94 protein-coding genes, 1 tRNA gene and 3 rRNA genes (2 of these 98 cut by a window edge) are annotated in these 115,343 nt (G+C 60.6%); 64 read left to right on the top strand and 34 right to left on the bottom strand.

Annotated elements, in window-relative coordinates; translation table 11 throughout:
* The 4 genes from sake_RS09010 to sake_RS08995 form a co-directional block, all read left to right on the top strand.
* A protein-coding gene (locus sake_RS09010) for a (deoxy)nucleoside triphosphate pyrophosphohydrolase (protein WP_178945855.1) crosses the window boundary here: on the top strand, positions 1 to 146 show its 3' portion. Its footprint begins 295 nt before the window's first position; the window shows 146 of its 441 coding nt (coding positions 296-441); its start codon lies beyond the left edge, outside the window; its stop codon occupies positions 144 to 146.
* Positions 147 to 264: 118 nt separating this feature from the next.
* Positions 265 to 1,395: a phenylalanine--tRNA ligase subunit alpha gene (gene pheS, locus sake_RS09005; RefSeq protein ID WP_129360566.1), complete on the top strand. Its 1,131-nt coding sequence runs from the start codon at positions 265 to 267 to the stop codon at positions 1,393 to 1,395.
* A gap of 4 nt (positions 1,396 to 1,399) precedes the next feature.
* Positions 1,400 to 3,952 carry a phenylalanine--tRNA ligase subunit beta gene (pheT, locus tag sake_RS09000; RefSeq protein WP_178945854.1) on the top strand — a complete coding sequence of 851 codons (2,553 nt, stop codon included), beginning with the start codon at positions 1,400 to 1,402 and terminating at the stop codon, positions 3,950 to 3,952.
* Positions 3,953 to 4,017: 65 nt separating this feature from the next.
* Positions 4,018 to 4,647, top strand: a complete 630-nt coding sequence (locus tag sake_RS08995; RefSeq protein WP_129360564.1) for a hypothetical protein — start codon at positions 4,018 to 4,020, stop codon at positions 4,645 to 4,647.
* Positions 4,648 to 4,769: 122 nt separating this feature from the next.
* Here the strand turns inward: sake_RS08995 and sake_RS08990 are convergent, their stop codons facing one another.
* Complete coding sequence (locus sake_RS08990; RefSeq protein ID WP_129360824.1) at positions 4,770 to 5,732, bottom strand: quinone oxidoreductase; 963 nt, start codon at positions 5,730 to 5,732, stop codon at positions 4,770 to 4,772.
* 122 nt (positions 5,733 to 5,854) lie between these two features.
* On the opposite strand from sake_RS08990, the gene argC reads away from it, so the two are divergent.
* From argC to sake_RS08960, 6 genes are all read left to right on the top strand, one after another.
* Positions 5,855 to 6,916 carry an N-acetyl-gamma-glutamyl-phosphate reductase gene (gene argC, locus sake_RS08985; RefSeq protein ID WP_178945853.1) on the top strand — a complete coding sequence of 354 codons (1,062 nt, stop codon included), beginning with the start codon at positions 5,855 to 5,857 and terminating at the stop codon, positions 6,914 to 6,916.
* Between the two features lie 44 nt (positions 6,917 to 6,960).
* The gene (argJ, locus tag sake_RS08980; RefSeq protein WP_129360823.1) at positions 6,961 to 8,127 is read left to right on the top strand and encodes a bifunctional glutamate N-acetyltransferase/amino-acid acetyltransferase ArgJ; all 1,167 of its coding nucleotides are present in this window, start codon (positions 6,961 to 6,963) and stop codon (positions 8,125 to 8,127) included.
* 75 nt (positions 8,128 to 8,202) lie between these two features.
* Positions 8,203 to 9,156 (top strand): acetylglutamate kinase, encoded by a 954-nt coding sequence (gene argB / locus sake_RS08975; RefSeq protein WP_129360822.1) that lies wholly within the window; start codon positions 8,203 to 8,205, stop codon positions 9,154 to 9,156.
* The gene (locus tag sake_RS08970) at positions 9,153 to 10,376 is read left to right on the top strand and encodes an acetylornithine transaminase (protein WP_178945852.1); all 1,224 of its coding nucleotides are present in this window, start codon (positions 9,153 to 9,155) and stop codon (positions 10,374 to 10,376) included. The genes argB and sake_RS08970 overlap by 4 nt, the downstream gene beginning before the upstream one ends.
* 49 nt (positions 10,377 to 10,425) lie before the next feature.
* Complete coding sequence (argF, locus tag sake_RS08965) at positions 10,426 to 11,370, top strand: ornithine carbamoyltransferase (RefSeq protein WP_129360561.1); 945 nt, start codon at positions 10,426 to 10,428, stop codon at positions 11,368 to 11,370.
* 2 nt (positions 11,371 to 11,372) lie between these two features.
* Positions 11,373 to 11,846, top strand: coding sequence for an arginine repressor (locus sake_RS08960; protein ID WP_129360560.1), 474 nt, complete (start codon positions 11,373 to 11,375; stop codon positions 11,844 to 11,846).
* A gap of 22 nt (positions 11,847 to 11,868) precedes the next feature.
* On the opposite strand, the gene sake_RS08955 is transcribed toward sake_RS08960, so the two are convergent.
* Positions 11,869 to 12,288: an ankyrin repeat domain-containing protein gene (locus sake_RS08955; RefSeq protein WP_129360559.1), complete on the bottom strand. Its 420-nt coding sequence runs from the start codon at positions 12,286 to 12,288 to the stop codon at positions 11,869 to 11,871.
* Between the two features lie 224 nt (positions 12,289 to 12,512).
* Between sake_RS08955 and sake_RS08950 the strand changes: the two genes are divergently transcribed.
* From sake_RS08950 to sake_RS08870, 17 genes are all read left to right on the top strand, one after another.
* The gene (locus sake_RS08950) at positions 12,513 to 13,715 is read left to right on the top strand and encodes an argininosuccinate synthase (RefSeq protein ID WP_129360558.1); all 1,203 of its coding nucleotides are present in this window, start codon (positions 12,513 to 12,515) and stop codon (positions 13,713 to 13,715) included.
* 54 nt (positions 13,716 to 13,769) lie between these two features.
* Positions 13,770 to 15,263 carry an argininosuccinate lyase gene (gene argH / locus sake_RS08945; RefSeq protein ID WP_178945851.1) on the top strand — a complete coding sequence of 498 codons (1,494 nt, stop codon included), beginning with the start codon at positions 13,770 to 13,772 and terminating at the stop codon, positions 15,261 to 15,263.
* 167 nt (positions 15,264 to 15,430) lie between these two features.
* The gene (locus tag sake_RS08940; protein WP_129360556.1) at positions 15,431 to 15,982 is read left to right on the top strand and encodes an adenine phosphoribosyltransferase; all 552 of its coding nucleotides are present in this window, start codon (positions 15,431 to 15,433) and stop codon (positions 15,980 to 15,982) included.
* Positions 15,983 to 16,038: 56 nt separating this feature from the next.
* On the top strand, positions 16,039 to 18,366 hold the full coding sequence (locus tag sake_RS08935) for an AAA family ATPase (RefSeq protein ID WP_129360555.1): 2,328 nt from the start codon (positions 16,039 to 16,041) through the stop codon (positions 18,364 to 18,366).
* Between the two features lie 58 nt (positions 18,367 to 18,424).
* Positions 18,425 to 19,756 carry a tyrosine--tRNA ligase gene (gene tyrS, locus sake_RS08930; RefSeq protein ID WP_371811894.1) on the top strand — a complete coding sequence of 444 codons (1,332 nt, stop codon included), beginning with the start codon at positions 18,425 to 18,427 and terminating at the stop codon, positions 19,754 to 19,756.
* 593 nt (positions 19,757 to 20,349) lie between these two features.
* Positions 20,350 to 21,880: ribosomal RNA gene (locus sake_RS08925) — 16S ribosomal RNA — on the top strand.
* A 377-nt stretch (positions 21,881 to 22,257) separates the two neighbouring features.
* Positions 22,258 to 25,362, top strand: a 23S ribosomal RNA gene (locus tag sake_RS08920).
* A gap of 171 nt (positions 25,363 to 25,533) precedes the next feature.
* Positions 25,534 to 25,651 (top strand): 5S ribosomal RNA (rrf, locus tag sake_RS08915).
* Together the 16S, 23S and 5S rRNA genes form the textbook arrangement of a ribosomal RNA operon.
* A gap of 284 nt (positions 25,652 to 25,935) precedes the next feature.
* Positions 25,936 to 27,153 (top strand): CaiB/BaiF CoA-transferase family protein, encoded by a 1,218-nt coding sequence (locus tag sake_RS08910; RefSeq protein ID WP_178945850.1) that lies wholly within the window; start codon positions 25,936 to 25,938, stop codon positions 27,151 to 27,153.
* Between the two features lie 12 nt (positions 27,154 to 27,165).
* The gene (locus sake_RS08905) at positions 27,166 to 28,368 is read left to right on the top strand and encodes an acyl-CoA dehydrogenase family protein (protein WP_129361027.1); all 1,203 of its coding nucleotides are present in this window, start codon (positions 27,166 to 27,168) and stop codon (positions 28,366 to 28,368) included.
* A gap of 142 nt (positions 28,369 to 28,510) precedes the next feature.
* Positions 28,511 to 29,743: a hypothetical protein gene (locus sake_RS08900; RefSeq protein WP_129361026.1), complete on the top strand. Its 1,233-nt coding sequence runs from the start codon at positions 28,511 to 28,513 to the stop codon at positions 29,741 to 29,743.
* Complete coding sequence (locus sake_RS08895; RefSeq protein ID WP_371811893.1) at positions 29,736 to 30,749, top strand: HAD-IIA family hydrolase; 1,014 nt, start codon at positions 29,736 to 29,738, stop codon at positions 30,747 to 30,749. Before sake_RS08900 ends, sake_RS08895 begins: the two co-directional genes overlap by 8 nt.
* A complete protein-coding gene (locus sake_RS08890; RefSeq protein WP_129361025.1) occupies positions 30,746 to 31,114 on the top strand; it encodes a hypothetical protein in 369 nt (122 codons plus the stop codon). Before sake_RS08895 ends, sake_RS08890 begins: the two co-directional genes overlap by 4 nt.
* On the top strand, positions 31,111 to 31,932 hold the full coding sequence (locus tag sake_RS08885; protein ID WP_178945849.1) for a TlyA family RNA methyltransferase: 822 nt from the start codon (positions 31,111 to 31,113) through the stop codon (positions 31,930 to 31,932). The genes sake_RS08890 and sake_RS08885 overlap by 4 nt, the downstream gene beginning before the upstream one ends.
* Before the next feature lie 56 nt (positions 31,933 to 31,988).
* Positions 31,989 to 32,933, top strand: a complete 945-nt coding sequence (locus sake_RS08880) for an NAD kinase (RefSeq protein WP_129361023.1) — start codon at positions 31,989 to 31,991, stop codon at positions 32,931 to 32,933.
* On the top strand, positions 32,930 to 34,657 hold the full coding sequence (recN, locus tag sake_RS08875; protein WP_129361022.1) for a DNA repair protein RecN: 1,728 nt from the start codon (positions 32,930 to 32,932) through the stop codon (positions 34,655 to 34,657). The genes sake_RS08880 and recN overlap by 4 nt, the downstream gene beginning before the upstream one ends.
* Before the next feature lie 63 nt (positions 34,658 to 34,720).
* The gene (locus tag sake_RS08870) at positions 34,721 to 36,418 is read left to right on the top strand and encodes a CTP synthase (RefSeq protein WP_305798349.1); all 1,698 of its coding nucleotides are present in this window, start codon (positions 34,721 to 34,723) and stop codon (positions 36,416 to 36,418) included.
* 70 nt (positions 36,419 to 36,488) lie between these two features.
* On the opposite strand, the gene sake_RS08865 is transcribed toward sake_RS08870, so the two are convergent.
* From sake_RS08865 to sake_RS08840, 6 genes are all read right to left on the bottom strand, one after another.
* Positions 36,489 to 37,109, bottom strand: a complete 621-nt coding sequence (locus tag sake_RS08865; RefSeq protein ID WP_178945848.1) for an ATP-binding cassette domain-containing protein — start codon at positions 37,107 to 37,109, stop codon at positions 36,489 to 36,491.
* Between the two features lie 29 nt (positions 37,110 to 37,138).
* The gene (locus tag sake_RS08860) at positions 37,139 to 39,007 is read right to left on the bottom strand and encodes a hypothetical protein (RefSeq protein WP_178945847.1); all 1,869 of its coding nucleotides are present in this window, start codon (positions 39,005 to 39,007) and stop codon (positions 37,139 to 37,141) included.
* 213 nt (positions 39,008 to 39,220) lie between these two features.
* Complete coding sequence (locus sake_RS08855; protein WP_197964422.1) at positions 39,221 to 39,496, bottom strand: lactococcin 972 family bacteriocin; 276 nt, start codon at positions 39,494 to 39,496, stop codon at positions 39,221 to 39,223.
* Between the two features lie 147 nt (positions 39,497 to 39,643).
* Positions 39,644 to 40,435: an ABC transporter ATP-binding protein gene (locus sake_RS08850; protein ID WP_197964421.1), complete on the bottom strand. Its 792-nt coding sequence runs from the start codon at positions 40,433 to 40,435 to the stop codon at positions 39,644 to 39,646.
* Positions 40,432 to 42,465 (bottom strand): hypothetical protein, encoded by a 2,034-nt coding sequence (locus sake_RS08845; protein WP_178945845.1) that lies wholly within the window; start codon positions 42,463 to 42,465, stop codon positions 40,432 to 40,434. The genes sake_RS08850 and sake_RS08845 overlap by 4 nt, the downstream gene beginning before the upstream one ends.
* Positions 42,466 to 42,524: 59 nt before the next feature.
* Positions 42,525 to 42,803, bottom strand: coding sequence for a lactococcin 972 family bacteriocin (locus tag sake_RS08840; RefSeq protein ID WP_178945844.1), 279 nt, complete (start codon positions 42,801 to 42,803; stop codon positions 42,525 to 42,527).
* A gap of 233 nt (positions 42,804 to 43,036) precedes the next feature.
* Between sake_RS08840 and sake_RS08835 the strand changes: the two genes are divergently transcribed.
* Both sake_RS08835 and sake_RS08830 read left to right on the top strand, forming a co-directional pair.
* The gene (locus sake_RS08835) at positions 43,037 to 43,732 is read left to right on the top strand and encodes an NUDIX hydrolase (RefSeq protein ID WP_178945843.1); all 696 of its coding nucleotides are present in this window, start codon (positions 43,037 to 43,039) and stop codon (positions 43,730 to 43,732) included.
* On the top strand, positions 43,725 to 44,723 hold the full coding sequence (locus tag sake_RS08830) for a site-specific tyrosine recombinase XerD (RefSeq protein ID WP_178946312.1): 999 nt from the start codon (positions 43,725 to 43,727) through the stop codon (positions 44,721 to 44,723). The genes sake_RS08835 and sake_RS08830 overlap by 8 nt, the downstream gene beginning before the upstream one ends.
* A 64-nt stretch (positions 44,724 to 44,787) precedes the next feature.
* Here the strand turns inward: sake_RS08830 and sake_RS08825 are convergent, their stop codons facing one another.
* The 6 genes from sake_RS08825 to sake_RS08800 form a co-directional block, all read right to left on the bottom strand.
* Entirely contained in the window at positions 44,788 to 45,597 is an 810-nt protein-coding gene (locus sake_RS08825) for a family 1 encapsulin nanocompartment shell protein (protein WP_129361015.1), read from the bottom strand.
* Positions 45,598 to 45,674: 77 nt separating this feature from the next.
* A complete protein-coding gene (locus sake_RS08820; RefSeq protein ID WP_178945842.1) occupies positions 45,675 to 46,715 on the bottom strand; it encodes a Dyp-type peroxidase in 1,041 nt (346 codons plus the stop codon).
* Between the two features lie 202 nt (positions 46,716 to 46,917).
* Positions 46,918 to 48,063, bottom strand: a complete 1,146-nt coding sequence (locus sake_RS08815; protein WP_178945841.1) for a bifunctional 2-methylcitrate synthase/citrate synthase — start codon at positions 48,061 to 48,063, stop codon at positions 46,918 to 46,920.
* Positions 48,064 to 48,112: 49 nt separating this feature from the next.
* A complete protein-coding gene (prpB, locus tag sake_RS08810; RefSeq protein ID WP_129361012.1) occupies positions 48,113 to 49,036 on the bottom strand; it encodes a methylisocitrate lyase in 924 nt (307 codons plus the stop codon).
* Positions 49,037 to 50,557, bottom strand: coding sequence for an MmgE/PrpD family protein (locus sake_RS08805; RefSeq protein WP_178945840.1), 1,521 nt, complete (start codon positions 50,555 to 50,557; stop codon positions 49,037 to 49,039). It lies immediately after the preceding gene.
* A 47-nt stretch (positions 50,558 to 50,604) separates the two neighbouring features.
* Positions 50,605 to 51,270, bottom strand: a complete 666-nt coding sequence (locus sake_RS08800; protein WP_129361010.1) for a GntR family transcriptional regulator — start codon at positions 51,268 to 51,270, stop codon at positions 50,605 to 50,607.
* A gap of 245 nt (positions 51,271 to 51,515) precedes the next feature.
* On the opposite strand from sake_RS08800, the gene sake_RS08795 reads away from it, so the two are divergent.
* A complete protein-coding gene (locus tag sake_RS08795) occupies positions 51,516 to 53,447 on the top strand; it encodes a propionyl-CoA synthetase (RefSeq protein ID WP_129361044.1) in 1,932 nt (643 codons plus the stop codon).
* Between the two features lie 13 nt (positions 53,448 to 53,460).
* Here sake_RS08795 and sake_RS08790 read toward each other — a convergent pair whose 3' ends face one another.
* Entirely contained in the window at positions 53,461 to 54,147 is a 687-nt protein-coding gene (locus sake_RS08790) for a response regulator (RefSeq protein WP_129361009.1), read from the bottom strand.
* Positions 54,144 to 55,466 carry an ATP-binding protein gene (locus sake_RS08785; protein WP_129361008.1) on the bottom strand — a complete coding sequence of 441 codons (1,323 nt, stop codon included), beginning with the start codon at positions 55,464 to 55,466 and terminating at the stop codon, positions 54,144 to 54,146. Before sake_RS08785 ends, sake_RS08790 begins: the two co-directional genes overlap by 4 nt.
* A gap of 218 nt (positions 55,467 to 55,684) precedes the next feature.
* Here sake_RS08785 and sake_RS08780 point away from each other — a divergent pair, with 218 nt between their 5' ends.
* The 16 genes from sake_RS08780 (at position 55,685) to sake_RS08705 (ending at position 72,903) form a co-directional block, all read left to right on the top strand.
* On the top strand, positions 55,685 to 57,106 hold the full coding sequence (locus sake_RS08780) for a cation:dicarboxylate symporter family transporter (RefSeq protein WP_178945839.1): 1,422 nt from the start codon (positions 55,685 to 55,687) through the stop codon (positions 57,104 to 57,106).
* A gap of 181 nt (positions 57,107 to 57,287) precedes the next feature.
* Positions 57,288 to 58,151, top strand: coding sequence for an AAA family ATPase (locus tag sake_RS08775; protein WP_366150746.1), 864 nt, complete (start codon positions 57,288 to 57,290; stop codon positions 58,149 to 58,151).
* Positions 58,152 to 58,243: 92 nt separating this feature from the next.
* A complete protein-coding gene (locus sake_RS08770; RefSeq protein ID WP_238147750.1) occupies positions 58,244 to 59,071 on the top strand; it encodes a ScpA family protein in 828 nt (275 codons plus the stop codon).
* On the top strand, positions 59,068 to 59,787 hold the full coding sequence (gene scpB, locus sake_RS08765; RefSeq protein ID WP_178945838.1) for an SMC-Scp complex subunit ScpB: 720 nt from the start codon (positions 59,068 to 59,070) through the stop codon (positions 59,785 to 59,787). The genes sake_RS08770 and scpB overlap by 4 nt, the downstream gene beginning before the upstream one ends.
* 75 nt (positions 59,788 to 59,862) lie before the next feature.
* Positions 59,863 to 60,942 (top strand): pseudouridine synthase, encoded by a 1,080-nt coding sequence (locus tag sake_RS08760; RefSeq protein ID WP_129361004.1) that lies wholly within the window; start codon positions 59,863 to 59,865, stop codon positions 60,940 to 60,942.
* Positions 60,943 to 60,944: 2 nt separating this feature from the next.
* Positions 60,945 to 62,075, top strand: a complete 1,131-nt coding sequence (locus sake_RS08755) for a prephenate dehydrogenase (protein ID WP_178945837.1) — start codon at positions 60,945 to 60,947, stop codon at positions 62,073 to 62,075.
* Between the two features lie 48 nt (positions 62,076 to 62,123).
* Complete coding sequence (gene cmk, locus sake_RS08750) at positions 62,124 to 62,924, top strand: (d)CMP kinase (RefSeq protein WP_371811892.1); 801 nt, start codon at positions 62,124 to 62,126, stop codon at positions 62,922 to 62,924.
* Positions 62,917 to 64,479, top strand: a complete 1,563-nt coding sequence (gene der / locus sake_RS08745) for a ribosome biogenesis GTPase Der (protein ID WP_129361001.1) — start codon at positions 62,917 to 62,919, stop codon at positions 64,477 to 64,479. Before cmk ends, der begins: the two co-directional genes overlap by 8 nt.
* Before the next feature lie 133 nt (positions 64,480 to 64,612).
* A tRNA-Pro gene (locus sake_RS08740) sits at positions 64,613 to 64,686 on the top strand.
* A 282-nt stretch (positions 64,687 to 64,968) separates the two neighbouring features.
* Complete coding sequence (locus sake_RS08735; RefSeq protein WP_178945835.1) at positions 64,969 to 65,949, top strand: hypothetical protein; 981 nt, start codon at positions 64,969 to 64,971, stop codon at positions 65,947 to 65,949.
* Between the two features lie 166 nt (positions 65,950 to 66,115).
* The gene (locus tag sake_RS08730; protein WP_129360999.1) at positions 66,116 to 67,012 is read left to right on the top strand and encodes an amidohydrolase family protein; all 897 of its coding nucleotides are present in this window, start codon (positions 66,116 to 66,118) and stop codon (positions 67,010 to 67,012) included.
* Between the two features lie 106 nt (positions 67,013 to 67,118).
* Entirely contained in the window at positions 67,119 to 67,874 is a 756-nt protein-coding gene (locus sake_RS08725; protein ID WP_129361042.1) for an SGNH/GDSL hydrolase family protein, read from the top strand.
* A gap of 37 nt (positions 67,875 to 67,911) precedes the next feature.
* Positions 67,912 to 69,246, top strand: a complete 1,335-nt coding sequence (locus tag sake_RS08720) for an NtaA/DmoA family FMN-dependent monooxygenase (RefSeq protein ID WP_178945834.1) — start codon at positions 67,912 to 67,914, stop codon at positions 69,244 to 69,246.
* A 105-nt stretch (positions 69,247 to 69,351) separates the two neighbouring features.
* Positions 69,352 to 70,227 (top strand): SDR family oxidoreductase, encoded by an 876-nt coding sequence (locus sake_RS08715; protein ID WP_129360997.1) that lies wholly within the window; start codon positions 69,352 to 69,354, stop codon positions 70,225 to 70,227.
* A gap of 238 nt (positions 70,228 to 70,465) precedes the next feature.
* Positions 70,466 to 72,334, top strand: coding sequence for a DNA helicase RecQ (gene recQ / locus sake_RS08710; protein WP_129360996.1), 1,869 nt, complete (start codon positions 70,466 to 70,468; stop codon positions 72,332 to 72,334).
* Between the two features lie 62 nt (positions 72,335 to 72,396).
* Positions 72,397 to 72,903, top strand: coding sequence for a hypothetical protein (locus sake_RS08705; RefSeq protein WP_178945833.1), 507 nt, complete (start codon positions 72,397 to 72,399; stop codon positions 72,901 to 72,903).
* 101 nt (positions 72,904 to 73,004) lie between these two features.
* Here sake_RS08705 and sake_RS08700 read toward each other — a convergent pair whose 3' ends face one another.
* Positions 73,005 to 73,610, bottom strand: a complete 606-nt coding sequence (locus tag sake_RS08700; protein ID WP_129360994.1) for a methylated-DNA--[protein]-cysteine S-methyltransferase — start codon at positions 73,608 to 73,610, stop codon at positions 73,005 to 73,007.
* A gap of 17 nt (positions 73,611 to 73,627) precedes the next feature.
* Complete coding sequence (locus sake_RS08695) at positions 73,628 to 74,179, bottom strand: RNA polymerase sigma factor (RefSeq protein ID WP_178945832.1); 552 nt, start codon at positions 74,177 to 74,179, stop codon at positions 73,628 to 73,630.
* 280 nt (positions 74,180 to 74,459) lie between these two features.
* Here sake_RS08695 and sake_RS08690 point away from each other — a divergent pair, with 280 nt between their 5' ends.
* Positions 74,460 to 75,791, top strand: coding sequence for an MFS transporter (locus tag sake_RS08690; RefSeq protein ID WP_371811891.1), 1,332 nt, complete (start codon positions 74,460 to 74,462; stop codon positions 75,789 to 75,791).
* On the opposite strand, the gene sake_RS08685 is transcribed toward sake_RS08690, so the two are convergent.
* Positions 75,788 to 76,792 (bottom strand): arsenic resistance protein, encoded by a 1,005-nt coding sequence (locus sake_RS08685; RefSeq protein WP_129360991.1) that lies wholly within the window; start codon positions 76,790 to 76,792, stop codon positions 75,788 to 75,790. The two genes, sake_RS08690 and sake_RS08685, sit on opposite strands and share 4 nt — an antisense overlap.
* Positions 76,785 to 77,366, bottom strand: a complete 582-nt coding sequence (locus sake_RS08680; RefSeq protein ID WP_371811890.1) for a helix-turn-helix domain-containing protein — start codon at positions 77,364 to 77,366, stop codon at positions 76,785 to 76,787. Before sake_RS08680 ends, sake_RS08685 begins: the two co-directional genes overlap by 8 nt.
* A 66-nt stretch (positions 77,367 to 77,432) precedes the next feature.
* On the opposite strand from sake_RS08680, the gene sake_RS08675 reads away from it, so the two are divergent.
* Complete coding sequence (locus tag sake_RS08675) at positions 77,433 to 78,962, top strand: bifunctional NAD(P)/FAD-dependent oxidoreductase/class I SAM-dependent methyltransferase (protein WP_178945831.1); 1,530 nt, start codon at positions 77,433 to 77,435, stop codon at positions 78,960 to 78,962.
* On the opposite strand, the gene sake_RS08670 is transcribed toward sake_RS08675, so the two are convergent.
* The gene (locus sake_RS08670; protein ID WP_129360989.1) at positions 78,959 to 79,144 is read right to left on the bottom strand and encodes a PspC domain-containing protein; all 186 of its coding nucleotides are present in this window, start codon (positions 79,142 to 79,144) and stop codon (positions 78,959 to 78,961) included. The two genes, sake_RS08675 and sake_RS08670, sit on opposite strands and share 4 nt — an antisense overlap.
* 84 nt (positions 79,145 to 79,228) lie before the next feature.
* Positions 79,229 to 80,917, bottom strand: coding sequence for an ABC-ATPase domain-containing protein (locus tag sake_RS08665; protein WP_178945830.1), 1,689 nt, complete (start codon positions 80,915 to 80,917; stop codon positions 79,229 to 79,231).
* Between the two features lie 79 nt (positions 80,918 to 80,996).
* On the opposite strand from sake_RS08665, the gene sake_RS08660 reads away from it, so the two are divergent.
* Positions 80,997 to 82,013 carry an NADP-dependent oxidoreductase gene (locus sake_RS08660; RefSeq protein ID WP_129360987.1) on the top strand — a complete coding sequence of 339 codons (1,017 nt, stop codon included), beginning with the start codon at positions 80,997 to 80,999 and terminating at the stop codon, positions 82,011 to 82,013.
* A 91-nt stretch (positions 82,014 to 82,104) separates the two neighbouring features.
* Here sake_RS08660 and sake_RS08655 read toward each other — a convergent pair whose 3' ends face one another.
* Positions 82,105 to 82,959, bottom strand: a complete 855-nt coding sequence (locus sake_RS08655; RefSeq protein ID WP_197964420.1) for a PhzF family phenazine biosynthesis protein — start codon at positions 82,957 to 82,959, stop codon at positions 82,105 to 82,107.
* Between the two features lie 144 nt (positions 82,960 to 83,103).
* Between sake_RS08655 and sake_RS08650 the strand changes: the two genes are divergently transcribed.
* The 3 genes from sake_RS08650 (at position 83,104) to sake_RS08640 (ending at position 86,022) form a co-directional block, all read left to right on the top strand.
* Entirely contained in the window at positions 83,104 to 84,003 is a 900-nt protein-coding gene (locus tag sake_RS08650; RefSeq protein WP_129360986.1) for an alpha/beta fold hydrolase, read from the top strand.
* 36 nt (positions 84,004 to 84,039) lie between these two features.
* Positions 84,040 to 84,519: a MarR family winged helix-turn-helix transcriptional regulator gene (locus tag sake_RS08645; RefSeq protein ID WP_129360985.1), complete on the top strand. Its 480-nt coding sequence runs from the start codon at positions 84,040 to 84,042 to the stop codon at positions 84,517 to 84,519.
* Between the two features lie 177 nt (positions 84,520 to 84,696).
* The gene (locus sake_RS08640; protein ID WP_129360984.1) at positions 84,697 to 86,022 is read left to right on the top strand and encodes an MFS transporter; all 1,326 of its coding nucleotides are present in this window, start codon (positions 84,697 to 84,699) and stop codon (positions 86,020 to 86,022) included.
* 105 nt (positions 86,023 to 86,127) lie between these two features.
* Here sake_RS08640 and sake_RS08635 read toward each other — a convergent pair whose 3' ends face one another.
* Positions 86,128 to 86,613, bottom strand: coding sequence for an HAD family phosphatase (locus tag sake_RS08635; RefSeq protein WP_256394834.1), 486 nt, complete (start codon positions 86,611 to 86,613; stop codon positions 86,128 to 86,130).
* A 388-nt stretch (positions 86,614 to 87,001) separates the two neighbouring features.
* Between sake_RS08635 and sake_RS08630 the strand changes: the two genes are divergently transcribed.
* Positions 87,002 to 87,169: a hypothetical protein gene (locus sake_RS08630; RefSeq protein ID WP_178945828.1), complete on the top strand. Its 168-nt coding sequence runs from the start codon at positions 87,002 to 87,004 to the stop codon at positions 87,167 to 87,169.
* Between the two features lie 92 nt (positions 87,170 to 87,261).
* Here the strand turns inward: sake_RS08630 and sake_RS08625 are convergent, their stop codons facing one another.
* From sake_RS08625 to sake_RS08605, 5 genes are all read right to left on the bottom strand, one after another.
* Positions 87,262 to 87,987, bottom strand: coding sequence for a DNA-3-methyladenine glycosylase I (locus sake_RS08625; RefSeq protein WP_129360982.1), 726 nt, complete (start codon positions 87,985 to 87,987; stop codon positions 87,262 to 87,264).
* Positions 87,984 to 88,712, bottom strand: a complete 729-nt coding sequence (locus sake_RS08620; protein WP_129360981.1) for an alpha-ketoglutarate-dependent dioxygenase AlkB — start codon at positions 88,710 to 88,712, stop codon at positions 87,984 to 87,986. Before sake_RS08620 ends, sake_RS08625 begins: the two co-directional genes overlap by 4 nt.
* 301 nt (positions 88,713 to 89,013) lie before the next feature.
* Complete coding sequence (gene glpK / locus sake_RS08615) at positions 89,014 to 90,543, bottom strand: glycerol kinase GlpK (RefSeq protein WP_129361039.1); 1,530 nt, start codon at positions 90,541 to 90,543, stop codon at positions 89,014 to 89,016.
* A gap of 96 nt (positions 90,544 to 90,639) precedes the next feature.
* On the bottom strand, positions 90,640 to 91,386 hold the full coding sequence (locus tag sake_RS08610) for an MIP/aquaporin family protein (protein WP_129361038.1): 747 nt from the start codon (positions 91,384 to 91,386) through the stop codon (positions 90,640 to 90,642).
* Positions 91,387 to 91,588: 202 nt separating this feature from the next.
* The gene (locus sake_RS08605) at positions 91,589 to 93,340 is read right to left on the bottom strand and encodes a glycerol-3-phosphate dehydrogenase/oxidase (RefSeq protein WP_129360980.1); all 1,752 of its coding nucleotides are present in this window, start codon (positions 93,338 to 93,340) and stop codon (positions 91,589 to 91,591) included.
* Positions 93,341 to 93,479: 139 nt separating this feature from the next.
* Between sake_RS08605 and sake_RS08600 the strand changes: the two genes are divergently transcribed.
* A complete protein-coding gene (locus tag sake_RS08600; RefSeq protein WP_129360979.1) occupies positions 93,480 to 94,460 on the top strand; it encodes a sugar-binding transcriptional regulator in 981 nt (326 codons plus the stop codon).
* Between the two features lie 4 nt (positions 94,461 to 94,464).
* Here sake_RS08600 and sake_RS08595 read toward each other — a convergent pair whose 3' ends face one another.
* The gene (locus sake_RS08595; RefSeq protein ID WP_129360978.1) at positions 94,465 to 95,358 is read right to left on the bottom strand and encodes a LysR substrate-binding domain-containing protein; all 894 of its coding nucleotides are present in this window, start codon (positions 95,356 to 95,358) and stop codon (positions 94,465 to 94,467) included.
* Between the two features lie 207 nt (positions 95,359 to 95,565).
* On the opposite strand from sake_RS08595, the gene sake_RS08590 reads away from it, so the two are divergent.
* The 5 genes from sake_RS08590 (at position 95,566) to sake_RS08570 (ending at position 101,801) form a co-directional block, all read left to right on the top strand.
* The gene (locus tag sake_RS08590) at positions 95,566 to 99,012 is read left to right on the top strand and encodes a bifunctional proline dehydrogenase/L-glutamate gamma-semialdehyde dehydrogenase (protein WP_243155768.1); all 3,447 of its coding nucleotides are present in this window, start codon (positions 95,566 to 95,568) and stop codon (positions 99,010 to 99,012) included.
* Between the two features lie 99 nt (positions 99,013 to 99,111).
* Positions 99,112 to 99,498, top strand: a complete 387-nt coding sequence (gene gcvH / locus sake_RS08585) for a glycine cleavage system protein GcvH (RefSeq protein WP_129360976.1) — start codon at positions 99,112 to 99,114, stop codon at positions 99,496 to 99,498.
* A gap of 248 nt (positions 99,499 to 99,746) precedes the next feature.
* Complete coding sequence (locus sake_RS08580; protein WP_129360975.1) at positions 99,747 to 100,199, top strand: FHA domain-containing protein; 453 nt, start codon at positions 99,747 to 99,749, stop codon at positions 100,197 to 100,199.
* 12 nt (positions 100,200 to 100,211) lie between these two features.
* A complete protein-coding gene (locus sake_RS08575; RefSeq protein WP_178945826.1) occupies positions 100,212 to 100,958 on the top strand; it encodes a MerR family transcriptional regulator in 747 nt (248 codons plus the stop codon).
* A gap of 261 nt (positions 100,959 to 101,219) precedes the next feature.
* Positions 101,220 to 101,801 (top strand): MerR family transcriptional regulator, encoded by a 582-nt coding sequence (locus sake_RS08570; protein WP_129361037.1) that lies wholly within the window; start codon positions 101,220 to 101,222, stop codon positions 101,799 to 101,801.
* A gap of 211 nt (positions 101,802 to 102,012) precedes the next feature.
* Here the strand turns inward: sake_RS08570 and sake_RS08565 are convergent, their stop codons facing one another.
* Positions 102,013 to 102,810, bottom strand: a complete 798-nt coding sequence (locus sake_RS08565; protein ID WP_178945825.1) for a ParA family protein — start codon at positions 102,808 to 102,810, stop codon at positions 102,013 to 102,015.
* A gap of 276 nt (positions 102,811 to 103,086) precedes the next feature.
* Between sake_RS08565 and sake_RS08560 the strand changes: the two genes are divergently transcribed.
* Positions 103,087 to 106,536 (top strand): pyruvate carboxylase, encoded by a 3,450-nt coding sequence (locus sake_RS08560; protein ID WP_129360972.1) that lies wholly within the window; start codon positions 103,087 to 103,089, stop codon positions 106,534 to 106,536.
* A gap of 161 nt (positions 106,537 to 106,697) precedes the next feature.
* Positions 106,698 to 108,119 carry a mycothione reductase gene (locus sake_RS08555; protein ID WP_243155671.1) on the top strand — a complete coding sequence of 474 codons (1,422 nt, stop codon included), beginning with the start codon at positions 106,698 to 106,700 and terminating at the stop codon, positions 108,117 to 108,119.
* A gap of 120 nt (positions 108,120 to 108,239) precedes the next feature.
* Here the strand turns inward: sake_RS08555 and sake_RS08550 are convergent, their stop codons facing one another.
* Together sake_RS08550 and sake_RS08545 are read right to left on the bottom strand one after the other, a co-directional pair.
* Positions 108,240 to 110,075, bottom strand: a complete 1,836-nt coding sequence (locus tag sake_RS08550; protein WP_129360971.1) for a long-chain fatty acid--CoA ligase — start codon at positions 110,073 to 110,075, stop codon at positions 108,240 to 108,242.
* On the bottom strand, positions 110,072 to 110,935 hold the full coding sequence (locus tag sake_RS08545; protein WP_129360970.1) for a carboxylesterase: 864 nt from the start codon (positions 110,933 to 110,935) through the stop codon (positions 110,072 to 110,074). The genes sake_RS08550 and sake_RS08545 overlap by 4 nt, the downstream gene beginning before the upstream one ends.
* Before the next feature lie 146 nt (positions 110,936 to 111,081).
* On the opposite strand from sake_RS08545, the gene sake_RS08540 reads away from it, so the two are divergent.
* Both sake_RS08540 and sake_RS08535 read left to right on the top strand, forming a co-directional pair.
* A complete protein-coding gene (locus sake_RS08540) occupies positions 111,082 to 112,062 on the top strand; it encodes a 1-acyl-sn-glycerol-3-phosphate acyltransferase (RefSeq protein WP_243155767.1) in 981 nt (326 codons plus the stop codon).
* 134 nt (positions 112,063 to 112,196) lie between these two features.
* Positions 112,197 to 113,588: a class II 3-deoxy-7-phosphoheptulonate synthase gene (locus tag sake_RS08535; RefSeq protein WP_129360968.1), complete on the top strand. Its 1,392-nt coding sequence runs from the start codon at positions 112,197 to 112,199 to the stop codon at positions 113,586 to 113,588.
* Between the two features lie 46 nt (positions 113,589 to 113,634).
* Here the strand turns inward: sake_RS08535 and sake_RS08530 are convergent, their stop codons facing one another.
* Positions 113,635 to 115,062, bottom strand: coding sequence for a protein kinase (locus sake_RS08530; protein WP_178945823.1), 1,428 nt, complete (start codon positions 115,060 to 115,062; stop codon positions 113,635 to 113,637).
* Positions 115,063 to 115,128: 66 nt separating this feature from the next.
* Between sake_RS08530 and sake_RS08525 the strand changes: the two genes are divergently transcribed.
* A protein-coding gene (locus tag sake_RS08525; protein ID WP_129360966.1) for an Rv2175c family DNA-binding protein crosses the window boundary here: on the top strand, positions 115,129 to 115,343 show its 5' portion. The gene runs 154 nt beyond the window's last position; 215 of the gene's 369 nt are visible here — the first part of the coding sequence; it begins with the start codon at positions 115,129 to 115,131; its stop codon lies beyond the right edge, outside the window.

The raw sequence follows: 115,343 nt of genomic DNA, 5'->3' as shown, positions 1-115,343 counted from the left end.
CCATTACGACCGGCGACCCTCGGCCGCTTCAAGATCACCGCCAATTGCAGTGGGTTCCCCTGGACGACAGGCAGAGACTTCGGGCCCTTCCCTGGATCCCAGCCGACCTGCCGATCGTCGACGCCCTTATCCACAAGGTGAGCTGAGAGACCTCCATATCCTCTAGACTGGGGGTGCTCGAAGACCTCTGGGCCGGATTCCATGCGTCCCGTCGAGGCAATGAGTTCAACGCACAAGCCAGCAATTTCAAGAGATGAGTTGTTCATGACTGAAACGTCGCCGGACAGCGCCGCATCGTCGTCGGGACCTGATCCGGTCCTTGAAGACATGGTGGGCGTCCTGGAAAACGATCCTGAACAGGGTTTGGAGCGCGTCCGCGAGGCATTCGCTGCGGAGGTATCCCAAGCCCTCGAGAGCATCGAGAGCCGAACCCCGGATTTCGAAGCACTCAAGCACGTTCGGCTTCGATTTACCGGCGAAAAGTCGGGCGTGAGCGCTGCGAACCGCCAAATGCGTTCGTTGTCGAATCAGCATAAGAAGGAAATCGGCAAATTGCTGGGCCAGGCGCGCGGCAGGATCACCCAAGCGCTCGAGGCTCGGAATGAGGTGCTGGAAAACGAACATGCGGAACGGATCCTTGTCGAGGAATCTGTTGACGTCACGGCCGGTTCCGGGCACCGGTGCATCGGCGGACGCCACCCGGTGACGCTGCTTCAAGAACAGGCGACTGACATCTTCGTGTCGATGGGCTGGGAAGTCGAGGACGGACCCGAGGTCGAATCCGAGTGGTTCAACTTCGATTCCTTGAACTTCAAGCCGGACCACCCTGCCCGCGAATTGCAGGACACCTTCTTCGTTGATCCCGCGAAGGCCCACTTGGTGCTTCGCACCCACACATCGCCGGTCCAGATGAGGGCTCTGCACAAACGCGAATTGCCGCTTTACATTGTCTGCCCAGGCCGGGTTTACCGGACGGATGAACTGGACTCAACGCATACGCCGGTGTTCCACCAGATTGAAGGACTCGCGGTGGATCGTGGGCTGACGATGGCTGATCTCAAAGGTACGCTCGAGCACTTCGCCCGTCAGATGTTCGGGCCCGAAGCGAAGATCAGGCTTCGCCCCAATTATTTCCCTTTCACGGAGCCTTCGGCCGAAATGGATGTTTGGCATCCGGACGCCAAAGGCGGGCCGCAGTGGATCGAGTGGGGTGGTTGCGGAATGGTTCACCCGAACGTCTTGCGCGCTGGGGGAGTCGACCCGGACCAATACTCCGGATTCGCATTCGGTATGGGCATCGAGCGGACCCTGATGTTCCGCAATGGCGTACCGGACATGCGGGACATGATCGAAGGCGATATCCGCTTCAGCGAGCATTTTGGGATGGAGATTTAATTCAATGCGTATTCCTCTTTCGTGGCTGCGCGAGTATGCGCCCCTCCCTGCGGGTGCCTCAGCGGAGTACCTCATGGAGACCCTCGTTAAGGTTGGGCTTGAAGAAGAAGACGTCCACCGTCCGTCGGACGAGATTTCGGGACCAATTGTGGTCGGTCAGGTGCTGACCATGGAACCGGAGGAACACTCGAACGGCAAGACCGTGAACTGGTGTTCCGTTCGCGTTGTGCCTGAGGGCCAGTCGCAGGAGCTCACCGGCGAAGGCATTGACCCTTCGGGTGTTCAGGGCATAGTCTGCGGAGCCCACAACTTCAAACCGGGGGACAAGGTCGTCGTGACCCTGCCGGGCGCCGTGTTACCGGGAGATTTCCGGATTACGCCTCGTCAGACGTACGGACATGTTTCTGCGGGCATGATCGCTTCTGTGCGTGAGCTCGGAATCGGCGACGACCACGACGGTATCCTGGTTCTCTCGACGTTGGGACTCGACCCGGAACCGGGAACCGACGCTCTCTCACTGCTCGGTCTCGACGACGAAGCCGCGGAGATCAACGTGACTCCAGATCGCGGATATGCCTTTTCGATCCGTGGTGTTGCCCGCGAGTACTGCCACGCCGTCAACGAAAAATTCACGGATCCTGCGGAAGCTTTGGACCAGCGGGCGCCCCACGGAAACGACGCGGGTTACCCGGTTCGGATCAGCGACGAGTCGCCGATCCACGATCGGCAAGGAGCGACCCGATTCGTTGCCCGAACCGTGGCCGACGTTGACCCTGAAGCTCCGACGCCGACGTGGATGTCCTCACGTCTTCGACTTGCCGGAATCCGGTCGATCTCCTTGCCGGTGGATATTTCAAATTACGTCATGTTGGAATATGGACAGCCGCTGCACTTCTACGATGCCGATCGATTGACCGGTGAGATCCAAGTCCGCCGTGCACAGTCCGGGGAATCCCTCACGACCCTCGACGGCAAAGAGCGAAAACTCGATCCGGAAGATCTGTTGATCACCGACGAGTCAGGTCCTATCGGCCTGGCCGGGGTCATGGGTGGTGCCACAACTGAGGTGACCGGCTCAACCAGCCGCATCCTCATCGAGGCCGCGCGTTTCGAGGAGGTATCGATCGCCAGGACCCGGCGCCGTCACAAGCTTCCGTCCGAAGCATCGAAACGGTTTGAACGCGGAGTCGATCCTCTCGTCTGTGCTGCGGCCGCCCAACGGGCAGTCGAGCTCTTGGAGGAGCTGGCTGGTGGACGATCGGAACAGGGCGTGACGGACGTCTTCGAGCACTATTACCCGCATGAAATTCACATGGGAGTCGATTACCCGGGCAAAAGGGTCGGCATGGACTTCCCTCAGGAGGACGTCGTCCGAATCCTCGAAGACATCGGGGCGGAGGTCACCCAGACCGGGGGCGTCCTGCAGGTCACGGCACCTTCGTGGCGCCCCGATCTCAGCGAGGCGGAAGACCTCGCCGAGGAAATCGCTCGGTTGTCGGGTTACGAGAAGATCCCCTCGACTCTGCCGGTCCCTCCGAGCGGCAAAGGACTCACCGTCGAACAATCCGTGCGCCGTCGCTGCCTCAACGCGCTCGCGGCGGCCGGGCTGACCGAGGTCGCCTCGTACCCGTTCGTGAGCGAGGCCGACAACGCGCTTTTCGGGACCCCGGAGACAGATCAACGTGTGGCCGCGATCAAACTGGAGAATCCGATCAGTGAGGCCCTGGGCTACCTTCAAACCTCGCTTTTGCCGGGTTTGGTTCAGGTCCTCAAACGTAATCATTCTCGTGGATTCCGCGACTTGGCACTTTACGAGACGGCCCTTGTCTTCCACCCCAAGGAGCACCTGGGCACTCAACGCATCCCGGCAGTGGGTATCAAGCCGGGCGCAGGAGTCCTTGCCGACCTCAATGCGGGACTGCCTCAGCAGCCGCGTCATATCGCCGCGATTCTGACCGGGAACGATGCTCAGCCTTCCCCGGGTATCACCCCTCGTCCCTACGACTGGCAGGACGCGCTCGATGTGGCCCGCATGATCGCGGATTCGGCCGGAGTAAAGATCGAAATACGCCAGGGACGGCACCAGGCGTTTCATCCCGGCAGGACCGCGGAACTCATGGATTCGGAAGGCCATCATCTGGGGTTCGCCGGAGAGCTGCACCCGCAAGTGCTCAAGAACTTGGATCTGCCCGAGCGGACCGTGGCCATGGAGATGGACTTCACTCAATTGGTCAGTCACGCAGGCAAACCGGTAACGGCCGAGCCGATCTCCGGGTACCCCGCTGTTTCCCAGGACGTCGCGCTCGTCGTGGACTCAGATCTGCCGGCGTCGGAAATCCTGACCACTTTGCGGGAGGGATCCGGAGAGTTGTTGGAGGATGTTCGAGTCTTCGACGACTACCGTGGTCAAGGTATCCAGGAACATAAGAAATCTCTGGCGTGCGCGATGCGCTTCCGAGCGCAGGACCGTACGCTGACCAACGACGAAGCCAGCGAGGCACGAGAGGCCGCGATCGAGCTAGCGTCACAACGCCACGGGGCCGTTCTGCGCGGGTAAACTACCACCAGTCCGCCCCATCGACACCGGGCTTCCCCAGCAACATCCGGTAGACGAGGAGAATCGTGTCACAAGACTTCTTTGGCTTTGACGAAGACGACGAACAAACGGGGCACTACCTTCGCCGCCGCTCCAAATGGCGTTGGCTCGGTGTCTTGATCATTCTGGTCGCCCTGATTCTCGCTGGCCTGCTGATATACGGTGGTGTCCGGTCGTTGCACTCCGCCAAGGAAGATGCTCCCTACGCGGGGCACTCCTGGGTGGTTTCAGGGCAGTTCCTGACATCGACGAACGACCTTCAGACGAAAACGTTCAATGGTGTGTACCAAGGCAAGCTCCCCTCGGACTCGAACGTGTCCTACCAACGGTTCGACGGTGGCGTGAACGACCCTACCGAGGTCAAACCCGGTCAACAGGTTCAGTTCCGAGGGACCCAAACCGGCGCTCAGGACGAAGACTTCCCGCAGAATGTCGATGCTCTGATGGCTGTGGACAAGGGAGTGCTGAAGGTCGTCAAGACCGACGATGCAGGTACTCTCAAACCCGTCACCGATGACAGCGTCTCTGCGGAGAAGCGGAACGGCTGGCTCATGGTGGCAGGTGCGGTCGTGGTGTTCCTGGCCGGAATCGCCGGGGCAATCTTCGCCAGACATAAGACTCGCGAAGAAGAACTCCACGAACAGATCAGTGCATAAACGCTCTCGGTCCGAGGCATAGCCCGCCATTGACCGTAAGAAGGCCCGCCGAGGAATTCCTCGACGGGCCTTCTTGCATGCGGGGGGGGGGGGGGGCGAAACCGCCGCGTTGGTGTCACCTATTAAGGCTGCAACAATACCTTGCCTCGAGTCTTTCGATCTTCCAGATACTGGTGGGCCCGGGCGGCTTCGGCCAAGGCAAAGGTTGCGTCCAGGCTGACCTTCAATCGTCCAGCCAGAACATCGTCGAATAGCTCGCTCATGCGCCATTCGAGTTCTCTCCGATCCCTCAAATACGCTCCTATCGACGGACGCGTCACATACAACGAGCCCATCGCATTGAGTCGCTGGAGATCGAAAGGCGGTACCTGTCCGCTTGCACCTCCGAAGAGAACCGCGACCCCTCGAGGTCGGAGCGTCGTCAAGGAATCCTCGAACGTTGCCTTGCCGACAGAGTCGTACACGACGTCCACTCCGCGGCCGTCGGTCAGCTCACGAACCTCATCCGCGAAATGCTCGTACCGGACCACGTGGTCTGCTCCGTGACGACGAGCGATCTCTTCCTTCTCATCCGTAGAGACTGTCGCGATGACCTTGGCCCCCAGATTCTTGATGAGCTGTATCGCCAAACCACCTACTCCGCCCGCGCCTGCGTGAAATAACACCGTGTCCGACGCACTCACAGGGTAGGTCGAACGCACCAGGTAATGCGCGGTCACACCCTGAAGCGGGAGACACGCGGCGTCCTTCGGATCTATTCCTTCAGGAAGCTTGACTGCCTTGTCGTCTTCGACCAGGAAGTATTCAGAGTAGGTGGCCAAGGCCTGGCTGGTGGCGATCCGATCGCCGACTCGAGCGTGGGTCACACTGGATCCGGCGGCCACAACCACGCCAACTGCTTCGCTTCCGGGCGTGAATGGGTACTTCACGTCGTAGACACCGGAGCGCTGGTAAGTCTCGATGAAGTTGACTCCCGTAGCGACGTTCCTCACCAACAATTGGGTTGCCGATGGGTCCGGGACGGGAGCCTGCTGATCCACCAAGACCTGTGGACCACCGCTCACCGGCGCAACAACGGTTGTCATGGTTTCGGGTATCTGCTCTGACAAGGCCATCTCCTTCGGTTGGACTGTGGTCTCGCGGCCATCCTAGTAGTTGTATGTATAAAGATTTAGTTCATTGTATAAATCTGCGGTACGGTGGGTTCATGACATTTTCGGTAGCAGTATCGGGCGCGACGGGTTATGCCGGTGGAGAGGTCTTACGACTCCTGTCGCAACACCCGGAAGCAGAAGTGACCACGGTGACGGCGAATTCAACGGCCGGTGGTCGCCTTGGCGAACTCGTCCCGAATCTGCGTTCGCTGGCCCATCTGACTGTTCAGGAGACCTCTGCAGATACGTTGGCCGGACACGACGTCGTTTTCCTGGCTCTGCCTCACGGGGCGAGCGGTCCGGTTGCGGCCCAATTGCCCGAAGGCACGCTGGTGATTGACGCCGGTGCCGACCATCGCCTTCGTGACCCAGATGCCTGGTCTCGGTTCTATGGAACCGACCATGCAGGTCATTGGCCTTATGGGCTTCCCGAGCTCATTACTTCGCCCACCCGCGGAGGAGAGATGGCTAAGCAGCGCGAGAACCTGGTGGGCGCCAAGAGGATCGCCGTGCCGGGGTGTTATCCCACGAGCGCCCAGCTGGCCCTGGCCCCGGGATTCGCGGCCAACGTACTAGAACCTCAGGATGTGGTCATCGTTGCTGCTTCGGGCACATCCGGGGCGGGCAAAGCTCTTAAGCCACATCTGATGGCCAGCGAAGCAATGTCTTCGATGTCCCCTTACGGAGTTGGCGGAATTCACCGGCACACACCGGAAATGGAGCAGGGATTTGCTGACGCATCGGGGCGGCAGGTCAGCGTGAGCTTCACGCCTACTCTGGCCCCGATGCCGCGGGGAATCCTGACCACAGCCACGGCCCGGGTCAAAGCAGGAGTCACGTCGAATGATCTCCGGACGATGTGGGATACCGCATACGACCCTGAACCTTTCGTCCACGTGTTGCCGGAAGGCCAATGGCCGACGACGAAGTCGGTGCAAGGGAGCAATCACGCAGTGATGCAACTGGCTTTCGACGAGCACGTGGGGCGTGTGATCGTGACCTGCGCGATCGACAATCTTGCGAAAGGCACCGCCGGCGGCGCCATTCAGTCGATGAACATCGCCCTCGGGCTCGCCGAGACCACGGGCTTGGAACAGGAAGGACTCGTTCCGTGAGCCATGAACCAGCCGAACTTTCCGATGTCGACGTGGAACACGGTCTGTCCGTGGTCCATGGCTTCGAATACTCCGGCGTCGCCGCGGGTCTGAAGGCCAGCGGTGGCAACGACGTCGCCGTCTTGCGCAATCTGGGGCCAGAGTTCTCGGCAGCTGCCGTCTTCACGAGTAACCGCTTCGCTGCGGCTCCGGTCGATTGGTCCCGCCAGGTGGTTGCGGATGGGAGGGCCGACGTCATTCTGCTCAATTCGGGCGGCGCAAACGCCTGCACCGGGCCCGAAGGTTTTCGCAACGCACACCGCAGCGCAGAAGAGGTTGCAGAGTTGACCGGATCGGCTGCGGGTGACGTGCTGATCTGCTCAACCGGATTGATAGGCGAGCAACTGCCGATGGACCGACTGCTGCCCGGCATCAAGAACGCCGTCCGGTCCCTGGGCAGCGGGCCTGAGAATGACGACGCGGCCGCGACCGCGATTATGACCACGGATACGGTTCCGAAGAAGGCGTCCATGACGTTGCAGACTTCCAACGGCCAGGTTCGGATCGGAGGCATTGCCAAAGGTGCCGGAATGCTCGCCCCCGGTTTGGCCACCATGCTCGTCGTGCTCGCAACGGACGCATCATTGGGCGCGGAGGACCTCGACTCCGCGTTGAAGGCTGCGGTGGAGCACAGCTTCAACCGCGCGGATTCGGACGGGTGCATGTCGACGAACGATACGGTCGCCCTCCTGGCCTCCGGTGCAAGCGGCACCAGCCCCGATGTCGAAGAATTCGCCGAAGCCCTCACGAAAGTCTGCGTGAGCTTGGCCCTTCAGCTCATTTCGGACGCCGAAGGGGCCAGTCACGACATCCACGTCACGACCCGGGGAGCTGTGTCGGAGCCCCAGGCACTCGAAGTCTCCCGAGCGGTCTCCCGATCCAACCTCTTCAAATGCGCGATCTTCGGAAATGACCCGAACTGGGGTCGTATCCTCTCCGAGGTAGGCACAACGTCGGCGGACTTCGAGCCCGACGAGGTAGATGTCGCGATCAATGGAGTCAAGATTTGTGCCGGTGGGGCGATCGGGGAAGACCGATCGCTGGTGGACCTCGAGAGCAGCCGGAAAGTCGAGGTCGTCATAGACCTCGGCGCCGGAACTGAATCCGCGACTATTTGGACCAACGACTTGACCCACGACTACGTCGAAGAAAACTCGGCGTACTCGAGCTAGGAGAATCGATCTACCGTGCCACAGCAGAGTGACCAATTGCGGTACGCCTCGGCGCAGAGCAAAGCGGAGACGCTCATGGAAGCGCTCCCGTGGATTCAGCGGTTCGCCGGGAAAATCATGGTCTTCAAATACGGCGGTAACGCCATGATCAGCGAAGAGCTTCGCTCAGCATTTGCGGAGGACATGGTGTTCCTGCGTTCCGTGGGAATCAAACCTGTGGTGGTCCACGGCGGTGGGCCGCAGATATCCACGATGCTCGCTCGACTAGGTATCCCTAGCGAATTCCGCGGTGGATTGCGGTACACCACACCGGAAGCGATGGACGTGGTTCGGATGGTGCTCACTGGGCAGGTTGCTCGTCAGCTGGTGGGTCTCATCAATCAGCACGGTCCCCACGCGGTCGGCATGTCGGGGGAAGACGGAGGCCTATTGCGTGCGCGTCGGATCAAGACCGTCGTCGACGGCGAGGAAGTGGATCTCGGTCTCGTGGGCGAAGTCGTCGGGGTCAACACCACCGCCATCACGTCCATGATCGACGCCGGGAAAATACCGGTCATCTCTTCGATCGCGCCGGAAATACTGGCCGATGGACGAGCCGTCGAAGAAGGCATGCCGCTCGATACGCCGACCGGTGAAGTTTTGAACGTCAACGCGGACACCGCAGCGGCGGCCGTGGCCGCTGCCATTGGAGCGGAAAAGCTCGTGATGCTGACCGACGTCGAGGGTCTGTACGCCGACTGGCCCGACACCGACTCCCTCATCAGCTCCCTGACCACCAAAGAACTGCGGGACTTGGTTCCGCAGCTGGCGGAAGGCATGATCCCAAAGATGAGTGCGTGCCTGGCAGCGGTCGAAAACGGTGTTCCCACGGCTTCGATCGTCGACGGGCGACGAGCCCATTCGCCGCTCTTGGAAATCTTTACAGACTCCGGAATCGGGACCCAGGTGACCGGCACAGCATCGGCTCCCAAGCCGCTCGCCGACTTCGTTCTGGTCAACCCATTCCACACAGCAGAGGAGACCCCATGACGCAGCAAGACCTTCTGGACGATTATCGCAACGACCTACTGGGCGTATTCGGAGATCCGGCTCTCGTTCTCACGGAAGGCAAAGGGTGCCTCGTGACGGATGCGGACGGCCGGACTTACCTTGACCTTCTGGGCGGGATCGCGGTCAACGCTCTGGGACACGGCCACCCGGCATGGACCGAGGCGATATCGCGTCAGGCGGGCCGGCTCGGCCACGTCTCGAACTTCTTTACGACTCCTGAGCAATTGCGGCTCGCCCGAAAGCTCCTCGATATCGCAGGTGCCCCGGACGGAGGGAAAGTCTTCTTCACGAATTCGGGAACCGAAGCCAACGAGGCCGCATTGAAGCTCGTCAGATCTCACGGAAACTCGACCGATCCGCGCAAGAGCAGGCTCTTGGCCCTGAAACACGGCTTTCACGGTCGGTCCACCGGAGCCCTGGCGGTGACCTCCAAGGAGGACTACCGAGCGCCTTTCGAACCGTTGCCGGGCGGCGTCGAATTCATTGATCCTACGGTTGACGCGTTGGAGCATGCCATGGGCGAGGACGTCGCCGGGCTCATTCTCGAGCCCATCCAAGGCGAAGCCGGTGTTCACCCTCTGCCGGAGGGATTTCTCGAAGCTGCCCGCCGTCTGACGAAGGACAACGGTGCATTGCTCGTGGTGGATGAGGTTCAGACCGGGATGGGCCGTACGGGCCAGTGGCTCGCGAGCCAGGGCACGCTCTCGGGGGGTCTGGAGCCTGACGTCGTCACCCTTGCCAAGTCCTTGGGCGGGGGGTTCCCCATCGGGGCGATGCTCGCGATGACCCCGGACGCCGTGGACGTCCTGGGGCCCGGAAAACATGGCACGACCTTCGGTGGAAACCCGTTGGCTATGGCGGCGGGGTTGGCGACCATTCAAGCCATTGAAGACGAAGACCTGCTCGAGAATGCGCGGACCATGGGCCGACGCCTCCGGGATGGACTGGGTGCCATCAACGGTGTCGTCGATGTCCGGGGGAGCGGACTTCTCATCGGCTTCGACCTGGAGAAGCCGAATTCAGCGGAAGGGGCTCTCGGCCCAAAAGCCGTCTCGGCCGCCCGAGAACGAGGCTTCATCATCAACGCCACCGGGCCATCGACCCTGCGCCTCGCCCCGCCGCTGATTATCGAAGGCACGCATGTCGATGCCTTCTTGGAGGCCCTCCCGACCATTTTGGAAGCGGCACACGGCGCCTGAAAACGGCCATCGGCCCTTCCACCCTTTCGAGCTACGAAGAATTGAGACCATGACACGCCATTTCCTGGTGGACACCGACCTTTCCCCCGAAGAGCAGAAAGCCGTTCTCGAGCTGGCCGAGGCGATGAAGAAGGACCGCTGGGCGGCCAAACCGTTCGCCGGCCCTCAATCGGTCGCGATCATCTTCGACAAAACATCCACCCGTACCCGATTTTCGTTCGGTGCAGGAGTCAGCGACCTCGGTGGCAATCCATTGATCGTCAATCCTGGGGAGTCCCAGCTCGGTCATAAGGAATCGATTGCGGACACGGCCCGAGTTCTCACCCGTATGGTGTCGACCATCGTGTGGCGCACATTCGAGCAGTCGGGCCTCGAGGAGATGGCGGAGTATTCGACGGTGCCGGTCATCAATGCCCTTTCCGACGACTATCACCCGTGCCAGATCCTGGCCGACCTTCTCACGATCAAGGAGCGGTTCGGTAGGACCGAGGGTCTGACCTTGGCTTATCTCGGCGACGCCGCCAACAACATGTCCCATTCGTATCTGCTGGGTGGGGCGACGGCCGGCATGAATGTGCGGGTCGCCGGCCCGGAGGGGTATCTTCCTCGCTCAGAGGTGCTCGACGCCGCGCGGCAGCGTGCGGCCGAGACCGGCGGATCCGTGGTGGCTACGACCGATACGGCAGTGGCCCTCGAAGGCGCGGACGTCGTCGTAACGGATACGTGGGTCTCGATGGGCCAGGAGGACGAGACTGAGGAACGCAAGAGCATTTTCGCCCCGTACCAGGTCAGCGCCGAGGCGATGGACAAGGCCGGCGAATCGGCTATATTCATGCATTGTTTGCCAGCATTCCGTGGATTGGAGGTCGCTTCCGAAGTGATCGATGGTTCGGCCTCGGTTGTATGGGATGAAGCGGAGAATCGGTTGCATGCACAGAAGGCGCTCATGGCTTGGCTGATGAGCGCCTCGGGTCTGGGAAAGGAACGACGATAACGATGGGGATTCCTTCGACCAAGGCCGCGCGTCAGGCTCGCATCATTTCATTGCTCGAGTCGGCGAAGATTCGGTCGCAGTCTGCGCTCGCAGAGTACTTGGAACAGGACGGGGTCCAGGTGACCCAGGCGACACTTTCTCGAGACCTCGTGGAAATCGGCGCCGAGAGGATCCGGGGCTCGGACGGCGTCCTCATCTATTCGGTCTCGGGGTCGGACTCGGTCAAGGAAAGGGATGCGCCAGATCGGTTGAAGGGTCTTTTCCGTGATCTGCTCATTATGGCCGAATCGAGCGGGAACATTGTGATGCTCCGGACCCCCGCGGGTGCCGCCCAATTCCTGGCCTCGGCTCTAGACCACACGGATATTCCGGAAGCTATCGGAACGATCGCCGGCGACGACACCGTGATGGTGGTTTCCCGAGACCCCAACGGGGGGAACGCTCTGGCGCAGCGCTTCCTGGAATGGTCGGAGTAGGGCCAAGATTGGAGGTCCTGGATTAGTCGATGCCCCGCTCGCGGAGCAGCTCCTTCATATCGGCGATGTCGAAGAAGTCCGCGATCGCAGTGGCCGTCTGAGACCCGAGTGAAGGATCCGCGCCTGCGTCGAGGAGTGCGGTCGCGATTTCCCGGTTATTTCGGAAGATCGCGCTCGCGAGTGCAGTCTGACCGCGGTCGTTGAGCCGGTTCAGGTCCGCCCCGCGGTCGATCAGCAGTGAGACGACCTCGGGCTGTTCCCGGTACGCCCCCAGGATGAGCAGGGTGTCGCCTTTGGAATTGGTCAGGTTGACCGGGACGCCTTGGTCGAGGGCCGCACCGAGTTGTTCTGCCTGACCCTCGCGGGCCAGGTCGAAGATTTGATGCAGGACGTCGAGTTCTTGATCGGTCAGCTCCGGGGGGTTCTGTTCCTGGTCCGTCATTGTTTCTCCATCCTCTTATTGTGAACTACTCAAAATAATCGTACAGGACGACTGGCCGACGCACACGGAAGACGTTTCGCCGGCACATAACGCCGTGCCTGCGGTGGGGAAAGTGGGCATGACGCCAATGTGTATAAATACAATAATTTATGTATAGTCATACAAGAACGAGATATGAAGGGCTGGCCGAACGGCCGGTCGCGAACTAGCAGAAAGGTTCACCCATGACGGATCGGGTTGTACTCGCGTATTCGGGAGGATTGGACACCTCCGTGGCCATCGGCTGGATCGGAGAAGCCACCGGGGCCGAAGTGATCGCCGTGGCGGTCGACGTCGGGCAGGGCGGCGAGGACCTGGAGACTGTTCGGCAGCGAGCCCTCGATTGCGGCGCCGTCGAGGCGTACGTCGCAGATGCTCGCGAAGAATTCGCGACCGAATATTGCATGCCCGCGCTCAAGTCCAACTCCCTCTACATGGATGCCTATCCTCTGGTTTCCGCGGTGTCCCGTCCGGTGATCGTCAAGCATCTGGTGAAAGCCGCGAAGCAGTTCAATGCGACGACCGTAGCCCACGGGTGCACGGGCAAAGGCAACGACCAGGTGCGTTTCGAGGTCGGCATCCAGACCCTCGGACCGGATCTCCAGTGCATTGCACCGGTACGTGATCTTGCCCTGACCCGTGAAAAAGCGATCACGTACGCCGAAAATAATGACCTGCCGATCGTGACGACCAAGTCCAATCCGTTCTCGATCGACCAGAATGTGTGGGGAAGGGCCGTGGAAACCGGGTTCCTCGAGGACATCTGGAACAAGCCGACCAAGGACGTCTACGACTACACGGACGATCCGACCTTCCCGCCGGCCGTTGACGAAGTCACCATTACTTTCGAACAGGGAATTCCGGTTGCCATTGACGGTCAGTCGGTGACTCCTCTCGAGGCCATCGAGATCATGAATCGTCGAGCTGGTGCTCAGGGGATCGGTCGGATCGACGTCGTCGAGGATCGCCTTGTTGGAATCAAGTCCCGCGAGATCTACGAGGCTCCCGGTGCGATGGCTCTCATCGCCGCCCACAAGGAGCTCGAAAACGTCACCATCGAGCGTGAACAGGCTCGTTTCAAGAAGACGGTCGACCAGCGGTGGACGGAGCTCGTCTACGACGGTCAGTGGTTCTCCCCGCTCAAGAAGTCCCTCGACGTCTTCGTGGACGACACGCAGAAAATGGTCAACGGTGAGATCCGCATGGACCTGCACGGTGGACGGGCCACCGTTACGGGGCGGCGGTCCAATACTTCTCTGTATGACTTCAACCTGGCGACCTATGATGAGGGCGACAGCTTCGATCAGTCCCAGGCACGAGGATTCATCGAACTCTTCGGTATGTCCTCCAAGGTCGCGTCCGCTCGTGACCAGCGGTTGGGACTGTAGTCAGCAGTACCTCTTGGCTCTGCCCGCCGGTCCGCGACCGGCGGGCAGAGGTCGATGTCGAGGACCGAGCCCACGGTGGGCGGTAATGAAAGGCGAACGGTGACTTCAACCCACGATAAGCACGGAACCAACGACGGCGCCCTCTGGGGCGGACGCTTTGCAGGCGGACCGTCGGAAGCGCTCGCGGCCCTGAGCAAGTCGACCCAGTTCGACTGGCGGCTGGCTCCGTACGACATCGCTGGATCGCGCGCTCACGCCCGCGTTCTGCACGCAAAGGAGCTGCTCAGCGACGATGAGCTGACGGGCATGCTCGCGGCCTTGGACGAGTTGGAAGAGGACGTCCGCACGGGAGCGTATGTTCCTGCGGACTCCGACGAGGACGTCCATGGTGCGTTGGAGAAAGGGCTCATCGAACGGGCAGGCGTGGATCTGGGCGGCAAACTCAGAGCTGGCCGCTCGCGCAATGATCAGATCGCGACTCTTGGTCGCATGTACCTCCGGGATCACGCATCACTCTTGGCCCGGGGGGTTCTGGATGTGATCGATGCACTCATCTCGCAGTCGGAAAAGCATCCTTACGCCCCGATGCCGGGCAGGACGCACTTGCAGCACGCCCAGCCGATCTTGCTGTCCCATCAACTCCTGGCCCACGCATGGGCGCTCTCGCGCGACCTTGAACGCCTTCGCGACTGGGACAAGCGTGCCGCGGTATCCCCGTACGGCTCCGGAGCTCTCGCGGGATCGTCCTTGGGACTCGATCCGAAGGCCGTCGCCCAAGATCTCGGTTTCGACTCGGCAGCGCACAATTCGATCGACGGGACGGCCGGTCGCGATGTCTATGCAGAATTCTCCTGGATCGCGGCGATGATCTCGGTTGACTTGTCCCGCATTTCGGAAGAAGTCATCCTTTGGGCTACCAAAGAGTTTTCCTTCGTCAAGCTCCATGATTCCTTCTCGACCGGATCCTCGATCATGCCCCAGAAGAAGAATCCGGACATCGCAGAGTTGGCCAGAGGCAAATCCGGCCGTCTGATCGGCGATCTCGCTGGTCTGCTGGCGACTCTCAAGGCGTTGCCTCTCGCGTACAACAGGGATCTGCAAGAGGACAAAGAACCCGTCTTCGACGCGATCGACCAGCTCGAGGTCTTGCTGCCCGCGGTCTCGGGCATGATCGAGACGCTGGAATTCAACACCGAACGGCTGGCAGAACTTGCTCCGCAAGGTTTTGCTTTGGCGACCGATGTCGCCGAATGGCTTGTGCGTCAAGGGGTCCCGTTCCGTGTGGCTCACGAAATCGCGGGAGACGCCGTGCGCGTCTGCGAGCAAAAGGACTGCGAGCTCTGGGATCTGTCCGACGAGGACTTCGCTCAGATCTCGGAACACTTGGTACCTGCGGTCCGAGAGGTTTTGACCGTCGAAGGTTCCTTGAACTCGCGTGCCTCCCAGGGTGGCACGGCTCCGTCGGCCGTGAAGGCGCAGCTCGAAGCGTTGAAGACGGCGCTCGGTCCCGACAGGAAGTTTGCGGAGCGTCTCCGCATGATCGACTGACCTCGCTCCGGTCTCCATGTGACAAGCAAGAACAGCCCGGGCTCGCCGACCGTTTGATTGCGTGCCATGCTGCCTCGGTGAGTTATCTCGCCAGGGCAGTGTGGCGTACTCTGTTGTGTGCACTTTTCGTCCAATGGGGCCTTGCGCGCCCGGAAGTCAGGCGAGTTATGAACGAGTCCATCACGCCCACCGCGGACACCCGCGTTGCCAAGACCATCGACAAGGTGTGTGCGGTCATTCCGAACTATCCGGAACCGGGAATCATCTTCAGGGACCTGACTCCGCTGTTCGCGGACGGTGCGGCATTCCGTGAAGTCATCGACGCCCTCCTGAACCGCTTCGAGGGCCAATTCGATGTCATCGCGGGCGTCGAGGCGCGCGGCTTTCTCCTGGCCTCGGCAGCCGCGTATGCCGCCGGTGTCGGGGTCATGCCGGTTCGCAAAGAAGGAAAATTGCCGCGGGAAACCTACGCCGAGTCGTACAAGCTCGAATACGGGACCGCGACCCTGGAAATCCATCGCGACGATATTCCCGCTGGCAGCAGAGTCCTGATCCTCGATGACATTCTCGCGACCGGAGGGACTCTCGGCGCTGCCGTCAAACTCATGGAACGGGCCGGGTTGGACGTGATCGGAATCGGCGTCGTCATGGAACTTGACGGGCTGAACGGGCGATCAAATCTCCAAGGGCATAACGTCAGCGCCCTCTACACGGTCTAGACTCTTTACTCTTCAGCAACCACATCTCGGACTTTCTAGGGAATTTCAGAACGCCTATGTCTACCCCTCACGAGGACGCCCCGCAGAAGGCGACCCCCGAAAACACAGATCACGAGGCCTATGAGCGGCAGCTCGAGGAGGCCATGAGCCATGAGCGTGCCTACGTGGACCGCCTCTACACGCGCCTGGACGAACTCCGGGAAGAAAATCGGGGAAAACTCGCCGATGTGCGCCGCACCGGTTCGGCAGGGAGCCATCAAAATCGATCCGAACGAGACGCCTACGCGACGTTCTACGAGGACAGGCTCGCCCAGCTTGACGCCGTGGACAACCGTTTGGTCTTTGGCCGTTTGGACCTCGATGACGAATCGACCCGCTATATCGGGCGCATTGGCCTGGCCGACCAGAATCATGAGCGCCTCATGGTCGATTGGCGCGCCCCGGAGGCGGGAACCTTCTACCAGGCGACCGCGTTCGAGCGGCAGGGCGTTCAGCGGCGTCGCCACCTGATTCTGGACAGACGCACTCTCAAGAACATCGAGGACGACGTGCTCGACCCGGAATTCCTCGACAGCGAGGAGGTGCTGCACGGCGAAGGCGCATTATTGGCTGCTCTGAACCGCAAGCGCACGGGTCGGATGAACGACATTGTCGCTACCATTCAGGCAGAACAGGACCGCATCATCCGCGCGGACCTCGCCGGGATCCGGGTTGTCCAGGGCGGGCCGGGAACGGGCAAGACTGCGGTCGCACTTCACAGAGCCGCGTACCTGCTCTATACCAATCGTGAGCGGCTTCAGAAGTCCGGGGTCCTTGTCGTCGGGCCGTCTTCCTCCTTCATGTGGTACATCGAACGCGTCCTGCCGTCCCTCGGGGAGACCGGCGTCGTGATGTCCTCGCTGGCTACCCTCTTCCCTGGCATTCGTGCGGTTCCGGAAACCGATCCGCGGGTTGCGCGCATCAAGGGAGCCTTGGAGATGGCTCAGGTCGTCAAGAAGGCAGTCGCCGACCGCCAGAAGGTTCCTCAGCAAATCCAAGAACTTTATGTTGATTCCTCGAAGGTTCAGCTCAGGCCGAGGCAGGTCAAGCATGCGCGAGAGCGTGCCCGCGCCACCGGAAAGCCCCATAACCAGGCACGGGAGACCTTCGTCAAGATCCTTGTGCAGGATCTGGCGGACCAGCTCGAAAAGCAACTCAACGAATCGAGCGGCAACGACATGGATCGTTCCTACCTCGTCGAAGACGTGCGTCAGTCGCGCGATGTCCGAGTGGCCCTGAATCTTGCCTGGATGCCGATGACTGCCGAGATGCTGGTCCGTGACCTGTTTTCGAAGCGTCAATACTTGGAGTCGGCGGCATCGCATCTGACGTCGGAGGAGATCGATGCGCTGCTCCGGCCCAAGGACGCGCCTTTCACCGAGGCCGATGTGCCCCTCTTGGATGAGGCCGCCGAATTGCTCGGCGACTTCGAGGCGGCCGTCGGTCAGTCCGCCGCACGGGCGGCGGCGGAGCGCAATTTCAATCTCGAAAACGCGACCAAGACCCTGGAGAACGTCGACGCGGCTTTGGAAGACATGGGCGTCAATGGCGTGGTGACCGCGGAGATGCTTGCGGGGTACAACGAAGTCGGTACAGCACGAATGACCGCCGCCGAAGCCGCGAATTCCGATCGTACTTGGGCGTATGGGCACGTCGTCGTGGACGAGGCACAAGAGCTCTCGCCGATGCAATGGCGCCTCCTGATGAGGAGGTGCCCCATGAAATCCTTCACGATCGTCGGTGATATCGCTCAGGCCTCGGCCGCCGCATCGTCCTCCAGTTGGCACGAGGCCCTGGAACCCTTCGCGGGGGAGCGGTACACGCTCGACGAACTGACCGTCAACTACCGTACTCCGTCGCAGATTTCTGACGCAGCGGTGTCGATGGCCCAGGCCGCGGGGCTCGATGTCTCGGCCCCACGGGCGGTTCGTGAGGGCCAATGGAGTCCTGAGGTGATCCGCACCGACGACGTACTCGGTGCGTTGAAACGTCGACTGCGGCAGGACCTGTCCGCGGTGGCCGGTGGGTTGGTCGGCGTCATCGTGGCCGAGCCCGACTACGAGCGCGTGGTCAGGGCGGTGACCGAGGAGTTCTCGGATTTGACGGGAACCTCGGAGACAGCCCTTGAACGGCAGATCCTGGTTCTGACCCCGTGGGAAGCCAAGGGGCTCGAATTCGACACCGTCGTGATCGCGGAGCCCGGGTCGATGGTGGATGCGGCGTACGGAACCGTCGGCGATCTCTACGTGAGCATGACCCGCCCGACGCAGCGGTTGGCGTTGATCGCTTCCCACGATGTGCCCGCTGGACTGGAGGAATGGACGACGGATTCCCTGTCTTCGTAGGGGATAGGAACTGTGATGAAAGAAGCAATGACGCATGGCGAATGGTAGCGTGAACCGCGTGACGAATAATCCCGTGATCGACTCGGTGCATGGATTGCACGAACAGTCCAATGACCAGAGTTTTGACAATATCTGGCAGGAACTTGTGTGGCGTGGTCTGGTCCACGTCTCGACCGACCAGGAAGCCTTGGAGAAGGCCCTGGCGGAAGAAACGGTCACCTATTATTGCGGGTTCGACCCCACGGCAGCGTCCTTGCACTTGGGACATCTGGTCCAGCTCCTCGTCATGCGCCGGCTCCAGCTAGACGGTCACAAACCGTTGGGCCTGGTCGGTGGGTCGACAGGTTTGATCGGGGACCCCCGCCAAACCGCGGAGCGCACCTTGAATTCGCGTGAGGTCGTGGCCGACTGGGTCGATGCCCTGCGTGGCCAGGTCCAGCGTTTTCTCTCCTTCGAAGGCGAAAACGCGGCGCGAATGGTCAATAATCTGGACTGGACCGGAGGACTGTCGGCCATCGACTTTCTGCGGGACATCGGCAAGAACTTCCGCGTGGGCACGATGATCAAAAAAGAGATTGTGGCCAAAAGGCTCAATTCGGATGAGGGTATCTCGTACACGGAGTTCAGCTATCAGATTCTGCAGGGTATGGACTTCCTGGAGCTCTACCGTCAGTACGGATGTACTTTGCAATCCGGCGGTTCCGACCAATGGGGCAATCTGACTTCGGGAACCGAGCTTGTTCGCAAGGTCGAAGGGGAAACGGTCCACGCCATCGGGACTCCTCTGATCACCAATTCGGACGGTACCAAGTTTGGCAAGTCCGAGGGGAACGCCATTTGGCTGGATCCCGAGCTCACGAGCCCGTACGCGTTCTACCAGTTCTGGCTCAATACCGCTGACGCCGACGTTGTCGACCGACTCAAGGTATTCACTTTCCGCACTCGCGCGGAGATCGAAGAGCTGGGGCGCAAGACCGAGGAAGAGCCCTTCCGTCGTGAAGCGCAGAAGACGCTCGCTTATGAGGTCTGCTCTCTGGTCCACGGAGTCGACGCGACCGAAAAGGTCATTGAAGCTTCCAACGCGTTGTTCGGCAAGGGCGACTTTGCCGCGTTGGATGAAGCAACCCTCGTGGCCGCGACGGCTGAACTGCCGCATGCGGAAGTAGACGGCTCCGATCTTTCCCTGATCAACCTATTGGTCAGCACCGATCTGTGCGAGTCCAAATCCGCGGCCAGGCGCACTCTCAAGGAGGGCGGGGCCGCCGTGAACAACGTCAAGGTCCAAGGCGAAGACGCGGAAGTAGGCCCTGAGCAGCTGCTTCACGGCAAGTACGCGATCATTCGCCGTGGCAAGAAGAACATGGCAATGGTGACCGTGCGCAGCAAATAGCTCGCGGACACCTGCCGACGACGGCCCGGAAGCCACCTCTTGAGGTAGTTTCCGGGCCGTTTTGCCTTGTCATGCTGGGGTTGTGGGGGTGTGTGGCGTGTTTCACGTGGTTTCGAGTTGGTGTTGGTGTTTGTGGGTGTGTAAAGTCTTTTCTTGTCGCCGCGAGGCACGGGGGACTTGTTCTGACAGGTTCTGCCGGTTCTGGTTCTTGGTGCGTGACCGTCTTGTGTTTTGTTTCCTGGTTTTCTTGCTGGGGTTCACTGTGTTCAGTGGCCTGGGTGGGGTTCGGGGGATGGGCTTCAGGGTTGGGGTTGCGGGCTGGTTTTGGTTCTGGTAGGTTAGAGAAGTTGCCGCAAAATTCTCGCGGTGGTGTCGACCGGCATTGGTCATGGCTCTTGTTTGGGGTTGTGGTGGGTGTGTGGTTTGTTGTTTGAGAACTCAATAGTGTGCTTTGTTTGAATGTTGTACCGAAGTTTTTATTTTTTGAATTCTTGTTGGTTTCAACATGACACGGCGGATGTTTGTGTCATCACCCCGTGATGATGGTCCGTCGTGGTTTATTTTGTTGGGCCACGGGTTTTTCTTTTTGTTTTTTAACGGAGAGTTTGATCCTGGCTCAGGACGAACGCTGGCGGCGTGCTTAACACATGCAAGTCGAACGCTGAAGCCTGGTGCTTGCACTGGGTGGATGAGTGGCGAACGGGTGAGTAATACGTGAGTGACCTTCCTTGAACTCTGGGATAAGCCCGGGAAACTGGGTCTAATACCGGATACGACCAGTCCTCGCATGGGGTGCTGGTGGAAAGGGTTTGTACTGGTTCTTGATGGGCTCACGTCCTATCAGCTTGTTGGTGAGGTAATGGCTTACCAAGGCGACGACGGGTAGCCGGCCTGAGAGGGTGACCGGCCACACTGGGACTGAGACACGGCCCAGACTCCTACGGGAGGCAGCAGTGGGGAATATTGCACAATGGGCGCAAGCCTGATGCAGCGACGCCGCGTGAGGGATGACGGCCTTCGGGTTGTAAACCTCTTTCAGCAGGGAAGAAGCGAAAGTGACGGTACCTGCAGAAGAAGCGCCGGCTAACTACGTGCCAGCAGCCGCGGTAATACGTAGGGCGCAAGCGTTGTCCGGAATTATTGGGCGTAAAGAGCTCGTAGGCGGTTTGTCGCGTCTGCTGTGAAAGCCCGGGGCTCAACCCCGGGTGTGCAGTGGGTACGGGCAGGCTAGAGTGCAGTAGGGGAGACTGGAATTCCTGGTGTAGCGGTGAAATGCGCAGATATCAGGAGGAACACCGATGGCGAAGGCAGGTCTCTGGGCTGTTACTGACGCTGAGGAGCGAAAGCATGGGGAGCGAACAGGATTAGATACCCTGGTAGTCCATGCCGTAAACGTTGGGCACTAGGTGTGGGGGACATTCCACGTTTTCCGCGCCGTAGCTAACGCATTAAGTGCCCCGCCTGGGGAGTACGGCCGCAAGGCTAAAACTCAAAGGAATTGACGGGGGCCCGCACAAGCGGCGGAGCATGCGGATTAATTCGATGCAACGCGAAGAACCTTACCAAGGCTTGACATACACTGGATCGCCGTAGAGATACGGTTTCCCTTCGGGGCTGGTGTACAGGTGGTGCATGGTTGTCGTCAGCTCGTGTCGTGAGATGTTGGGTTAAGTCCCGCAACGAGCGCAACCCTCGTTCTATGTTGCCAGCACGTGATGGTGGGGACTCATAGGAGACTGCCGGGGTCAACTCGGAGGAAGGTGGGGACGACGTCAAATCATCATGCCCCTTATGTCTTGGGCTTCACGCATGCTACAATGGCCGGTACAATGGGTTGCGATACTGTGAGGTGGAGCTAATCCCAAAAAGCCGGTCTCAGTTCGGATTGGGGTCTGCAACTCGACCCCATGAAGTCGGAGTCGCTAGTAATCGCAGATCAGCAACGCTGCGGTGAATACGTTCCCGGGCCTTGTACACACCGCCCGTCAAGTCACGAAAGTTGGTAACACCCGAAGCCGATGGCCTAACCCTTTGTGGGGGGAATCGTCGAAGGTGGGACTGGCGATTGGGACTAAGTCGTAACAAGGTAGCCGTACCGGAAGGTGCGGCTGGATCACCTCCTTTCTAAGGAGCTCAACTGTTTGGTTGGCCATGCTGGGCACGAGTGTTGTCTGGGTGGTTTGCTCATGGGTGGAATACAATATTCGCGGCAATGGATTTCTTCTTGTGGAGGGGTTTGTTGTGTGCTTGCGTGCTGGTGTCCTGTGTGGGTGCTGGTGTGTGGGGATGAAGTGCACTGTTGGGTTTTGAGGCAATGAACCGTTGGTTTGGTTGTCTTGTGGCCTGGCTTCGTCATGGTGGCCTCCTGTGGGGTTGTTGTGGTGGGGTGATGGGGTTGTTGTTTGAGAACTATATAGTGGACGCGAGCATCTTATGATCCGGCGCCTTGTGGTGTCGGGTTGTGATTGTTTATTTTGAATGCCTTTGTGGTGATCATTTGTGTGTAAATCGTTAAGGGCGCACGGTGGATGCCTGGGCACAAGAAGCCGATGAAGGACGTGTGAATCTGCGATAAGCCTCGGGGAGTCGATAACTGGACTGTGATCCGAGGATTTCCGAATGGGGAAACCCCGCTGCCTGTCAAGGGTAGTGACCCGCATCTGAATGTATAGGGTGTGTGGAGGGAACGAGGGGAAGTGAAACATCTCAGTACCCTCAGGAAGAGAAAATAATAATGATTCTGTGAGTAGTGGCGAGCGAAAGCGGATGAGACTAAACCTGTGGTGTGTGATACCGGTAAGGGGTTGCATCATGGGTGTTGTGGGGTTTGTTTGTACCAGTTCTTACTTGGCTGGTGGTGTTCAGCGTTGTGGTAGGCGAATCATCTGGGAAGGTGGACCGTAGTGGGTGAGAGTCCCGTAGTCGAAATCATGGCGTTGGTGCTTGAGCGAATACCCGAGTAGCACGGGGCTCGTGGAATCTCGTGTGAATCTGCCAGGACCACCTGGTAAGTCTAAATACTTTCTTGTGACCGATAGTGTATCAGTACCGTGAGGGAATGGTGAAAAGTACCCCGTGAGGGGAGTGAAATAGTACCTGAAACCGTGTGCCTACAAGCCGTCAGAGCCTTTTGGGGTGATGGCGTGCCTTTTGAAGAATGAGCCTGCGAGTTAGTGCTGTGTCGCGAGGTTAACCCGTGTGGGGTAGCCGTAGCGAAAGCGAGTCTGAATAGGGCGATTGAGTGGCATGGTCTAGACCCGAAGCGGAGTGATCTACCCATGGCCAGGTTGAAGCGTGTGTAAGAGCGCGTGGAGGACCGAACCCACTTCAGTTGAAAATGGAGGGGATGAGCTGTGGGTAGGGGTGAAAGGCCAATCAAACTCTGTGATAGCTGGTTCTCCCCGAAATGCATTTAGGTGCAGCGTCGCGTGTTGCTTGCCTGAGGTAGAGCTACTGGTTGGCTGATGGGCCTTTACGGGTTACTGACGTCAGCCAAACTCCGAATGCGGGTAAGTGTAAGCGCGGCAGTGAGACAGTGGGGGATAAGCTTCATTGTCGAGAGGGAAACAGCCCAGATCATCGACTAAGGCCCCTAAGCGTGTGCTAAGTGGGAAAGGATGTGGAGTTGCTGAGACAACCAGGAGGTTGGCTTAGAAGCAGCCATCCTTGAAAGAGTGCGTAATAGCTCACTGGTCAAGTGATTCTGCGCCGATAATGTAGCGGGGCTCAAGCACACCGCCGAAGTCGTGACAATGCATAATTTTTTGTGTGTTGGGTAGGGGAGCGTCGTGTACTGCGGTGAAGCTGTCGTGTGAACGTATGGTGGAGTGTACGCGAGTGAGAATGCAGGCATGAGTAGCGAATGATGCGTGAGAAACGTATCCGCCGAATGATCAAGGGTTCCAGGGTCAAGCTAATCTTCCCTGGGTTAGTCGGGGCCTAAGGCGAGGCCGACAGGCGTAGTCGATGGATAACGGGTTGATATTCCCGTACCGACGAAGAACCGTCCATACTAAACCGGTGATACTAACCATCCGGGTCATGCTGTGTGCTTCCTTGTGGAGTGCTGGTGTGGTCTGCATGGGGCCTGAACCGGGGCGGTAAACGCATTAACGGGTGTGACGCAGGAAGGTAGCCGGGCCACGCGGTGGTTGTCGTGGTCTAAGCATGTAGGGCGGGTCGTTGTTAAATGCGCGATCCTTTGGGCCTGAGATGTGATGGGACCCCCTTTGGTGGGGGGATTCGGTGATCCTATGCTGTCGAGAAAAGCATCGGCGTGAGGTTCTAGTTGCCCGTACCCTAAACCGACACAGGTGATCAGGTAGAGAATACTAAGGCGTTCGAGAGAATCATGGTTAAGGAACTCGGCAAAATGCCCCCGTAACTTCGGGAGAAGGGGGACCTTGAGCGTGACCCACCTGCGCGGTGGTGAGCGTGTATGGGTCGCAGAGACCAGGGGGAAGCGACTGTTTATCAAAAACACAGGTCCGTGCGAAGTCGCAAGACGATGTATACGGACTGACTCCTGCCCGGTGCTGGAAGGTTAAGAGGACCCGTTAGATCCTTTGGGGTCGAAGCGGAGAATTTAAGCCCCAGTAAACGGCGGTGGTAACTATAACCATCCTAAGGTAGCGAAATTCCTTGTCGGGTAAGTTCCGACCTGCACGAATGGAGTAACGACTTCCCTACTGTCTCAACCATGAACTCGGCGAAATTGCAGTACGAGTAAAGATGCTCGTTTCGCGCAGCAGGACGGAAAGACCCCGTGACCTTTACTATAGTTTGGTATTGGTGTTCGGTGTGGCTTGTGTAGGATAGGTGGGAGACTGTGAAGTCGCGGCGCTAGTCGTGGTGGAGTCGTTGTTGAAATACCACTCTGGTCATATTGGATGTCTAACCTCGGCCCATGATCTGGGTCAGGGACAGTGCCTGATGGGTAGTTTAACTGGGGCGGTTGCCTCCTAAAGAGTAACGGAGGCGCCCAAAGGTTCCCTCAGCCTGGTTGGCAATCAGGTGTTGAGTGTAAGTGCACAAGGGAGCTTGACTGTGAGACTGGCAGGTCGAGCAGGGACGAAAGTCGGGACTAGTGATCCGGCGGTTCATTGTGGAATGGCCGTCGCTCAACGGATAAAAGGTACCTCGGGGATAACAGGCTGATCTTGCCCAAGAGTTCATATCGACGGCATGGTTTGGCACCTCGATGTCGGCTCGTCGCATCCTGGGGCTGGAGTTGGTCCCAAGGGTTGGGCTGTTCGCCCATTAAAGCGGCACGCGAGCTGGGTTCAGAACGTCGTGAGACAGTTCGGTCCCTATCCGCTGCGTGCGTTGGAGAATTGTGGAGGCCTGTCCTTAGTACGAGAGGACCGGGACGGACGAACCTCTGGTATGTCAGTTGTACCGCCAGGTGCATGGCTGATTGGCTACGTTCGGGAGAGATAACCGCTGAAGGCATCTAAGCGGGAAGCTTGCTTCGAGATGAGTTCTCCTTGCCTCCTTTGAGGGGTGTGAGGCTCCCTGTAGATGACGGGGTTGATAGGCCGGGTATGGAAGCCAGGACGTAAGACTGGTGAAGTTGACCGGTACTAATAGGCCGAAGGTTTATACACATTCGACTCGTTGTGGGTTGGTGTGGTTGTCATGAAGGTTTGATGGATGATCCTGTGATGGGTGTTTGCGTTCACTGTATGGTTTTGGGATAACAATCTTGTGTGGGTTGTTGTTGTTTGAGGTTTCACCATGCTGGCCCCTGGTGTGGGGTGGGTGTGTGTGGTTAGTTTTTCGGTGGTTATGGCAAGAGGGGTACACCCGGTCTCATTCCGAACCCGGTAGTTAAGGCTCTTAGCGCTGATGGTACTGCACCCGGTAGGTGTGTGGGAGAGTAGGTCGCCGCCGAAATATTTTTGTGGTGTGGTGCGGTGTGCATTGCTTGTCCTCTGTGTGGGGGTGGGTGGTGTGCATCGTGCTGCACCTTTTTTGTGTTTAATGTGTGGCCCCCTTTTTTTTCTTTTTGTCAGGGTGGTATTTCGTTTGGGTTTGTCCTGGCTGAATACTGAGGACTGAGCCTGCGGGTGCGGTCGTCGTTATGGGCGCATGTGACTTGTCTGTAGAACCATGATTTGTGGTTGACCTCGCACGAGTGATTATGTGGTGCCTGGCACAATGATGCGAGGAGGCTGCAGATGTCCGACCAGAAGTCAGGACTCGACCGGAGATCTAGTGGACCTCTATCGGGCGTTGTCATCGCGGATTTCTCGCGCGTCCTGGCCGGTCCGTATTGCACCATGCTTTTGGCCGACCTGGGTGCAACTGTCATCAAGATCGAAGGCCCCAACGGTGACGACACCCGTCAATGGCAACCGCCGGAACGGGACGGAGAGAGCACCTATTACCTCGGCGTCAATCGCGGAAAATACGGGTTGCAGCTGAACCTCAAGGACGAGGAAGATCTCAATACCGCCTACAGCCTCATCGAGGCGTCTGACGTGTTCATCGAGAACTACAAGCCAGGTGGCCTCGAAAAATTTGGGCTTGACGAAGAATCCGTCGCACGGCGGTGGCCCCGGCTCGTGCACGTCAGCATCACGGGGTTCGGTACCAAGGGTGGGGCGGCCCTTCCCGGTTATGACCTCCTGGCACAGGCGGTCTCAGGCATGATGGACCTCACGGGCTCTTCCGACGGGCCTCCGCAACGTATGGGCGTGGCCCTATTCGACGTCGTGACAGGATTGCACGCGGCCGTCGGCATTCTTGCGGCCCTCCACGAGCGCGAGCGTTCGGGAAAGGGACAGCACCTGGGGTTGGACCTGTTGTCTTCGGCCTTGTCGGGCCTCTCCAATCAAACGTCAGGCTTCGTGGCAGCCGGCAATGTTCCGCACCGAATGGGCAACGATCATCCCAGTCTGTTCCCCTACGGACCTTTTGCGACCCAAGACGGTCAACTCGTGATTTGCATCGGCAACGACGCCCAATTCCGCGTCCTCGCCCATGCGCTCGGACGGGACGAACTTGCCGACGACCCCCGTTATGCAACCATGCCCCAGCGCAATAGAAACCGGTCGGAGCTGAGAAGACTCATTGAGGATGTGCTCGCCGAGCAGACCAGCGATGTGTGGTTCCATCAGCTGCGTCAGGCCGGTTTGCCGTGCTCGCCGATTCTCGACGTCGCAGGCGGTATCCGCTTCGCCGAGGAGCTGGGACTCTCGCCCGTAGTGGACGCGGGCACGGACGACGATGCCGTGCCCACGATCAAAAGCCCGATCGGTTTCAGCCGGACCGGACCGAGCTACGACAAGGCCCCGCCTCGATTGGACCAAGACCGAGACGCCGTTCTGGACTGGTTGGCCCGGCGTCAAGAAGCCAGTGATGTCGCTGGTAACCCGCAGACTTCAGCAGAATAAAGGAGCTTCGTCATGCCGAAACACCCTACCGATCTACTCAATATCGAATCCCAATTCAGCGATTCCGAACTCGAGGTGCGGGATCGCGTGGCCGACTTCGTCGACCGTCGGATCCGTCCCAACATTGCCGATTGGTTCGACCAAGCCGTTCTGCCGACCGAGTTGCTGCCTGAGATGGCTGAGCTCGGCCTGTTCGGGATGCATCTCAAGGGTTATGGCTGTGCTGGGCGTTCCGCTGTTGAATATGGCCTTGCCATGCAGGAAATGGAAGCCGGTGACGCAGGTCTGCGGACGGTCGTCTCCGTCCAGGGTTCACTTGCGATGTCGGCGATCTACAAGAATGGGTCGGAGGAGCAGAAACACAAGTGGCTGCCCAAGATGGCGTCGGGCGAGGTCATCGGCTGTTTTGGCCTGACGGAACCCACGGCGGGTTCGGACCCGGGGTCCATGCTGACCAACGCCCACAAAGAAGGCGACGAGTGGGTCCTCAACGGACACAAACGCTGGATCGGTTTGGCGACTATAGCCGGGGTTGCAATCGTGTGGGCGAAGGTTCCGGAAGAGGACTCGGGAACTTCCGGGCATGGGAAAGATGGTCAGGTTGTGCGCGGTTTCATCGTTCCGACCGACACCCCAGGATTCAACGCGGTTCCTATCACACAGAAGCTTTCAATGCGGGCATCTCTGCAATGCACGATCGACTTCGATAACGTTCGTCTTCCCGCGGATGCTATTCTGCCCGAGAATCCGGGGCTGCGCGGCCCCTTCGCGTGCCTGACCGAGGCGAGATACGGAATTATTTGGGGAGCCATGGGCTCCGCCCGGGACTCGGTCGAAGCCGCTCTGTCCTACTCGCAGGAACGGTTGCAGTTCGACCGCCCCCTGAGCTCCTATCAGCTCACGCAGAAAAAGCTCGTGGACATGTCGCTCGAGATCAGCAAGGGGCAATTGCTGGCCCTGAGAATCGGGCGGGCCAAGGACGAAGGGTCTTTGGAAAACCACATGATTTCTGTGGGAAAACTCAACAATGCACGGGCCGCGATCGAGATCTGCCGTGAAGCCAGGACCATCCTGGGAGGCAACGGGATCACGGGAGATTACCCGCCGCTCAGGCACGCCAACAACCTCGAATCGGTGCGTACCTATGAGGGGACGGACGAGGTGCACACCTTGATCCTGGGACAGAAGCTCACCGGCCAGAGTGCTTTCCGGTAGGCCTTGGAGGCGTACGTCATGCGCGAAGTCCGGCCATCCGATACGCTCAACACCGCTCAAGGTGCGTAAACTTTCCCTCAGGACCGCGAGGCGTCGGCGCTACGACGAACCGCCCGCACAACGCTAATAGAGGAGAACGAGCTTGGCTGAGGACGACCGCAGGGATTCATATCGCGGGGATAGCCGCAACCGGAACCGAGGGTCCGAGCGCGGCAGCTTTGATCGCAAGGGCGGCAACAACTATCGCGGTCGCGACGGCGGACGAGACGGTGACCGCGAACGTCGCTTCAACGATCGCAAGCCCTACGACCGCTCCGATCGGGACCCGCGCCGTCGAGATCAGGATCCTCGTGGCCGCTTCGAGCGGGACCAAAGGGATCAGAAACCGGCACGTGAGGGTTACCGCCCCGCCCGTCCCAAGGCCCCGGAAATCGATGAAGAAGTCACCGGGCGCGAACTCGACAAAGCCGTTCTCCGCGAACTGCACGTCCTTGAGAAGGACAACGCCGAAACCGTGGGCAAGCACTTGGTGATGGCAAGTCAGTACCTCGAGGTGGACCCCGAATTCGCTCTCGAACATGCGCAGGCCGCGGTTCGTCGCGGAGGGCGTGTGGCCGCGGTGCGTGAAGCCGCAGCGATCGCAGCCTACGTAGCGGAACAGTTCGACGTTGCGCTGCGCGAATTGCGGACTCACCGGCGCATGACCGGATCCAACGAGCACATCGCATTGATTGTCGACGCCGAGCGCGCTCTGGGCCGGATCGACAAAGCGCTCGAAACATCGCAGGACCCCAGCCTGACGGACCTGACGGGGGCGCAGAAGGCAGAACTGGCCATGGTTGTCTCCGGAATCTATCGGGACAAGGGCGAGCTGCAGAAGGCCAAGGCCGCCCTCGAGATTCCCGAGCTCAACCGCAAGAAAGCTTTTTCCTACAGCCCCCGCCTGTTCAGCGCATACGCCGACCTTCTGGAGGAGATGGGGCAGGCCAAGGAAGCCAACTCGTGGGCCCGTCTGGCCACCATCGCCGAAGCGGCCTTGGGCCAAGGCCAGTTCGAAGAACCCGAAATCTACGAGATTGAGGTCCTGCCGGACGAAGAACCCGCTGCGCAAGATCCTCGCTCGGATGAGGAAGGAGTTGACCTGGCCGAAGCCATGATCGAGCAGAACGAGACCTCGGCACCGGGCCCCAGCGACGAGTTGTCCTCCCCGGACCACGAGGAACTGACCCCCGCGGGTGGGCCCAACCGCGATCCGGAGGCGGTGGAAGAGGTCAGAGACGAATCCGTTGAGGACGGGGACGTCGTGGAGGAAGACGTGACCGGACAGGACCCGGAGACCGAAGCCGTTCAGGAACGCCGAGGAGAGGATGACTAGCCTGTCCATGAGTGCACTGATTTCCAGTTTTGACGCCATCCTGTCCGACTTGGACGGTGTGGTCTATGCCGGCCCCCATCCGATCGACGGCGCTGTGGATTCCCTTAACCGCGCTGAGACCGAGGGGGTGTCTGTCGCCTACGTGACCAACAATGCGTCTCGCTCCGTCGAGGCCGTGGCCGAACATCTGAACTCGCTCGGGTTAACGACCGATGGCGAACACGTGGTGAGTTCGGCTCAGTCGGCGGCCCAGTTGGCCGTTGATCAATTGCCCGACGGAGCCACCGTAGGTATCTGTGGTTCCGAGGCTCTGGCCGAGTGCGCGCGGGCTGCGGGGCTGAAAGCCGTTGGGTTGGACGAGTCGCCCCAGGCTGTCCTGCAGGGTTTCGACCCCGGCCTCGGATGGCAAGACCTCGCGAATGCCGCTTATGCGTTGGCTTCTGACGAGGTTCTGTGGATTGTGTCCAATACGGACATGACGATTCCGAAGGAGCGTGGGATTGCACCAGGCAACGGGACTTTGGTTCACGCTGTTTCCGTGGCCACTCGTCGGGAGCCTTTCGTCGCAGGCAAGCCGGGGGCGAAGATTTTCCAAACTATCGTCGATCGGCTGGGAGTCGAGCGACCCGTCGTGGTCGGGGACCGGCTGGATACGGATATTTTCGGGGCCCACCAGGCAGGGTTGCCCAGCATTGCGGTGATGACCGGAGTCCAAAGCATGGAAGACCTGGTCAACGCCCGTACCGCGGAGCGGCCTACCTATGTGCTGAGCAACCTTCGTGAACTGTTCGAGGAATACCGCAACCCCCAGATCGAGGTACGAGGCCACAGCGCGGTCGCCGTGATCGACGACGTCGCACGTGCCGTCGCGGAGGGGGCGACCCTGCGTATCGAGACGACCGCGGGTTCAACTCAGCTCCTTGCCTGGCGAACCGCCATGGCCGCGTGGTGGACCGCGCACCCGGACGAGGCAACCGCAACCCGCGCGGAGATCCAGTGGGCATGAGCGAGTGGACCGAGCAGACGAACCCGGAGAACCCCGAAGGGACGGATTCCGACCCTCACGATTCCGTAGGGGAGCAGGAGCGCGAATCCGGGGCCGATCAACGAAGCGCAGAGAGACTCGAGCAGCAGACCGCCTCCCTTGATGCATTCGCTCGGAACGGGACCCCGGAAAACCTGGGGGCGATCCTGGATGCGCTCGACGATGCCCCGGCAGAGGAACACGCCGTGATCTTCGATCGGTTGCACAATGAACTCCGGCGACTCCTCGATCAGGACCCGTCGGCCTTGCCGCAGGGTTTGGTCGACAATTTTTCCGCTCGGGATTCCGATACGGAAGAAGACGACGCCTCGGAAAAGTTCGCGTGAGACTGGATCGCCAGCTCGTTGACCGGGGAGACGCACACTCGCGCACGGTGGCCGCGAGGTTGATCGCAGAGGGACGGGTTTCGGTCAACGGAACGGTCGTCGTCAAAGCTTCGCACGACGTCCAGCCCGAAGATGAAGTCCTCGTGGCCCTGGGCGCCGGCCCTCAATACGTGAGCCGTGCCGGGCACAAACTGGCCGGTGCGCTCGCGGCGTTTCCAAGCATCGTTGTCCAGGGACGTCGGTGTCTTGATGCGGGTGCTTCGACCGGCGGATTCACGCAGGTCCTGTTGGAAGCGGGCGCGAGCCACGTAGCCGCGGTCGACGTAGGGCACGGCCAGCTGAATCCGCTCATTCGGGATGACCCGCGGGTGGAGCCCATCGAAGGCCTGAACGTCCGGAATTTGCGGCCCGAGCACATCGGAGGTCAAGTCGATCTGACCGTGGGTGATCTCTCTTTCATCTCATTGACCCTGGTCATTCAGCCATTGGCCGATGCAACCGTTTGGGGCGGTGAATTGATCCTGATGGTCAAACCGCAATTCGAGGTCGGCAAATCGAAACTCGGCAAAGGCGGTGTCGTCCGCAACGACACGGATCGTGCGGCCGCGATCCAGAAAGTGCGTGACTGCGCGCTCGAAGCGGGGTTGGATATTGCCGGTGAGCAGCCCTCGCAATTGCCCGGCCAGGACGGCAACCGCGAATATTTCTTGCATCTGAGGAAGCCAGCCTTGGGGGAGAAGGCCCGGGGAGTCTCTGGGACGAATCTGAGTGCTGGGGCCGATATGAGCTTAAAGTGTCAGGACCGTCGCCTAATGTAGAACTACGGATTCTCCCACGAGAGCCATACCCGTCTCGATCGGAAGGCACACAATATATGAGTCGCAAGATCCTCTTATTCGCGCACACAGGCCGCGCGGAAGCCACCGCCGCAGCGACTCAGGCATGTGTTCGGCTCAGGGAGGCGGGTCTGATACCGGTGATGAGCCGCAGGGACCTGGAAATCCTTCGGGGGACCGAGGCCGAATCCGTGGGGGTCCAGGTCATCAATGAGAACGTCGCCCTCGATGACATCGAGCTCGGCGTGGTTCTGGGCGGAGACGGTTCCATTCTGCGCGCCGCAGAAATCATTCGGCACACGAATATCCCACTGATTGGCGTGAACCTGGGACACGTCGGTTTTCTGGCGGAATCCGAGCGCAGCGACCTCGATGAGGCCGTGGACCACATTGTCAACAGGACCTATACGGTTGAAGAACGCATGGCGATCGACGTCCTGGTGTGGAGCCGAGGCCAGGTTCTGACCCATACCTGGGCCCTCAACGAAGCCTCGATCGAAAAGGGCAACCGCGAGAAAATGGTTGAGGTGGTGATCGAAGTCGACGGTCGTCCCTTGAGCACCTTCGGGTGTGACGGTGTCGTGCTGGCCACTCCCACGGGCTCGACAGCGTACGCGTTCTCCGGAGGCGGACCGATCGTCTGGCCCGAGGTCGAGGCCATGCTGATGGTTCCTTTGAGCGCCCATGCCCTGTTCGCTCGGCCGCTCGTGACGGCTCCTTCATCGACCATGGCCGTGGAACTCTTGCCGACCAACGGACATTTCGGGGTCCTGTGGTGTGACGGCCGTCGCACGACCGAGCTTCCTCCGGGATCCCGGATCGAGGTCCGTCGTTCGGAGAAGCCCGTTCGGCTGGCCCGGATTCACCCGGCACCGTTCTCGGAACGTTTGGTCAAGAAATTCGATCTTCCGACCCGCGGTTGGCGGGGACCGGTACGGCGTCACGGCACATACCCCGAGCAGGAGGAGGCTCAAGGATCATGATCGAAGAGATTCACATTCGCGATCTGGGCGTCATTACCGATGCGACCTTGCCCCTGGGCCCGGGCCTGACGGTTCTGACCGGCGAGACCGGCGCAGGCAAGACCATGGTCGTCACGGCCCTCGGCATGCTACTGGGCGCGCGCTCCGACGCCGCAGCGGTACGCTCGGGAGCCAAATCAGCGTTATCCCAGGCCGTCGTGAGACTTCCGGTCGGACACGCGGCGCTCGCCCTCACCGAGGACGCGGGGGGAGAGGCCCACACCATCGAGGCGGATGCGTTCGCCGACAAATTGCCTCACGAACTAATCCTTTCCCGGACGGTCAATGCCTCAGGTCGTTCTCGGGCGACCATTGGAGGGGCCGCCGCGCCGATCGGGGTGTTGTCCCGTGTGGGCGAGACCTTGGTGGCCGTACACGGTCAGACGGACCAGTTACGTCTTCGATCTGCCGAGGCACAACGCACCGCGCTGGACTCCTACGCCGGGCCCAAACTTGCCGAGGCTCTCGAGACGTATCGTTCGAATTACGAGGAGTACCGGTCCTCGGCGCGAGAGCTCCGGGAGGTCAGGGAAAATGCTCGTGCTCGAGCCTTCGAGGCGCAAAGTCTGAGTCAGGCTCTCAAGGAGATCGACAGCGTCAAACCCCGGCCCGGGGAAGAAGAAGCCCTCGACGCGGAATCTGCCAGGCTGACCAACGTCGAGCAACTGCGGACCGCCGCCGAGACTGCTCAATCCGCTCTGGTCGGCGGACACGATGCTGACCTCGAAGCTGTCACGGTCTCCGTCCTTTTGGACTCCGCTCATCGAGCGCTGGCCCAGGAGGCGGACGAGGATGCGGCCCTCGCGGCCTTGACCAAAAGAGTCCGTGAACTCATGATTCAGGCCGCGGACATCGGCGAAGAGCTTTCGGGGTATCTATCGGACCTGAACGCCGAGGGCCCGGGGCGACTGGGAGAGGTAGAGTCGAGGCGCTCCGCGCTGAAGAAGCTGACCCGCAAGTATGGGGCCGACATCGCAGAGGTTCTTCAGTGGGCCGAGACCAACAGGGCACGTTTGGAACAGCTGACCGATGATCCCGCGCGCTCGGAGGCCCTAGAGGAGAAGCTCAGGACCCTCCGCCGGGATATGGAGCAGCAGTCGCTCGAACTCATGGAATTGAGACGGGGTGCGGCCAAGAAACTGGCCAAGGCGGTCTCTTCCGAGCTGAAAGCTTTGGCCATGCCGAACGCGTCCCTCGTCGTGGAGGTTTCCGAGGCGGAGAAATTCGGCCCCGACGGCAAAGACGTCATCGCCTTCAAGCTGGCTCCTCATGAAGGTGCCAGCCCCAGGCCGCTCGGTAAGGGAGCTTCAGGCGGCGAGCTTTCTCGTGTGATGCTCGCTCTCGAGGTCGTCCTGGCCGAGGTCGACCCCGTCCCGACTTTCATTTTCGACGAGGTCGACGCCGGCGTTGGTGGCAAAGCGGCGGTGGAGATCGGAAAGCGGCTCTCGCACCTCGCTCAACACGTCCAAGTCTTGGTGGTCACGCACTTGCCGCAGGTTGCGGCCTATGCGGATCGTCACGTACTCGTCCTGAAATCCAAAGACTCAACTGTGAGTGAAGTCAACGTGCTGAATGCTGAAGAGCGGACCATCGAGTTGGCTCGTATGCTGGCCGGCCACGAGGATTCGGAGGCGGCGAGGGCTCACGCGAAGGAACTTCTGCAGGACGCCGAGCAGCTGTCATAACCCAAACCCGCTCATGCGCAGGCGGCCGGCGGACAAGATTCCACGGTTCGCGGCGACCCTCTCGTGATAGGCTTGAATTCCGTGGTGAACGATACTCAGACATCCCCGGCAACTTCCCAAAACGACGAAAAAATAACCCGCCAGATCTTCGTGACGGGCGGTGTCGCATCGTCCTTGGGAAAGGGCCTGACGGCATCAAGCCTTGGTCGCCTCCTGCGGTCCCGTGGTCTTTCCGTGACCATGCAGAAACTGGATCCTTATCTCAACGTGGATCCGGGAACCATGAATCCCTTCCAGCACGGCGAGGTCTTCGTCACCGACGATGGCGCCGAGACGGACTTGGACATTGGGCATTATGAGCGGTTCCTCGACGAAAACCTGGACGCTTCCGCCAACGTGACCACGGGTCAGGTCTACTCGACCGTGATTGCCAAGGAGCGCCGCGGCGAATACCTTGGGGACACGGTTCAGGTCATCCCTCACATCACGGATGAGATCAAATCTCGTATGCGGCGCCGAGCCACGGGTACGCCCGAGGCTCCCGACGTCATCATCACTGAGATCGGTGGCACCGTCGGCGACATCGAATCCCAGCCCTTCCTCGAAGCGGCCCGTCAGGTACGCAGGGACGTCGGACGCAAGAACGTTTTCTTCCTGCACGTTTCTTTGATCCCGTACATCGGGCCCTCGGGGGAGCTCAAGACAAAGCCGACCCAACATTCGGTTGCGGCGCTGCGCGGACTGGGCATCATTCCCGACGCTCTGGTGCTGCGTTGCGTCCAGGACATCCCGGAGCCGCTCAAGGCCAAGGTCGGCGGCGCGTGCGACGTCGATACCGAGGCCGTGATTTCGTGCCCGGACGCACCGAGTATCTATGACATCCCCAAAACCCTGTTCAACCAGGGTTTGGATTCTTACGTTCTCGATTACCTCGGTCTGGAGTGCGCCGAAGCCGATTTCGAGGAGTGGGACAAGCTCCTGAAGGTCGTTCACGAGCCGACCCACGAGGTCACGATCGGTCTTGTCGGAAAATACATCGACCTCCCGGACGCCTACCTTTCGGTATCCGAGGCTTTGCGAGCGGGCGGTTTTGCCAATGACGCCAAGGTCAAACTCAAGTGGATCGCTTCGGATCTGTGCTCGCAGCCCGAAGGGGCGGCCCACCAGTTGGGAGACGTCGACGCGATCTGCGTTCCCGGAGGCTTCGGGATTCGAGGTTTGGAAGGCAAACTCGGTGCACTGAAGTATGCCCGGGAAAATTCAATCCCCGCGCTGGGTCTTTGCCTCGGGCTACAGTGCATGGTCATTGAGTACGCGCGGAATGTGGTCGGGCTCGAGGACGCTTCCTCAACGGAATTCGATCCGGAAACGTCGACGCCGATCATCGCGACCATGGAAGAACAGAAGCAGTTCGTCGAGGGTGCCGGAGACCTGGGTGGCACGATGCGTCTGGGTCTCTACCTGGCCAAGTTGGTTGAGGGTTCGGTCACGGCCGGAGCATATGCGGCAACCGAGGTCGAGGAGCGCCACCGCCACCGGTACGAGGTCAACAATGCTTATCGCGAAGACCTCGAGAAAGCCGGCCTGGTCATTTCCGGCACGAGCCCGGACGGGCGTCTGGTCGAGTTCGTTGAGCTTCCCGCTTCCGAACATCCGTTTTATGTCTCGACGCAGGCCCACCCCGAGCTGCTTTCTCGTCCGACGCGTTCCCACCCGCTGTTCAGGGGGCTCGTTGCGGCGGCCCTCGAACGAACCAAGTAGGCCGGCCCGCAAAAGCAAAGAACCGCCGTCTCCCGGGCACGGGATGACGGCGGTCCTTCCTCGTGCAGTTTCAGGCTTGGTTGAGGGCCGCGAACTGTTCCACGTCCACGATGCGGTCACAGAACTCAGCGACCGTAGGGTCATGGGTTGCGATAACGGCACACGACCCCTGGTCTGTCAGCCGACGGATGCACCTCAAGATCACGTGTCCGTTCGCCGAGTCCAGGGAGCCTGTGGGCTCATCCGCAAGGATCAGCGAAGGCCTCTTGACCAGGACCGCTGCCAGAGCAACCCTCTGCTGTTCGCCCCCGGACAGGCGGTAGACCTTGCCCTTCTCCCTGCCCGCCAGACCGAGATCTCTCAGCACTGTTGAAATATCCGAGGTGACGGGTCGGCGTTTTCGGGGCATGCTTCGGAGCGGATCGACGATATCCTTCTCGACCGATTCCAATTCGACGAGGGCGAAATTCTGGAATAAGTATCCGAGGTGATCCCTCCGAAACCGGCGTCTGACAGCCCTTGAGGCGGGGTGCACGCCGATGTCACCGATCGTGACGGGCCGGGTCAGCGCTCCCCTGCAGTTGAGCAGCGTCGTCTTCCTGGAGCCCGATGGGGCCACGATCGCGACCATTTCGTGTGGTTCGGCCAATATCTCGAGTCCGTCCAAGATGAGCCTCCCGCCGAGTTCCATGTGCGCGGACTCGACTCGAAGGCAGGAGCTTACTGAATTCTTCCTCTCTCTTGAATGGCACGGCGAGCGAAGATAACGATCCCGCCACTTGAGAGCAGGAGGACGACGGCGCCCACAATCAGACCCGCTGCTGACATGATTTCGATGTACGTTCTGACTTCCGCGGATGACTTTGCAATGAGGGCCATGGGATCCATGGCGTGCTGAATCAGGAGCCAGGTAAAAATGGGTATCGAGAGCCACACGGCCCCCAACCCGGAGAGGGCAGGCCACGCAGCCATGAGCGGACGCCAACCGAAGAGCTGTCTTCGGAAGAGCTGGTCCTTGCGGGCCGCGGCGTAGGTCGCTGCGAAGGCCAGACATGAGAACGCGACCAGCACAGCGTAGACCACGATCGCGAAACCCGTGGCTTGAAGGTTCACGATCGTCAGTTTGAGTGCGTGTGCCTGATGGGCCAACCCTGGCGACATCGGCGCGACGTAGTGTTCCGCCGCGGACCCGCGTAGCCGGCCTGCCGCGGCCTCACTGTCTTCCAGGAGGACGCCGCCGAGGGTCACCCACGAAGTGAGCGGACTGGGGTCGTCGATCAGGACCTGATCTGGCACGACCACCACGATGGGGTTTTCGGCGAATTCGCGTTTGAAATTGTCCAAATCCCCATGGGTGAAGACTTCGCCCGTCGTATCGGTGGCCGAAATTTTTAGGTTTTGCAGATCCACACCGGGAATAAGAGCATCCGCTGTCAGGTCCTCGGACGGTGCGCCGCGGGGTATGAAGGCCTGGGTCGTCTTCGACCGTTCCACGTCCTCGACCACGATGCGATCGGATACCCCCTGGATTTCGTGATACCTAAGGTATTTTGGGTTGACGTAGACGATCGGGTAGCTGGACTCGACGACGGCATCGGCATTCTCATCCCGTTGCCTGACATCCGAGTAGCTGATGATGACGTTCCTTTGCTGAAGCTCCGAGGCCAGCCAATCCTTAATGGGCTTGTCCTCGGCTTCGCTCCAGGTAGACCCTGCGACGGGAAGAAAAGCGGCCATGGGCGTTGCCTGCCATCGCTCATGGGCTCGGCGGTGCGAGTCCGCGAGACCATAGTCCTCGGACCAGGAACTGATCGATGCGAGAAGAAGTACTACGCAGCTGACTTCGAGGAGGCAGAGCAGCGCGTACAACGATCTGACGGGTCTCTTACCGGTCAACGTGGCAGGAACCGGAACTCGGCACAATAGCCCCAGCGCGCCGAGCCTGCACGCGAGTGCGGTGGCGATGAAGAGCGCGGTGAATGCGGCGTAAACGGCAAGGTAGATGCCGAATGAGGCGAGCCCGTTGTAGAAGTACAGAGCAACGCCAGCGACTCCGGCGGTGGCCAAGCAAGCCGCAATAAACGGGATCGCCCCGGATCGAAGATCACGACCAAGAATCCGCGAGATTGACCATCCGGCGAGCCGTAGGCGCGCAATTCTCTTGGAATCCACCAAGGTGGTAGTGAAGGAGAAGCACGAAGCCGTGATGAGGCTGGCGGAGAATGCCAACGACAAGGGCGAGCCGGTGTTCCGCTCAAGAACTTCTCTGGGTGAGTAGATTTCGTACTGTTGCACCTTGTATCCAGGTGTGCCGAGCTCATCGGCCAGTCCCTTCATTGACTGGGCATCACCGTAAAGAAAATAGAAGGAACGGGGGTCATTCTCCGAATCATTCCACGGCTTCACGGTGACCACGTATCCCGGGTTGAAGGGAGAATACCCGTTGTCCAAAAGTCTCTTTGAGTGATGCTCGGGATTGGTGATTAGGAGCTGCAATTCCGCCCCGCTGGCGGGCGATTCTGGGTTGTCCAGAAACTTGGCGATATTGAGGTGCCGGGTTCTAGCCTCATCCTTCAGCTTACGGATCAACTCTGGATTGTTCGCCGGAGTTTTGCCCTCCGGATCATTGATATCTGTAGCAATCCACAGAACGTGATTTGCGATAAGAGGCGCATCAGTTTCGCAAATCCAGAGTGGTGCGAAGGAAAAGATGGCCGCCGCCAACGGTGCGAAAAGCAGAGTGAAGAATCTTCGCAGAAAATTCATGGGTGAGCTACTGACAATTTCGATGGACTAGGAGATTTAGCAGTAATTCCAGTACGCTTTGGTGCCTCTACGTGCCCTCGGTGCAGAAGCCATGGCCCATTGTCTGCTGGGCGCGGTGACCCTGACAGTCTTCTTTCCTACCGCCGTGGCACCGTGGCAAGAGTTGGTGTGCCAATAGTTCGACCAGACGTGGTGAATGTCGACGCCGTTCTCCCATTTTCCGCCCCCTGCCCACTGCCACGCGCTTGCCTGTGTGAGCGATCCGACCGCAATGAAAAGGGCTGCGCCGATCGAGCATATTGTTCGTTTCACAATGCGTCTCCTATTCTATGTAAAATCAAAGCGGTGACTGGATTGTAATGCATGAAACGGGAGAGTAGAAGATTCATTTCTGGCGAGTGTAGAAAAGTCGCTTCAAACATAGTTCCATAAGCTATTATTTTGTATTAGATCCCTAGGTCAGCTAAAGGTTTTCTCCTGCCCCGACGGATGCCCCGCACTCGTCCCGTGGAGGGCAACTCCCGGGCGCCCTCGTTCCGGCGGTAGCCTGGTTTCTACGTCATGAATGGGCGTCCACGTCACACATGAATTCATGTACCCCTCGGTGAAAGGATTGAGATCGACCACGCGGTCACAGAACTCAGCGACCGTAGGGTCATGGGTTGCGATAACGGCACACGACCCCTGGTCTGTCAGCCGACGGATGCACCTCAAGATCACGTGTCCGTTCGCCGAGTCCAGGGAGCCTGTGGGCTCATCCGCAAGGATCAGCGAAGGCCTCTTGACCAGGACCGCTGCCAGAGCAACCCTCTGCTGTTCGCCCCCGGACAGGCGGTAGATTTTCTCCTCCTCCCGACCTTTCAAGCCAACATCGCTGAGCGCCTGTGCGATCGTTTCCTTGTCAGGCCGTCGTTTCCGCGGTAGGGCCCGGAGAGGATCCCAAATATTCCGCTGCACGGTCTCGGTCTCTACGAGGGCGAAATTCTGGAATAAGTATCCGAGGTGATCCCTCCGGAACCGGCGGCGGACTGCTGCCGACGCGGGGTAGACCACATCGCCACTGATGGTGAGGCTGCCCGCGTTGAGACGCGATAGGGCTCCGAGACAGTTCAGTAGCGATGTTTTCCCCGACCCGGATCTGCCGACGACTGCAACGATCTCACCGGATTCGGCAGAGAAGTTGAGGTCGCTCCAAATGGTGTGGCCTCCGACGGTGAAGCGTCCAGAGTCTAAGCGGAGATACGAATTCACTGAATTCTCCCTTGTTCTTGGATGACGCGGCGGGCGAAGTAGCTGATGGCGCCGCATGACAGGGCAAAGAGCATGGAACCCCACAGGCACCCTGCGAATGTCATGAACCTGATGTAGGAATCGTTGGTCGCCGAAGACATCCTGACAAGAACCATCGGGTCCTCGGCACGCATGATGAGGGCCCCGGTGAACACGGGTACCGAGCACCACGCGAGCGACTCGGCGATCAGAGCCGTTCTTGCCGCAGAGAACCGTCGCCAACCCGAAAGTTCACGACGCAGCAGGCGATCCTTTTGCGCCGTGCAATAGGCAGCGGCGAAAGCGATACAAGCAAATGCGGCCACGGCCGAATAGACCAGAATCGCGAAACCCGTAAGGTTCAGCTGGGAAAGCGATACTGTGAGCCCATGGGATTGCAGCGCCTGTCCGGGAAGGACCGAGGCAACATAGTGATCCGCTGGGGAAGAATGCAAACGGGGAATCGCCTCGTCCCCATTCAACAGTAAGAGACCCCCTCCGGTGGCCCATGAATACAGAGTATTCGGACTTTTAATCAGTACCTCATCCGGGATATACACCACAATGGGATTTTTAACGAATTGCTCGGTGATACTTTGCACATCTCCATAGGTGAAAACGTCTCCAACCTCCCCCGCGGGCAGAACCCTCGCGTTTTCGACCGAATTTTCAGGGACTCCAACGGGGAGCAAAGACGTTGTAGCCAAATAGCGGGGGTCTATTCCTTCCGGGACGAATGCCAAAATGGTTTCATTGCCGTTTCTTTTACCGGATTCGATTTGTTCCGAGATCCCCTGAATAGTGTGATGTCTCAAGTATTCAGAGTTGATGTAATGGATGGGAACGCTCGATTTCGGAATTCCATTCTCGTCCATATCCTGCTGATACACGTCGGCCTGGCTGACAATCAGGTTCGAGCGGGAGGCTTCTGAGGCCAACCATGTTCCTATGGACTCTTCCGATCCGCCTCCCGATGTCGAACCGGTCACGGGGATAAAGGCGGCGTGGGGGGTCTTGTTCCACTCGTTGTGAGCCCGGACATGCGAAGTCACGAGCCCGTAGTCAGTGAACCATGCGCTGACCGATCCGATGACCAAGAAGATGCACGATACCTGGAGAAGAAACAACAGCGTGTAAATCAACCGTGCGGGTTTTCTTCCTTTGAGTGCCTCGGGCACCGGTAAAAGAGAAAGCAGAGCGAGAGCGAGGAGTCGCGATGCGATGATGCCGGTCAGGTAGACAGCCATAAGCGCGGCACTCACGGCAAGATAGATGTCGAATGAGGCGAGCTCGTTGTAGAACCAGAGTGCAATGCCGGCGGCGCCAAAGACGCCGAGGGCGCCTACCCCGCACGGAAGGACCCCGTCGCGAATATCTTGAATGACTATGCGCCACACGGGCCATCCCGCGAGTCTGAATCGAGCATTCTTCTTGGACTGGGCGATTGATGCCGCGAAAGTTGTACAGAATACCGCGACCAAGGACGATAAGAGTGCAAGAGTCAAGGGCGAGAGCCCGTAGACCCTGACAATATTCGACGGCGAATACAGCGCGAATTGGGTGATCGTGTACTCGGGTCTTTGCAAGGAGTCGGCCAGCCCTCGGATCGAGGCGCGGTCGCCGAAAAGCAAATAGTATGCGCGCGGATCCTCTGCCCGGGACTTCCACTCCGTCACGTCGACTCGGTAGTCAGGGTTGAAAGAACGGTACCCATCCTCGAGTAGCCGGCGCGAGGAATCATCCGGGTTGGTGACGAGTAGCTGCAGTTCCGCCCCGCTGACGGGCGACCGACGGTTGTCCTGGACCTTGGCAATATTCAGGTGCCTGATCTGGGCTTCTTCCTCGAGTTTTTGCGTAAGCTCAGGATCGGATTCCGGAGTCGAGGCCGCGGTGTCGCCGAGGTTCGTTGCGATCCACAGGACTTGATTCGACCGGATCGGGGAATCTGTCTCAATGCTCCACAACGCGGCGAAAGCGAAAATCGCGGCCATGAGCGGGACGGAAAGAAACACGAAGAATTTTCTCGGAAAATTCATGTTAGCGAAAACCGGGGCCAGAGAACGCATGATGTTCAGCAATGGTCGTAGTAGGCCTTATTGCCTCCCCAAAACTTGCGTTTTGCTGAGGCCTTGGCCCACACGCCTTTGGGTGCGGTCTTGTGGTCCCTCCACTGCCCCACGGCCGTAGCGCCGTGACAACGGCTGGCGTGGAAATAATCCGACCACACGTGGTGAATGTCGACGCCGTTCTCCCATTTCCCGCCCCCTGCCCACTGCCACGCGCTTGCCTGCGTGAGCGATCCGACGGCAATGAGAAGGGCCGCGCTAATTGAGCATATGGTTTGTTTCACAATGGGACACCTTTCATATGTAATATCAAAGCGGCGACATGATCGTAATACATGACACGGCATCGCCGATGACACTTTTCTGGCGAGTGTACGGAAAGTTGTTTCGGAAATAATTACATAAACTATTCTTTTGCGTTAAATCCCCAGGTCAGCAAAAGGTTTTCTCCTGCCCTCGGTGGTGTCCCTCGGAAGGCAACTCCGGGGCGCCCTCGCTCCGGCGGTAGCCTGGGGGCATGACTGCATCCCACGACGAGACCAAGACCCCCAACCTTTCGACCATCGGGCTGCCTCAGGACAGGGTCAATCCGCGCAAGCTCATTTCCCGCGAGACCGCATTCGAGGGCCAGATCTTCGACGTCGTCCGCGAGAGAATCGCACTCACCGAAGGCGGCCACGAGCTCGTCCGCGATTACATGCGGCACCCCGGCGCCGTCGCGATTGCCGCCCTCAACGAGGACAACGAAATCCTCTTGATCAACCAGTACCGCCAGCCGGTGGAAATGAACATGTGGGAGATCCCCGCGGGCCTCCTCGACGTCGAGGGCGAATCTCCTTTCGCCGCGGCCCAGCGCGAGCTCGCGGAAGAGACCGACCTCAAAGCATCGACCTGGCACACTCTCGCCGAATTCAACAATTCGCCGGGATGTTCCACCGAAGCGAACCGTATTTTCCTAGCCCGCGGAATCGACGACGTCGCGGAAAAGGATCTGACCGAGCGCACAGACGAGGAGGCAGAGATCGTGAAGAGATGGTTTCCCATAGAAGAAGCCGCCAGCGCCGTACTGTCCACTGGTCTGCACTCACCGACGGCCAATATCGCAATCCTCGCGGCCTGGGCGAGTATTCAACGCGACCACGCCGATCTGCGTGACCCGGAAGAGCCCTGGCCGGCACACAAAAACCTGCGTGAGTCGAATTCCGGTGAGTGAGCAGGAACTCCCAACGGGCCTCGATCGTCCCGTCCGTCGCTATCTCCAACATCTCACCGTGGAACGCGGGCTGTCAGACAACACGCTGACCTCGTACCGCCGTGACATCGACCGGTACCTGAGCTTCCTCGTCAGTCAGCGGCACGTGAGGGAACCTCGTGACATCACCACGGAGGACGTGCGGGATTACGTCCAATACCTGGCCCGCCCCAAGACCGACGGCGGATGCGGTCTTTCGACCCGCAGCGTTGCACGTGGCGTCGTCTCGGCCAGGGGCATGCACAAATTCTGGTTAATCGAGGGCCTTGCGGAGCACGACCCCGCCGATACCGTCACACCGCCCAGTGCAGGGGAGCGCCTTCCCAAGGCATTGCCGGTCGAAACCGTGACCAGAATACTTGAGGCCCCCGACCGGGAAACGCCTGCTGGGCTTCGCGACGCCGCACTCCTGGAATTCCTGTACTCGACGGGCGCACGAATCTCGGAGAGCATCGGCGTCGACCGGGACGACCTGTCCTCAGATTTCGGCCCGGACGGCCGCGATGTCCGGAGGGATCCGAACGGCGACCCTGTGGCGGGCGGCGTCGTGCGCTTGCTCGGCAAAGGGGGAAAAGAGCGTCTTGTGCCGGTGGGCTCCTACGCGCACGAGGCCATATCCGCTTACCTTGTGCGAGCCCGTCCGCTCTTTGCTTCCAAAGGAAAGGGCACTCCCGCGCTCTTCCTCAACGCGCGCGGAGGGCGCCTGACCAGGCAAGGAGCCTGGCTCGTTCTCAAGAAGGCCGCCGAACGTGCACATATCACCGCCGAGCTGTCCCCTCACACGCTTCGGCACTCCTTCGCGACGCACCTGATCGAAGGCGGCGCGGACATTCGGGTAGTCCAAGAGTTGCTCGGCCACTCATCGCTGACCACCACGCAGATATATACCAAGGTCACCGCCGACACCCTCCGCGAGGTATTCCTCACGAGCCATCCGCGCGCACTCGGCTAGGGGCTACGCCAAACGGCCTCTAGGCGAGTGAGATCGCTCAGGGGCCGTTGCTGCCGTCGGTACTTCAGCGGGAGAGCGGAACGGACGCCTCATCTGAGGCCACGCGGAAGGCGAAGGACTCTTTCAGGTACAGATTGACGTTCTCCGAATCGTGAGAGTCATAACCGATCGACAGGTCGACTCCCAGGTGCAGTTCGAAGTCTCCGCCGCGCTCGCTGAGCACGAGTGCTCCATTCAGAGCGGGAGCCCAGATGATTTTGCCCTCGTCCTTGAGCACGCGCTGAATGTGTTCGAGGATTGGGTAACCGTGGTCCGTTGTCTCGGAAATCTTGGTGTACAGCTCAGCGGAAACGACCAGGGTGTACGGGCCTTCGACGCCGACCAATCGCAACCTCGTCAAGGCCTGCGCAACCGCTTCGGGGAACTCCCGGACTTCGTCAGGAATTGAGATCGATTCGTTGGAACTGGAATCGACCAGGCCCGTCATCCCCAAGGAATCGTTGCCGTGGAACACCACGGTATCCTCGGCCGCGGCAACCGTGGTCGCGGCGTCCTTGACCGGCTGCCAGTCGGAATCGACGGAGCCACGGAGGACGTCGTCGACCGCGGAACGCGTGACCGTGAACGGAACCTTGACCTCGAGAACGGGAATGATCTCCCGGCTGACGGTCTGGGCCCCGGGAACAATGTCACGGCTGTGCTTGAGATGCCCCGTCCCAAGCGAAGAAAACTCGGCTCCTTTAGCCTCGGGCATGTCGACGACGCGGCGGCCGGCGATATTGCGTTTGAACGTGCGGGCGGCCTCTTCCTCGATTTCGGCCCAGGCCGCCGAGGAGACGGGTGCGAGTTCGCGGTGAAGATTGTTGACGGTCATGACTTCTCCTTCCAGCACCGGTTCCTTCCGGTGCAGCACCCGCCCTTCGGCAGGCGTTCGAGGGTGTGATGAGGTGGTCAGTCTTTGAGGCTCCCGATATTCAGGCTCGCGGGTGCGTTGTCTTCCGAAAATTCAGTGCCGGATTCAGGGGCGGGCTCCTCGACGTAGTCCTGCTGTTCCTCGCCAGCCGCTTCGGCGAGGGAATCTATCTCGTCGAGCAGGTCGATGCTCGGAATGAAGAACAAAGCGCCCGTCTCGGCGGTGGAGAAGTCGAGGATTCTGTCGTAGTTTCCGGGAGGGTCACCGAGAAACATATTCTGCAGCATCTGCTCCGTCACAGCCGGGTCCTTGGCATAGCCAATGAAATAGGTCCCCATGTTCCCGCTGGTGAAATCCCCGAACGCCATATTGAATCGGAGAATGTCCAGGTCGTTGCCGTCCTCGTCGCTCACATCGTTCAAAGCCAGGTGGGAGTTGGTGGGCTTGACGTCGTCCGAGAACTCGACGTCGTCCGATTTGGTGCGCCCGATGACCCGTTCCTGTTCTTCGACGCTGATCGAATTCCAGGCCTGCAAGTCGTGCAGGTACTTCTGGACGTGGACGTAACTTCCGCCGTTGAACTGGGGGTCGTCGTCGATGAGGACCGTGTCGTACGCGTCTCGGCCTTCCGGGTTTTCGGTGCCGTCTACGAATCCCAGCAGATCCCGCTCATCGAAGTACTTGAAGGACTGGACCTCGTCTTCGATCACGGTGTGATTCCCCAACCGATTCATGAGTAGCCGAGCTAGTTCGAAGCACATATCCGGTGTCGCTCCACGAATATGGAACAAGAGATCACCGGGTGTGGAGGGCGCCTGATGCGGGTCACCGTCGAGCGCTTCGAAAGGATGAAGATGCGCGGGTCTGGAAGCACCGGGGAAAAGACGATCCCAAGCGCGCGATCCGATACCGACGACGTTGAGAAGATCCTTGTCCGGATACCGGAAACCTACCGATCTTGTCAGCCCGGAAATCTCAGGTAGAAGGTCCCGTACGGCGTCTTCCGAGCCGCGATTGATGGTCAGGGTCAGAAAGATCGCGGTTTTGGGCGGCCGGGCGACGATTTTCTGGGTCACCATGAACGGATCACTCTCCTCACTGTGTGTGCCCTCACTCTAAACCCGTTGGGGTCGAACCCTCGATCAAAACCCCGCCTGACCTTGATCAACGCCCAGTCCGCGGGCGGTCGACGATGCAATAAGCCGCGGTGCGCACGCAAGACACGAAGATCTCGCATGCGCGCCACGGCTCTCCTCACACCCGGTCGTGCGGTTCAGCCCATCACTTCTCGACGTGGCGTTCGTTCGGGCCGTTGTAATCGGACAGCGGGCGAATCAACGAGTTGTCGGCCAGCTGTTCCATCACATGTGCCGTCCAGCCTGTCATGCGAGCCGCCACGAAAAGTGGGGTGAAGGTCTGGGTATCAAAACCCATGAGGTGGTAGGTCGGCCCAGCCGGGTAGTCAAGATTGGGTTTGATGCCTTTGGCCTCGTCCATGGAGTGGGCGAGACCGTTGTACAAGCCGAGCATTTCCTCTCGACCGAAGTACTTGATCATGTCGGTCATGGCGTCCTGCATCGTGGGAACGCGAGAATCGCCGTTCTTGTACACGCGGTGGCCGAATCCCATGACCTTCTTCTTCTGGGCCAGTGCGTCGTCCATCCATTCCTTCGCGCGCTTCTCGGCGTCCTCTTCGGACTCGTCCTTGCGAATGCCGATCTCGTCGAAGGTGTGCATGACCGCCTCGTTCGCACCGCCGTGCAACGGTCCCTTGAGGGCGCCGATCGCTCCGGTGATGGCCGAGTGGAGGTCGGACAGCGACGAGGCGATCGTCCGCGCGGTGAACGTCGAGCAATTGAACGAGTGCTCGGCGTACAAGACCATGGATACCTGGAACGCCTTCTTGACTTCCGCGGCGGGGACTTCGCCGAAGGTCATGTAAAGGAAGTTGTCACAGTAATCCAGGTCTGCGCGCGGCGCGATGAGCTCTTCTCCGCGTCGGCGCCGCTGATCGTATGCGACGACGGCTGGCATGACGGCGAAAAGCTTTTTCGACTTCTCAAGATTGGCTTCCTTGGAATCCTCTTCCGAGACAGGATCCTGTGCGCCCATCACGGACACCGCGGTGCGGCAGACGTCCATGGGATGACAATTCGTGGGCAGTGCGTCTATCACGGCTTTGAGCTCGGGGGAGAGCTCCCGGTGGGAGGCTTCGAATTTCTTGAATTCCTCGAGCTCTTCGGCGCCCGGCAACTCTCCGGTCCACAGGAGCAGAGCAACCTCTTCGAAAGAGCATTTCTCGGCAAGTTCCTGCACCGGGTAGCCCCGGTACAAGAGCGAATTGGAATCCGGGTTGACCTTGGAAATCGCGGTTACGTCCGCGACGACGCCGGCCAGACCCTTCTTGATGTCGTCCTGAGTGGTCATGTGATTCTCCTTCGAATCGGATCGCCTGTGATGTGCAGGTGCGTTACGGCTACTGGAACCGTTCAGGCACCTCGAAATTGAAAATGCCAGTGTCGAATGTGTTGTAGGCCTCATAGTCGACCAGATCGTAGAGCCGTTGTCTGGTCAGCATCTCATCGACGGAAGCCTCTTGGGTACCATGACGGTCGATATCCTCGAGGACCCGCTCCATCGCGCCCAAAGAACTGCGGAGCAGCGTCACGGGGTAAATGATCAGATCGACACCCGCATTGCCGAGTTCTTCCGTCGTATACAACTTGGACTTGCCGAACTCCGTCATATTCGCCAGGACCGGTACGTCCACGGCGTTCCGCACGGCCTCAAATTCGCCAAGGTCCTTCATGGCTTCAGGGAAGATCGCGTCCGCACCGGCGTTGACGAGAGCTTTCATACGATCGATCGCAGCATCCAGACCTTCCACCCCGCGAAGATCGGTTCTGGCCATGATCAGGAAGTTCTCATCCCGGCGTGCTTCCGCGGCGGCACGAATGCGCTTGACCGCGGTGTCCTCGTCGACGATGTTCTTGTTGTCGAGGTGCCCGCATCGCTTGGGGTTGAACTGGTCCTCGATGTGGCAACCCGCCAGGCCCGCGTCCTCGAGTTCCTGGACTGTCCGAGCGACGTTCATGGGTTCTCCAAAGCCGGTATCGGCGTCGACGATGGCCGGCAGATTGGTCATGCGAGCGATCTGGCCCGCCCGATGGGCAACCTCGCTGAGGGTCGTCAGCCCGATATCCGGGAAGCCCAGCTCATTGGCGAGAACCGCTCCGGAAATGTAGACGCCGTCGAAGCCCTTTTCTTCGATCAATCTGGCCGAGATCGGGGTGTAAGCACCGGGAAATTGCTTGATGGTTCCGCCGTTGCGCGGGCCCTCCGCCAAGGTCTTGCGCAGGTTGACGCGTTTCTGGGCGGCAGTGGTTGAGGGGTACAACATTCAGAACAGTCCTTTCGAACCGGTTTTGAGATCTACGGAAGCGGTGACGTTCAGGGCGTCCAAATCTCCGGCGTCGAGACTCGAGAGGTTTTCCGCGGCTTGAATGAAGCGGTCGAGCTCGGCGTCCGCGACTGAACCTTCCGCGAGTGCCCGCAGTTTGCCGATGTATTGTTCGCGGGCGAAGGGGCGGGCACCCAGTGGGTGGGCATCGGCGACGGCGATCTCTTCGGTCAGTACGGTTCCGTCAGTCAACGTGATCTCGGCGCGGCCGCCGAAGGCCTTCTCTTCCGGATCCAGCGAGTGATAGCGGCGCGTCCACTCCTGGTCTTCTTCCGTGGTGACTTTGTTCCACAGAGCGACGGTCTCTCGACGGCCGGCACGCTCGGAATCGTAGGAACGGTTGTGGTCCCATTCGCCGTCCTGGAGGGCCACCGTGAAGATGTAGGGGATCGAATGGTCCAGGGTCTCGCGGGAAGCCTTCGGATCGTATTTCTGGGGGTCGTTGGCCCCCGAACCGATCACGTAATGCGTGTGGTGCGAGGTGTGCAGAACGATCGATTGGACCCTCTCCGGATCTGCGATCTCGGGATGCTCTCGGTGCAGCTTACGAGCCATGTCGATCCACGCCTGGGCCTGGTACTCGGCCGAATGTTCTTTGGTGTAGGAGTCCAGAATCGCACGCTTCGCCTCGCCCCGTTCGGGAAGGGGGACTTCGTAGGAAGCATCCGGACCGTCGAGCAACCAGGCGATGACACCGTCTTCGCCCTCGTAGATCGGTACGGGCGAGGTCTGTCCGCGCATCGCACGGTCCACCGACTCGACGGCCATCTTCCCGGCGAAGGCCGGGGCGTGGGACTTCCACGTCGAAATCTCGCCCTTGCGCGACTGCCGGGTCGCAGTCGTCGTATGAAGGGCCTGTCCGACAGCCTGGAAGATCGTTTCCGTATCCAGCCCCAGCAGCGTTCCGATTCCGGCCGCGGCAGACGGACCCAGGTGGGCCACGTGGTCGATCTTGTGCTTGTGCAGACAGATTGCCTTGGTCAGGTCGATTTGGATTTCGTAACCGGTCGCGATACCTCGAATAAGGTCGCTGCCGGAACGATTGGCGTGCTGGGCCACCGCGAGGATAGGGGGAATGTTGTCACCGGGGTGAGAATATTCTGCCGCCAAGAACGTGTCGTGATAATCCAGCTCGCGCACGGCTACACCATTAGCCCAGGCCGCCCATTCGGGGGAGACCTTGGACCGAGAAGGATCGATTCCGTAGATCGTTGACCCGGAGCCGTTGGGACCGGGTCGATGGGTCAGCGCCTGGTCACGAGCGGCGATGATAGGACCCCGGTTTAGCGATGCGATAGCCACCGAGGCGTTGTCGAGGATTCGGTTGATGACCATGTCCTCGACCTCGGGGTCGATCGCCACCGGATCGGAAGCGACGCTCGCGATCTTGTGGGCCAGTTGATCCTCACGGGCCAAATTCTCTTCGCTTCGGTATACACGGACGTGTTGGTTGACGGTCACGAAAATGTCCTCTCTTCCTCGGTCTAGGTCTTGTGTTGGGTTTCGGTTCAGGCGGCGCTGTCGCGTTCGCCCTCTTGTTCGGGTACCGCGTCGAGGATTGCCTTCAACGCGTTGGACAGGTGGACACGGATTGCGGCTTGGGCCAGTTCTACATCGCCCGCGGCGATGGCGCGTGCGATGGCAGCGTGTTCGTGGGCGGCGGCCATGAGGCGGCCTTCGTTGCCCTTCGACAATTTCCGTACGCGTCCCAGATGGGTGCGCAGTTGTCTTTGGGCTTGGGCAAGGTACGTGTTCTGCGCGGCCCTGTCTATCTCGGCGTCCATCTCCTCGACGAGGAGATAGTAAGAGCTGCGGTCGGCGTCGTCGTCGACGAGGAATACAGCGGCTTCCTCGAGGCGATATGCGAGCGCATCGAAGGTCCCTGGATCGCCTTTAACGGCAGCGAGGGCTGCGGCTCGCGTTTCCAGTGCGGTCCGTAGCTCGAACATCGCGCGGACGTTGGTCACGGACACCGGTGTGACAATGACGCCCCGTCCGGGACCGGGTTCGACCAGGCCGTCGGACATCAGCCGGGAAAAGGCCTCGCGGACGGGCGTGCGGGAGACCCCCAGACGCTCGGCCTGCTCGACCTCATTCAGGGTGGTCCCCGGTTCCAGATGCCATTCGATGATGTCGGTGCGCAGGAATTGATACGCCCGTTCGGAAGCCCTCATGAACTCATCTCCCTGACCAGTGACTGGTTGACCTCTTCCCTCAATGTATACAGAACCAGGTGGTTAGGTGCAATATTCGAGAAGTTTCCGCATAATTTTTCGAGATTTCCAGGATTTTGTATACATAAGCTTGTCATGTGTGAGTCAGGACACTACGTTGGTGGCAATGTTCCGCGACTCGTGGGGGTGACCCCGGGGTGCTGAACTCTCAACTGCAACGGAGCAAACGTGAGGAAACCGGTGAGATGAGCACGACCTACCGTGAAACCTTCGAACAAAGCGTTGAACAGCCCGAAGAATTCTGGCTTGAAGCGGCCAGGGGTATCGACTGGGTGACCACTCCGACTCGTGCCCTCGACGAGTCCCGGCCTCCGATCTATCGGTGGTTCCCCGATGGTGAACTCAACACGTGTTTCAACGCCGTGGACCGCCACGTTGACGCGGGCCGAGGAAATCAGGTCGCTATCCGCTACGACTCGCCCGTCGCGGATGCGCAACAAGACATCACCTACGGCGATTTGTTGGAACGCGTCAGCAATTTCGCGGGAGCGCTGACCGCCAGAGGCGTTTCCAAAGGCGACAGGGTTCTGCTGTACCTGCCCATGATCCCGGAATCGCTCGTCGCCATGCTCGCCTGTGCTCGGATCGGTGCAGTCCATTCCGTGGTTTTCGGTGGATTCGCTCCCGCAGAACTCGCCACGCGCATCGACGACTGCGAGCCCAAAGCCATCGTGACGACGAGCGGCGGAGTCGAGCCGAAACGTCGCGTCGAGTACATACCTGCGGTCGAGGAGGCCTTGGATCTCGCTGAGCATTGTGTGGGGACGGTGATCGTCAAGAAACGCGAGGGCTTCGAAACGTCGGTTCAGGACGCAGGTCAACGTGCCGAGGAATCCAAAGGCAGCCAGCCGACATGGGTCGACTGGGACGAGGCGGTCAGGGCGGCCGATCCCACTGATTGCGTGACCGTCACGGCGACCGACCCGTTGTACATCCTCTACACCTCGGGAACCACTGGTTCGCCGAAAGGGGTCGTCCGGGACAACGGCTCCCACGCCGTGGCCCTCCGGTGGTCCATGCAGAACATTTACGACGTCGGCCCGGGGGAAGTCATGTTCACGGCCTCCGACGTCGGATGGGTCGTGGGCCATTCCTATATTGTCTACGCGCCGTTGCTCACGGGGGCGACCACGGTCCTCTACGAAGGCAAACCGATAGGGACCCCGGATGCGGGGGCGTTCTGGCGCGTCGTGGAAGAATCGGGCGCCAAGGTGCTGTTCACCGCTCCGACGGCTATTCGAGCGATCCGGAAAGCGGATCCCGCGGGCGAATTGGCCGACAACTACGACCTTTCATCCCTGGAAACTCTGTTCGTAGCAGGCGAGAGGCTCGACCCGGAAACGTACCGGTGGGCGAGCGAACTGCTCGGCATCCCGGTCGTCGACAACTGGTGGCAGACCGAAACCGGTTGGCCGATCGCAGCGAATCCTCGCGGCCTGGAACCACTGCCCCTCAAGTCGGGCTCACCGAGCGTTCCGGTCCCGGGCTACAACATTGCCGTGCTTGACCCGGCCGGCGAACCCGTGGAAGCCGGAGTCGAAGGCAATATCGCCTTGCGCTTGCCTCTGCCTCCGGGCACTCTGCCGACCCTCTGGGGCGACGACGACCGTTTCATCTCCTCTTACCTGACGGCTTTCGACGGATACTACGCGACCGGTGACTCGGGATACCTCGACGAAGACGGCTACGTCTTCGTGATGGGAAGAACCGACGACGTCATCAACGTTTCCGGACACAGGCTCTCGACCGGGGCCATGGAGCAGGTCCTCGGAGCGCATCCGGCAGTCGCCGAATGTGCCGTGATCGGCGTCGCAGATCCCCTCAAGGGGCAAAGACCGTCCGGTTACGTGGTCCTCAAACAGGGCGAGGACATTTCCGAGGAAGAACTCGCCCGAGAGTTGGTCGGCATGGTCCGGACCAAGATCGGTGCGGTCGCGGACTTTAAAGAAGTTCGGGTGGTCGAGGCTCTGCCGAAGACACGCTCCGGGAAGATCCTTCGCAAGACCATGCGGCAGATCGCGGACCAGGAGGACTACAAGGTTCCGTCGACTATCGAGGACATGGCAGTTCTGGACGACCTCCGCGGAATCCTGACCCACGAGGGCTCGGGCAACTGACGTACCCTCCGCATCAACCGCGCCACGTGTACTCCAGTTCAGGGCGCCCCGGAGTGCCGTGGCGCGGTCTGCGTTCGACCTGACGCGCCGTGTGCAGATATTCCAGGTATCTCCGGGCCGTGACGCGAGAAAGGGTCATACGGTCGGCGATCTCCCGGGCAGAGAACGTGGATCCACTCTCCGACAGGGTGTGCACGATCTCCTCCAGAGTTTCTTTGGATAAGCCTTTGGGCAGGTCCGGGACCTGGTCCTGGCCCCGATGGAAGATCCGATCAATGGCCTCCTGATCGAGCTCACCGCTTTCCGGGACCCGATTGCGGTATGCCGCGTAAGCATCCAGCTTCTTTCCGAGCTGGTCCAAGGTGAAAGGTTTGACGAGGTACCCGAAGGCTCCATGGAGGGAAGCGATGCGCAGACTCGTCGCCTCCCGATCGGCAGTCACCATGATGACGTCGACCGGTAGGCCCTCCGCACGCAGAAACTTGGCCACTTCATGGCCTGAACGATCCGGCAGGTTGATGTCCAGGAGCACCAGATCGAGCGGAACGCTGTTCGAGAACGATGACTTGATTGCGGCAATCGCGCCCTGGGCGTTATATGCAGTTGCCGAGACGTCGAATCCTGGCCTCGACCTGATGTACTGGGCGTGAGCCGAAGCGGTGACCTCTTCGTCGTCGACGACGATCACATGGAGACTCATAGGTGACTTCCGTTCCGTGTGTTGGGGATATGGACGGTGAATACGGCTCCCGCATCGTTCATGGCCCTGATGCTCCCTCCGTGGCGGACCAGAGTGTCCTGCACGAGAGCGAGCCCGACGCCCCGGCCCTCGGGTCCTGACGGTTTGGTGCTGTAGCCCCATTCGAAGACCGAATTCTCGGTTCCTGCCCTCAGCCCGGGCCCAGAGTCGGCGACGACGATCTCCCAGCCGTCGTCGGTCTCGGACATGTCGATCTCGACTTCGCGGGGTCCGGGCATAGGCCCAACCGAGTCCATGGCGTTGTCGATCAGGTTGCTCACGACTGAGACGAGCTCGATCTCGCTCAGAGGAACCTTCGCCCAGTCTCCTGCAACCCGGGTAGTCAGATCGATGCGGCGCTCGCCGGCCTCTGACTTCTTGCCGGCCAGGAGAGCGGTGACGGCCGGCAGCTGATCGTAGCTGCCCCACTGGTACGCCTTGTGCTCGGAGGACTTGAGGTCTTCCCGAGCGAATTTCCGGGCCTCGTCGATTCGTTCGAGATCGAGCAGAGAAAGAACGGTGTGCATTCGATTTCGGTGTTCATGATTCTGGGTTCGGAGGAGTGCAGCCATGGAACGTGTTGCTTCGGATTTGAGGATGTCGTCCCGGCTGTAGCCGAGAGTCGCACGGTTCAGGTACCTGTAGAGCATCAGTGTGGTGATGGTGGTTGCGACGAGCAAGAGGCCCGCGATCAGGGCGACGGCCGGCAAACCGTTGTGCGCGACCTCGGAAATCTCACTGACAGTGACTCCGGTCGAGACCAAACCGATGATCTCGCCCTGACCGTTTCGAACCGGAGTGATGGTTCGCATGGACACGCCCAAGCTGCCTTCTTCCTCGACGGTCATGGTCTCGCCGTGTTGGGCGCGGGAGATGTCACCCATGTAGTGCTCCCCAATCAATCCGTCGTTGGGGTGGGTGAAGCGAATTCCATCCGGGGACATGATCGTGATGAAACTGACCGACGAGTTGGTCAGAATATCTCTCACATACGGCTGAAGGTGCTCCGTCGGTGTTCCGGATTGGATCTGTTCGACGACGAATGGATCGCGGGCGAGGGTTGCACTTTCCGCGCGGGTGATTTCCGAGGCCTGGTCCCGGGCGGCGTCCTGAATCTGCCAGTACAACAAGGCACCCACGACGGTGCAGACAACCAGCACGATCGCCATTTGGGTCAGGAGGAAGATCCGTGCAATGGCCCAGGAAGATTTTACGCCCGAGACGACGCCAGGCCCGCGGGGCATCGACCGCGATCCCAGCCCGGGATCTTTCGCAGACACAACTTCTCCTTAGCGCAAAACTTGGACGAGGTGGCAGTTCCGAGCGGGGGCGGGCCCTGCGAGTGCGCGAATCCGCCGTCTCGCACAATTCAAGAACTTAATGACCACAAATATTGGATTGTGGCTCAGACCACCATACTTCTTGAATACCTTCTACCGGCCGTGGCACATGCGCGGCACGCGAAGCATCAATGACTTACACCTGGAAGGAGAGCGTCATGGCCCAGTCCGCAGCGAAGAAGCCGTGGTACAAAGACGGCACGCACATGCTCTACGTCTCCGTCGTCGTGGCGGTAATTGCCGGAGCCCTCGTCGGTCTCATAGCCCCTGAATTCGGGAAGGCTCTGAAACCCATTGGAACGGGATTCGTCTCCCTCATCACGATGATGATCTCGCCGGTCATCTTCTGCACGATCGTGCTCGGCGTCGGTTCGATCGCCAAAGCCGCGACGGTCGGCAAAGTCGGTGGCCTGGCGATCGTCTACTTCTTGATCATGTCCACTTTCGCCCTTGCCATCGGTCTGATCGTGGGCAACATCCTGCACCCGGGCGAGGGACTCAACTATCAGCCCACCGGATACAAGCCCCCGGCCGACGCAGCGGGTACGGGGGAGGGCACCGGAGGCGGCACGGCCGGATTCATTCTCGGCATTATCCCGAAGTCCCTTCTTTCGTCACTGACCTCCGGCAACATCCTTCAGACACTCATGGTCGCCCTCTTGGTCGGCTTCGCGTTGCAACGGATGGGGGACACGGGCAAGCCGATCCTCAAATTCATCACCTACATGCAGGCTCTCGTATTCCGTCTGCTCATGATGATCATGTGGGTTGCCCCGCTGGGCGCCTTCGGAGCGATCGCGGCCGTCGTCGGAGCCACCGGCCTCCAAGCGGTGGGACAGATGGCCATCCTGATGCTGGGCTTCTATGTGACCTGCATTCTGTTCATCGTCGTCATCCTGGGCGCACTCTTGAAGTTCGCGACCGGAGTCAACATCCTCAAGCTCATCAAGTACCTCGCTCGCGAGTACTTGCTGATCTTCTCGACCTCGTCCTCCGAGGCCGCATTGCCTCGCCTGATCGCCAAGATGGAACACGTCGGCGTATCCAAGCCCGTCGTCGGCATCGTGGTTCCGACCGGTTATTCCTTCAACCTGGACGGCACCGCGATCTACCTGACCATGGCCTCGATATTCGTGTCCGACGCGATGGGCAAGCCTCTTCAGCTGGGCGAGCAGATTTCCCTGCTGATCTTCATGATCATCGCGTCCAAGGGTGCAGCGGGCGTTTCCGGCGCCGGCATTGCAACCCTCGCCGGAGGGCTCCAGTCCCACCGTCCCGACCTGGTGGACGGCGTCGGCATGATCGTCGGCATCGACCGCTTCATGTCCGAGGCGCGCGCACTGACCAACTTCACCGGTAACGCCGTGGCCGCGTTGCTGATGGGAAAATGGTCGCGCGAAGTCGACATGGAACGAGTGCACAAGGTCCTCAACGGCGAGCTCAAATTCGACGAGTCCACCATGGGTGGGGAACTCCACGGGGACCAGCACGTGGACCATGCGGTCGCCCAAAAGTCTCCCACTAAGCAGATGCAGACCGTCCCGGAGGATTCCCCGCGCACGACGATTCAGGAACAATAAGGTTCCAGGGGTCCGCTCCTGACGAGGTGGCACTGACGCACGGTATCTGCATTCCGGACCGCGCGTGAGTGCCACCTCGACTCTTTGTGCCAACTGGAGTCGTACGTCGTGCCCACGGACGGACGCGGGTTGTAGGGTTAAGGGCAGTTATTATCCGCCCAACGATCTCGAAAAGGTGTGCGTGAGTACTCAGAACTCCGAACCAGAACTTGGCCCCACGGGGCGGCCCGTCCGCCAGTTCCCGGAACCCGCCGTCTTGGATTCACACGGTCCGGCCCGCGTCATCGCGATGGTCAATCAGAAGGGCGGTGTCGGGAAGACCACGTCGACCATCAACTTGGGTGCGGCGTTGGCAGAATTGGGCCGTCGCGTCCTCATGGTCGATTTCGACCCCCAAGGCGCGCTGTCCGCGGGATTCGGCGTGAACCCGCACGAGCTGGACACGACCATCTACAACGTGATGATGGACCGCAAGGTCGAGGTGCACGAGGCCGTGCGCACCACGGACTTCGAGAACATCGACCTGCTGCCGGCCAACATCGACTTGTCGGCCGCGGAGGTTCAGCTCGTCAACGAGGTCGCCCGCGAGCAAGTCCTCTCGAGCGCGCTCACGAAGCTCAAGGACGACTACGACGTCATCCTGATCGACTGCCAGCCCTCGCTGGGTCTTTTGACCGTCAACGCGCTGACCGCGGCCGACGGCGTGATCATTCCGCTGATCTGCGAATTCTTCGCGCTGCGCGCCGTGGCTCTACTCGTCGACTCGATCGAGAAGGTCCAAGACCGTTTGAATCCGAATCTTCAGATCGACGGTGTGCTGGCCACGATGTTCGATTCGCGCACGCTGCATTCCAAAGAGGTCATCGCCCGCATTATCGATGCCTTTGGCGACAAGGTCTTCGACACCGTGATCAAGCGGACCGTGAAGTTCCCGGACGCGACGGTTTCCGCGGAGCCGATTCTCAGTTACGCCCCGACGCACACCGGGTCGATCGCCTACCGCGAGCTCGCCAAGGAGCTCATCAGTCGAGGAGGATCTCGCTGAGACCGGCCCCCTCGAGGGTTCAGACCGACCCCGAGACGGAACAGCGCGACGTTCTTCCGGAGGGAAAATCCGGCGACGTCGTTCAGGACCCGGTGCCCGAAACATCAACGGGCACCGGGTTCGCGGTGTCCCTGGAGAATTTCGCAGGTCCTTTCGAGGTTCTGCTCTCGATGATTTCGAAGCGCGAAATGGACATCACCGAGGTCGCGATCGCTGCCGTGACGGACGAGTTCATTGGTTATGTTCGTGCCCTTCGGGATACCGGGTTGGAGAAAGCCCTCGACGAGGCGAGCGAATTCCTCGTGATCGCGGCGACCCTCCTCGATCTCAAAGCCGCGCGACTCCTTCCCGCTGGAGAGGTCGAGGACGAAGAAGACATCGCGATGCTCGAGGCACGGGACCTTCTCTTCGCCCGGCTCCTGCAGTACAAGGCTTTCAAGGACGTCTCGCACATACTGGCCGAACGTATGGAGGCCGAGAGCAGCCGTTTTCCTCGGCCAGGGGGACTCCAACCCGAATTCGCGAATCTGCTTCCGGAGCTCATTTTCACGACGACGCCTGAGCGGCTCGCGGAAATCGCCGAAAAAGCGATGCGTCCCAAAACCGAAGAATCGACCGAAGTCGGTCTGGACCACCTTCACGGTGCGCGAGTCACGGTGCGCGAAGAAGCCGAACACATCGCAGCGCACATCATGGACGGAACCCCGGCAACCTTCACGCACCTCGTCGCGGACGCCGAGGACATGCTTGTGGTGGTGGTCAGATTCCTGGCACTTCTGGAAATGTACCGTGACCGCGTCGTCGGCTTCGCCCAAGAGGGGCCACTCGAGGAACTTACCGTGAGCTGGGTCGGAACCGACTCTGAATGGAGCGCGGCCCGACTCGCGGAAGACGAATACACCGGAGAGGAGACCTCATGAGCGAACTCACAGATCACGACCCTGCGACGCCGCCCACGGATGCCCCTGAACCCGGCCGGGTGGACCTTATGCCGGGCGGAATCAAGGCAGCGGTCGAGGCGATCCTCATGGTCGCGGAGTCTTCCGTCAACGAATTCGAACTGGCCGAAGCACTGCTTGTCCCCGTAAAAAGCGTCGAACGGGCCCTGGACGAGCTCGCCCGCGATTACGACGGGTATACTGATACGTTCGTGGCCGATGTCGCCGGATCCTCCGATGACCAGGCCGACGAGCAAGCCCCCTCAACCGGAAGTCTCCGACCGAGGGAACCGCGCGGCATGGAACTGCGGCGCGTGGGCGGAGGCTGGCGCCTCTACGCCCGCACGGAATTCGCGCCGTGGGTATCGCGTTTTATCCTCGAGGGACAAACCTCCAAACTGTCGCAAGCGGCTTTGGAGACCCTTGCGGTCATCGCATATCGCCAACCGGTTTCACGCGCCAGGGTCTCATCGATTCGAGGAGTGAACGTGGACGGCGTCGTGCGGACCCTCAAAACCAGGGGGCTCGTCACGGAAGATGAGGAACCGGGGGAATCCGGTTCCATTTTATACGTGACGACTCCGATGTTTCTCGAGAAAATAGGGTTGGAGTCCTTGGAGGACCTGCCCAAGATCTCACCGTATCTTCCGGACGTGGAAGACATCGGAGAGTACGAGCAGCGGCTGAAGGGCCGTTGACCAGCGGCGCCGCCGGAATCCACCGGTTGCGGCGCGAAGCTAAGAACTGCATAACCACCACCGAAAGTATGAATTATGGCCAATCGATCGACGGGACGTCAGAACACCGGCAGCAATTCCTCGCGCGGAACCTCGCGAGGACAGCAGGGGAAGCCCTCTGCGCGCGGTGGTGCGTCCAAGAACCCCAAGAACAACAAGGGCCCCAAGAGCCTCGGCCGGCCCGGTGCCGCAGGTCGCTCGCAGAAGCCGACCGTGAAATCGGGCGCCAACAAGTCGGACTCCAAGAAGTTCAAGCCGCGCAAGGGTCAGGCTGGGAAGATCTTCGCGCGTGAGCGAGGCGAGTACCGTCCCGACCACGAGTACAAGGGTCCGCACCGTCCCCGTCGTCCCCGCGCAGCGCCGGTCGACCGTTTGGACGTGTACGACCGCGAAGGTGTTCGCCTCCAGAAGCTCATGGCTCAGGCCGGCGTCGCTTCCCGGCGCGTGTGCGAAATGATGATCACTGAGGGCCGCGTCGTGGTTGACGACGAGGTCATTACGGAGCTCGGCGTCCGGGTGGATCCGCGCAAGTCGCACATCCAGGTCGACGGGGTGACCATTCAGACCGACGACTCCAAGGTCTACTACGCCTTCAACAAGCCCGAAGGCGTCATCGCAACCATGGAGGATCCGGAGGGACGGCCGTGTATTTCGGATTACCTCAATCCGCAGCGCAAGGAACGCATTTTCCATGTCGGGCGCCTTGACGTCGCGACCGAGGGCCTGCTGCTGCTGACCAACGACGGAGAGCTCGCCAACCGGCTGACACACCCCTCCTACGAAGTACCGAAGAAGTACCTCGTTCAGGTGCGAGGCCCCATGGAACATGGCGTCGGCCAAGAAATGAAGAAAGGCATTCGCCTCGAGGACGGCGTCGCCCGCGTGGACGACTTCGCGCTCGTGGATTCCACACCCGGCCACCTGCTAGTCGAGGTCACGATTCACTCGGGAAAGAACCGCATTGTGCGCCGTTTGTTCGACGCCGTCGGCCACCCCGTGGAGAAGCTCGTCCGCACCGAAATGGGGCCCGTACGCATCGGCTCCCAGAAGCAAGGCACCATCCGCAACCTGTCCAAGGTCGAAATCGGTGCACTCCTTTCCTCGGTAGGCCTGTAACCATGGGGCAGAACTCGTCTGCCACGGTCTCCGGGCCGGTCCTGGTGATCGGGTCCGGTTTGCTCGGAGCTTCCGTAGGCCTGGGCCTTTCCTTGCAGGGCATCGAGACATGGGTTTCCGATATCTCGCCGACCACGGAGGCCGTCGCCGAGGACATCGGCGCCGGCCGCTCGCTGGGCCGCCTGGTCGCTCACCTGGGGGAGGCCGCAGCGCGTGAGGAGATCAACCCGCAACTGGTCGTCGTCGCGACCCCGCCCGATGTCACGGCGTCGACCGTGGCCCGAGCTCTCGCAGATTACCCGAATGCCGTGGTCGCAGATATTGCTTCCGTCAAGGAACCGATTCTTCTGGCGCTGAAGGACACGGGTGCGGACTTGAGCCGTTATATCGGCACGCATCCGATGTCCGGGCGGGAGAAGTCCGGTCCGGTCGCGGCGCGTGGTGAGCTGTTCATGTCCCGACCGTGGGTCATTTGCGAACACGACGACGTCGCCCAGGAAACCGTGCGCCTGGCTCGGGGCCTGGCCATGGACCTGGGATCGAATATCGCCTACATGGACGTTCGAGAGCACGACTCGACGGTTGCGCTGATATCCCACGTACCGCAGGTCATGTCCTCGCTATTGGCCTCTCGACTGCGTGAGACACCTCTGGAGTCGCTGAGCCTCGCCGGGCAGGGCCTCCGGGACACCACGCGCATCGCCGGTTCGGACCCCAGCCTCTGGGTTCAGATCCTGTCTGCGAATGCTCGCCCGGTCGTCGAGACCCTGTACGGCGTCCGGGAAGACCTCAACCGGCTCATCTCGACCCTTGAGGCGCCGACGGCCGAGGGCGCGCGCTTGGACATTGCGGAGCTGATGACCGAAGGCAACGACGGTGTGGCGCGGATTCCCGGCAAGCACGGCGGCGCACCCAAGGCGTTTTCGGCTCTTACGGTGCTCGTCGATGACACCCCGGGCCAGATCGCTCGGTTGCTCGCGGAGATCGGCGAAATCGGCGTGAACGTCGAAGATATGCGAATGGAGCATTCACAAGGCCAACCGGTGGGTATGGTCGAGATATCCGTGATTCCCAATGTGCGCGAAAACCTCGTTCAGGAGTTGACAGAGCGTGGCTGGAAGATCGCAGAGTGAAGATTGCAGTGCCCGGGCCCGGGCCGATGACAACCCATGGAGGACACCGTGAGCCAAGATAATCAGGAGGCCCTCGAGGAGGCCGCAGTACCCGCCGAGCCCGCGGCGTCCCAGTTCAAGCACGAGGACCAGACAGAGGCATGGAAGTCCGAACTCGTCGTGGCCGTGGACGGCCCTTCCGGGTCAGGTAAGTCTTCGGTCTCTCGCGAGGTCGCCAATCGCTTGGGACTGGCGTATTTGGATACCGGCGCGATGTATCGCGCGTTGACGTGGTGGTGCCTCGAAGCCGGCGTGGATTTGGACGATGAAGATGCCGTTGCGGAGGCCGCGAGCGACTTCCAGCTGCAGATGGGCACCGACCCGATCGTCGAGACCATTATGGTTGGCGGCACAGACATCAGGGATTCCATCCGGGAATCGAGGGTGACCGACAAAGTATCCGCGGTGGCCAAGAACCAGAAAGCGCGCCACGCACTGATCGCGCGCCAGCGCATGGAGATCGTGGCCAACGGGCGTCGGATCGTTGCCGAGGGGCGGGACATCACGACCGTCGTCGCCCCCGATGCCTCGGTGCGGATCCTGTTGACCGCGAGCGAGGACGTCCGTATGCAACGCCGTGGCAAACAGATCGGTGCCAGTGGGGACGAGGACCGGTTGAAGCTTGAGGTTGTCCAGCGCGATGTGGCGGACTCCAAGGTCAATAATTTCACCGAAGCAGCCGACGGAGTCACCCTGGTGGACTCGACGGAGCTGAACTTCGACCAGACGGTGCAGGCAGTCATCGACGTCATCCGGACGACGGCAGAGCAGCACCACGAAGAGAACGACAAGAGCGACAACAATGACTGAGATGCACGATGAGTACGAGGAGAAGTATCTCGGCGGCTCGGGTGAAGACGATCAGGTCGAGGAATACCTCGCCAATCTGGACGACGACGAAGCCGAGAAGCGCGCGGAAGCGCTCCGAGCCGGCCTCGAAGAATACGAACTTGAGGAAGAAGACCGAAACCTGCTGCTCGATTGGGGTTTCGACGTCGGTGTGGAGCCTAGCAGCGAACCCGATCCGGTGGTTGCCATCGTGGGCCGCCCCAATGTGGGCAAGTCCACGGTGATCAACCGCATCCTCGGAAGGCGCGAGGCCGTCGTCGAGGACAAGCCGGGGGTGACACGCGACCGCGTGTCCTACAAGGCCGAGTGGAGTGGCAAGAACTTCACCCTGGTCGATACCGGTGGGTGGGAGTCCGACGCCAAGGGAATTGATGCCCAGGTCGCCGCTCAGGCGGAGATCGCCGTGGCGCATGCCGACGTCGTCGTCCTGGTGGTGGACGCCCTGGTGGGCATCACCAACATGGACGAGGCGATTGTGCAGATGCTCCGGCGCGTCAAGAAGCCGATCCTGCTTGCCGCCAACAAGATTGACGATTCCTATCAGGAGCCCGAGGCCGCTGCGTTGTGGAGCCTCGGCCTGGGGGAGCCGCACCCGATCTCCGGCGTGCACGGTCGCGGGATTGCGGACATGCTGGACGAGCTGCTCAAGATCATGCCGGAGCACTCGAAATATGCCCAACCCGAAGATTACGAGGGCCCGCGGCGCGTGGCGATCATTGGTCGACCCAACGTGGGCAAGTCGTCGTTGCTGAACAAGCTCGCGGGGGAGGTTCGGGCGGTCGTCAACGACATCGCCGGGACGACCCGTGATCCGGTGGACGAAATGATCGAGTTGGGCGGACACCCGTTCCGGTTCGTGGACACCGCGGGCATTCGACGTCGTCAGCACATGGCCAAGGGCGCGGAATTCTACGCGTCGTTGCGCACGCAGACGGCGTTGGAGCGTTCCGAGGTCGCGCTGGTCATGCTGGATGTTTCCGAACCACTCTCTGAGCAGGATGTACGGATTCTTCAGCTCGCGATCGATTCGGGACGTGCGATGGTTCTGGTCTTCAACAAATGGGACACTTTGGACGAGGACCGCCGTGACGAACTGGAACGCGAGATCGACCGCGACCTCGCCCACGTTGCCTGGGCGCCGCGGGTCAATATTTCGGCGAAGACGGGCTGGCACAAGGACAAGATGGTTCCGGCTCTGCTCAAGTCGCTGGATGCGTGGGACTCACGTATTCCGACCGGCCGGCTGAACGCTTTCCTCGGCGAGATCGTTGCTGCGCACCCGCACCCGTTGCGTGGGGGCAAGCAGCCGCGCATTCTCTTTGGAACCCAGGTATCCTCGCGGCCGCCGAAGTTCGTCCTGTTCACGACCGGGTTCTTGGACCCGGGGTACCGTCGGTTCATCATCCGCCGCCTGCGCGAAACCTTCGATTTCGAAGGCACGCCGCTGGAGATTTCGATGCGCGTGCGCGAGCGCCGGTCGCTGGGCCGGGACAGCAAAGGCGGAGGACGCCGGTAGGTTCCCTGCGGGATGTACTGCCGGTGGCCAATACCGCTGATGCTTTCTCGTGTGGACCGATACTGGATGTGCGTTCGGGCGCTCGGTCCTGTATGATGTATCGAGTGCCCGGGCGTTGTTCCGGGTAAAAATTCGGGTTGTGGCGCAGCTTGGTAGCGCACTTGACTGGGGGTCAAGGGGTCGCAGGTTCAAATCCTGTCAACCCGACGGACAAGCCCCGGAATACCAACGAAGTAGCGTTGGTGTTCCGGGGATTTTTTCGTTTAACACGGTAAGAGTCACGGTTAAGTCACGGATTCAATCACATTATGCGCTCGGCCCGAATACATCCACGATGGCGGAACCTTCCGTGCCTTACGCAGTGCCGGGGCTGCAGCGGGGCCGCGTCGGCAGAATGTTGGTCTCCTCATCGACGGGTGTGCGTAAGGACATATCCTCGCTCGGCGATATCCGAACAGGCGTCCGGGGAATGCGCCTAGAATTTTAAACATGGCTTTCACTAGGAGAAACGGTCTCGCCGAGCAGTCACAGACTTTTCATGATGACTCGTCTGGACCTGTCTCGTCCGGGCGCACAATCTCCCCCAGGGGAAGAGGGGTCGACTCCGACCACCTCGGTAGCGGTGTCTCGATTCGGCGGCGCTCTTTCTTCGGCCTCGTCGGCGGCGTCGCCTCAATCAGTCTTCTGAACGCATGCGCCGCAGGGTCCGATGCGAAAAACAATCCCGAAGTCACCTTGGATGCTCTCAGCAAGGAGTACGAGGCCAAGATCGGCTTGTCCGTCTACGACCATTCTCGGAACAAGAGCTTCAATTACCATGGAGACGTCAAGAGTTACGAAGCCAGCGTAGTCAAGGTCCCGATCGCTCTCACCGTGATGCGGGTTGCCAACGACCACGGCGGAAAGCTCGATCAAGAACAGCGGGACCTGGTTCAACGGTCCGTGGGGCAGTCCGACAACGACGCGACAGCCGCTCTCTTCGCCTCCTTAGCCCAGGGGCAAGAACCTGGTAGCGATGAAGCAGATACTGCTTCCTCGGGCGCGATCAATGAGACCTACGAAAAGTTGGGTGTCCAGCGGACGCGAACCAACAAGACGTGGGGAGACAACGAGACCTATGCCGAGGACCAGGTCCAGATCGCAAAGGGCCTCGTGAATCGAGTGGACTGGGTTGACAGCGACGACCTGGAATTTCTGACTTCTCTGATGACTCCCGTGGACGAGTCCCAGGGATGGGGAGTTGGATCGATGCAGTCCGCCAAAGCCGGAGACAAACACGTCAACGACGTGGACGTCAAAAACGGTTGGCTGCCGAACGATGACGGAACCTGGAACATCACATCCATGGGAGTGGTCTTTGCCGAGGATGCGACATATTCGGTTGCCGTAGTTTCGACAGGGTTCGAATCCTTCGAAGAAGGACAAAAGGTCGCGAACGAAGCCGTCAAAGCGTACTTCAATGCGTTGTAGGACGTATGCTGTGAAGCCCCCGCGTACTCACCGCCGGAATTGACGTGGGTTGCCGGGAAGCTCGGTGCAAACACGGAAGTGCGGACCCTTGGCTGCCTCCGGAACCGAGGAAGTCAGGGCACTTCACTTTTCAGTACGACGGGAACGACATCGTAGTGTGAATCACATGTCGAATAATGTGGAAGCGCCCCTGTCAGATGCGGGGGTCCAGCCTTACCTGGCGGAACTCGGGTTGTCGGGCCTGATCGATCTGCACGTTCATTTCATGCCCGATCGCGTCCAACAGAAGGTTTGGTCCTTCTTCGATCACGTCGGCCACGACGGCGGGCCAGCGTGGCCGATCAATTACCGGTATGACGATGACGAGCGTGTACGGATCCTTCGCGACATAGGCGTCACCTCGTACACCACGCTCAATTATGCCCACCGGCCAGGAATGGCGCAGTGGCTCAACGAGTACTCCGCGCAGTTCGCATCCACGCACGATGACGCCATCCACTCGGGAACCTTTTACCCCGAGCCTGACGTGGAATCGGTGGTGCGGGAAAGCCTCGACAGCGGCGCTCGTATTTTCAAAATTCACATCCAAGTTGGCGGGTTTTCTGCGCTCGATCCGTACGTGAACCCGGCCTGGGGCATGGTCGCTGAGGCCGGTGCGCCGGTCGTGATTCATTGTGGTCACGGACCCCATCAGGGGAAGTACACCGGGGTGGGGCCAATCCGGGAACTGGTGAAGCGCCACCCGGACCTGATACTGATCATCGCTCACGCCGGTCTGCCGGAGTACGACGAGTTCGCCGAGCTGGCTCTGCGCAATCCCAACGTTTATTTGGACACGACCATGGTCGGGACCTCGTTCATGGAGCGCATTGCCCCGAGCCCAGCCGATTATGGCAAGACGCTGGCTGCACTGGATGGGAAAATCGTGTTGGGGACAGATTTCCCATCGATTCCGTACTCGTACAGCCATCAAATTGAGGTCCTGTATCAGTGGGATCTTGGCGAAGAGTGGATGAGAAACCTCCTGTGGGAAACTCCGCGGCGGCTGGTCGGGATCAGGTGACTCAGACCAATGTTTCTGGGCAAGCTTCCGCAGACGACGAATCGAGCCGCCCGATTCCGACTTCAGCCGCCACAGACGCACAATAGAGAGCGTGACTAATCAACGAATGCGATACGTGGCTATTGGTGACTCCTACACCGAAGGAATCGGCGACGAGCTTCCGGACGGAACCGCGAGGGGATGGGCGGACCTGGTTGCCCAAGGCATCGCGGACGTTCTCGGCGAACCCATCGAATACGCGAACCTTGCCATCAGGGGTCGCCTCATCGGCCCGATCATCGAGGAGCAGCTCGACGCCGCGCTCGCCCTCGCCCCCACGCTCATCAGCTTCAACGGCGGCGGCAACGACATCATGCGTCCGCGTGCCGACATCGAGGTCATCTCCGACCTGTACCTGGACGTCCTCGCTCGTTGCAGGGAGACGGGGTCGGACCTGCTGGTCATCTCGGGTGCTAACCCCACGAGACTCCTCCCAGCCGGGAGACTGTTCCAGGCCAGAGGCGACTCCTTGCTCAAGGGCGTCCAACAGAGGCTCGCTGAGGCCGAGGACGTCACAACCGTCATGCCGTGGCAGGACGTGGTCCTGCAGAATCCGCGGTTCTGGTCGGATGACCGCCTTCACCTCAACACCCGTGGACACCACCGTGTCGCGGCACTGACTCTCGATGGTCTGGGATATACGCCCCATCCCGAATGGTGGGACCTCCCCGGAGACGACCCCCAACGCACCACAGGCATCCGCTACTACCGCCAGTATGTAGGCCCGTGGGTCCAGCGGCGGCTCACGAAGCGTTCATCAGGGGACGGCCGTGCGGCGAAATATCCGGACTGGGTCGTCGTCGAACCGAAAACGCAACGATAAAGCCACTAGCCTGCAGATTGCACCAGAGGAAACAGCCGTGACAGAAAACAGCAACACGGGATCCTTCGCCAAATCATCGCGCCCCTTGCACTTGGGAGCGATGCTGACGGCGTCGGGGGCCCCCGACGATGAACGGGCCTGGCTGAACCCCGCCGAACCCACCGACGCATCCATTAATCCCGAATGGTACCGGCAGGTTGCGGCAACGGCTGAGGAAGGTGCCCTGGATTTTCTGTTCGTTGCGGACGCGGTTTTCGTGGATCCGGACGGCCCACCACACTACCTTTCTCGTTTCGAGCCCCTGACGCTGCTGTCCTATCTCGCCGCGGCAACCTCCCACATCGGTCTGGTCGGAACCGTTTCGACTTCGTATCAGCACCCGTACAACATCGCGCGCATGATGCTGTCTCTCGACCACCTGAGCGGAGGCCGTGCCGGATGGAACGTCGTGACCTCACTGAGCGACCGCGCAGCGCGCAACTTCGGCCTGCCGGCCCAGATCGATCATGAGACCCGGTACGCCAAGGCTTCGGAAGCGATCGACGTCGTGCGGGGACTGTGGCGCAGCTACGATCCGAAGGCGCTTCCCCGGGACAGAGGGAGCGGCACTTACCTCGACAAGAGCAAGCTGCATGCGCTCCATCACCGTGGCGAATTCTTCGACGTCGCCGGGCCACTGAACATCGAGTCCTCGCCCCAAGGCGATCCAGTCATCTTCCAGGCAGGCCAGTCACCCCAAGGGCTAGCGCTCGCCGCAGGCAGCGCGGACGCGGTCTTCGTCATGCCGACCTCGCCCCAGGCGGCGCTCGCCTACCGGAAACGCCTCGCCCAAGCTAGGCCGCAAAAGTCCGCCAGTCGCCCCGAACCTCTCATCCTTGCCCGAGTGATCGTTCTGGTTACCGATGATGATGACGACGCCGACACCGCTCGTTCCGAGTACCTCGACTGGCACGGCGCAACTGCGCGGATGCGTGAACGGGTTTCGCGTGCGACGGGCCGGTCAGTCGAAGAATTCGCTACCCCAATATCTGTGGCAGAGGTCGACCAGGCTACAGCCTATGAAGGGACATGGTTAGCGGAACCGATGCGGCAGGCGGTACAGGACGGGGCCGCGATGGAGGACATCGTCATGTCCCTGATGCGGCAGACCCAGTTGATCGTCGCGGGAACACCGGGGACTGTTGCCGACGAGCTGATGAGCTGGGGCGATGCCGGCGCCGTGGACGGATTCATTCTGCAAGTCAGCGACCGAGAACAATTCCGGCGCTTCGTACACGACGTGGTTCCGCAGCTGCGTCGTCGAGGCGGGTTCCGTGACAGCTATCCGGAGCAAACCACGTTGCGGGCTGTGCTGGGGTGTAACGCAGAATAGCGCGCTGGAACGTCGGCGCACATACAGGCCCTGACGGAAAACTCGCATCCGGAGTAGGTTTAACCCTGAACTCGCGCGGTTGAACCAGACTCGATGGGAATTACCATGCACATCTTCGTTACCGGTGGAACCGGATTGATCGGATCGGCCGTCGTACCGGAACTCGTGAGCCACGGTGTAAGAGTTCTCGGTCTGGCGCGCTCTGACCGATCCGCAGAAAAGCTGACCCAGGCCGGCGCAGACGTCGTCCGCGGTGAACTCACGGACTTGGATATCTTGCGTCAGGCCGCGAAAGAGACAGACGGCGTGGTCCACCTGGCCTTCAGCAACGACTTCTCGAGCGGCGAGTCGATTGCGCAGGGGGTCGCTGAGGAAACTGCCGCACTGAAAAGCATGGCGAACGCGATGCTTGCGTCAAATAAACCGTTGGTAACCACCGCGGGAACCCCGGCTTTCCCAGGAAGACCATCGACTGAGGACGACCCCCTGCCCGCAGAAGGGCCCGTCTCCGGACGCGGACAAACGGTGAATAAACTTATTGCTCTTTCTGACCAGGGGCTTCGCAGCATATCCATACGACTTCCGCGCACGGTTCACAATGAAGGCCACGGAGGATTTGCCGGAATACTTGTCCAGGCTGCACGCGACTCCGGGATCGCAGGTTATCCGGGGGACGGTAAGCAGCGTTGGCCAGCGGTTCATGCGAAGGACGCGGCCGCCCTGTTCCGAATCGCACTCGAGAATGCGCCCGGCGGCACTGCCTGGCATGCGGTCGGGGACGAGGGCGACCGAGTCGTGGACATCGTGACCGTGATCGGGGAGCAACTGGGACTTTCAGTGAAGTCGGTTCCACCGGAGAATTTCGGTCCCCTCGGAATGATCTTCTCCCAAGATCAGCCAGCTTCGAGCGAAAAGACACGTGCCGCGCTCGGCTGGGAACCGCAGCACCCGAGCCTCCTCGAGGACCTTCGGAACCTGTGACACCGAGGCCGTAACCCACCTTCATCAACCGGCTATTGGACGGCTGCCTCCCGTTCGGGAGGGGGGAGTGAAATGCCGGTTCGTGAATACTCGCTTGTCAGCGTTGGGGCACGAGCAGGACGTACCCGGTCGATAGGGTCTCGACGACATATCGACCCTTCGGGCTACGGTTGCCGATGGTTTTTCCAATTCTGTGGACAAAGGTCATCACCATAGACCGAACCGATATCGTGGAACTGTGACTTCCGCGCCCCAGAACTGTCAGACACAAACCGTCGATACAACTCTTCCCACACCGCTCGACATCCTTCGGAAAACCTTCGGATACGACGAATTCCGAGGGAATCAGGCGGCGATCATCGAGCACGTGACGAGCGGCGGCGATGCCGTCGTCCTGATGCCCACCGGCGGCGGGAAGTCGTTGTGCTATCAGATCCCCGCAATCGTTCGTCAAGGCACCGGAATTGTGGTTTCACCTCTGATCGCGTTGATGCAGGACCAAGTCGACGCACTGGCCGCGGTTGGCGTCCAAGCCGCATACCTGAACTCGACCCTGGGTCCGGAAGAAGCCAAAACCGTCGAAAACGGCTTGGTCAACGGAGAATACGACCTCGTCTACATGGCTCCGGAACGATTGCTTCAACCTCGGACGCTGGGCCTCCTCGGCCGCGTCGACGTCGGGCTCTTCGCCATCGACGAGGCTCATTGTGTTTCCCAGTGGGGCCACGATTTCCGCAAGGATTACCTCGGTCTCAGCATTTTGGCCGAGAGATTTCCCGAAGTCCCTCGGATCGCCCTCACCGCGACAGCCACTGAATCAACACACCGCGAGCTGACCCAGAACCTCAACCTCAATGACGCTCGGCATTTCGTGTCCAGTTTCGACCGGCCGAATATTCAGTATCGGATCACGGAGAAAAACAACGCCCGCCAACAGCTTCTGGACATGATCCGTGCAGAGCATGACGGCGATGCAGGCATTGTCTATTGCCTATCTCGCAAACGTGTCGAGCAAACAGCCAAGTGGTTGCGGGATCAAGGTGTCGATGCGGTTGCTTACCATGCCGGGCTCAGCGAGTCGGAACGCGCCCAGGGGCAACGCCGCTTTCTCCGGGAGGACAGCGTGGTGGTGGTCGCAACGATCGCTTTCGGTATGGGCATCGACAAGCCCGACGTGCGCTTCGTCGCCCACCTCGACCTGCCCAAATCGGTCGAAGGCTACTACCAAGAAACCGGTCGAGCGGGTCGAGACGGTCTCCCGGCAACGGCGTGGTTGGCCTATGGCCTTCAGGACGTCGTTCAACTGCGCCGGATGATCGACGATTCGGAAGGAAGCGACGAGTTCCGCAGGATCCAGCGTGGTCACCTGGACGCGATGCTTGCTCTCTGCGAGACCACGGATTGCCGCCGCGTTCAGATCCTGCGCTACTTCGGTCAGGACTCCGAAGCCTGCGCTAACTGCGACACCTGTCTCAACCCGCCGGCTTCCTGGGACGCGACCGTACCCGTGCAAAAGCTTCTTTCCACGGTGGTACGTCTTGACCGGGAACGCGACCAACGGTTCGGCGCCGGACAGATCATCGACATTCTGCGCGGAAAGGAAAACGAGAGATCCACCCGCTCCCGACACGATGAATTGTCCGTATGGGGTATTGGGTCGGACATGAGCGAATCGGCGTGGCGCACGGTCGTACGACAGCTGTTGGCCCGTGGAATCATCACGACGACGGGGGAGTACGGCACGCTGGTACTGGCCCCCGCTTCCGGACCGATTCTTCGCGGCGAGGACACGGTGACTCTGCGTTCGGCGCCCGAAAGCACGTCAAGCCGCCGCTCGTCCGGAAAGAAGACTCGAGGAGCTTCTCTCGCTGTGACCGAGCTCGACGACCTCCAGCGCGCGACTTTCGAAGCACTGCGCTCTTGGAGAACGGACCAGTCCAAGGAACAGCAAGTACCTGCCTACGTGATCTTCCCGGACGCCACGCTGATTGAAATTGCTCGGCTCTCGCCGCAGTCCCAAGGTGAGCTTCGCGGAGTGAGCGGGATCGGTGAGAAGAAGCTGGAACGCTACGGTGACGCGGTCCTTACCGTAGTTCGCAACGCCTGACCGGTGGCTGGTCCGCTGCTCCAGCCCTGGACTGGCGATGCCCCGACTGCGACGATGAACACATGAGCGAATCACAAGTACAGACCCAGACCCACGAGAAGTCCGTCGCCGCTATCGCGATCGTTAGCGCCTCGTCGCACGAACTCTACGAATTCCTCCGCGACCCGCAAAACCAAGCCGCACTGGACGGTTCCGGCATGATCCGAGCAGCCAGTCACGAGCACGGTTCATCTGGCAATGCCACACAGGGGCCGCTGGAGGCAGAGGGACAGCTCTTCGTGATGGATATGCTCTGGACCGATGGCACGACCCAGTACCAGGTCGAAAACACGGTAACGCGCATTGGCGACGACGGCATTGAATGGCTGGTCGCCGACTACGGCAATGAGCCTCAGGGCTGGCGCTGGGGGTGGCGCTTCGAGAACGCCGATCGCGGCACGCGGGTTACCAATTACTGCGACTGGTCGGATATCACCGACCCCAAGGTTCTCGAAGACAAGGGCTTCCCTGTCGTCGACCCGGAGAAGATCGCTGTGACCGTTGGAAACCTCCAACAACGATTCGCCTAACCCGCGCTTCCGTCCGCGGCTCTCAGGCGGCCGGAAGCCCTCAGCGTTGCCGGCTTAGGGCCGAATCGTGGCCATTTTTGCAAGTCAGCGCGATGAGGTGCCTACACGGTTGCCTCTAGTTCCAGCAAGGCCGCCTTCGCGTCAAGCCCGCCGACGTAACCACCCAGGGAACCGTCCGTGCGGAGAACCCGGTGGCACGGCACGACGACGGGCAACGGGTTGGTCGCGCAGGCCGACCCCACCGCTCGGACCGCATGGGGATTACCGACCTGTTCCGCCAATTCCTTGTAACTGACGGTCTGCCCGAATCCGATCTTCGGCAGATATTCCTGGACAGAACCGCGGAAACCTCGGGAAAGACGCCGATCCAGCGGCAGTCCGAAGCTCGTGCGGTGCCCCGAGAAGTATTCTTCGAGTTCCCGCGCAGCGGTGTCCAACTCGTCGGGGGATTCGATAATCCTGGGGCTGATGCTGTCGGCGAGCTGTTGGAGAACGGCATCGAAATCCTCACGCTCAAAAGCTATGCGTATCAACCCAGTATTTGTCGAGGCGAGCATCAGCTTCCCCAAGGGCGTGTCCAGCGTTCGGTAGGAAATGTCCCGGGCCTCATTTTCTGATGCCTTTTGCTCAAAGCGCCGGTGCAATTCCGTCATCTTCTTTCTGCTGACCGGAAAGTATTCGCGGTTCGGTATCTCTGTCGATTTCATGGTGTGCCTCCCGCACGTTATTCCTGGGGAACAGGGCCATCCCCGTCTCTGCTCAATATCCTGAGCCGAAGTTTTCGTATCCCGTCCGATGACGCTCTGCGCACTGCCTCCGGTGTCCCGCCGATGACACGTGCGACCTCATCGTGGGGCAGCCCACCGAGGTGGTGATAGGCCACCGCGAGTCGCTGGCGCTCCGGCAGGTCGTCCACGGCCTTCCACACCATGGCGTTGCGCTCCCTGGCCAACGCAAGATCGGCGGGGTCTGGGGCCGTCTCGGGTCCGACCGCAGTATTGTGTGGACTGGTCGCTTCTGGGGTGCTGGCCATAGGTTCGGCGCGACGCGCGGCCGACCGGAGAACGTCGATCGACTTGCGCTGCGCGACCCGAACGAGCCAAGCCTCAACGTTGGTGTCCTCTGCAAGAGCGTCCCATCCCTCGAGGACCGCCACAAAAGTCTTCGCCCAAGCATCTTCCGCGTCGGGCCCGGCGCCGAGGACGGCTCGACACATCCGCCACACGGTAGGGCCGTGCCGCTGGACAATCGCTTCGAACGGTGTTTTTTGTTTCATCACTCAGTAGTCGCGTCTCATCGGTTGGAAGTGAGGCTGAATGCGAAAAAAATTTTGATCAGCCTGCTTCCCATATATACCGCCGAATCCCGAGCTTTCTGGCGCTTTTTCGTGTTGACTGTCACAACCCCCCAATCTACCGTCTACAGGGACATTGAAAGCCGCCCGAGAGCGGAAATGCTCTATGACAAAGCATCGGACAAAAATGGCACATGAACCGACGAATCATATTCACGCAAGCCGTACTAGCGTCAGTGATCCTTCGACTGCTCCTGCGCCCGTGGAGCCGGACCTGAAGACTGTTCGCAAAGCGGTGGGTGCATCCGCGATCGGGAATGCCACGGAGTGGTTCGACTACGGGCTCTACGCGGTATCGACGGCTTACCTGAGTCAACACTTCTTCCCCGGGGACAACGGGCAACTGTGGACGCTTTCGCTTCTGGCATTGTCCTTCATCATGCGTCCCATCGGCGGCATGGTGTGGGGCCCGATCGGTGACAAGCTCGGACGCAAGGGCGTTCTGGCCATCACGATCGTGCTCATGGCCGGCGCGACGTTCTTCATCGGCGTGCTACCTGACGTCAACACCATCGGCGTATTTGCCCCAATCCTGCTGGCGTTCCTCCGTGTGGTGCAGGGCTTCTCATCCGGCGGTGAATACGGCGGCGCCGCAACCTTCATGGCCGAGTACGCCCCGGACAAACGCCGCGGCTTCTACGGAAGCTTTCTCGAATTCGGCACTCTCGCCGGTTTCGCGTTCGGTTCCCTGATCGTCCTGATCGGCGAGCTGACTCTTGGCAACGAAGCCATGATGGCTTGGGGTTGGCGCATTCCGTTTCTCGTCGCCGGTCCGCTCGGTCTGATTGGGTGGTACCTGCGGTCCAAACTCTCGGAGTCTCCGATCTTCGAGGAACTCGAAGACACCCAACGAGAGAGCAGCGTCGGCGGCGGTATCCGAGATCTCTTTGCGAACCACTTCGGCCAAATGGCCATCGTGTTCGGTCTCGTGGTCGCGGTGAACGTCGTCAACTACACGTTGCTGACGTACATGCCGACGTATCTCGAGAGCACAGTGGGAATGGAAAGCTCCACAACGCTCACGGTCATGTTCATAGCCCAGTTCGCGATGATGCTGGTGATGCCTCTGGGCGGTGCGCTGTCCGACAAGGTGGGCAGAAAACCCATGTGGTTCACCTCGATGATCGCTCTCTTCGTTCTTTCGGTTCCGATGTACATGCTGATGGCCAAGGGCTTCTGGTTTGCTCTGCTCGGATTCGCCGTCCTGGGTCTGTTGTACATCCCGCAGCTGAGTACGATCTCCGCGACTTTCCCGGCCATGTTCCCGGCGCCGGTCCGCTACGCGGGATTCGCGATCTCGTACAACGTGTCCACGATGATCTTCGGTGGCACATCACCCATGGTCAACGAGGCTTTGATCGGTGCAACGGGCAATGACCTTGTCCCGGCGTTCTACATGATGGGAGCCTGCCTCATCGGTTTGATCGCGACGCTGTTCATGAAGGAGACTAAGGGAGCTTCCTTGCGCGGGACCGAGGTGCCGGAAACGGGAAAGGTCCCGGTCTTCCAACCGCTCTCGGACGCCGCACGTTAGGCCCGCAATTGACGGTCGGGGAACATGCCCCTCGGCACCAACCAGAGATAGCCGATCATTCCCAGCAGCTCGATCATGGACTGCATGATCACGACGACAGCCGTCAGCTCCCAGCCGGAGGGTAGGGCCAGCGCGAGTGGCAGAACCACGAAGGAGTTCCGCGTGCCGTAGGTGAAAGCCAACGTTCGCGCGGGCTCCTTCGGCAGTTTGAAGAGCACCGACATGCACTTGGCGAGAGCGAGTGCGATAGCCAAGTACAGGACATATATCCCGCCGACTCGCGGCAATAGCTCAAGGGAACGTACGACGGCACCCGCATGCGACGTCATGACCAGGAGAATCACCAGCCCCAGAGTAGGTACGGGGAACCAGCCGAGAATCTCGACCCAACGTGAGGATCCATTCGCCGCAAGGCCATGACGTCGGTGGCGCGTGAGCCAGGAGTCCGTGGTTGCCGCCAAAGCGAGCGGGACAAGGATCAGCGCCGCTGCTGGCACCATGTGGCGCGCACCCACCGAGGCGCCGAATGTGTGATCCGCGAAGACTCGCAGATATACCGGCAGAAGCACCAACTGGACCACCATATTCAGCGGCGCCAGTGCCGTTGCCTTCGCCGTGTCGCCCCGCCCCAAATGCGTGAAAGTGATGAACCAGTCCGTGCATGGGGCGACCAGAGTCATGAGGATACCCAGGCGAATCGCCGGGGAGTCCGGGGCCCACTGCACGAGGCCCCACGCCACGAGCGGTATTACCAGAAAATTCCCGATCAACGACGCAATCAGGAACCCGCGGTTCCGAAACGTTTTGGGTATCGCCGCGAGCGGCACCTGAGTAAACGTCGCGTACATCAAGAGCGCCAGCGCCGGCCATACGAGCGCCTCCGTGACCGCCGCACCACTCGGCAGGGCACTGCCGATTCCCAAGCCTGCGGCCGCGCTGAGAAGGTATACCCAGACCTGGTTCCTCTCCAGTGAGCCCCTGAGAGGATGAGCTCTATTCATGGTCGCTTTCGTCAGCCTGCTCCGCGCCGTGAGTGTGGAATTTGGCCCCTTCGCGGTTGAAAATGCTGATGACCTCGGCTGGCCGGGAGCCAGCCGCAGAGACGCTGTGCGGGATCGTTGTGTCGAATTCGGCGGCCTCCCCCGAAGCGAGGACCAACTCTTCATCGCCGAGAAGCAATTGGATCTTGCCGGAGACCACGTACAGCCATTCGAAACCGGGGTGAACCCCTTGCTCGGGCGCCTTCTTGCGCGGAGGGTATGTCATTTTATAGGTGTGAACGGGGGAGGACTCCGGGGCAAGGGGCACGATCAGGATGCCGTTTCGCCGGTAGGCCTGCCGACGAACCCGCGGATCCGGTGCACGCTCCCTCACGAGCTCGTCGATGCTGATGCCGAGCTGCCGTGTGAGCGGCAACAACAGTTCCAGACTAGATTGACGCTTTCCCGATTCCAGCCGGGAAAGAGTACTCACCGACATGCCCGCTCGCTCGGCCAGCTCTTCCAAAGTCCAGTTCAGCCGCTGGCGCGCTGCCCGCAAACGAGGACCGACCTGCGACAATTGTTCGTTCACCATGCCCCTCCTTGCCATTTCTGCAAATTAGTTTGCCATAATTAATGCTGAGGATCTAGCGTCTATGACATGGAAAATAATTGGGATGTCATCATTGTCGGTGGAGGAACGGCGGGCCTGAGTGCAGCGCTCATGCTGGGGAGAGCACGCCGCCGTACTCTCGTTATCGACGACGCGCTGCCGCGCAGTCGATTCGCGGCACACATGCACGGAGTACTCGGGCACGAAGGAAAAGACCCGGCCGATCTCATCCGTGAGGGTAGATCAGAAGCGGCAGGCTACGGCGTCGTATTCGAGGACGTCCGAGTGACACAGGTCGAAGAAATGCAGCGCGGTTACCTAGTGACCGACGCCGAAGGGGCGCAGCGCACGGCCCGTGGCGTCATCGTGGCCACCGGAGTGACGGACGTTCTCCCGGAAATCCCGGGACTTGCCGAGCGGTGGGGTGTCAGCGTCCTCCACTGTCCCTATTGCCACGGCTGGGAATTCGGTGATCGCCGGCTCGGCCTGCTCGCGATGAGCCCCATGGATCTGCACCGAGCTGAGCTGGTGCGGCAGTGGTCGGAGGACCTCACCGTATTCAGCGCAGGAATCTCGGAGATCGATGCGGCGACTCGGATTCGTCTGGAATCACGAGGAATCAGCCTGATCGAGGACCCGGTTCTCGGAATCGACGGCCCAGGGCAGAGCATTTCCGAGGTTCGCACCGATCAAGGCGTCCACCTCATCGACGCTCTGTTCGCGGGAGGAAAAATGCACCCCCACGACGATTTCCTGGCGCCGCTCGGACTCGACCGTTCGGAGGGGCCTATGGGTTCTTTCCTGACCGTCGATCAGTTCGGGGCCACGAGCCTGCCGGGGATGTGGGCTATCGGAAACGTCGTGAGCCCAGCCCTGACCGTTCCGGGCTGCATGGGCGCAGGCGCGCTGACCGGTGGCATGGTCAATATGTACTTGGTCGGCCAGGACTTCGATGACGCGCTTCTTGCCCAACCAAAGAAATTCTGGGAGAACCGATACTCGTCCGAGGACAAGATCTGGTCCGGGAACCCCAATGCGACACTCGTCGACGCCGTTGAGGGCCTCCCGCCCGGCCGCGCCGTGGATCTGGGGTGTGGGGAAGGAGCCGACGTGCTGTGGCTGGCTGAGCAGGGCTGGCACGCGACCGGCATCGACATTTCCGATACGGCCGTACGTCGCGCTCAAGATGCGGCCCTGGCCGCCGGCCTGCAGGACCACGCGACCTTCCTCGCCGAAGACCTTTCGCAGTGGAACCCCGAGGAGGAGTTCGATCTGGTCACGGGCAGCTTTTTGCAGTCGCCGGTGGAACTTGACCGCATCGCGATTCTTCGGAAGGCCAGCGAACTCGTCGCGCCGGGCGGCCGGATGTGCATCATTTCGCACGCGGCCCCGCCGCCGTGGGCCACCGGCCATCAGCAGCATGATTTCCCGGATCCCGCGGAAGACGTCCGCGCTTTGGCGCTGGGCCAGGAATGGGAGACCGACCTCCAGGAGACGCGGAAACGCGAGGTCAAGGACCCCGAGGGCAATCCGGCCATCCTGGAGGATTCGGTCCTGCTGTTGCGGAAGAAGGCCTAGATCCTGTCATCCTTCGGAATGATGATCCAAGCGACCAGGTAGAAGATCGCCTGCGGCCCCGGAATGAGGAAGGACAGGAGGAAGAGGAAACGTACCCAACTGGGACTCCAATCGAGTGCCTCGGCAATTCCTCCGCAGACGCCCGCGATGATTTTGTGATTGCGTGATCTCTTAAGTGCCATGCCTCTACGGTAAAAAAGACAGCGCACTCCGCACAGTGGGGCAGGCACTACCTTTCCCGGTAGAGCTCGGTCGGACCGGTGTGTTCACTGCAATTTGAGCTTGCGATACCGGCTGATCGCGCCGTGTATCTCCTGCGGACGAGGCATCGCCAGGTCGCCGCGCGGTCGGTCCTTTCCTGTCAGAACGTCCAGCCCGCGCTCGCGAAGACGGCGCCAAATACGTTCGACCACCTGGTTCATCTCGAGGGTTCCGTCGAGCTCTCGGGACACTGACTCGATGCACTGTGCGATCGCATTGGTCTGCGACGGATCGACCAGCTGCCCGAGGTAGGCGACATCGATGTCCTCACGACCCAGCTGGATCGAACCAAGTCCCCGACCTCGTGCACTTTTCTTCTTGTCCGCAGGGTTGAGTGTTCCGGAGGCAGGTACGCGGCCCGCAGAGCGAGCGAAAACCCCTCGCTGCGGCGCGTGATCCTCATCGTTGTCTGGCGTGAAATCCGAGGCGATCCTGTGCGCTTTGTCCGTGACGTCCGACGGAACATACGCGTCCATGGCGATCACGTGATCCGCGACGCCGAAAAAAGCACCTGTGCCGCCGGCAACCAAAATCGTCGAGGTATCGCGCTCCGCCAGGAGCGGCCGGATGCGTTCGACGAACGGGGTGATCGGTTCGGATCCCGCAGGAATCAGTTCACGCATCGCCGGATCCCGGATCATGAAGTTGGTGGCCGAGGTGTCTTCGTCGATGAGCAACAAGGACGTGCCGATCTCCAAGGACTCGGCGAGATTCGCCGCCTGCGACGTCGAACCCGATGCATTCGTGGTCGTGAACCGCGAGGTGTCGGTTCCCGACGGCAAATTGGATATGAACGGGGAAATATCCACCCCCGTGACGGCGCGACCGTCCTCGGCACGGATACTCATCGCGTCCGGAACGGTCAGGACCCATTCCCGGCCGTCCCCGGCGACGTGAGGGTACACGCCGCGTTCCATCGCGCGCAGGAGAGTCGATTTGCCGTGGTACCCACCGCCCACGATCACGGTGATGCCTCGCGGTACGCCCATGCCTGTCACGGTGCGGCCGCTCGGTAGGTAGAACTCCTGACGCAGTCCTTCGGGGGAACGGAACCGAACGGCGTCGCGCAACGGCAGGTCGGAATCGCCCGACGCCCGGGGCAGCACAGCGCCTTCCCCCACGAAGGAAACCAGATCGCGCTCGCGCAACTCGGACTGAATGGCCAGCTGGTCGAGGTACAACTTGATGTGCTCTTCCAGCGCATCGACGTCCAGCCCGTCCAGAAGTGCGGAATTCTGAAGGAGCTCCGGAAGATCATCGGCTAGCAGATGCGCAGCGGCCCGCCCCTTGATCCGGCGCCCTCCGGCCGGTAACGCGACGTTCAGGCGAACCTGAATCTCTTCGCGCCCCACCACGACACTCGTTCGTTCGAGAACCTCCTGGCCGGGCTTGGTGATGTTGATTCCTCGATACGCGCAGCCGCAAAGGGCCTTGCTCAGATTGCGTGCCACGAAATCCGCGGCAGCGATGCGCTGTTCGGGCTTTCCCTCCAGTCGCCCTGACATGGAGGTCCCTTCAAGAGGTAGAACCGCCCGGACGGCGCTCGGTGGCGCGTACGGATCGGATTGAACGTGATCCACGACGAGGTCGAATGCTCCGAAATCATAGGTGCCTTTGATGCGTTTGTAGGCACCGTATCCGTTGCCGTCCAGTCGCTGAAGGGTAGACCTGAGGTCCTGTTTGGTGGGGTTCATTGAGAGCTTATTCGGGTCGGGGACATCAGTGTCTGGAAGTATAGTCGGTTCCGAATCCCGTGGAGAGGAAAAAGCAACCATGACTACTCAAGTCAGCAAGCAAATTCAGCTCGCGTCGCGGCCCGAGGGGTGGCCCACGGAGGAGAATTTCTCCACCGTGACGGTTGACCTTCCGGACCTCTCCGATGGTGAGGTGCGAGTCAAGAACCAGTTCATGTCAGTGGATCCTTACATGCGGGGCCGCATGTCGGCAGGCAAGAGCTACGTCGCGCCTTTCGAAGTAGGGGAGACCATGACGGGTGGCGCCGTGGGAAAGGTCGTAGAGTCCCGCAGCGACGATCTGCCCGAAGGATCCCTGGTGCTTCACCAGTTCGGCTGGCGCGACGTCGCCCAGGCCTCCGCCGATCAGTTCAACCGGGTCTCAGAGACCCCCGGTGTGCCCGCGTCTTTGTACCTTGGCATGTTGGGATTGACGGGTCTGACGGCCTATGTCGGTCTGACTCAGGTCGCGAAGTTCAAGGAAGGTGACGTCGTTTTCGTCTCGGGTGCCGCAGGAGCTGTGGGTTCTGCCGTCGGGCAGATTGCGCGGTTACTGGGAGCTTCGAAGGTCATCGGTTCCGCCGGAAGCGACGAGAAAACCGAACTGTTGGAGAAGAAGTACGGCTACGACGTCGCCCTCAACTACAAGGCCGCTCCGATTCGCGAACAGCTCCCGAAAGCGGCTCCGGACGGAATCGACGTATATTTCGACAACGTGGGCGGCGACCACTTGGAGGCGGCGATCGACGTTCTCAACCGTTACGGCCGCGCGGCGCTGTGCGGGGCCATCAGCCAGTACAACGCGACGGAAGCGACCCCGGGACCGGACAATATGGCGAATTTCGTCAAGCAGTCGCTGGCTTTCAAGGGATTCATCGTGGGCGACTACATGGAGTATGCGGGTGAGTTCCAGGAGAAGATGAGCAACTGGCTTCAGGACGGGAAAGTCCAGTACGACGAGACTGTCGTCGACGGCCTGGACAACGCTACCGACGCATTCATCTCCATGATGGAAGGCGCCAACAAGGGCAAGATGGTCGTTCGTATCGAGGAGTAATGTCCTCAGCGTCAAGGGCCCTGGCTCCGCCGTGTCGGTGGGCCAGGGCCTTCTGCGTATGCGGAATGAGCCGACCAGGTTCGTTGAGGCTTCAGGCCAGCGGCCTCATTGTGCCGGAGATGATGGTTCGGGTCGCTCCGCCGATCCACACGTCTTCGCCCTTCTTCTCAACGTGGATCATGCCACCGCGACCCAATACGGTTCCTTGACGGGCGACATAGCTCCGAGGGGCTCGCCCGTCTCGAATCAGCCATTGTGCAAAGCCTGCGTTGAGGCTCCCCGTCACGGGATCCTCGCTGCTTCCATCGCCCGACCCGAAAGCGCGGACTTCCAGGTCTGCGGGGGCACCAGAGTGGTCGAAAAATCCGGCGACACCGATCTTGAACCCACTCTTGGCAATCTCGGCCATTTGGGGTCTCAGGCCGAGCACGTCATCAGCGGACTTGAACACGATGCCGACCCAACCAGGGCCGTTGTCGATCCAACGGGCGGCCTCGATCCTTGACGCGTCCGCGCCGAGAAGTTCGGTGATGGAACAAAGGGTCTTCTCATCTGCTTGCTCGTCACGTACGAGGGGCGGGGCGGCGAATGAGATCCTGTCCGCAGACCGCCGGAGCGCGACCAGCCCCGACGCGGATTCCTGGGTGATGGTCTCACGGTGAGCCGGACGCCCTCCGGCCTCGAGCCAAGCATGAGCCGATCCCAAGGTCGGGTGCCCCGCGAAAGGAAGCTCACGGGTCGGCGTGAATATGCGGAGACGGTAATCGGCCTCGCCGGAGGTAGGGGCCAGGAGGAACGTGGTCTCGGACAGATTGGTCCAATTCGCGAAGGCCTGCATCTGCCGATCGCTAAGGGCGTCGGCGTCGTGAACGACCGCGAGTGGGTTACCCGGCAGCGGCCCGGGCGCAAAAACGTCGACCTGGTGGAACGGCAAGAACATGGACATCCCCATTTCTCCTGCGGAACCCGTTACGGACCCCGGAGTGGTAAGTATCCGGTACGCGCGGTACCGTAAACGTGATGGTGAGCTGAAACTCACTCCGGCAAGACTAATTGTCGAACACGTATCGACAGGGCGGGAGGCGTCACGATGTTTCCGGAAACGGCAAACAAGTCCGATCGTAAGATCGTGCCTCAGGCCGTCGAGCTTCGAAGCGTTCAGGGGCTGCCCATTTCGGTGACGTCCTGGGGTGACTGGGAAACGGCTCAGGGAGTGGCTCTCATTGTTCCCGCGATCGCAACCCGGGCGAGGCACTACAACGGGTTTGCTCGCTGGCTGGCTGACCAAGGACTTGTCGCGGTTTCCTTCGACTACTCGGGGTTCGGTGAATCGTTGGTCGGCAGCCTCAAGGATTCGGACGTGAACATCCTGAACTGGGCCGACGACGCCCGCACCGTCATCGACTGGATCGGGGAGCAGGGACCCACCTTGCCCGTGACCTGGATCGGGCACAGCCTGGGTGGGCAACTCCTGGGGCTGGCGGGTGATCGGGGCGTAACAAAAAGTATTTTTGTGGCCAGTGGCGTCGGGTCGGGTTGGAAGTCGCCATGGCAGACCGCTGTGCCGGGCATGGCAATGTTCTTCCTTGTCGGCCCTGTGGCACAAAAAATCTGCGGCTATTATCCGGGCCGAAAACTGAGGTTCTTCGGCAACCTTCCTTCCGGAGTCATGAGCCAATGGACGCGATGGGTGGCTTATCCGCGTTATATCCTGGGGGAGCGTCCTTGGTTGGCACCGGAGTACGCGGCCGTCGAGTCGCCGATCACGGCAATCTCCTTCACGGACGATGTGGTGATGTCCAAGTCGGCGTTGCGCATGTTGCTCTCGTTCTACTCGGGGGCCCGAAGGCTGCATTTTCGGTACTCGCCCCGAGACCTCGGGGTTGACTCGATTGGGCACATGGGTCCTTTCAGAGCGGCAAGCGCTGCCATCTGGAAGACCGTCATTGCGCCGCATCTTGCGAAAAACGAAGGGCCGCCACGCAGATAAATAGCAAAGCTATATACTTTGAGGTACACTGGGGCTATGTCAGACTCGCACCTGAAAAACAGCTCTTCGGCACAAGGGGCTCTCTCCTCTGCCGAATCTCGGCACGCCACGGAATTGATCGTGGTGGCCAGCCGATTTGTTCGTGCCGCGTCCCGCCACAGTGGCAGGGAGCGATCGACGATCGTTCTCCGGACCCTTTCCAACCTCAGTTTGGTGGGTCCCATGAGGATCGGCGATCTCGCCTCGGCGGAGCACATTACGCAGCCCACGATGACCGGCGTGCTGAAACGCCTGGAAGTCGAAGGGCTCGTGAAGCGTCAGGCGGACCCGTACGACGGTCGGGCTCAGCTCATTGAAATTACCCCATCGGGGAAGAAAGAACTCAATGACTTCCGCAAGAAGGCGACACAGCGAATTCAGCCCGCGGTTGCGCGGCTGACCAGCGAAGAGCGGAAGATCTTGTGGCGGGCTTCGGAGATCCTGGGGTCCATCAACAAGGATCTTGACGACTTGTAGAAGCAGGTATGAGCGCCGGAGGATGCGTCTACCTCATCCGCCTCGCTCGGACTGGCGCCAGATAAGCGACGTTTCATCCCGTTTGTGCCTGGCGCCCATGTTTTTACCCAGATATATAGTGAAGCAATGTGTGGTTCGTTCAGAGGACGCCGCACCTATTGGAGGCATTAGCACCGCATGAGCACAAGTACACCCACCGGAACTCATCCCGTGGTGGAGAGCAGGGAAAGCTCTCCTGATTCTTCACCTCAGAAAAAACAGTCGATTCTGCGTCAGCCCATCGCGGTTTGGGCCATTGCGTTCGCGTGCATGGTTTCTTTCATGGGCATCGGACTGGTCGACCCGATTCTGCCGGCCATCAGTAGCGAACTCAACGCTACGGCCGGTCAGACGATGTTGCTCTTCACGAGCTATCTCTTCATCACCGGCATCGCGATGTTCTTCACCGGTTGGGTATCCAGCCGTATCGGTATCAAGACGACTTTGCTCGTCGGGCTGGTCCTGATCATCGCTTTCGCCGCGTTCGCTGGCGCATCGGGCAGCGTCGGGGAAATCATCGGGTTCCGAGCTGGTTGGGGACTCGGCAATGCCCTCTTCATTTCAACGGCACTGTCCGCGATCGTCGGTGCAGCGGCCGGCGGCAGCGGCCAGGCCGTGATGCTCTACGAGGCGGCATTGGGGATCGGTATGGCCATCGGGCCGCTGGTCGGCGGGCTGCTCGGTTCCGTGTCTTGGCGCGGGCCGTTCTTCGGTACCGCCGCGCTCATGGCCGTCGGTTTCATCGCCATCGTCTCCTTGCTCCGCAACCCGAAGAAGGATTCTGCTCAGCCGGTTGAGAAGCACGCGTTCACCGCCGGCTTCAAAGCCCTCAAGGACCCGGCCCTCCGGGTTCTGGCATTTACGGCTCTCTTCTACAATTTCGCCTTCTTCGTCCTTCTCGCGTACAGCCCGTACCCGTTGGAGGCCGCCGCGGCCAAGAACGGTACCGAATTCGGCGCTCACGAGCTGGGCTTCGTCTTCTTTGGCTGGGGCGTCGCCCTTGCGATCGCATCGGTGTTCTTGGCACCCATGCTGACTCGTCGGTTCGGGCTTCGTCCGGTTCTGTACAGCATGCTCGGCCTTTTGGCGATCACGATGGCGTGCGCGGCCATCTGGCATGAATCCGTCGTCGGACTGATCGTCTTCATCGTGATCGCGGGCCTCTTCCAGGGCGTTATGAACACTGCCCTGACTGAGACCGTCATGGAGGCTACGAGCCTTCCGCGTTCGATCGCATCGTCGACCTACTCCGGTGTTCGTTTCATCGGTGGCGCGATCGCCCCGGCCATCGCGGGCCCGGTGGCCGACGCGGTCGGTGCGGGCGCCCCGTACTGGATGGCTGTGGTGACCCTCGTCGTGTCGATCATCGTGCTGGTGTTCGGCGGACACCGCTTGGCACAGGTCTCCCGACCCCATGAGACCGCGGAAGCCGAGGCCGAGGCCATCACGCGGGGTACCGACTAAGTGCGGCGCAGCGGCCGGCCCCCGTGGGTCATGTTCGACGGTGAACCGGGGTGCTGGCCGAAGACCGGCCTTCAAGAATCGCAATAGGCAGATTCTGGCCGCGAATCAACGCACGAAGCCGGGGGCTATTGTTGGCCCCCGGCTATCTTTCGATCGCCCCAGAAGCTCCGGCACGAGTGCCTGAGTCGTGTATTCGGTTAATTCGCGCAGTACCTTCTCTTCAAGGCTGCCGATGACGGCGGTCGGCGTTATTCCCGCGTCCCGCGCGGCGGTGATGCCAGTCCGCGAATCCTCGAATGCGACTGCTTGCGACGGGGGCAGGCGCAGCTGTTCAAGAGCGGTGAGATAAGCCTCGGGGTGCGGCTGGGGTGCCTCGACATCCTCGAGTGCTACGACCCCGTCCAATTCTGTGAGCAAATCGGCCTGTCCGAGGGCCGGAACGACGACGTCGCGGCTCGCGGCGGTCACAACCATAAGACGTTTGCCCTGACGTCGTGATCGACCGCGCCCAAGAGTCCATCGCCCTCGGATCAGCGCCCCCGTGGCTGCCCTTCTGCTGAACGTCGTTCCCGGTGCTGCTCTGTACGACATCCGACGTACGGCATATGACCATTCGGCGGCCTCGTAGCAGTACCGGTCATGGGGTGGGTCGCCTTCTCGGTATTCGACTCCTGGCGCTGGACGTTTCTCGTCGGCGCAGTGGTCGTGACGGTGGCCTTTCCGGCTTTTCTTCTTGTGCAGCGCAACAGCCCGCGGGATGTGGGTTTCCCTGAGACCGACGACGAGGGCCCCTCCTGCCAGGAGCCGTACGAGCAGGGCGCGCGCAGCGCGGCAGGGGCCAAATCAATCCGCCCCCGGTGCGTTCCACAACGACGGCTCCCAGAATCAGGCTCAGCGACCTTTGGGCCTCGGTGCCTCACGATCCTATGGTTCTCCGTCTGGGACTCGTCTACTTCATGCTTAAACCACCCGGTACGCGGTGCTCCTCTGGGGCCCTGTTCTGGTCATTGACGCGATCCCGGAGCTGGACGACAACACCGCGGTGTTGGTTCCTGTCGCCTTCGGCACTGCGGGGTTCGTCGCCCCGATTGTGGTCGGTTGGGTATCCATACCTTCTTTGGTGCGCGGCGCATACCGCCGACCGTGATCTCGCTGTCCTGTTCCTGCTCCGATCTTGGAACACACGGCCCGCGACGCGGTGACCTCGCGGCCCGATCCGGCGAGGGACCCCGGAATGCCTCAGATGAGGGGCTCGAACTCTCGGCGTTGTCCCTCGGGTGAATATATCCGGGAGGCGCCGCGTTTGTGGCTCCCAACCCAATGGGTATCCACGATTCCCACCGCTTCCATGAGGGCATAGGCGGTTGTCGGACCGACGAAGCGAAAGCCTCGTTCCTTGAGGTCCTTGGACAAGGCCTGCGACTCGGTCGACTGCGTAGGAACCTCCGCGATGCTCTCTGGCAAAGGGGTGACTTTGGGCGCGTGAGACCAAATCAGGGCCGGAAGGCCATCGGCGATCTCCAGTTCTCCTCCGCCCCACAACGGCAGAATGAAACCGCGGGTCAACGGATCCGCGTCCGGCGCGCCCCGGAGCTCAAGAGTTGCCCGCGCATTGCCGATCGCCGCGAGAATCTTTGGTCGGCTGCGGATGATGCTGGCGTCCTCGACGAGTCGCTCGACGTCGTCGTCCGAGAACTCGGCGACGGCTTCCGGGTCGAAGGCCGCGAAGGCCCTCCTGAAAGCATCTCGGCGCGCGAGGATCGTGGCCCATGACAGACCGGCCTGGAAACCTTCCAGACACACTCTCTCGTAGAGGCCCGCCTCCGAGATCACGGGCAAGCCCCACTCGTGGTCGTAGTAGTCGCGCATCATGGCGCTGCCGTTGGCCCATTCCGTGCGCGGGAGTGCCTCCTGAAGGACCGCATCTGAAGCGGTGCCTTCCGGCGCGGGGTGAATTTGAGTCATCGGTCGTCCCATCCAGTCATTCTCAAAGTCATGTTGAACCGGCCCGTCTCCACGGGGCATCCCTTCGGCGCTGTATTCGGCAGGATCTTGGGCACGCCGTGGAACATGAAACGGCTCGGTCCACCGAAAACTACCAGGTCTCCGGAGGCCAATCGGATGTCCTGGTATGGCTTGCTCTTGGTCCGTGGATTTCCCACGCGAAAAAGTGCAGTATCCCCAACACTCACGCTGACAACGGGCTCGGAGGAACGCTCATCCTTATCCTGATGCATGCCCATTTTGGCGCTGGGCTCGTAATAATTGATGAGGGCCACGTCGGGCTCATAGGAATCTGCCCACGCCTTGAGTTCCTGCTGCCCCAGGCCGGGCCAGCTCTGTGCGGTCAGTGGTGAGAAAGCATCTTCTACGGCCTTGCGGCCGAGGCGAATCAGCCAATCCGGTATCGGCAGGGGAGCGGCGTCGCCGAATTCTCTGGCCCGCCTGGTCAGGCGACCGGCTTCCCAATGCCATCCCAAAGTCGTCAGTCTGACCGACATGGGGTGGCCATTGATCAGAGGCGAATGCGGAGGGATCGGTCCACGTCCCCACTGTTCCCATTGACCAGCGATCCACCGTTGCTGGTAGGCGCTCAGCCAACCTGGAACGTGGACGACACCCGCAACGATTTCCCGCGGCTGCCGCTGGAAGGCGTCGTCGGAGAAGAGCCCCGTCTCGTCCTCAGCCATTGTGATCTCCTTTCGGTCGAATATCCCGAGGCCGGCCCTGTCCGACCTGTCCGACCTGTGTACCCACAACGAATTACCGTCTATGTGCCTGAGTCGTACAACCTGCCGGGGCCGAAACCTGTTCCCGCGTCGAGCCGAGATGATTCCGCCATTATCTGCCGAGTGAACTCCTTTTCGCGCGGCTTGCCGACGCGCCCCGGGCCGTGCCGAGACACGATACCCGGCGACGCAAAAACCCCGGGCCCCGATCACCTCATCAGAGTGAGGGACCGGGTTGCCCGGGGTTCTTCGTGGAGGACGATTACTCGGTGGATGTGTCCTCGTCGACCCAGTCGAAGGAACGGGTAACGGCCTTCTTCCAAAGCCGGTATTGGCGTTCGACCTCCTCATTGTCCATCTGGGGAGTCCAGCGCTTGTCTTCCTGCCAGTTCTCGACGACGTCTTCTTCGCCGTCCCAGAACCCGACGGCAATGCCGGCGGCGTACGCAGCACCCAAGGCCGTGGTCTCAACAACCTTCGGCCGGATTACGGGAACCCGCAGCAGATCCGCCTGGAACTGCATCAGGAATTGGTTGGCTGTCATGCCACCATCCACGCGCAACTCCGTCAGGTCCACACCGGAATCGGCGTTCATCGCGTCAATAACCTCGCGAGTCTGGAAAGCAGTCGCCTCGAGGGCCGCACGCACAATGTGTGCTTTTTTGACGTAGCGCGTCATGCCGACCAGAACACCACGGGCATCCGGACGCCAATACGGCGCAAACAACCCGGAGAAGGCCGGGACAAAGTACGTCCCGCCCGAATCCTCGACCGACGTCGCGAGCGCCTCAGAATCTGCGGCGTTGTCGATGAGCTCGAGGTTGTCACGCAACCACTGGATCAACGACCCCGAAACGGCGATAGAACCCTCGAGCGCGTACACGGGCTTCTCGTCGCCGATCTTGTACGCAACCGTGGTCAGGAGACCGTTCTCCGAGAAAACGGGCTCCTCGCCGGTGTTCATCAACATGAAGTTGCCGGTGCCGTAGGTGTTCTTGGACTGGCCTTCCTTGAAGCAAGCCTGCCCAAAGGTTGCCGCCTGCTGGTCGCCGAGGATGCCAGCGATGGGAGTCCCGCGCAGGAATCCACGCGCTCGACCCCGACCATAGACCTCAGCCGAGGACTTGATCTCCGGGAGCATCGACATCGGAATGCCGAAGTCCTTGGCGATGTCTTCTTCCCACTCGAGGGTCCGGATATTCATGAGCATCGTACGGGACGCGTTGGTCACGTCCGTGATGTGAACACCGCCCTCGGTGCCGCCGGTGAGGTTCCACAGGACCCACGAGTCGGTTGTGCCGAACAGCAGATCGCCCTTCTCGGCGCGCTCGCGCGCACCTTCTACGTTGTCCAGGATCCACTTGACCTTGGGACCAGCGAAATAGGTGTTCAGCGAAAGGCCCACGCGGTCGTGGTACTTGTCGTAGCCTTCGTCCCCGGCCAATTCGTCACAGATCTTCTGGGTACGGGTGTCCTGCCAGACAATCGCGTTGTAGACCGGTTCTCCGGTGTTCTTGTCCCAGACCACGGCGGTCTCGCGCTGGTTGGTGATGCCTACCGCAGCGACATCGTGGTGGTTGATTTCGACGTCGGAGAAGCAATCCGCAACGGATCTCCGGACGTTGCGCCAGATCTCCAGCGGATCGTGTTCGACCCAACCGGCTCTGGGGAAAATCTGCTCGTGTTCATACTGGCCGACCGTGATGATCTGGCCCTTTTTGTCGAAGACGATGGCCCGGGAACTCGTGGTGCCCTGGTCGATGGCGAGAATGTATTTTTTGTCAGTATTCATAGTTTTGGAGAACAGCGCGTCGTTCCTGTTTCCGTCTTTCTGGTCGGTCATTTCGCTTGCCTTTCCTGAGGGGCCGCCTCTTTGCGGCCCAATCTTCTAGAGAGCCACGAGGAGGGGGACAACGAGGGCAGCGACGAGGCCGCCGACGATCGGACCCAGCACGGGTACCCAAGAATATGCCCAATCGGACGGTCCTTTGCCTCGGATGGGCAGAATAGCGTGGGCGATGCGGGGACCGAGGTCACGAGCGGGGTTGATGGCGTAACCTGTCGGGCCGCCGAGGGAGATGCCGATGGCCAAAACCACGAGCGCGACCGGAAGTGGACCCATCTCGCTCGGAGTTTTGTCGGAGAAAAGAATGAAGGCGATCAGCACGAAGGTCGCGACGACCTCCGTCAGGAAGTTCCAGCCATAAGAGCGGATCTCCGGACCGGTCGAGAAGACGCCGAGCTTGTTGGCTGCGGGGGATTCCAAGTCGAAGTGCTTCTTGTGGGTCAGATAGACGATGATCGCGCCGATGATGGCACCCAGGAGTTGAGCGACGATGTAGACGAACACGTTGCCCGCGGTCGCCGGGATACCATCTGCCAAGTCTTTGTGGGCGGCCCAGAAGGATAATGTCACCACGGGGTTCAGATGCCCGCCCGTCGCATATGCGGCGTAGACGCCGGCGTAGACGCCAAGTCCCCAGCCGAATGCAACCATGAGCCAGCCGCCTGCGTTGTTCTTTGTTCGCGGAAGGACCTGGCCGGCGACGACGCCGCAACCGAGGAGCACGAGGATCAGCGTTCCTATGAACTCGGACGTGAACATTCCGAGTGTCGTGGGAACGCCATTATCCATGAGCTGAGGTGCGATACCGAGAATCCCGGTGGATCCGTCGGCGAGTAATGATCCGGTCATTACCGCTCACTTTCCGGCACTTCGTCGTGCCTTATTGTTCTCAATCGCCGGTGTTCAGCCAGCGGGTCGATGATTGATGGATGAAAACTAGGGCCGGGCGGTCGGCCTGAAGGGCGCTTTCCGCCCGGCCAGATATGGATGACTAGCGCGAACCCAAAACCTTGCGGGGCATGATCTCGGGGTCGGATGTGATGACGTCGGCAGCGCCGGCGTCGTCGCGTTCCTCTTCCGCGCGGGCGATGTTATGAACCCGCTGGGCATAGCTGTCCAACTCGCGTTGGCGATCTTCCTGGCCCCAGCCGAGTTCGGCGGACATCACGTCGATGATCTCCGGTGCAGCGGAAAGACCGCGGTCCTTCTGCTCGAGGTCCAAACGGACACGGCGCATCAGAACGTCCTCGAGGTGGAGCGCTCCTTCGTACCGGACGGCCAGCAGGACCTCCGCGCGCAAGAACATCGGAGCCTTGGCCAGGGGCTGACCGAGTTCCGGGTTCTCGCTGATGAGGTCGAGCAAGTCATCGATTTCCGATCCGTAGCGGTCCAGAAGGCTGTCCACTCGGGCGGCCGTCCAGCCGTTTTCTTCCGCGATGTCGTTGGCGCGTGCCAGAGCAGCTCGGTAGCCCTGGGCGCCGACCAGCGGAATGTCTTCCGTTACGGAGGGACGTGCACCTGCGACGGATCCCAGGGCGAAGTCGACGGCATCTTTGGCCATGACCCGATAGGTGGTCAACTTGCCCCCGGCGATGGCGGACATGCCCGGAGCCACCTCGGCCACGGTGTGCTCGCGCGAAACCTTGGTGGACTGCGTCGAGCTCTCGCCCTTGACGCCGGGTTGGAGAAGCGGGCGGAGCCCGGCGTAGGTAGAGATGATGTCGTCCCTGGTCAACGGCTTCTCGAGGATCGCGTTGGCATGATCGAGAATGTAGTCAATGTCATCCGCAGTGGCGACCGGGCGTGCGACGTCCTGATCGTAAGGGGTGTCGGTCGTACCGATGACCCAGTAGCGCTGCCACGGAATGATGAACAGGACAGACTTCTCCGTACGGAGGAAGATGCCGGATTCGGCGTTGATGCGCTCCCTCGGCACGACGATATGAACGCCCTTGGACGCGAGCACCTGCAGACCACGGTCCTCACCGGTCAAGGCCTCGGTTTCCTCGGTCCAAACGCCGGTTGCGTTGATGACGTGCTTCGCCTTGACCTCGTGTACCTTTTGGGTCTCCAGGTCCGTGATCTTGGCACCGACCACGCGGCCGGTTTCCGACTTGATCACCTCTGTGACCTGCGTGCGGCTGGCGGCGAGTGCCCCATAACCGGCTGCGGTTCGGATGAGATCGATGACCAAGCGGGCATCGTCGACACGAGCATCGTAAAAGCGGATCGCGCCGGAGAGTTCGGAGTCCTTGATGTCCGGGAAGATCTGCTTGGCGCCCTTCTTCGAGTAATGCTTCTGCGTCGGGACGGTCTTGTGGCCCCGAGCCCCAGCAATGGCCATGGCGTCGTACATGCCGATCCCGATCGCGGAGTAGCTGCGCTCGATGACCGGCATCTTGAGCGGCCACAAGAAAGGTTGTGCCTTGACGAGGTGCGGGGCCAAGCTGGTCAGGAGCAAGCCGCGCTCCTTGAGAGCCTCGGCAACCAGCTTGAAATCAAGGTTCAACAGGTAGCGAAGGCCGCCGTGGACGAGCTTTGATGACCATGCGGACGTTCCTGATGCCCAGTCGCCGGCGTCGACGACGGCGGTGCGCAGACCACGGGTTGCGGCGTCCAGTGCGATTCCGGCTCCAGTTACCCCGCCTCCGATGACGAGGACGTCTACGCCTTCGGCGTCCGACATGCCGTCCAGTGCATTCTGGCGGGAAGCCGCGGTCAGATGAGTTGCGGCGTTTTTCATGGAGCCTCCTAGATACTGGCGGTTATTTCCGATGACGCCCGAGGCGCGGTGGCACCTATGACGTGTTAATTTCATTTCTACACAATCGTGAAAGAATGATCATCACTGATGCACGAACGTGCAGATATGAGATGAGGGTATGAACAAACGTGATGACTTGGCTCACAAAGCCGCAACCATGTATTACCTCCAGGATCAGACGATGGATGCCGTGGCCAGCGAGTTCGAGGTCTCGAGAGCGACTGTCTCCCGCCTCCTGAAATATGCGCGGGAATCCGGACTGGTTCGCATCACTCTGGCGGATGTTCCCAGCGAACGGGATGAGCTGGGCGGCCGTCTGGAGAAAATCTTTGGCATCAACGCACAAGTGGTCCCGATCAGAGGCAGTTCCTCGCCGATTAGCCAGATGGAACAAGTCTCGCGTGTGGCCGCATCAGCTCTCGACGCGATGATGGAACCCGGAACCGTTCTCGGCATGGCGTGGGGTTCAACCGTCACAGAAATCTCCCGTCATCTGACCCCGCGAAAGGTGCCTGATTCCGTGGTGGTCCAGCTCAATGGGGCGGGCAACGCGCGGCGTTCGGGGATTCCGTACACGGGGGCGATCCTCAATTCAGTCGCGGAGGCCTTCGGCTCGCAAATTGTGCATTTTCCTGTTCCAGCGTTCTTCGACTACGCCGACACGAAACAAGCATTGTGGCGAGAGCGGAGCATCCGCAGTGTTTTGCACCTTCAATCGCAGACGGACGTCGCGGTCTTCGGTGTGGGAGCACTTGACGGTCCCGTGCCGTCACACGTTTACAGCTCGGGGTATTTCGATGACGAGGACTTTGCCCTGCTGTCCGCGGAGAAAGTTGTGGGGGACATCTGCACCGTTCTTCTGCGGGAGGACGGTACGTGGCAGGACATCGAAATGAACCGTAGGGCATCGGGGCCGACGCCGTTCGAGCTGTCGCGTATCGAAAGGCGCCTGTGCGTGGTCTCTGGGCCTCACCGGGCAGGCGCGTTGTTGGGGGCGTTGCGCGCTCGTGCGGTAACGGATCTCGTGGTCGATTCCTTGACCGCCAAAATACTCTTGGACAAGCTCGCTGGACGGCGTCCCGGCGAATTGCGGCCCTGAACCTCTATAGGAGCTTGACCTTCGCGGCGGACTCTTCCAGGGCGCGACGAACCGCCTCGATCGCGGGGCGACGGGCCATGTCTCGACGAGCAGACGTGAAGACATGTCTGTGAGGCAGATTGGGCAATTCGATGAGTCTGACGCGCGGCGTCGAGCCGGCCCAGGCGAAGCCAGGAAGGAGCGCCACGGCCAGTCCGCATTCCACGAGGTCGATGTGAGCTCGAACGTCGTCGAATTCGAATCGGACGTGAGGTTCGAAGCCTGCGGTGCGGCACACGTGCTCGGCCCAGCTTCTGCTCGCATTGGACTTCGATTCCATGACCCACGGGGACCGAGCGGCATCGGCGATCGAATAGACGTCGGATTCCGGTGCGACCGCGAGCATGACCGGATCCTCGTTGAGGGGGCGAGAGTCCAGCTCAGGGAACTCTCGCACGGCATGGTGGGGATACTGTTCCGCGACCACGAGATCGACGTCTCTCATGTGCGTGTGTTCCAACGCCGCTTCCGGCTCGCGTTGCAAGGCCTCGACCCTTAGATCGGGGTAGCGCCCGGAGAGGGCTTCGAGCGTATCGGTGAGCAGGGCCATGGCGGCGGTCTGGAAAATGGCCAGCCGAACGGTCCCTGCGGGCGTCTGGTCGGTGGACTCCAGGGCCGTTTGCGCGAGTTCGAGCTCGTGAAGGATCTTCTCCGTATGTTCGACGAGGATCCGCGCCTTGGGCGTGAGGTTTACCGTGCGCCCTTGTTTCTGAAGCAGATGGTGGCCGCATTCGCGCTCTAAGGCAGTCAACTGTTGAGACACGGCAGAAGGCGTATAGCCCAGGACGTCAGCAGTTTCCGCAAGAGTTCCCCGAGTCGAAAGTTCCTGGAGGACGCGGAGTTTTTTGACGTCCAGCATGAGACCCCATTTCGTGAGTAGAACTTACGGATAATCGTAAATTCCCGTAACTTTTTCTTACCTAATTCATGGTACATACTGGTGAACAAGCGCGCTATGCGCACACGTCAAAGACGACGCACGATGCCGAAGAATCCTTCGGCACGATTTCGCTTAGAGGAGGCATTCTTGTCATCGAACCCATTCGCTTCCGTCGAGTACCAGAAGATGGCCCAAGAGGCCGGAAAAATCGTCAAAGGGTGGCTGAACGCTTCCCGCGACGTTCCCGAGGACAAGGCAGCAGCTCAGCTTGCCGGAGTTCTCAAAGATCCACACGGACTCGAATTCACTGTTGGCTTCGTTGACGAGGTCATACGTCCAGAGGACGACGCAGCGGCCGGACGCAACCTCGGCCGCCTGGCCCCCATTGTTCCCAAATTCCTCCCGCCCCATCTGCGCGCGGCCGTGAAAGCGGGCGGTGTTGTCGCCCCCAAGGTTTCTTGGCCCACGATCCCTCTGGCCAGGAAGGCCATGCGGGACATGGTCGGACACCTGATCGTGGATGCCCGGGACGAGAAGCTCGGACCGGCCATCAAGCACTTAACGGCCGGCGGAAATAAGCTCAACATCAACCTGTTGGGCGAAGCAGTCCTCGGCAACGAGGAAGCCGAACGCCGTCTGCGCGAAACCGAGCGACTGCTGCGTCGGGACGACGTCGATTACGTCTCGATCAAGGTCTCTGCGGTTTCCGGCCCCCACTCTCCCTGGTCTTTCGATGCTGTGGTCGAGCGCGCCGTCGAACGCCTGACTCCGCTCTACGAATACGCTGCTCAATCCGGCACCCCGAAGTTCATCAATATGGACATGGAGGAGTACAAGGACCTCGACATGACGATGGAGGTCTTCACCCGGATCCTCGATCAGCCCCAGCTCAAGAATCTCGAGGCAGGGATCGTCCTTCAGGCCTATCTGCCGGACACTCTCGAAGCCATGGAGCGCTTGCAAAAGTGGGCCACAAAACGCGTTGACAACGGTGGGGCACGGATCAAGGTTCGTTTGGTCAAGGGAGCCAATCTGTCCCTCGAAATGGTCGAAGCCGTAGTCCACAAGTGGCCGCTGACAACGTGGGATTCCAAGGAAGCCACCGACACCAACTACAAGCGCGTTCTCGATTACGCTCTCCGACCGGAGCACACCAAGAACATTCGCGTGGGCGTGGCCGGTCACAATCTGTTCGACATCGCATTCTCCTGGCTGTTGGCTCAACACCGTGGAGTCCTCGGCGATGTCGAATACGAGATGCTGATTGGCATGGCCGCCCAGCAAGCCGAGGTCGTCCGCCGTGACGTTGGCCAGTTGCTCCTTTACACCCCAGTCGTTCGGCCCGAGGAATTCGACGTCGCCATCTCATATCTGGTCCGTCGCCTCGAGGAGAACGCCTCGAGTGAGAACTTCATGTCGGCTATCTTCGATCTGAACGACAGTCAGTTCCTGTTCGACCGAGAAAAGGCCCGCTTCGAGCGCTCCCTTGAGAAAGTCACGAGCGAGGTTCCTCCGCCGAACCGTCAGCAGAACCGTGCGGAGGAGAACGTGGACAACGTGTTCTCGCCGGGAGAATCCTTCGACAACACCCCGGATACGGATACATCGCTCGCGCACAACCGGGCCTGGGGCAACCAGATCCTGGAACGCGCCAGAACCTCGGATCTCGGCAAGAAGCTCATTCAGGATTCCGTCCTCACGAGCGAATCACAGGTCGAGGAAGCCATCGCCCGCGCCAAGAAGGCGGGTGAGGAATGGGGCGCTCGTCCCGCTCATGAGCGCGCAGAAATCTTGCGAAAGGCCGGTCGTGTACTCGGTGCCAAACGGGCAGAGTTGCTCGAGGTCATGGCATCCGAGGCGGGCAAATTGCTTGACCAGGGAGACCCCGAGGTTTCTGAAGCCATCGACTTCGCCAACTACTATGCGGGGCTCGCCGAGGCTCTCGAGAACGTCGATGGTGCGCAGTACCACCCGTCCAAGGTCACGGTCGTGACCCCTCCGTGGAACTTCCCCGTGGCGATTCCGACCGGCTCGACCCTGGCCGCGCTCGCGTCCGGTTCCTCAGTGCTCTTCAAACCGGCCGGCGAGTCGAAGAGGTGCGGTGCCGTCATCGCGGACGCTCTGTGGGAAGCGGGGGTGCCGAAGGACGTCCTGCAACTCGTGCAGTTGTCCGAACGCGATCTGGGGCGCACGCTGGTTTCCCATCCCGATATCGATCGTTTGATCCTTACCGGCGGATACGAGACGGCGGAACTGTTCCGTTCATTCCGCAAGGATCTCCCGCTTCTCGGCGAGACCTCAGGAAAGAACTCGATCATCGTCACACCGAACGCGGACTTGGACCTGGCTGCCAAAGACGTCGTCGCGTCGGCCTTCGGCCACGCGGGACAGAAGTGTTCGGCCTGCTCGACCGTGATACTTGTTGGCTCTGCCGCCAGCTCCAAGCGTTTCCGTAATCAGCTCGTCGACGCCGTGAAGTCGCTGCACATTGCATACCCCACGGATATTCGTTCCGAGATGGGGCCCGTCATCAAGGCACCGGAGGGCAAACTGCTCCGCGGGCTGACCACTTTGGGCGAGGGCGAGCAGTGGATCATTGAGCCCAAACAACTGGACGAATCCGGCAAGCTGTGGTCTCCCGGTGTCCGTGCCGGGGTCAAGCCCGGCAGCGAATATCACATGACCGAGTACTTCGGCCCGATCCTGGGTGTCATGACGGCCAAGACGCTCGAAGAAGCCATCGAGTTGCAGAACGCTCCCGAGTACGGGCTGACTGCGGGTCTCCACTCGCTCAATTCGGACGAACTGGCGGTCTGGCTCGACCGTGTCGAGGCCGGCAACCTGTACGTCAATCGCGGGATCACCGGTGCGATCGTTCGACGTCAGCCATTCGGCGGGTGGAAGAAATCGACTGTTGGCTCGGGAACTAAGGCGGGCGGACCGAATTACCTGGTCGCCTTGGGGGAGTGGACGACCAAACCGGCGACGGCAATCGCTTCTCCGTCCAATGACAATGTGAAGCAACTGCTCAACCGTGCACGGGAACCCCACGCCCTGACGCGCGAGCAAATCGAGTTCCTCTCCCGCGCCGCATCGGCCGACGCGGAGGCATGGGGCACCGAATTCGGGGTCCGGCACGACCCGTCACAGCTCGGCATTGAGCGGAACATTCTTCGTTATGTTCCGCAAAAGGTGCACGTGCGCGCCGACGACGACGCCTCGCTCGCCGAGACCTTGCGTGTCGTTGCTGCGGGACTGGCCGCAGAAGCACCGATCGAGTTGTCGGTCTCTCGTCAGCTGCCGGTTTACGTTCGTGGCGCACTGGATTCGGCGGGCGTCAACATAACCGTGGAAACCGACGACGCGTGGCGCACTGCTCTGCGCGGGATCCGGGACATCAAGCCCGCCGATCTCGACGGAACGCGATTCGAGGGCTGCCGCATTCGGTACGTCGGATCTGATCCCGAATCGGTTTTCGAGGCGCTCAATGGCCGCCCGGACGTGGCCGTCTATCACGGCCAGGTCACCGAAGCCGGTCGGATCGAGATGCTTCCGTTCGTCCGCGAGCAAGCAGTGTCCATCACGGCCCACCGCTTTGGCAACCCCAACCACTTCTCCGACGGTGTGATCTAGCACCCGATATTAAGTGTCCCGTGTAATATTGATGCCGGTGCCGATTCGATTCGGCACCGGCATCATCACTGCATTCCATCACTTGTCGAGAGGCGCCTCATGAGCAATATTCCCGCCGAGCTTTCTTACACTTCCGAGCACGAATGGGTCTCGGCCGCCGATTCCGAGGGTGTCGTCACCGTAGGCATCACCGATCACGCACAGGATTCTCTGGGCGATGTCGTCTACGTCGACCTTCCGGAAAACGGCTCAACCTTCGAAGCCGGCGAGTCCTTTGGAGAAGTGGAGTCCACCAAGTCCGTCTCTGACCTCTACATGCCGATTTCAGGTGAGATCGTTGACGTCAATGAGGCGCTCGCTGACCAGCCCGAAAGCTTGAATTCCGATCCGTATGACGCCGGCTGGCTCGTCAGGATCCGCCCATCCGATCCCGAGTCGCTCAAGGGTCTCCTGGATGCGGCAGCCTATGAAGGCGAAATCGCCTGAACCAGCTGAGCTCTCAGCGATTTAAGGATTAATTTTAGGTCTAGCTGGCCGACCTTCACAGGTCCGCCGGCTAGACTTTAAGTCTCAGGTCCAGGTCCAAGCTTGGTTCCTGTGCGCGGTTGTGAGGCGGCCTCGCACGAAGCACTACCGCGCAAGAATCTTGAGGTTCACAGAACGAGGCCCCCTCAGCCTCTTCTGGGCGAGCCTCGATTGGCGCTTGAACGCGCCCATGACAAAAGGGGAAAGATATGACCGATCATCGTGAACCGAGCCCTGACACAACCGTCTTCGGCGTCACCTCAACGAGCGCGAGTGCTGGCCACAAGCGTCCGCTTGCCAAGGAAGAGATCGCCGCTATCAAAGCGCTGCCTTCGGAATCTGCGCTTCTGATTGCCCAAGAGGGACCGCAGCACAGCGCACGGTTCCTTCTCGACGCAGGAATGGCCCAGTCCGGCGGAGCTGACGACGGAATCGTCGCAGGCAGGCATCCCGAAGCCGACATATTCCTGGACGACGTCACGGTTTCGCGCAGACACGCCCTGTTTCAGTTCAACGCGGGTCGTTTCGACCTCACCGATGTCGGCTCCCTCAACGGGACTTACGTCAACGGGGACCGTGTGGATCATGTGACTCTCAAGAACGGCGATGAGGTGCGTATCGGAAAATTCGCCTTCATCTACTACGCGAGCGACGCTCAGTAGGGCGGCGTCGAAATGTCGACGACACCCGAACAGCAAGCTACTGAGGAGCCTTCCGAAGAAAACTCCGCGAGGCAGGCCAAGGACAAGACTATTGGTCAGGTGCTCAGCCATCTTGAGGGCTCGTTTCCCGGGCTCAGCGCGTCCAAAATCCGGTTCCTTGAAGATCGTGGTCTCGTGTTTCCCCAACGGACCAATACGGGGTACCGCAAGTACTCGAGCGAAGACATCGAACGCTTGCGTTACGTGCTGACCCTGCAACGCGACCAGTATCTTCCCTTGAAAGTCATCAAGGAAAAAGTCGATGAGCTCGAACGCCAAGGTTTTCCCCGGGACGGCGAGGCATCCGCAGCTGGGGAGCCCGGTGTCGCGGATGCTCCGCCCCGGCCGGAGAAGCATCGCCGGTACACCATCCGGGAGCTGTCACGCCACACGTCGGTGGACTTGCCGATGCTGCGGGAATTGATCAATTACGGGTTGATCGAAGAAGGGCCTGACGGGACCTTCGATGAGTACGCCGCACGGGTCACGGCCCTGTGTTCCCAGCTCACCGCCCATGGGCTCCAGCCCAGGCATTTGCGCCCGTTCCGGGCAGCCGCGGATCGTGAGGTCGCCTTGGTCGGGCAGACTATTGCGCCGATGGCCAGCCGTCGTGACGAGCGATCACGGGAGAAAGCTTCGGAAACTGCGCGTGAAATCTCAGCCCTGTGCACCAATCTTCACGCCACGCTGGTCGCCGACCAAGTGGATAAGTCTTGGTAGACTAGGGCACACTCGCACGGAAACGCGCGGGACGTGTCACTGAACGAGGGAGCCAGCAAGACACGGACGAATGTCTTTGATTCGTCCGGTCTGTCCCTCTAACGTCTAATTCGGACGATGACCTCACTGGTTTTAAGGAGGACCCGCGTGGGCCAGCATGGATCGCACAACGACCCGCAGCGGGATCGTCTCAAAGGCGCGCGCTCTGAGGGTCCTCGTGCGGCGGAGCCTCCGGAATTCGACGAGCAGTTGCTTCCTGGTATGGAAGGGATCGTTCCGGCGCCCCCTACTGGCCGACAGGGGATGCTTTTCGATGACGACCTCGTGGCCCTCGATGAGAATATCGGATACCGAGGCCCCGTAGCCTGCAAAGCCGCGGGTATCACGTACCGTCAGCTGGATTATTGGGCTCGGACCAAACTCGTTGAACCGACGGTCCGGGGGGCCAAGGGGTCGGGCACCCAGCGCCTTTACTCCTTTCGAGATGTCCTGGTACTGAAGATTGTCAAACGTCTTCTAGACACCGGTGTATCTCTCCAACAGATCCGGTCGTCCGTCGAGCACTTGCGTACCCGCGGTGTGGAAGACCTGGCTCAGATCACGCTGATGTCGGACGGTGCGAGCGTCTACGAGTGCACCTCACCCGACGAAGTGATCGATCTCGTACAGGCAGGCCAGGGGGTCTTCGGGATCGCCGTGGGAAGGGTCTGGCGCGAACTCGAGAACAACCTCTCAACCATGCCTGGGGAGGATATGCGGGGACCGCTCGAGGAATCCGAAGAGGATTTTCCTGGGGACGAGCTGTCCGCGCGGCGCGCGGCGCGCAATAACGTTGCGGGCTAGAACTCCTCGCAGAGCGGCCCAACCGGCCTAATAGATCCTCACCCGAGGAGCTCCGAGCCGTCAGGCTTTCTGCCCGGTGGACTTCGAGATGAGGACCTCGCTTCCTCTTCCCTTCAGCGTGAGGAGCGGAATTTTCGTCACCTACCGGAATGTATTCGTCTTCTGAGCCCGCCTTGCCTTGTGACTGCTTCTGTAGGCTCAGCCAGTCCGACTAGCTTGTGACGAGTCCTTCGAGGATCGTGTCGAAGGCTTCGGCCATCGCCGCGGCTTCCTCATTCCCCGTCCATGCGTGAATGGGCGATGCGGACCCTTGAACTTGCTGCCACACGGTGCTGTCCGCGATGGTCGGTGCGACCATGAGTTTGCCAAACATGCCCTGCATCTCTTCGACGCGGTACTGATGTTCTGCGGAATCGCGTTGCGCCTTATTCACCACCACGCTCGCCGCCTGAACTTTGAACTCGCTCTCCGACTCGAATCGCGCGATAGCGCGCATAGTCCGCTCGGTGCCGGCCACGGAGAACAGGCTCGGTTCTGCCACGGCCAGAACCTTCTGGGACGCGGCCCAGGCAATCATGGTCAAGGTGTTGAGTGTTGGCGGGCAGTCGATCAGCACCAAATCGTAGCGATTGGTGTGAGAGAGCGCGTTCCGCAGTCGACTCAGGTTCTTTCGGGTCGGAGGCAGATGATCGAATGCTACCGAGCCGGAAGAACCGACGACCACATCAAGCCGAGGATTCCCGGCCGATGAGCGGTCCGATTGCCATCCGGCGGGTACGCAGCTCGATTCGACGGATTTCTTCCTGGGGGAGCGTAATACCGTGGCAGCGTCGGCCCCGTCGGAAGTGTGCGTGGAGACGGCCAAACCTGTACTGGCGTCTCCATGAGGGTCCAGGTCCACGACCAACGTGCTGAGACCCCGGGTGGCCGCGGCAGAGGCCAAGCCCAAGGTAACGGAGGTCTTTCCAACCCCGCCTTTGAGGGAGCTGATACTGACAACCTGCGTCACACAAACCTCGCGATGACTTTGAGTACGAAATGCCTCACCATCATATCGGCACCGGGGAGCAATTACTGACGCGGCAGACCGTTGCCCGTATGCGGCGGATCCTCGTGACACGTTCAGACGTCACAGAGTTTATGGCTGGCGCGTCGTTCCATTAGGTTAGAGGAATCACTTATGCCCGTAAGATACGACATACCCATGAGCTGAACAGCTCTGATCGTCGAGACAAGTCCGATCCTTGCAGAATCACCCCTTCAAGGCGGACGGAAACGGTTATCAATGTTCTCTAAGATCCTGGTCGCCAACCGTGGCGAGATCGCGATCCGCGCATACCGAGCCGCATATGAGCTCGGGGCCAAGACGGTTGGCGTGTTTCCCTACGAAGACCGTCACTCCATACATCGTCAGCAGGCCGACGAGGCCTACCCGATCGGTGAAGAAGGGCATCCCGTACGGGCCTACCTCGATGTCGAGGAAATCATCCGCGTAGCCAAGGAAGCCGGCGTCGACGCCATCTACCCGGGATACGGTTTCCTCTCGGAAAACCCTGAATTGGCCAAAGCGGCCGAACGAGAAGGCATTACCTTCATCGGGCCCCCGGCTGACGTCCTGGATCTGGCAGGGAACAAGGTCGAGGCGCTCAAAGCGGCCCGCCGCGCAGGGATTCCCGTCCTGGACTCGACCGAGCCCTCCGCGGACAAGGAAAAGCTCATCCAGGAAGCCGAAGAAATCGGCTTCCCAATATTCGTCAAGGCCGTAGCCGGAGGCGGCGGTCGCGGTATGCGTCGAGTGAATTCGCGGGAAGAACTCCCGGATGCGCTATCGGCAGCAATGCGCGAGGCAGAAACCGCCTTCGGGGATCCAACGGTATTCCTCGAGCAAGCGGTACTCCGGCCCCGCCACATCGAGGTCCAGATCCTGGCAGACGGTGACGGGAATACGGTCCACCTCTTCGAACGCGATTGTTCGCTGCAGCGTCGCCATCAAAAAGTCGTCGAGATCGCGCCGGCGCCCCATCTGGACGAGGAGATCCGCCAGGCGCTGTACCGAGATGCCGTCAAGTTCGCGAAGGAACTTGGCTACGCCAATGCGGGAACCGTGGAATTCCTCGTGGATACCGTGGGCGAACGGGCCGGTCAGCACGTATTCATTGAGATGAATCCGCGTATCCAGGTCGAGCACACCGTGACCGAGGAAATCACGGATATCGACCTCGTCCAGTCCCAGATGCGGATCGCCGCAGGGGAGACCCTCGAGGATCTCGGAATCAGTCAGGACACGCTTCGCATTCGCGGCGCAGCCCTGCAATGCCGCATTACCACCGAGGATCCGACCAATGGATTCCGGCCGGATGTCGGCAAGATCAATGCGTACCGGTCCGCCGGTGGCGCCGGGGTGCGCCTGGACGGCGGCACGGTCTACGCGGGGGCCGAAATCTCGCCCCACTTCGACTCGATGCTCTGCAAGGTCACCTGTCGAGGCAAGGATTTCCAAACCGCTGTCCAGCGCGCACAACGTGCGCTCGCTGAATTCCGTATCCGCGGCGTGGCCACCAACATCCCCTTCGTAGCGGCCGTACTCGAGGACCCGGTATTCCAAGCGGGCGATGTCTCGACCCCGTTCATCGACGAGCATCCCGAGCTCCTGACCAAGAAGCATTCATCGGACCGCGGGACCCGCGCTCTGACCTACTTGGCCAACGTCACGGTCAATCAGCCCCATGGTCCGCGCATCGAAGGCATTGATCCTCGTACTAAACTTCCCCGCTTCCCTGGGGACAAGGTCGAGGAACCATTCCGCAGTCCTTTCGACGGATCCGACCACGTTCCTCCGAACGGTTGGCGCCAGAAGCTCCTCGAGGTGGGGCCCGAAGGATTCGCCAAGGCCCTGCGCGAGTACAAACCGCTAGCCGTGACAGACACGACTTTCCGGGACGCACATCAGTCGCTGCTGGCCACGCGTATTCGCACGCGTGACATGTTGGCCGCGGCTCCCGCCGTCGCTCACGTGACGCCCGAGTTGTTCTCCATGGAGGCCTGGGGAGGCGCAACGTACGACGTCGCCCTTCGCTTCCTCGGCGAGGATCCGTGGGAGCGCCTTCGTCTTCTCCGCGAAGCAATGCCGAATATCCCGATCCAAATGCTTCTGCGCGGTCGCAACACCGTCGGTTACACGCCGTACCCCACGGACGTGACCGATGCCTTTGTACAGGAAGCCGCGGCGACGGGCGTCGATATCTTCAGGATCTTCGATGCGCTCAACGACGTTTCGCAGATGGAACCTGCCATCAAGGCAGTTCGCGAGACGGGGACCGCTGTAGCCGAGGTCGCCATGTGCTACACCGGCAATCTGCTGGACCCGGACGAGAAGATCTACACGCTGGATTACTACCTCGATCTGGCCCAGCAGATTGTGGATGCGGGGGCGCACATTCTTGCGATCAAGGACATGGCTGGGCTGCTGCGTCCTGAGGCGGCTCGCCGACTGGTTACGGCGTTGAGGGAGAAGTTCCACGACATCCCGGTCCATCTGCACACGCACGATACCGCCGGTGGTCAGCTGGCTACCTTGCTCGCGGCTTCGGAAGCTGGGGTCGACGCCGTCGACGTGGCTTGCGCGGCCATGGCCGGGACCACGAGCCAGCCCTCGGCCTCGGCGCTGGTCGCGGCCATGGCGAATACCGAGCGCGACACGGGGATCTCCCTCGATGCCATGTCCTCGTTGGAACCGTACTGGGAATCCGTCCGCTCGATCTATGCGCCGTTCGAGAAGGGACTCACGGCCCCTACCGGTCGCGTGTACCAACACGAAATCCCCGGCGGCCAGCTGACCAACCTGCGTCAGCAAGCTATTGCCTTGGGCCTCGAAGAACACTTCGAAGAGATCGAGGACATGTACACCCAGGCGAACCGGATGCTCGGCAACATCGTCAAGGTGACACCCTCTTCCAAGGTCGTTGGCGACTTGGCCCTTCAGCTCGTCGGCATGAAGGTCGATCCTGCTCAGTTCGAGGAGAACCCGGCAAAGTTCGATATTCCGGCGTCGGTCATCAGCTTCCTCAATGGCGAGCTGGGGACCCCGCCCGCGGGATGGCCCGAACCCTTCAGGTCCAAAGCGCTCGAAGGGCGCAAAGCCGAGCCTGAAATCACCGAGTTGTCCAAGGAGGACAAGGAGGCGCTCCGCGGTGATTCGCAAACACGCCGAGCGACCTTGAACCGTCTGCTGTTCCCCGGCCCGACCAAGGATTTCGAGGAAGCCGTCGAGGAATTCGGCGATATCTCGGTACTGCATACTCGCGATTACCTGTACGGAATGGTGGAGGGGCGCGAGCACGTCATCTCGCTGGGCAAAGGCGTTCGCCTGCTCGCAACCTTGCAGGCGATCTCCGAACCCAACGAGAAGGGCTTCCGTTCAGTAATGTGCACGCTCAACGGACAGCAACGCTCGATTGAGGTGCGGGACGAATCGGTTGAGTCCGACTTCAAGGCGGCCGAGAAAGCAGACACATCGAATCCAGGACACGTGGCGGCACCCTTCGCAGGGGCGGTGACGATCTCGGTTTCCGAAGGCGACGAGGTCAAGGAAGGCGATCAGATCGCAACCATCGAAGCCATGAAGATGGAAGCGTCGATCACCTCCCCGATTTCCGGCAAGGTGTCCCGGGTGATGTTCAACGACATCCGTCAGGTCGCCGGCGGAGATCTCGTGATCGCGGTGGAGACGAAGTAGGACCAGTAGGTCTCGCCTCAGAGAGCGAGGCGTACACTCATGCGGGCCCCGGTTTCATTGGGAATGAAGCCGGGGCCTGCGGCGTTGGCAGGATTGAGAGGCCCCGACGGTCGTCATAGAACCGTGCCGCGGGTGCCGGAAAATCGGAATAAGGAGTAGACGTGGCGGATTCGGCGCAGCAGATTCGTGAATACGACTTGATCGTGGTCGGGTCGGGCTCGGGAAACAGCCTGATCGATCACCATTGGAAAGACAAGAAGGTCGCAATCGTCGACGGCGGAGTCTTCGGTGGAACGTGCCTCAACAAGGGGTGCATCCCGACCAAGATGTTCGCGTATCCCGCAGCGACCGCAATCCACGGTCTCGACGACGACCGGCTCGGTGTGAGCATGCAACGTACCGAGGTGCGGTGGCAAGAAATTCGGGACCGGATCTTCGGACGGATCGATTCGATCTCGCAGAGCGGTCTCGACTACCGTGAGGATGCGGAAAACGTGGATGTCTACACCGAGTTCGCGACACTCCGTGACCCTCACACGTTGGTCACGGAATCCGGCGAAGTGATCCGAGGCCGTCAGCTCGTCCTGGCCGCCGGCTCCCGCTCTATCCTCCCGAACATTCCCGGAATCGAGCTGCCAGGCGTGCACACCTCGGACACCGTCATGCGGATCAACGACCTGCCCCGCCGCGTCGTGATCCTGGGAGGGGGATTCGTGGCTGCGGAGTTCGCAGGAATATTCCACGGATTGGGCTCGCACGTTACTCAAGTGAATCGTTCCGAGCGACTCCTGAGGGACCACGACGCCGAGATCGCTGACCGATTCGTTCGCGAGGCATCCCGCCAGTGGGATCTTCGGCTCAATACCAACATCACCTCGATCGAACAATCCCGGGGCGGGCTTGAGGTCACGCTGGAATCCCACGGCGAGTCAGAGACCGTCCAGGCCGACGTTGTCCTGGTCGCGACGGGTCGCGTGTCCAACGTGGATCGTCTCGATGCCAAAAGCGCCGGCTTCGACGTGAAAGACGGCGTTCTGTCCGTGGACGCGTACCAGCGCGTCCTTTCGGGTGGCGAACCGGTCGAGGGCGTCTGGTCGCTGGGCGACGTCAGCTCGGTCATTCAACTCAAGCACCTCGCGAATGCTCAGGAGCGAACCGTCCAGCACAATCTGCTTAATCCCGAGGATCTGCGCACAACCGACCAACGCCACGTCCCGCACGCCGTGTTCACGAACCCTCAGATCGCGGCGGTCGGTCTGAGCGAAGCGGAGGCCCGCGACACCGCACGGGCCGAGGGATTCGAGATTACGGTCAAGGTTCAGGACTTCGGCGACGTCGCGTACGGCTGGGCGATGGAGGACCAGCACGGTCTGGTCAAGCTCATTGCCCGCCGAGATACCGGCGAGCTCCTTGGCGCCCACATCATCGGCACCGAGGCGTCCATGCTGATTCAGCCCTTGATCCAGGCGATGAGTTTCGGGCTCGCTGCTCACGACATGGCTCGGGGCCAGTTCTGGATCCACCCCGCACTGACCGAGGTTGTCGAGAATGCGCTGCTGGGGCTGGAGGTTCCCGGGAACTGATGTAGGCCGACACTCTCGTCGGCTCGGAACGCACGAAGGCGTGGAGCGCAGCCTCCGGTCCCGGACCAATGGTTGCGTGCCACGCCCTCTCTCACATGCCGAGTTTCTTCCACGAGGTTCTCAGGAAGGCTTTTTCTGTGAGTAGATCCCCTCGATGACCTCCGAATAATCCTTGAGGACCTGTGGGCGGCGGATTTTGAGGGACGGCGTCATATGCCCCGACTCTTCCGTGAAGTCCCGAGGGATAATTCGGAAGGCCCGGATCGACTCCGCTCTGGAGACGTTGTTGTTGGTGCGGTCGATGAGATCCTGGATGGCCTCCTGGACCTCATCCGTTCTCGCGGCTTCCTCCACGCTGAGATTCGCGTCGAGGCCGAGACGAGGCAGCTCTCGTTCGAGGGCCTCCTCGTCGAGGGTCACCAAAGCCGAGATGAACGGGCGTTGATCGCCGATCACGAGACACTGCGAGACCAAAGGGGACTTGCGGATCTCGTCCTCGACGAGCCCTGGGATCACGTTCTTGCCCCCGGCCGTCACGATGATCTCTTTCTTTCGCCCGGTGATCTTCAGCATTCCTCGGCCTGTCAGCTCGCCGACGTCGCCGGTGCGGAACCAGCCGTCCTCCGTGAAACTCTCATGGTCGGCCTCGGGGTTGTTGTAATAACGTTCGATGACCCCGACCCCGCGGCACAGGATTTCGCCGTCGTCGGCGATTTTGATCTCGATTCCCGGCAACGGCGGTCCGACGGTCCCAATGTGGAAGTCTTTGACGGTCCCAACGGAAGCCGGCGCGGTGGTCTCGGTGAGTCCGTATCCTTCCAGAATCTTGATGCCGACGGCGTGGAAGAAGTGAGCCAAATGCTGGCCCAAGGGCCCGCCGCCCGAGACCGCGTACTGGACCCTGCCGCCCATGGCGGCGCGCAACTGGGAGAAGACCAAGCGATTGACCAACGCGTACTGGGCCTTCAGCACGGGGGAGGGCTTGGAACCTGACATGACCGTCTCCGACCATGTGACCCCTACCTTCTCGGCGATATCGAAGATCTTTCCCTTGATCGAACTCGCGTCGTGCGCCTGTGCACGGGCTCCGTTGTAGATCTTCTCGAATACACGCGGCACCACGAGGAGGAAGGTCGGTGCGAATGATTTGAGATCCTGGGTGAGGTTCTTGAGATCCGGGCTGTGCCCCACCACGACACCGACGTCGATGGAAAGGACATGAATATATCGAGCGAAGACGTGAGCCAGCGGCAGGAACATCAGGGTCGAGTTCTCGGAGCTCGCAACCTCCGGGATCGCTTGCTTTGCCGAGGCGCAGAGCTTCACGAAGTTGGCATGCGTGATGACGCAGCCTTTGGGTCTCCCGGTGGTTCCGGATGTGTAGATGATGGTGGCCGCGTCCTCGAGACCATTCGCTGTTCGGGCTTTTTCGAGGACCGAATCATCGATTTCCGATCCGAGAGCGCGGAGAGAGGACAGCGAGGACTTCTCGGAGTCTTTTGCCTCGATCTGCCACACATTCTCGACCTTCAGGTCCTCATGTTGTGTAGCCCTTTGAACCGCAGCAGCGTGCTGGCGGGTTTCCACGATCACTGCCTTGGCCCCCGAATCGCCCAGATTCCACGAGACCTGAGAAGGAGAGGACGTTTCGTAGACGGGAACGGTCACGCCGCCCGCATACATGATTGCGAAGTCTGCGACGGCCCATTCATACCGTGTGCGTGACATGATTCCGACACGATCCCGCGGTTTGATCCCCGCGGCGATGAGGCCTTTGGCCATGCTTGTGACGTCTTGTCGGAATGATCGAGCCGCTATTTCTTCCCATTCGCCTTCAGCGCGCTGAACCTTGAACAACGGCTGATCGGCCAAGTCGGGGAATTTCGACTCGAGCAGATCCGTCGTGTTGGTTTGAGGATCGAACTGCTGACGTAGTTCAACCGTGGTTTCTTTCATGACGTCCTTCCTGAAGCCTCGCGGGTTGTGACCGAATCCGGCCCAGAGGCCGAGCCAGAGACCCGGAGGCCACAACGGGCAAAGAATTCAACTGATCCATTGAAAATTTTGGGGGCGTCGTAATCGAGCGTCGCTACGTGGTAGCTCGACGACAAAGGAACGAGGTCGGGCTCGGATGGCAGGTGGGCCATGAGATATTCATGGCTCGCGTCCGAAACCACATGGTCCACGAGGGACCTGTATATCTGCACCGGCGCGGTTACCGCTGGGAGCACCCTGCGTGTTTCCTTGAAGAGCAGGTGCAATTGCGCTGCCCCCTTCAGGGGCGTCTGAGCATATGCGCCCTCGGTGTTCCCGGGCTTCGCGATGTCATCGCCCACGCCCCGGATGGTTGGAATCGCGTACGCGAGCCACCGGGCAAACGACATGCCCTTCTGCGGATCGACGACACCAGGGTTGACCAAAACAATTCCTTCGACCGAGCGACGCGCGGACAGGTGCAGGGCGAGAGCTCCGCCCATCGAAAGGCCTGCGACGGCGACTTTCTCGCAACGGGACCGGAGGTTCCAATAGGCCTCGTCGACCGCTTGAACCCATTCTCGCCACGTCCTCGTGGACATGTCGTGGACCGTGGTTCCATGGCCGGGTAGGAGTGGCATTTCCACGGAGAATCCCGCGTCAGCGAGGTGTTGCGCCAAGGGGCGGACGCTGTGCGGGGATCCTGTGAAACCGTGAAGAACCAGCACGCCGTCGGGACCTCCCATCCACTGAGCCGGTGACACATCGACATCGCCGGAGTAGCCTCGTCCCACGGGGTCTTCCGCACGACGCTTCCCGAAGTGATCTGTGATGTGGCCCATAAGTACATTGTGTCACGTAATACACAGACGACGACGAATCCTGAAACGTGGGAATCGCCAAGTTGAGCGGATAGGCTCATATACGTCACGCAGCGGGAGACGGAACCTGCGGCATCTGCTCGAAAGGAAAACACCACGTGCTCTACATGTTCCTCAAGCGGTTCGTCGTCGGGCCACTGATCAACCGAGTGTTTCACCCCGAAGCTGAGGGCCTTGAGAACATCCCGCGCACAGGCGGCGCGATTTTGGCCTCCAACCATCTTTCCTTCGCGGATTCCGTCTTCTTGCCTGTCGCCCTGGATCGCCAGGTGTATTTCCTAGCGAAATCCGAGTACTTCACCGGCCAGGGAATCGTTGGGCGGGCAACCGCGGCTTTCTTTAAGGGAATCAACCAGATCCCCATGGATCGGTCGGGCGGCAACAAATCGGCCAAGTCTCTGGGACAGGCAGCTCAGACCCTCCGCGACGGAAAACTGCTCGGAATCTACCCGGAAGGGACCCGGTCCCCGGACGGCCGGTTGTACAGGTCAAAGATTGGTGTTGCGCGGTTGGCGATTCAGACCGGAGTGCCCGTCATCCCCGTGGCCATGATCAACACGGAAAAGGTCCAGCCGACCGGACACAAGCTCCCACGGCGAACCTCGACGGACGGCCGAAGGATCGCTCCCGTCAGGACCGTCATCGGCAAGCCCTTGGATTTCTCGCAGTACGCAGGACGCGAGTCTGAGCACTCGGCGCAACGGATCGTGGCCGACCAGATCATCCAGGCGATCCAAGACCTTTCCGGCCAGGAGTATGTGGACGTGTATGCGTCCACAGTCAAAGCAGCCATGGAAAAGCAACGCGTTGCGGATGCCAAGGCTGCCGTGGCCGAAATTCTGGAGAACGCGAAGTCGCGGACGCAGGCCTCGGTGGACTCCGCCAAAGCCAGCGTCGAATCCGCGCGCGAGAAGATCCAGCCTGGATTGGACTCGGCCCGGGAACGAATCCAGCCTGGGTTGGACCGCGTCGAGGAAAAGCTCAACGAAGCCCGTGCTCGCGTCGAGGAAGGCGTCAAGAGTGCACAGTACCGCCGTTCCGGCAATCCCGATTCCTCGAACGAAACCTCGGACGGAGGAACAGAGTAGTAGAGCCTGGAGGGCTCAGGCCGTTCGACGAACCGAGCCCGAGGCCTGTCCGGCAGCGGTTCCCCGGTGTCTCGATATTCGACACATATGTGCCCGGCGCGCGTGTTTTGACGAGTATCCGTAAACTGGTGCGCATGGCTGAACAGACACAATCCCATTTCGCTCAATTCCAGACCCAACCCGCCCCCGAGGCCAAGAACTATCCGGGTCTGGACGAGTGGCGTCACTTGTCTGTGGACCAGCAGCCGACCTGGGCCGAGCACCCGGATTTCAAGAAAGTCGTCTCCGAGCTCGAAACTGTCCCGCCCCTGGTTTTTGCGGGTGAGGTCGACCAGATGCGTCAACGTCTCGCCGCCGTCGCCGAAGGCCAGGCATTCTTCCTGACCGGGGGCGACTGCGCAGAGACTTTCGTAGATGCCACGGCCGACAAGATCAGCGCCCGGGTCCGGACCCTTTTGCAGATGGCCGTGGTCCTGACTTACGGCGCATCGATGCCTGTGGTCAAAATGGGCCGTATGGCCGGTCAGTTTTCAAAACCGCGGTCCGCGAATATGGAGACCCGCGGAGACACGACGCTTCCGTCCTTCAGAGGCGAGATGGTCAATGGTTTTGACTTCACGGAGGAGTCACGGGAGCACGACCCTAACCGCATGCTGCGCGGATACCACACCTCCGCGTCGACCCTGAACCTCATCCGTGCGTTCACGACCGGCGGTTTCGCCGATTTGCGCCTGGTCCACGAGTGGAACAAGGGGTTTGTGTCGAATCCCGCCAACGCGCGATACGAGTCGCTGGCACGGGAAATCGATCGAGCGATCAGATTCATGGACGCGTGCGGAGCCGATTTCGAAGCTCTCAAGGGGACCGAGTTCTACGCCGGCCACGAGGCCCTGCTCCTGGACTACGAGCGCGCTCTGACTCGTATCGACTCCCGGACTCATCTGCCCTACGACACGAGCGGTCATTTCCTGTGGGTCGGTGAGCGTACACGCGGTCTGGAGGACGCGCACGTCAATTTCCTGTCGAAGGTTCACAACCCGATTGGGGTCAAGCTCGGCCCGACTACTGACGTGGATGACACCTTGCGTCTGATCGACAAGCTCGACCCGGAACGACAGCCAGGTCGTCTCACGTTCATCACGCGCATGGGTGCGTCCAAGATCAGGGAGAACCTCCCGAAGATCGTTGAAGGTGTACGGGACTCTGGAGCCAAGGTCGTGTGGGTGACCGATCCAATGCACGGCAACACCATTTCAGTCCCTTCGGGGTACAAGACACGCCGGTTCAATGATGTCGTGGACGAGGTCCGCGGCTTCTTCGAGGTCCACGAGGCCCTGGGGACCGTTCCGGGCGGCATCCACGTCGAAATGACGGGCGACGATGTCGCCGAATGCTTGGGCGGTTCGGACGCTGTCGACGAGACGGCGTTCGCGGACCACTACGAGACCTTGTGCGACCCCCGCTTGAATCACATGCAGTCGCTGGAAGTTGCTTTCCTCGTCGCAGAGTACTTGTCCAAGAGATAACACCTCGTGCGGGCGACGACGTCACCGAACGGCGTCGCCCGCCAACTCACGTTCCGGGCCCGGGCCGGACATCCATCGCGATGCCGGTTCCCAGGGACAGGGCCGCCGAATGATCCGACAGGATGCTCACGCCGACGAGCCAACCCAGATAAGCCACCATGCAGGCGGACAGAATGAACACGAGGAGCCACACCCACGCCCGGTAAGGTTCCGCCGAGCCCAGGACATGCGTCGGAATCCTTGGATCCTGCGGGTCCCGGGACGTCTCTGGATCTGTGCCGTTTCCTTCGGTGTGAGCAGCTGGCCGAGACGCCCTGGTTGCTCCGGGAGAGTTCTCCGGGAGGACACGCGTCGCATCGTCGAGAGACCTTTGGGCGTGAACGCTTGTCACGTCCGGTTCGGACATGTGAGTACTCGTGGACGAGTCGGGCCCTGTGGATTCTGCGTCCGCATCGTCGGGATGCGACCGCGTGGCAGAGATTCCCTCCGACGTATTCGCCGAGTCCTGCTGGCCGAACGGCGCAAGTTGAACGGGCCGCGTGTGGCTCGCGGTCTCAAGTCCGCTGAAGAGATCCGACGGATCTTCACGGTATCCGGGTGGGCGGCGGTCCAACGCTGCGTCCGTCAGGCGCCGTTGGATGTGTTCGAGTTCTCCGTGAAGGGCGGCAGCGTCCTGAGGCCTGTTCTCCGGTTCCTTGGCACAGCACCATGAGATGATCTCGACGATTTCGGGATCCACCTCCGGGAAGCGTCGCCGAAGATCAGGCATGTCGTCATCGACGTGAGCCATGGACACCGCGTAAGGGGAGTCGCCACGGAATGGGGGCACGCCAGTCAGCATTTCGTACAGAATGATTCCGACGGAGTAGTTGTCGGCAGGTTTGCCCGCAGGCTGGCGGCGGACGAGCTCGGGGGCAATGTAATTCGCCGACCCCACGAGGCTGAGGGTCGCTGACTCCGCCTGAACATGCCGAGTCAGGCCGAAATCCGTGACCTTGACGGAGCCTTCGGGGGAGGTCAAGACATTTTCGGGCTTGACGTCGCGGTGCACCAGGCCGGTTCCGTGTGCCGCGGCCAAGCCCTGGGTCAGGGGGATCACAACTCTCAGGGCCTCACGAACGGTCATGGGAGACCGCCGTTTGATGAGATCGCGCAGGGTGGCCCCGTCGACGAGTTCCATGACCAAGTAGACGACCGGGTCCGGGCCGGACTCGTCGACGCCTTGATCCCACACTGACACGACGTGCGGATCTGCTATGGCGGCCGCAGCCTGGGCCTCGTGAACGAAGCGTTCTTTCGTCTCCGGCGCGGACCCCAAGGATTCCTTGAGTACCTTGACCGCGACGGGTCGGGCCAAACGAGTATCTCGTCCGCGGTAGACGACGCCCATACCGCCTCGAGCGATGAGGTCACCGAGGAGGTATCGGCCCTCGAGTTTTCGCCCTGTCAAGGGTCCCGGTGCAGTCCTTTTCATTGAATCGATTCTAGGGGATCGGCGTCGAATGAGGAGCTAGGGCCTTCTCTGGTTTAGCCTGGACACGTGAGTTCCAATGAAAACGTTGCCAATCTGTTCGATCTCGTAGGGGAATGGACAACCATCCCCGACGTAGCCGAGACCCTGGACGTCAAGGTCACCCGAGTCCATGCCCTGATAACCGAGGGCCAGCTGATTGCCGTCCGCGACGATGACGGCGTTCGGCGCGTCCCCGCGTTGTTCATGCGTGAAGACCGTGTACTGGAGTCCCTCAAGGGAAC

The organism is Kocuria sp. TGY1127_2, from assembly GCF_013394385.1.
GTDB lineage: Bacteria > Actinomycetota > Actinomycetes > Actinomycetales > Micrococcaceae > Rothia.
This window is presented reverse-complemented; position numbering and strand designations above follow the sequence as displayed.

Excerpts from the sequence above, each read along its gene's own strand:
- pheS (WP_129360566.1), top strand. The coding sequence starts at position 265 with ATGACTGAAACGTCGCCGGACAGCGCCGCATCGTCGTCGGGACCTGAT.
- pheT (WP_178945854.1), top strand. The coding sequence starts at position 1,400 with ATGCGTATTCCTCTTTCGTGGCTGCGCGAGTATGCGCCCCTCCCTGCG.
- sake_RS08990 (WP_129360824.1), bottom strand. The coding sequence starts at position 5,732 with ATGACAACCGTTGTTGCGCCGGTGAGCGGTGGTCCACAGGTCTTGGTG.
- argC (WP_178945853.1), top strand. The coding sequence starts at position 5,855 with ATGACATTTTCGGTAGCAGTATCGGGCGCGACGGGTTATGCCGGTGGA.
- argB (WP_129360822.1), top strand. The coding sequence starts at position 8,203 with ATGGAAGCGCTCCCGTGGATTCAGCGGTTCGCCGGGAAAATCATGGTC.
- sake_RS08970 (WP_178945852.1), top strand. The coding sequence starts at position 9,153 with ATGACGCAGCAAGACCTTCTGGACGATTATCGCAACGACCTACTGGGC.
- argF (WP_129360561.1), top strand. The coding sequence starts at position 10,426 with ATGACACGCCATTTCCTGGTGGACACCGACCTTTCCCCCGAAGAGCAG.
- sake_RS08960 (WP_129360560.1), top strand. The coding sequence starts at position 11,373 with ATGGGGATTCCTTCGACCAAGGCCGCGCGTCAGGCTCGCATCATTTCA.
- sake_RS08955 (WP_129360559.1), bottom strand. The coding sequence starts at position 12,288 with ATGACGGACCAGGAACAGAACCCCCCGGAGCTGACCGATCAAGAACTC.
- sake_RS08950 (WP_129360558.1), top strand. The coding sequence starts at position 12,513 with ATGACGGATCGGGTTGTACTCGCGTATTCGGGAGGATTGGACACCTCC.
- argH (WP_178945851.1), top strand. The coding sequence starts at position 13,770 with ATGTCGAGGACCGAGCCCACGGTGGGCGGTAATGAAAGGCGAACGGTG.
- sake_RS08940 (WP_129360556.1), top strand. The coding sequence starts at position 15,431 with ATGAACGAGTCCATCACGCCCACCGCGGACACCCGCGTTGCCAAGACC.
- sake_RS08935 (WP_129360555.1), top strand. The coding sequence starts at position 16,039 with ATGTCTACCCCTCACGAGGACGCCCCGCAGAAGGCGACCCCCGAAAAC.
- sake_RS08910 (WP_178945850.1), top strand. The coding sequence starts at position 25,936 with ATGTCCGACCAGAAGTCAGGACTCGACCGGAGATCTAGTGGACCTCTA.
- sake_RS08905 (WP_129361027.1), top strand. The coding sequence starts at position 27,166 with ATGCCGAAACACCCTACCGATCTACTCAATATCGAATCCCAATTCAGC.
- sake_RS08895 (WP_371811893.1), top strand. The coding sequence starts at position 29,736 with ATGACTAGCCTGTCCATGAGTGCACTGATTTCCAGTTTTGACGCCATC.
- sake_RS08890 (WP_129361025.1), top strand. The coding sequence starts at position 30,746 with ATGAGCGAGTGGACCGAGCAGACGAACCCGGAGAACCCCGAAGGGACG.
- sake_RS08880 (WP_129361023.1), top strand. The coding sequence starts at position 31,989 with ATGAGTCGCAAGATCCTCTTATTCGCGCACACAGGCCGCGCGGAAGCC.
- recN (WP_129361022.1), top strand. The coding sequence starts at position 32,930 with ATGATCGAAGAGATTCACATTCGCGATCTGGGCGTCATTACCGATGCG.
- sake_RS08865 (WP_178945848.1), bottom strand. The coding sequence starts at position 37,109 with ATGGAACTCGGCGGGAGGCTCATCTTGGACGGACTCGAGATATTGGCC.
- sake_RS08835 (WP_178945843.1), top strand. The coding sequence starts at position 43,037 with ATGACTGCATCCCACGACGAGACCAAGACCCCCAACCTTTCGACCATC.
- sake_RS08825 (WP_129361015.1), bottom strand. The coding sequence starts at position 45,597 with ATGACCGTCAACAATCTTCACCGCGAACTCGCACCCGTCTCCTCGGCG.
- sake_RS08820 (WP_178945842.1), bottom strand. The coding sequence starts at position 46,715 with ATGGTGACCCAGAAAATCGTCGCCCGGCCGCCCAAAACCGCGATCTTT.
- sake_RS08815 (WP_178945841.1), bottom strand. The coding sequence starts at position 48,063 with ATGACCACTCAGGACGACATCAAGAAGGGTCTGGCCGGCGTCGTCGCG.
- prpB (WP_129361012.1), bottom strand. The coding sequence starts at position 49,036 with ATGTTGTACCCCTCAACCACTGCCGCCCAGAAACGCGTCAACCTGCGC.
- sake_RS08800 (WP_129361010.1), bottom strand. The coding sequence starts at position 51,270 with ATGAGGGCTTCCGAACGGGCGTATCAATTCCTGCGCACCGACATCATC.
- sake_RS08795 (WP_129361044.1), top strand. The coding sequence starts at position 51,516 with ATGAGCACGACCTACCGTGAAACCTTCGAACAAAGCGTTGAACAGCCC.
- sake_RS08790 (WP_129361009.1), bottom strand. The coding sequence starts at position 54,147 with ATGAGTCTCCATGTGATCGTCGTCGACGACGAAGAGGTCACCGCTTCG.
- sake_RS08780 (WP_178945839.1), top strand. The coding sequence starts at position 55,685 with ATGGCCCAGTCCGCAGCGAAGAAGCCGTGGTACAAAGACGGCACGCAC.
- scpB (WP_178945838.1), top strand. The coding sequence starts at position 59,068 with ATGAGCGAACTCACAGATCACGACCCTGCGACGCCGCCCACGGATGCC.
- sake_RS08760 (WP_129361004.1), top strand. The coding sequence starts at position 59,863 with ATGGCCAATCGATCGACGGGACGTCAGAACACCGGCAGCAATTCCTCG.
- sake_RS08755 (WP_178945837.1), top strand. The coding sequence starts at position 60,945 with ATGGGGCAGAACTCGTCTGCCACGGTCTCCGGGCCGGTCCTGGTGATC.
- der (WP_129361001.1), top strand. The coding sequence starts at position 62,917 with ATGACTGAGATGCACGATGAGTACGAGGAGAAGTATCTCGGCGGCTCG.
- sake_RS08735 (WP_178945835.1), top strand. The coding sequence starts at position 64,969 with ATGGCTTTCACTAGGAGAAACGGTCTCGCCGAGCAGTCACAGACTTTT.
- sake_RS08730 (WP_129360999.1), top strand. The coding sequence starts at position 66,116 with ATGTCGAATAATGTGGAAGCGCCCCTGTCAGATGCGGGGGTCCAGCCT.
- sake_RS08725 (WP_129361042.1), top strand. The coding sequence starts at position 67,119 with ATGCGATACGTGGCTATTGGTGACTCCTACACCGAAGGAATCGGCGAC.
- sake_RS08715 (WP_129360997.1), top strand. The coding sequence starts at position 69,352 with ATGCACATCTTCGTTACCGGTGGAACCGGATTGATCGGATCGGCCGTC.
- sake_RS08705 (WP_178945833.1), top strand. The coding sequence starts at position 72,397 with ATGAGCGAATCACAAGTACAGACCCAGACCCACGAGAAGTCCGTCGCC.
- sake_RS08700 (WP_129360994.1), bottom strand. The coding sequence starts at position 73,610 with ATGAAATCGACAGAGATACCGAACCGCGAATACTTTCCGGTCAGCAGA.
- sake_RS08695 (WP_178945832.1), bottom strand. The coding sequence starts at position 74,179 with ATGAAACAAAAAACACCGTTCGAAGCGATTGTCCAGCGGCACGGCCCT.
- sake_RS08685 (WP_129360991.1), bottom strand. The coding sequence starts at position 76,792 with ATGAATAGAGCTCATCCTCTCAGGGGCTCACTGGAGAGGAACCAGGTC.
- sake_RS08680 (WP_371811890.1), bottom strand. The coding sequence starts at position 77,366 with ATGGTGAACGAACAATTGTCGCAGGTCGGTCCTCGTTTGCGGGCAGCG.
- sake_RS08675 (WP_178945831.1), top strand. The coding sequence starts at position 77,433 with ATGGAAAATAATTGGGATGTCATCATTGTCGGTGGAGGAACGGCGGGC.
- sake_RS08670 (WP_129360989.1), bottom strand. The coding sequence starts at position 79,144 with ATGGCACTTAAGAGATCACGCAATCACAAAATCATCGCGGGCGTCTGC.
- sake_RS08665 (WP_178945830.1), bottom strand. The coding sequence starts at position 80,917 with ATGAACCCCACCAAACAGGACCTCAGGTCTACCCTTCAGCGACTGGAC.
- sake_RS08660 (WP_129360987.1), top strand. The coding sequence starts at position 80,997 with ATGACTACTCAAGTCAGCAAGCAAATTCAGCTCGCGTCGCGGCCCGAG.
- sake_RS08655 (WP_197964420.1), bottom strand. The coding sequence starts at position 82,959 with ATGTCCATGTTCTTGCCGTTCCACCAGGTCGACGTTTTTGCGCCCGGG.
- sake_RS08650 (WP_129360986.1), top strand. The coding sequence starts at position 83,104 with ATGTTTCCGGAAACGGCAAACAAGTCCGATCGTAAGATCGTGCCTCAG.
- sake_RS08645 (WP_129360985.1), top strand. The coding sequence starts at position 84,040 with ATGTCAGACTCGCACCTGAAAAACAGCTCTTCGGCACAAGGGGCTCTC.
- sake_RS08640 (WP_129360984.1), top strand. The coding sequence starts at position 84,697 with ATGAGCACAAGTACACCCACCGGAACTCATCCCGTGGTGGAGAGCAGG.
- sake_RS08635 (WP_256394834.1), bottom strand. The coding sequence starts at position 86,613 with ATGTCGTACAGAGCAGCACCGGGAACGACGTTCAGCAGAAGGGCAGCC.
- sake_RS08625 (WP_129360982.1), bottom strand. The coding sequence starts at position 87,987 with ATGACTCAAATTCACCCCGCGCCGGAAGGCACCGCTTCAGATGCGGTC.
- sake_RS08620 (WP_129360981.1), bottom strand. The coding sequence starts at position 88,712 with ATGGCTGAGGACGAGACGGGGCTCTTCTCCGACGACGCCTTCCAGCGG.
- glpK (WP_129361039.1), bottom strand. The coding sequence starts at position 90,543 with ATGAATACTGACAAAAAATACATTCTCGCCATCGACCAGGGCACCACG.
- sake_RS08610 (WP_129361038.1), bottom strand. The coding sequence starts at position 91,386 with ATGGATAATGGCGTTCCCACGACACTCGGAATGTTCACGTCCGAGTTC.
- sake_RS08605 (WP_129360980.1), bottom strand. The coding sequence starts at position 93,340 with ATGAAAAACGCCGCAACTCATCTGACCGCGGCTTCCCGCCAGAATGCA.
- sake_RS08600 (WP_129360979.1), top strand. The coding sequence starts at position 93,480 with ATGAACAAACGTGATGACTTGGCTCACAAAGCCGCAACCATGTATTAC.
- sake_RS08595 (WP_129360978.1), bottom strand. The coding sequence starts at position 95,358 with ATGCTGGACGTCAAAAAACTCCGCGTCCTCCAGGAACTTTCGACTCGG.
- sake_RS08590 (WP_243155768.1), top strand. The coding sequence starts at position 95,566 with ATGGCCCAAGAGGCCGGAAAAATCGTCAAAGGGTGGCTGAACGCTTCC.
- gcvH (WP_129360976.1), top strand. The coding sequence starts at position 99,112 with ATGAGCAATATTCCCGCCGAGCTTTCTTACACTTCCGAGCACGAATGG.
- sake_RS08580 (WP_129360975.1), top strand. The coding sequence starts at position 99,747 with ATGACCGATCATCGTGAACCGAGCCCTGACACAACCGTCTTCGGCGTC.
- sake_RS08575 (WP_178945826.1), top strand. The coding sequence starts at position 100,212 with ATGTCGACGACACCCGAACAGCAAGCTACTGAGGAGCCTTCCGAAGAA.
- sake_RS08570 (WP_129361037.1), top strand. The coding sequence starts at position 101,220 with ATGGAAGGGATCGTTCCGGCGCCCCCTACTGGCCGACAGGGGATGCTT.
- sake_RS08560 (WP_129360972.1), top strand. The coding sequence starts at position 103,087 with ATGTTCTCTAAGATCCTGGTCGCCAACCGTGGCGAGATCGCGATCCGC.
- sake_RS08550 (WP_129360971.1), bottom strand. The coding sequence starts at position 110,075 with ATGAAAGAAACCACGGTTGAACTACGTCAGCAGTTCGATCCTCAAACC.
- sake_RS08545 (WP_129360970.1), bottom strand. The coding sequence starts at position 110,935 with ATGGGCCACATCACAGATCACTTCGGGAAGCGTCGTGCGGAAGACCCC.
- sake_RS08540 (WP_243155767.1), top strand. The coding sequence starts at position 111,082 with ATGTTCCTCAAGCGGTTCGTCGTCGGGCCACTGATCAACCGAGTGTTT.
- sake_RS08535 (WP_129360968.1), top strand. The coding sequence starts at position 112,197 with ATGGCTGAACAGACACAATCCCATTTCGCTCAATTCCAGACCCAACCC.
- sake_RS08530 (WP_178945823.1), bottom strand. The coding sequence starts at position 115,062 with ATGAAAAGGACTGCACCGGGACCCTTGACAGGGCGAAAACTCGAGGGC.